Raw genomic sequence first — 115343 nt, 5'->3', positions numbered from 1 at the left:
AGATAGTGTAATTCAACCGAATTTCCTTTTAAAAAAAATAGTTTTTTAGGTTGAAAAAAATACAAATCTGGAAAATGTAATCCGTCAAAATTTTTAGATTGAAGTGGCTCAACATCATTTTTTAAATCGTAAGATAAATAGCCGAAAATCCAATCGTTAGTCGTAGTTTGGTAATCTTTTAGTTTATCAAAAGCTTGATGAAAATCGGTTTGTAAACTAGTAAATGCATCTACCGCCAAAACCGCATCGTAATTAGAATACTGCTGTTTGTAATTATTACTGTCCAGCCAAATAATATCTTCAAATTGGTTGCTCCAGTTTAACAAATGCTGTTTAAACTGTTGGACATTAGCAACTTTATATGTTTTATGTGTTCTCAAATAAAAAAATTGAAGTGTAAAGTTAAGCAGATTTAAGAAAAAAACGATTAATTTGACAGTAGTTTAAAACCATTATTATGTTTCAATTATCAAACGACTTATTAAACATCAAAGTAAAAGCTAAAGGTGCTGAGCTTTGTGAGATTTCTTCAGTTAAAAATAACCGCCAATTTATGTGGCATGCAGATCCAAAAGTTTGGGCTAGTTACGCACCAAATTTATTTCCAATAATTGGATCGATGAAAGACGATAGTTATGTTTTTAATGAGAAAACCTATCATATGCCAAAGCACGGTTTTGTTAGACATAATGAAGATATTAAACTTTTAGAACAAACCGAAAATAGCTTAACGTTTAGCTTGAAACAAAACAAACAGATAAGCGAATGGTTTCCGTTTGATTTTGAATTTTTATTAAAATATACACTTATAGAAAACACATTAACCTTAACACATACCGTTAAAAATATAGGCGATTCTGATATGTATTTTTCAATTGGTGGTCATCCTGCTTTTAAATGTCCTTTCTATGATGAAGAAAATTATACCGATTATCATTTAGAATTTGAAAACCCTGAAACTGCTGAAAGCTACTTACTAAATATGGATAACGGTCTTGTTACAGACCAGACAAAACCAGTTTTCAATACCAAAAATACCATTAATTTAAAACCTGATTTATTTAATGAAGATGCTTTAATTTTTAAAGATTTAACCTCTAAAAAAGTAGCATTAGTAAGTAAAAACCACGGAGAAATTTTAAATGTTAGTTTTCCTGATTTTAAATATTTAGGGATTTGGGCAAAACCAAATGCACCTTACGTGTGTATAGAACCTTGGTTGGGCATTGCTGATCACGAAAACACCAACCAAGATATCACAAAAAAGGAAGGTATTATTAAATTAGCAGCAAATAAAACATTTACAGCTAGCTACAGTATACAAATACATCCAAGTCATTTAGGGTAAACAAAATATAAGTAGTAGTTTTGTAGCTTAAATATTTATTGTGACTTTTCAAGACTTAAATTTAAACACACCTTTATATAATGCTATTGACGACTTAGGCTTTACGTCGCCTACGCCAATACAAGCAGAAGCTTTTAGCATTGTTGCAAGTGGTAAAGATGTGGTAGGAATTGCCCAAACAGGAACAGGTAAAACCTATGCTTACATGTTACCAATCCTAAGAAATTTAAAATTTTCAAGACAGGATAATCCACGTGTTTTAATTTTAGTTCCAACCAGAGAACTTGTAGTACAAGTGGTTGATGATATAGAAAAACTAGCCAAATACATCAATGTACGCGTGCTTGGTGTTTATGGTGGTACAAACATAAATACCCAAAAACAAGCTGTAGCACAAGGTTTAGATATTATTGTTGCTACACCAGGAAGATTATACGATTTAGCGGTTAGTAGAGCGTTACAGCTTAAATCTATCCAAAAATTAGTGATAGACGAAGTTGATGTGATGTTAGATTTAGGGTTTAGACATCAATTAATCAACATTTTTGATATACTTCCAGAACGTAGACAAAACATTATGTTTTCTGCAACAATGACGGAAGATGTAGACGACTTAATTACCGACTTTTTTATCGCTCCAGAACGTGTTTCGATTGCAGTTTCTGGTACGCCTTTAGAAAATATAGAACAAACTAAATACAGCGTCCCAAATTATCATACAAAAAAGAATCTTTTAATCGAACTTTTAAAAGACGAAGAACAGTACAACAAAGTCTTAGTTTTTGTATCTAATAAACGTATTGCAGATCGGCTTTTTGAAGATTTAGATGAATTTTTTAAAGAAGAATTATGTGTCATTCACTCTAACAAAACTCAAAATTACAGACTTCGTAGTATTGAGCAATTTAGAGAAGGTGTTAACCGAATTTTAGTTGCAACAGATGTTATGGCGCGTGGTTTAGATATTGATAAAATTAGCCATGTTGTAAACTTTGATACGCCTGAATATCCAGAAAACTACATGCATCGTATTGGTAGAACTGGTCGTGCAGAACGCGAAGGACATGCTTTAGTATTTTCTACTGAAAAAGAACAAGACGCGTTAGAACGCATTGAGAAATTAATGCAAATGGAAATTAATTTAGTTGAAATACCTGAAACTGTTTCAATTTCTGAAGAATTAATTCCTGAAGAACGCGAAGTTATAAAAGAGCGTTACAATCCTACAAAACGAAGACTTGACGAAGATGCACCAGGACCTGCTTTTCATGAAAAAAAAGAAAAAAATAAAAAGGTTAATTTAGGTGGAAGTTACAAACGTGAAATCGCAAAAAAATATAAAAAACCTAAAACACGAGGTGATAAAAATTATAATAAGCGTAATAAGAAAAAATAAAAAAAGCCAATCGTAAAGATTGGCTTTTTAGTTTTATTTATTTGCAAGCCTTAAAATAAATATTCCTATTCTAGTTACAACAAAAGAAAACAATCCAAAAGTTGCAGTTAACAAAGATATTTTTAATCCGCCAGCAAATATAGATGGATCTGGATTACCCATTGCTTCTACACTATCAAATGCCTGAATAAGTCCTAAAACAGAACCTAAAAAACCTAAAACCAAAGCTAGCAAACTAGCATCAATAGCTAGTTTTAGCATTTTAAAAGTTTGCTCTTTGTTTGATTTTAAAGCGATAAAACCTTTAATGATAAAGAATAGCGAAGTTAATAATGCCAATAGTATTAAAGACATAAAAAGCGGTCCGCCTTCATAAAAAAGATTGGCAACTAAAAATTGTTGATTTAAAATAGTTAATAAAGTCATAATTTCATTTTTTGATTAAACCTGCTACAAACTTATTTTTAAATAGCTTAGGCTTTTACAAAATGCGATAAACAACCTAATTAGATATCGATTTAACAACATGTCAAATCACTTGCTAAATTGGTTATTGGTCTACAAAATAAAAACTCAAAAATTAAAAATTGTAATATTGTATATATTTTTTTAAGCATTGAAAACTCAAAAATTAATCAAATTATTACTTTTTAAAGCCATTAAACACATACTATTTTGGTTTGTTGTGCTTTTATTTTTTACTTATTTTTTTAGTGCTGGAAGTAAACATTTTAAAGACACTTTAATGTTTAGCACGTTTTTAATGCCAACTACTATAGCGACGACTTATGTATCTATTTACAAATTAATACCTGATTATTTAATAACAAAACGATATACAGCGTTTACGGTATATAGTGTTTACACTTTAATTATTTCGTTGTATTTAATTATGCTGTCCATATTTTTTAGTTTGATTTATTTATCAAATTTTGAATTTGATCAAATGAATCCAATTACCAGAAACATCATTTTAGTAACATCTAGCGTATATCTTGTCGTTATCTTGGTAAGTGCATTTAAACTATTACAGCTAAACTTAAAATCGAACAAAAAAACAGCTTTATTAGAATCTAAAATTTTAGAAACTCAGCTAAAACTAAAAGAGCAAGAGCTTAATTATTTAAAAATGCAGATTCATCCACATTTTTTGTTTAACACACTAAATACAATGTATGGCGCTGCTTTAAAAAAGGCTGATGACACACCAAACATGATCTTAAAACTATCTAATCTTCTTGATTATTTATTATACCAAGTTGATAAACCGTTTGTGAGTTTAGAAGAAGAAATTAATCATATAGAAGATTATATAAGTCTTGAAAAAATGCGATTTAATGAAACTTTAAATGTGTCGTTTTCTAAAGATATACATACAAAATCTATAAGTATAGCGCCGATGCTTTTTATTCCTTTTGTTGAAAACAGTTTTAAACATGGGACTTTAAAAGATGGTGTTTTACGCATAGATTTATCTATAAAAACAACTTCAGAAATCATTATTTTTAAAATTTCTAATAGTAGCTTAAACAAGAAAAACCAAAATGAAGGTATTGGTTTACAAAACATTAAAAAACGTTTAGAATTGTTATATCCAAATCAATATCAATTAGATATTTTTCAAGAACCATCTAAATTTACAGTTAACTTACAGCTAAATATTAAATCTAAACTAACTAATGAGTAATCCTATTTCTTGTATAATTGTTGATGATGAAAATGTGGCTAGAGAGATCATAGCATCGCACTTATCTAGAATAGAAAATATTGAAGTTATTGCCCAATGCAAAAATGCTATTGAAGCATTTAATTTTATAAATAACAATGCAGTAGATCTTATTTTTTTAGATATTAATATGCCTGAAATTTCTGGAATTGCATTTGCAAAATCAATAAATAAGAACAATAAAATAATATTTACTACTGCCTATCGTGATTATGCAGTAGAAGGTTTTAGTCTTCAAGCTGTAGATTATTTATTAAAACCTATTTCTTTTGAAAGAATGTTGCAAGCTATAAATAGATATTTTGAAGTGAGTACGCAACAAATTGAAACACAATCACAACCTTCAGAAACTAACGATTTTATTTTTGTTCGTTCTGATAGACGTATGTTAAAAATTACGTTTAAAGACATTATTTTTATAGAAAGTTTGAGTGATTATCTAAAAATTCATCTTAAAGATCAATCTATCATTACCCGAGAAACTATTAGTGCGATTGAGGCTAAACTTCCACAGAAAGATTTTTTAAGAATACACCGATCATACATTGTAAACTTAGCAAGTATTGAGTCGTTTACAAACGAAGAAATGATTGTAAACGGAAAGGCTTTAACCATTAGCAGAAGTTATAAAAAAGATGTTATCACTAAACTAGAACGTTTTTAAACTCTACTTTTTATCTGATAAATGATTTTCTATATCAGTTAAATGATGATTTAGCGCATCTACTGAAATTTGAATTTCTCTTATTAAAAACCCTAGAGATAAGATTAATAACAACAGTGCAACTCCAAAAACCCAAACGGCTACATCATTTTGTTCTATGTACACCAAAAACATAGTTAGCACACAAAGTAACAAACTAGAAATACCGAATATCTGCATAGATCGTGTTAGAGACAAACGTTTTCTTAAATTATTAATTTGAAGTAAAAGCACTTCGTCTTTTTGTTGTAAAAACTTCTCTTTTAGATTTCTTACTACAGATGCATAAGCTAAAAACCTATTAGTGTAAGCCAGCATGATTAATGATATTGCAGAGAATAATAAAGCTGGTGTTGTTAATGTTAGTTGATTCATAATTTTAATTAAAAAAAGCGAGCTAAAAAGCTCGCTTTCATTCTATATAAATAGTCTTTTTAGCATTTTACTATACATGTAAAGCTCTATCTTCTGTTGCGGCTAACGCGGCTTCTTTTACAGCTTCTGCAAATGTTGGATGTGCATGAGACATACGCGAAATATCTTCGGCAGATGCTCTAAATTCCATAGCAGTTACTGCTTCTGCAATTAAGTCTGCACAACGTGCACCAATCATGTGTACACCTAATACTTCGTCTGTAGTTTCATCTGCTAAGATTTTCACAAATCCATCAATATCACCACTTGCTCTAGCACGACCTAAAGCTCTGAATGGAAATTGCCCTACTTTGTATTTAGTTCCTGCTTCTTTTAGTTCTTCTTCAGTTTTACCAACTGCTGCAACTTCTGGCCAAGTGTAAACTACACCAGGAATTAAGTTATAGTCAATATGTGGTTTTTGACCAGCTAAAGTTTCAGCAACAAAAACACCTTCTTCTTCAGCTTTATGCGCAAGCATTGCTCCTTTTATAACATCTCCAATTGCATAAATGTTACTAGCTGATGTTTGTAGGTGTTCATTAACCTCTACTTGTCCTCTATCGTTAAGTTTTACTCCAGCAGCTTCGGCATTAAGTCCGTCTGTATAAGGACGACGTCCAACAGAAACTAAAACATAGTCACCTTTAAATTCAACTACTTCACCTTTTTTGTTTTCAGCTTTTACAACAACTTCATCACCATTACGCTCTACAGATTGTACTTTGTGAGAAACCATCATGTTGCATTTTGCTTTCTTAAAGACTTTGTTAAGTTCTTTAGCTAATCCTGCATCCATTGTTGGAAGGATACGATCCATATACTCTACAACTGTTACTTCTGCACCAAGACGTTTGTAAACTTGTCCTAGCTCTAAACCGATAACGCCACCACCAATAATAATAAGGTGTTTAGGCACTTCTTTAAGTTTTAAAGCTTCAGTAGAAGTAATAATTCTTTCTTTATCTATGTTGATAAATGGTAAGTTAGAAGGTTTAGATCCAGTTGCTATAATACTGTGTTTTGCTTCAATTTCTTCTTCCTTCTCACCTTTAATAGTAATGTGTGTAGCGTCTTTAAAACTTCCTACACCATGGTAAACATCAATGTTGTTTTTCTTCATTAAAAAGTCAATACCACCAGTAGTTTGGTCAACTACAGATTGCTTACGTGCAATCATTTTTTCTAGGTTTACTTTTACTTCTCCAGAAACTTCGATACCGTGTTCTTCAAAGTGTTTTGTTGCTTCTTCATAATGATGAGAAGAGCTTAATAATGCTTTACTTGGTATACATCCTACGTTAAGACAAGTACCTCCTAATGTTGAATATTTTTCGATTAATGCGGTTTTCATACCTAATTGTGCACAACGTATTGCGGCTACGTATCCACCAGGTCCAGAACCTATAATTGCTACATCGTATTGACTCATATGTGTTGTTTTTTCGCTTTCGCGGAAATTAATTTTATTAAAAACTCCTACAAAAATACGATTTTGAATGCAAAACTCTAAGTATAATTTTGAATAATTTATCTAGTATCGTAAACAAGATATAGAATTAAAAAAAGCCCATTGTTAAATCAAACAAGAGTTCTATATCTGATTTAAAACAGGCTTAATATTTATTGATTAATAGCATTGTAAAATTGAGCATTTGTTTATGTATATACAATACTCAATTTGAGTATTTTTAAATAACGCTATTCATTTTTATCATGGCTACTAATTCTCCTGTTGAAGATAATTTAAGCTTCTTTAAAATATTACGTCTATGGGTATCTACAGTATGAGAGCTTATGTTTAAGCTTTCGGATATTTCTTTACTTGATTTATCTAATACTAAAAGTCTGATTATATCACGCTCTCTATTTGAAATTCCTTCATTAAGTAATTTTTGTGAGAAGTTATTAAAGTAAACCGTTTCGTACTCATTCTGACTATTTAATAATTTAGCAGAAGCTGTAATATGCATCTTAATTTTTGGATCTAAAACGGTATAATGTGCTAAGCCTATTATGGGTTTCATGTCATTATCAAAATCTAAAGGTGTAGTATTTTGTACGATATTTACATAAATTCCATTAGCGTTTTTAAAACGGTAATTCCATGTGTAATTTGCTTTTTTTCTTTTTTCTTGAGGAATTTCATTTAGCGTAAAATCCATTAAGTGATGCATAGCTGTTAACCAAATTTCGATATCTTCTGGGTGAATACGACTCCAAAAATAACGCATCCCTTTTGTTTTTAAGTCGTTAGCATCCAAACCTAAACAAGTTGTAAAATTTTTGCTTATGTACTCAAAAGTTAAATCTTGAGTATTTGTAATGCAAAAAAATGTAGAACTGTAAGGCAAAAACTTATCCAGTTCTATCATTTTTTTTATGTGAGTTTCTAAAGATGGTTTTGAATACGAATCAAAAATTGTATTGTAAAGTTCTTTGATTTTTGAGTACTTCATAAGGGATTAAAGCTAGCATTTACACACTACAATATAACAAGATTTTTTATTAAAGTGAAATTGCTGTAGTATGTTTAACCTCACTAATTACAAACATACTGTGTGTACTACCAATATGCTTAATATTAGTTAATTTTTCAACCATAAATTTTCTAAAAGCTTCCATATCTTTAACCGCTACTTTTAAAAGATAATCATAGTCACCACTTATGTGATAGCACTCTATAACTTCGGTTAATTTATTTACTTCTGTTTCAAATTGAATAACATATTCTTGTAAATGCTGTGTTAGTTTTATGTGACAAAAAGTAACAAAAGATTTATCTATTTTTTCTTTTTTAACCAACGCAACATATTTACTTATGACGCCTTGATTTTCAAGTTTTTTAATACGTTCAAAAACAGCAGTAACCGATAAATTTAATTGATTTGCTAAAGCTTTGTTAGTCTGTTTACTGTCATTTTGTAAAAGCTGAAGTAGCTTTTTATCAATATCATCAAATACCATAGTTGAAAAATTTTCTGTAAAACGAAATATTTTGCAAATAAACGAATATAAATTTTCTACTAAAATATTAAAATTTAGTTTAATTTTCTAAAAATAATACTAACTATTGTTTTAAATTCTACTATTCACCAATTTTGATGTAATAAAACTTAAAACTATGTCATTTAAACCAGCAAATAATATTCAAGATTTACAGTATTTTGGAGAATTTGGAGGCGTAAACCCATCTATTTCAGACTCTTCAACTTATACTTTTTTATCAGCAAAAACCATGTTTGATACCTTTGAAGGTAATTCAGATGGTTGTTATTTATATTCGCGTCATTCTTCACCATCAAATTTATATTTAGGTGAAGCTTTAGCTGCAATGGAAGGTACTGAAACCGCCAATGTTACAGCTTCTGGTATGGGTGCAATTACTCCTGTAATTATGCAACTTTGTGGTGCTGGCGACCATGTAGTTTCTAGCAGAACTATTTATGGTGGCACTTATGCGTTTTTAAAAAATTTTACGCCTAGATTGAATATCTCAACAACCTTTGTAGATATTACAAAACTAGACGTTGTAGAAGCTGCAATTACCAAAAACACTAAAGTTTTGTATTGTGAAAGTGTTAGTAACCCATTATTAGAAGTAGCAGATATTGAAGGCTTAGCTAAGCTTGCCAAAAAGCATAATTTAAAATTAGTGGTAGATAATACGTTTTCGCCTTTATCTGTTTCACCTGCAAAATTAGGAGCAGATGTGGTTATTCATAGTTTAACCAAATTTATAAATGGATCTAGTGATACCGTTGGTGGTGTTGTTTGTGGTACACAAGAGTTTATAAACGAATTAAGAAGTGTTAACGATGGCGCTTGTATGTTACTTGGTAGCACAATGGATAGTTTACGTGCCGCATCTATCTTAAAAAACTTACGTACACTACACATACGTATGCAACAGCACAGTAAAAACGCTAGTTATTTAGCTGAACAATTTGAAAAATTAGGCCTAAAAACAGTATATCCAGGATTAACTTCTCATCCATCTCATCAATTATTCAAATCTATGATGAATGAACAGTACGGATTTGGAGGTATGTTAACTATTGATGTTGGTAGTTTAGACAAAGCCAATAGTTTAATGGAATTAATGCAAGAAAAAAATCTTGGATATTTAGCGGTTAGTTTAGGTTTTTACAAAACATTATTTTCTGCACCAGGTACTTCTACTTCATCTGAAATACCAGAAGAAGAACAAGAAGAAATGGGATTAAGTGATGGGTTAATTCGTTTTTCTATTGGATTAGATGCAGATATAGAGCGTACATTTAATATGATGCAAGAATGCATGAAAGAAGTTGGCATTTTATAAGTCAAGTTATTATCAATAAAAAAGGGTATTGAAATTTCAATACCCTTTTTTATATCTATATATTAATTAAAATTAGTCAAAATTAATTGATTCTATTGTTATTCCTGATCCGCTTGTCTCTAAACTAATATCTCCTCCTTCTGGATTAACAATTCTATAATAAATATTTTCCCATGGATCTAAATGAACGATTGCTGTTGCAGATAAAGTCAATTTTACATCATCACGTAATGAATGATCAAGAGTCAACTTTGAGACAGTTCTATTAATTGGAGAGCCTGAAGCCGATTTTGAGAAAAAAAGTTGTATTGTTTCTTCTTCTGCACCATTATCATCATCAATATTAATAATTAAAGAATAACTTAATCTATAATAACCACTTCTTGCCACATTAACATACATATTGTTTGGACTTAATGACACACCATTACTAACAAAGCTAGAACTGTTAAGTGCAATTACTCCTCCGCCTGTAGTTGTAGCTCCAGAAGAATTAACTATAATTCCACTTATTGCTGCATCTGAAAAACTTTTAATATAATCTGGTACAACCCAAGTTGCGTTACCGTTAGCATCAGATTGTAATACTCTACCACTAGCTTGATTACCATCTTCAATTCTAAAATCTCCTTTAACATGAAGATTAGCAGAAGGAGAATTGGTACCTATACCAACATTAACATTTCCTGTATCATCACCTAAAATGATAGTATTCGAATTTACTGCATTACTATTTCTTCCAATAGCTACAGAATTTGCACCACTTGCTGTAGCACTATTACCAATTGCTATCGTATTTGAATTTGTTGATCTTGCATTTACACCTATAGCTAAAGATCTATATCCTGAAGAAATTGTCTTATTAATACCTGACCCAGTAGATACTCCTAAAGCTAAAGATTCTCCTCCAGAAGCTTCTGTTGCTACACCAAAACTAGTTGATCTGTAACCTGAAGCTAAAGCATTATATCCTATTGCAGAGCTACTATTTTGTGTCGCTGTAGATTGATATCCTAATGCTAAAGCTTGATACCCTGAAGCGTCTGATTGATATCCTACAGAAACAGCATCATTACTATTAGTTTCTGCTTGATACCCTAAGGTAACTGAATTTTGTCCATTAGCTGTTGCACTTCTTCCCATAACAACTGCGTTATTAGCTGTAGAAGATGCGCCAAAACCAAAAACAGTACTACCATTTGGGTCTAATCGTCCTATCTCTTGGTTGTTAACTTTTTGCACAAAAGCATGATAACTAGTTGTACCGATAAATACAGGATTTGGTTCTCCATTTAAGTTATTTCCGTCAAGATCCCATCCTTCTCTAACAGTATCTGAAGTAGAAAATTTTACCCATTGAGAGTTATCCCAATAATAAAAACCTGGTTCTACATTAGATGTTGTTGAAGTATTATAAATTAAAAGTCCTGTTGCAGGTGTTGAAATTGTTGATACATCTGAAGTACTATTTAAAGATATCCTTGGTAATAAAACACCTTTATTGTTACTTGAAATATCTAAAATAGAAGATTCTGTTGGGTTGGTTGTCCCTATACCAACTTGGGCAGAAGCACATATAACGCTAAATAGCGCCATACAGCTTATAATAAACTTTTTCATAAGAAGGTTTAATACATTTACACAATAGCAAATATATTAGCTAATTTTATAATCAGCTGTTAATTAATATAAATTATAAAAATAATTCGATAAGATAATATTATAACCGATAAATTAACAGATATTGAAAATCATTCTACACATCAACTTCAAAAAGATAATAAATCATCAAAAAAGCTAATCTTAAATTTTAATCAACTGTATTTCTAATAAAAAGAAAAAGCTATTATTTATCAGAAATTTAAATGCACTTTTTTTCAATTTAATTATCATTAATCGTATTTAATAGATTCTATTGTAGCTCCAGATCCATCTGTTACTAAACTAACATCTGGTCCTGAAGGATTTAAAATTCTTAAATACACATTATCACCAGCATTTAAATGTACTATTCTTGATAATGTTACTGTATTAATTCTATTACTTCCGTAATCATCAACAAAAGTAAAATAAGATTTAGTTCTAGTTATTTCGGCACCAGTTGCAGAAGTAGCAAAAAATATTTGTACAGTATCTCTGTCTGCATCTGTATCATCCATTCTAAGATTTACGTTATAACTTAACCTGTAATAACCACTTTTAGATATAGTTACGTACATACCATTTGTTGCTATTGCTGTACCATAACCTACATAAGTCGTTGTATTTAATCTAATTATACCATTACCTGTTACGGTTGTACCAGAAGCGTTAACAATAGTACCGCTGATAGTAGTATCTGAAAAGTATTTAACATAATCAGGGAAAACCCAATTTGCATTACCATTAGCATCTGACTTTAATACTTTATCAACACCTTGATTACCATCAACTATTCTTAAAGAACCATTTAAATGAAAGTTTGCTGTTGGAGAGTTTGTTCCTACTCCTACTCTTACTGCTCCTGTTTCGTCACCTAAAGCTATGGTATTAGCATTAGTTACATTTGTATTTTGTCCTATTGCAACACTATTAGAACCATTTGCTCTAGCATTATTACCAACAGATATTGAATTATTACCTTTAGCTTGGGCTAAATTACCTATAGCAATAGCATTTAATTTGTCAGATAAAGCATCATAACCTATAGCAATTGTATTGTCATAATCTTTTGCATAGGTACTGTAACCAATAGCAATACCGTAATTAGAATTCGAATTAGCATCGGTACCAATGACTATATTATCAGTTGCTGAAGATGTTGAATTATACCCAATAGCAAGGTTTCTTTGAGCATTTTTAGTTTCTGCATCAAACCCTATTGAAATACCGTAAGCATTACTTCCTTTTGCTGTATTACCAATTGCAATAGACCCTTGTCCTCCAGCAGCAATTGCATCTGCTCCTATAGCAATTGTGTTAGCATAATCTTTAGATCTAGCATTGTTACCTATAGCCAATGAGTTAGTATTATTTGCAAAAGCTGTATTACCAATTGCTACAGCTGTAGCTCCTGTAGATTTAGCATCTCTACCAATTGCTAAAGATTGATAACCTGAAGCAATGGTTTTATTTCCGCCCGTTGGATTGCTAGAAAAACCTATTGCTAAAGATTCTTGACCTGTAGCCTCTGTTGATATTCCTATACTTGTAGCATTATAACCTGTAGAAGTAGCTTTATATCCAATTGCATTATTATAATTTTGAGTTGTTCTTGATTGATAACCAAGCGAGAGAGATTGGTAGCCACTAGCATCTGATTGATAACCAACAGAAACCGCGTCATTACTATTAGTTTCTGCATCATAACCTAAGGTAACCGAGTTTGGAGCACTTGCGGTAGCATTTCTTCCCATAACAACCGCATCATTAACTGTTGAAGATGCACCAAAACCAAAAACTGTACTTCCGTTTGTGTCAAGTATTCCTATTTGTTGATTATTAACTTTTTGTAAAAAGGAATGATTGCTGGTTGTACCAATAAACTCTGTACCTGTCCCAGAATTTAAATCGTTTCCAGATAAACTCCAATCATCTTTTATTTCATCATTAGAAATTTTAACCCATTGCATTCCATTCCAATAATAAAATGCCGGGACAACATCTGATATTGTAGCGGTATTGTAAATTAAAAGTCCTGTTGCAGGTGTAGAAATTGTTGATACGTCAGTAGTGCTATTTAAAAATATCCTTGGTAATAAAACACCTTTATTAGTGCTAACTATATCTAAAATTGAAGACGAAGTTGGATTTGTTGTACCTATTCCAACTTGTGACATAGCTATTTTAATGCTTAAAAGCATCAAACTAGTTAAGTAGTATTTTCTCATTTTAAGTAATTTGGGCATTTACACAATGTAAAAATAATGAATAGCTTAGATAAACACTTAAAAAACAATGTGTTTTGTAAGAATTTTCGACAAAAAACAATTATATCCGACAAAATAAATTTATTGAAGTAGGATTAATTGAATTTGCATAGCTCTGTCTAAAATCGTAACATTACAATTGAAAAAACTAACTAAAATATGCAAGACAATAACCTTTCTGATATAAACATTAATGATCAAAGAATTGTAGAAAACAAAGAATTAAATCTTATAGAAGCTTTAATTCCAGTAGTTTGCCTTATGGCATTACTAGCTTACAACATATTTTTTGTTGATGATCAAGAATGGTTTGGAACTTACACCAATCAAATTATTTTATTAATTGGAGGTGGAATTGCTGCAATTGTTGGATTTTTTAATAAAGTGTCTTTCAATTTAATGCTTAAAGAAATTTGGGAAAACCTTAAAAGCGTCTTTGTCCCTATTCTTATTTTATTTTTAGTAGGTGCTTTAGCTGGTACTTGGCTTGTAAGCGGTATTATTCCTGCTATGGTTTATTATGGGCTACAGGTTTTAAGTCCAGAAATTTTCTTGCCAGCTTCTGTAATTATTGCTGCAATAATTTCTATTGCTACAGGTAGTTCTTGGACAACATCTGCAACCGTAGGTATTGCTTTAATTGGTATTGGTAGTGCATTAGGTATTCCTACTGGTATGATTGCTGGTGCTGTAATATCTGGAGCTTACTTTGGTGATAAAATGTCACCACTTAGTGATACAACTAACCTAGCTCCTGCTATGGCTGGTACAGATTTATTTACTCATATTAGATATATGGCTTTTACTACTGTTCCTACCATTTTAATAACTATAGTGATATTTTCAATTTTAAGCGCAACTATAGATACAACTGGTAATGCAGATATAAGCAACTTGTTAACAAGCATAAATAATACGTTTAATATTACACCGCTTTTATTTATTGTTCCTGCAGTTGTAATTGCTTTAATTTTAATGAAGACAAAACCTTTAGTTGCTCTTTTAACTGGAGTTATTTTAGCTGCTATTTTTGCATTTATTTTTCAACCTGAAATTTTAACTGGTTTATCAGATTCTAAATTCGTTGCAATTTTTCAATCTATTTTAACCGATACTGAGATAGCTACTGATAATGAAAAACTAAACGAATTATTCTCTTCTGGAGGAATGAATGGAATGATTTGGACCATTCTACTAATATGTTGTGCAATGGTTTTTGGTGGTATTATGGACGGTATTGGCGCCTTAGCTAGAATCACTAACGAATTATTAAAAATTGCTACAACCGTTTTCGGACTTTTTGCAAGTACAGTTTTTAGCTGTTTAGGCTTAAATGCTATCGCTTCAGATCAATACTTGGCAATTGTAATTCCTGGTAAAATGTTTAAAAAAGCCTTTCAAGATAAAGGCTTAGCTCCAGAAAATTTAAGCCGTACATTAGAAGATTCTGGTACAGTGACTTCTGTCTTAATTCCTTGGAATACTTGTGGTGCTTATCAAAGTGGCGTTTTAGGTGTTGGCGTTGCAGAATATTTTGTTTATGCCATATTTAATTGGTTAAGTCCAATTACAACTTTAATCTTTGCTGCATTATCCATAAAAATAAGGCAAATTACTACTAAATAATCAATATTTATACCTAAATATTTAATCGATAGTTTTAATTTATTGCTTTATAAATTTTTAGAATTTTTTTAATGTTAAAATTCCTAAGTCATCCTTATATTTGCGACTTAAAATTTATTAATTAATTTATAAAAATTTAATCATGGCATTAGTAGGAAAACAATTTCCAAATTTAAATGTAGACGCAATGAACGAAATGGGTGATACCTTTAAAGTAAACGTTCTTGAAGAAGCAAAAAACAACAATAAAAAAGTATTATTATTCTGGTACCCAAAAGATTTTACTTTTGTTTGCCCAACAGAATTACACGCTTTTCAAGCTGCTTTAGCTGAGTTTGAAAAAAGAAACACTATCGTAATTGGTGCTTCTTGTGATACTCCAGAAGTTCACTTTGCATGGTTAAACACTCCAAAAGATAACGGTGGTATCGAAGGTGTAACTTACCCAATCTTAGCTGATTCTAACCGTAATTTAGCTTCAACATTAGGTATTTTAGATATTACTAATGAAACTTACAACGAAGAAACTGGCGTTGTTACTGTAGAAGGAGATAACGTAACTTACAGAGCTACATATATCATTGATGAAGAAGGTAACGTACAACACGAAAGCATCAACAACATGCCATTAGGTAGAAACGTTGGTGAATACTTAAGATTAATCGATGCGTTAACTCACGTACAAGAAAAAGGAGAAGTTTGTCCAGCAAACTGGGAAGAAGGCAAAGATGCAATGAATGCTAATAGAGATGGTGTTGCTAGTTACTTAGCAGCTCACGCAAACTAAACAAATCTCAATAAATTAATAAACACCAAATTCTGAGTTTTTTTAATTTAGAATTTGGTGTTTCATATTTAAATTTTCAATTATGCTTAAAGAATTAGACCAAGATAACCTACAAGAATTAGTAAACAGTAATGATACTGTAGTTGTACAATACTCGGCAACATGGTGTGGTAACTGCAGAATTATGAAGCCAAAAGTAAAAAAATTAGCTAGCGAGTTAGAAAATGTAACGTTTGTTATCGCTGACGCGGAAAAATTTCCTGAGTCAAGAAAATTAGCAACAGTAGATAATTTACCAACATTTGCTACATTTAAAAACGGAAACTTTGTTAATCAAGTTCAAACCAACAAATTTGACGTTTTAAAAGATTTAGTTAACGAAGTTGCTTAATTATAAATTATGAAATTACCTGTAATAAAACACCTTACACAATTTATAGAAGAAAACGACGAAGATTACGTAGTTGAAACTATTGAAACTTTAGAAGCCTTAACCGAAGTACCTTCATTAAAAGATGAAGAATTAGATGTTATTGGCGAGTTAATCTCTAATATGTACGGTGCTATTGAAGTCAATAAAATGATAAAAGATGGTACGCCTAAAAAAGAAGCGGTTAACAACTTTATGCAACGCGTTTTAGGATCGATTGATAAATAAAAAAACACTTCAAATGAAGTGTTTTTTTTTATTTTAAGGTTTCAACAATAGTGTTGAAGCCTTTTTCTTTAGCATAATCTATTGCTTTTTTTCCTTCTTTATCTACAATTGTTTTATCTGCTTCATACTTAAGCAATAGTTTTATCATTTCGTCTTGATTATACATTGCTGCATAAATTAACGCTGTAATACCGGCATTGTTTTTAGCATTTATATCTGCTTTATGTTGTACCAGTTTTTCAGCAATAACTTTATTTCCTTTAAATGAAACACCTATCAAAGCTGTGTTTCCAGATGCATCTTTACCATTTACATCTGCTTTGTGCTCTAACAGTATTTCGGCAATATTTTCTTTATTAAAATAAGTCGCAAAAATTAACGGTGTAAAACCTCTTTGATCTTTAATATTAACCAAATCTGGATTTCTGGTTAATTGTGCTTTTATATTGTCTTCATTGCCAGATTGTATTGTGGCAAAAAATAATTCGTTTTCTGTCATAGCTATATAAAATAAAAAGAGTGCTTGACACGCAAGCACTCTTAAATTAAAATTGTTTGATTATTTTTTTAAATCGTAACGATCTAAATTCATCACTTTAGTCCAAGCTTTTACAAAATCTTTTACAAATTTTTCTTGTGCATCATTTGCGCCATAAAATTCTGCTACAGCTCGTAATTCGGTATTAGAACCAAAGATTAAATCGGCACGAGTTCCTTTAAATTTCACTTCACCAGTACGTCTATCTCTACCTTCAAAATATCTGTCATCTTCACTTGTAGCACTCCATGTGTAAGTAAAGTCTAAAATATTAGTAAAGAAATCGTTAGTTAACGTTTCTTTTTTATTGGTAAATACACCGTAATCAGAGCCATCATAATTAGCACCTAAAACTCTTAATCCACCAACTAAAACTGTCATTTCTGGAACAGTAAGTGTTAAAAGATTAGCTTTATCGACTAATAAATCTTCGGCTGCAATTTGTAAATCAGATTTTATGTAGTTTCTAAAACCATCTGCAATTGGTTGTAAATAATTAAAACCTTCAATATCTGTTTGTTCTTGTGAAGCATCGCCTCTACCTTGCGTAAAAGGCACGTCAATATTCTGACCTGCTTTTTTTGCTGCTTGTTCAACACCAACATTTCCAGCAAGCACAATTAAATCTGCAATTGAAACTTCTCCATCAAAATCGTTTTTAATACCTTCTAATTTTGATAAGACTTTGTCTAGTTCTTTTGGATTATTAACTTCCCAACTTCTTTGCGGTTCTAAACGAAGTCTTCCGCCATTAGCGCCACCACGTTTATCTGATCCTCTAAAAGTTGAAGCAGATGCCCAAGCTGTAGTTACCATTTGAGAAATTGACAACCCAGAATTAGCTATCATATCTTTTAATTTAGAGATATCACTGTCTGAAAGTTTATAATTTACTTTAGGTATTGGATCTTGCCATAACAATTGTTCTTTTGGCACTTCTGGACCTAAATATCGATCGATTGGTCCCATATCTCTATGCGTTAGTTTGTACCAAGCACGAGCAAAAGCATCTTCAAATGCTTTATGATCTTTATGGAATTTCTGAGAAATTTTTAAATACTCAGAATCTGTTTTTAAAGCAATATCTGCTGTGGTCATCATTAAATCTTGAGTACCATTTGGATCACCTGCTTTTGGTGCTTTTCTTGCTTTAGAAGCTTCAGTTGGTTTCCATTGGTGTGCACCTGCTGGACTTTTTGTTAATTCCCAATCATAATTTAATAATACATCAAAATAATCATGATCCCATTGTGTTGGATTTGGTGTCCAAGCACCTTCAATTCCGCTGGTAATTGTATCGTCTAAAACTCCAGTTCCGAAGGTGTTTTTCCAACCAGTACTCATTTCTTCTATAGATGCACCATGTGGTTCTGCCCCAACATATTTACCAGGATCTGCTGCTCCATGAGCTTTACCAAACGTATGTCCACCAGCTACTAACGCTACAGTTTCTTCATCATCCATCGCCATACGCCCAAAAGTTTCTCTAACATCTTTAGCAGAACCCATCGGATCTGGTTTTCCGTCTGGTCCTTCTGGATTTACATAAATCCAACCCATCATAACAGCTGCTAAAGGATCTTCAAGGTCTCTTTCTTCTACATCTTTGCTGTCGCCGTATCTATCTTCATTTGCGCCCCATTCCGTTTCGCTTCCCCAATATACATCTTGTTCTGGCTCCCATATATCTTCTCTTCCTCCTGCAAAGCCAAAGGTTTTAAAGCCCATAGACTCTAAAGCACAGTTTCCTGCAAGTATCATTAAATCTGCCCAAGATATTTTACGACCATACTTTTGTTTTATAGGCCAAAGTAAAAGTCTAGCTTTATCTAAATTACCATTATCAGGCCAACTATTAATTGGTGCAAATCTTTGGTTACCGCCACCAGCGCCACCACGACCATCTCCTACTCTGTAAGTTCCTGCACTGTGCCAAGCCATTCTAATCATAAATCCGCCGTAATGTCCGTAATCTGCAGGCCACCAATCTTGTGAGTCTGTCATTAAATCTATTACTTCTTGCTTTAGTTTTGCAAAATCAAGACTATTAAACTCTTTAGCATAATCAAAATCATCATCCAAAGGGTTAGAGCTTGGTGCATGTTGGCGTAAAATATTTAATTTTAATTCGTTTGGCCACCAATCGCGATTTTTTACTCCGCCACCAGCAGTTTTTTTTGTGGTTCCACTTAGAAAAGGACATTTTGCAGAACTTTCATTTAGTTCAAAATTTTCTCCACGTGGATTTCCATTTGAGTTACTTTCCATATTAATAGTTTTAAGATTTTATATATTTCACTAAAATTAACTATTAAATTTACAAAAATTATGTCAAAAAAATTGATTATCACTATCACATTATAAGCATCATTTATTTAATTAAAAAAAGTGATAATTTCAAATTATTGTAATTAATCGTAATTAGAAAATAACTTTAATGTATTATTTTTAAATTTGAATAAAAATTAACTTTTATGGCAAAAATAACCTTAGGAGGTACTCCTGTAGAAACCGTTGGCAACTTACCTGAAGTTGGTAACGATGCACCAAATTTTAATTTAACTCATACTGACTTATCAGAAAAAACACTTGCTGATTATAAAGGAAGTAAAGTGGTTCTAAACATATTTCCTAGTGTAGATACTGGTACTTGTGCAACTTCTGTAAGAACTTTTAATAAAAAAGCATCTGAAGTTGAAAACACAAAAATTGTTTGTGTGTCTAGAGATTTACCTTTTGCTATGTCTAGATTTTGTGGTGCAGAAGGCATTGATAATTTAGAAATGTTATCTGATTTTAAAACAGGTGAATTTGGTAAAAATTATGGTTTAGCTTTTAAAAACGGTCCTTTTGAAACTTTACATTCAAGATGTATCGTTATTTTAGATGAAAATGGAAAGATAACCTATACAGAACAAGTTGAAGAAGTAGCAGACGAACCAAATTACGAAGCGGCGCTAAACGCCTTATCTAATGGATAAACCAAAAGAATCTTTTATTGTAAATCGTCTAAAAAGCGTAAAATATGCCTTTTTAGGTATGTGGCGCTTAATACAAACCGAAGCCAGCATACAAATACAATTATTTATAGCTATTATTGTAACAATAGCTGGTTTTTACTATTCTATTTCTAATACAGAGTGGATCATGCAATGCTTTGCAATTGGTATGGTAATGAGTATAGAAGGACTTAATACAGCTGTAGAAGAAATAGCTAACTTTATTCACCCAAACCATCACCCAAAAATTGGAATAATTAAAGATGTTGCAGCTGGTGCTGTGTTTATTGCTTCAATCGCTGCATCTATTGTAGGTTTGATAATTTATATTCCTAAGATTTTTTAAACAATTATCCATTAGGATAAACGTTAACAATTTGTATTTTTACCCAAATTAAAAAACCGTTAATGGCGAAAGCAAAAAAAACATCTAAAACCAAAAATAAACCACGCTTTAAAAAACCTGATTTTACGTTGAACAATCAACAAAAATTAGTCTTTGGTAGCTTTTTGGTAATTCTTGGCATTTTGCTTTTTACCGCGTTTTTATCTTTTATATTTACAGGAAAAGCAGACCAAAGTGCTATCTCAGAGTTTACAACTAGAGATGTCGAAGCACAAAACTGGCTAAGCAAAGTTGGTGCTTGGCTAAGCGATGTATTTATTCAACGTGGATTTGGTATAGCAGCATTTATTTTTTCTGGATTAACTTTCCTTTCAGGAATTTTTGTGCTTATGGATTTAAGCAAAACTAAGTTAAGAACACATTGGTTTTGGGGCACATTAATTGTCATTTGGTTTTCAGTTTTATTTGGTTTTTTTACGTCTAAAAATGACATTTTAAGCGGAACTGTTGGTTATGAAATCAACACATTTTTTCAAGATTATATAGGAAAAATAGGTACTGTGCTTTTATTGGTTTTTGCGTTTATCACCTATTTAGCAGTTCGTTTTAAATTTACACCACAACGCATTGCCTCACTTTTCAATAAAGCTAAAGCAGAAATTAAAGACGACTTAAAAGAAGATTTTACACCTATAGATAATTCACATTCTGAAGAGGCTGAAGATATAAAATCTGCTTTTGAAGTCAATAAAAATGTAGAACCTACAATTGCTAATCATTCAACTTCTGAAACATCAACTACTTTTGAAGTCACAACTCCTGAAGACGAAGAAGAAATTGAAGAGCCTGTTTTAAAAACTTCATCTAAAGAAGACGAAGATGTTAAAATTGAAGTAGAAACTGTTAAAGAAGAAGAATCAGAAACCGATAATCTTGCGAATAAATTAGTTGAAGATTTTGGACAATTCGATCCTACTTTAGAGCTTGGCAAATATCAATATCCGCCATTAGATCTACTTAAAAAGTATGAAAATGAAGGTGTTACCATTAATCAAGAAGAATTAGAAGAAAATAAAAACCGAATTGTAGAAACTTTAAACAACTACAAGATTGGTATTGATAGTATAAAAGCCACTATTGGTCCAACGGTAACTTTATATGAAATTGTTCCTGAAGCAGGAATCCGAATTTCAAAAATTAAAAACTTAGAAGACGATATTGCTTTATCATTGGCTGCACTTGGTATTCGTATTATTGCACCAATTCCTGGTAAAGGAACTATTGGTATTGAAGTGCCTAATAAAAATGCAACTATCGTATCTATGCGATCTGTTATTGCGTCTCAAAAATTTCAAAAATCAGAGATGCAATTACCAATTGCTATTGGTAAAACTATAAGTAACGAAACATTGGTTATCGACCTTGCAAAAATGCCTCACTTACTTATGGCTGGTGCAACAGGACAAGGTAAATCGGTTGGTTTAAATGCGGTATTGACATCGCTTTTATATAAAAAACATCCTGCCGAAGTAAAGTTTGTTTTAGTAGACCCTAAGAAAGTTGAGCTTACACTTTTTAATAAAATTGAAAGACACTATTTAGCAAAATTACCAGATAGTGAAGATGCAATCATAACGGATAACACAAAGGTTATCAACACCTTAAATTCACTATGTATCGAAATGGATAATCGTTATGAATTGCTTAAAAATGCACTTTGTAGAAATATTTCTGAATACAATGCCAAGTTTAAAGCTAGAAAATTAAATCCTAACGACGGACACCAGTTTTTACCCTACATCGTATTAGTGGTAGATGAGTTTGCTGATTTGATTATGACAGCTGGTAAAGAAGTAGAAACTCCTATTGCGCGTCTAGCTCAATTAGCGCGTGCTATTGGTATTCATTTAATTATCGCTACGCAACGTCCGTCTGTAAACGTTATTACCGGTATTATAAAAGCTAATTTCCCAGCACGTATAGCATTTAGAGTAACTTCAAAAATAGACTCGCGTACCATTTTAGATGGTTCTGGAGCAGATCAACTTATTGGTCGTGGTGACATGCTTTACACGCAAGGTAATGACATGATACGTATTCAATGTGCGTTTGTGGACACACCAGAAGTAGAAAAAATAGTAGACTTTATTGGCTCACAAAAAGCCTATCCAGATGCTTATTTGTTACCTGAATATGTTGGTGAAGAAAGTGGCACAAGTCTTGATATAGATATATCGGAAAGAGATAAACTCTTCCGTGAAGCTGCAGAAATTATTGTAACAGCACAACAAGGATCTGCGTCTTTACTACAACGTAAACTTAAACTAGGCTATAATCGTGCAGGTCGTATTATTGATCAATTAGAAGCTGCTGGTATTGTTGGCGGATTTGAAGGTAGTAAGGCAAGACAAGTGTTGGTTCCAGATTTACTGGCTTTAGAACAATTATTAGAAAACGAAACGAATTAAAAAATGAAAAAGTTATTATTCCTTTTTTTAAGTACCATTTTTACTTTAACTACTTATGCTCAAGATGCAAATGCTAAAGCTTTGTTAGATGAAGTGTCTACAAAAGCTAAAAGCTATAAAAACATAAGCATTGACTTTAAGTATGTTTTAGAAAATACAGAAGAAAACATTAAACAAGAAACACGTGGTGATGTTATTATGGAAGGTGAAAAATATAGACTTAACATATTAGGCATTACACGTATTTTTGATGGACTAAATTTATACAGTATTAGTCCTGAAGACGAAGAGGTAACGATATCTAAAGCTTCAAATGAAGATAAAAATACCATTACACCAAGTAAAATGCTTAGCTTTTACAAAGATGGTTTTACATACAAAATGGACATTGAGCAAAATGTACAAGGAAGAAAAATACAGTTTGTTAAGTTAACCCCGATAGATTCTTCTTCAGAAATTAAATATGTGCTTTTAGGTATAGATGTAAAAACAAAAAATATTTACAGATTAATTGAAATTGGCAAGAACGGTACAAAAACAACCTTAACTGTTAATTCTTTTAAAACTAACGAAACATTATCAAAATCCTTATTTACTTTTGACAAAGAAAAGTATAAAGATTACTACATCAATAAATTAGATTAATTTTCTAAGTGAAAATATTAGATAGATACATATTAACATCTTACCTAAAAACTTTTATCAGCGTGTTTGTTATACTCATGCTGATTTTTGTTTTACAAGCCATATGGTTATACATTAAAGAATTAGCAGGTAAAGACTTAGATTTAGTGACTATTCTTAAGTTTTTAATGTATATAACACCTACGCTAATTCCTTTAATTTTACCACTTACCATATTACTATCATCAATTATGGTTTTTGGTAGTTTTGCTGAAAACTATGAGTTTGCAGCAATGAAAAGTACAGGTATTTCTCTTCAAAGAGCAATGTCTGGTTTAGGCGTTTTCATATTTATTCTATCTATAACAACTTTTTTCTTTAGTAATAATGTTATTCCTTGGGCACATTACGAAAGCCATAACTTAAGAAAAAATATAGCCAAAGTTAAACCAGCTATGGCAATAGCAGAAGGACAGTTTAACGACATTGGTGATAATTTTAATATTAAAGTTGAAGAAAAAAGTGGCGAAAACGGTAAGTTTTTAAAAGGTGTTACTATACATAAAAAAAGTAGTACTAGAGTTGCAGGAAACCATACTGTTATAATTGCCGAAACGGGAGAATTAGCAAGTGATGAAGATTCTAACATACTAAAACTAATTCTTTATGATGGGTATTATTATGATGATACACCTCCCAAAAAACTAAAAGACCGCCAGAAAAAACCATTTGTTAAAAGTGAGTTTAAGAAGCACATTATGAACATTGATTTAACAGAGCTAAATAATGTAGATTTAGACGAAAAAAATGTTGATAATAAATACACGATGTTAAATATAGCAGAGCTAAATCACACTTTAGATTCTCTTAAATTAGAAAGACAAGATAATGTCATGGAGTTTTCTAAATCCATGTATAATAGAACAAACATTGCTACCCTAAACATCTCTTTAAAGTCAAAAAAAGATACTATATACGAAGGACCATTATTAGACCTCTTTGACACCAGATTTAAGGTACAATTATTAGATTATGCTGTAAACAATGTTTCTAGCACTAAACAAATAATGACTTCCAAAGAAAAAAACCTTAAAAACAAGGCTATATGGATTAATAAACATGGTATAGAATTACACAAAAAGTTTGCTTTAGCTGTTGCTTGTATTATACTATTTTTTGTTGGTGCACCATTAGGAGCCTTAATACGTAAAGGTGGTTTAGGACTACCAATGGTAATAGCAATTGTGCTGTTTTTAACGTATCACTTTATCGGGCTATTTGCAGAAAATAGTGCAAAAAACGGAAAATTAAATCCTGCTCTCTCCGCATGGTTTTCAACACTAATTATGTTGCCCTTAAGTGTGTTTTTAACTAAACGTGCAACAGCTGATAGAGGTTTATTTGAGTTTGACCATATAACTGTACCAATAAAAAAATGGTACAATTCTAAATTTGGAAATAAAAAAATAAGCTCTCAACCTTCTAAAGATGATAAAAAAAGAGCATTAATAGCAGAAGCTTTAGGCGAAACAACACCAGAAACAACTACAAAAACTGAAGTTAAAGAAATAGACAAAAGCTTATTGAAAGACTTTAAAACCCTTTCAAAAATTAGCTTAATAACATTCGTTTTAGCTCTAGTTTTATTCATCTTATATTTTGTTTTCAAAAACAATAAGTTACCACAATTAGCAGAAGCTGGAATACAGATTAGTGCAATATCTTATATAGTTCTTATTTTTAACTATATAAAAACATTTAGGCACTACAGTAAAATACTTAAAACTTTAAATAAAACTAAAGAGACACTTTTATTTAAAATATTAGGTTTTATCCTCTATCCTATTATTCATGTTAATAGAAATCTAAAAATCAATTCTTAAACCTATAAAAGCTTAAAAATAGCTTATCTTTGCACAAATTTTAAGGTAATGAGCACAAAAACAGTTAGCGCAGTAGACGTAAAATTAAACACTATAGAAGAAGCTATTCAAGATATTAAAGCAGGAAAAGTAATTATAGTTGTTGATGATGAAGACAGAGAAAATGAAGGTGACTTTTTAGCTGCAGCAGAGCTTGTTACACCTGAGATGATCAACTTTATGGCAACACATGGTCGCGGATTAATCTGTGCACCACTTACCGAAAACAGATGTAACGATTTAAATCTACACATGATGGTCACTAATAACACTGACCATATGGAAACTGCGTTTACAGTTTCGGTAGATTTAAAAGGTCAAGGTGTAACAACAGGTATTTCTGCTGCAGATAGATCTAAAACCGTTCAAGCTTTAATAAACCCAGATACAAAACCTTATGATTTAGCTAGACCAGGTCATATTTTTCCTTTAGTTGCCAAAGAAGGTGGTGTTTTAAGACGTACTGGTCATACAGAAGCTGCAATAGATTTTGCTAGGCTTGCTGGATTAGAACCTGCAGGTGTTATTGTCGAGATAATGAATGAAGATGGTACTATGGCACGCTTACCACAGCTAATGGAAGTGGCAAAAAAGTTTGATTTAAAAATTGTTTCAATTGAAGATTTAGTGGCTTACCGTATGGAGCACGACTCTTTAATTCTTAAAAAAGAAGATTTTAATATCGAAACTCGTTTTGGAAATTATCGTCTAAGAGCTTACCAACAAACCACAAATAATCAAGTACATATTGCACTAACTAAAGGTGATTGGACCAGTAAAGATGAAGTATTAACAAGAGTAAATTCAACTTTAGTTAATAATGACATTTTAGGCACGTTAACTAATAATGCTGACCAAAAATTAGACAATATGTTTAAGGTGATTAATAAAGAAGGTAAAGGCGCTATTTTATTTATTAATCAACAAGCTGAAAGTATGAATTTATTACAACGTCTATCGGTTTTAAAAGAAAAACAAGTACCTAATAAAATTGCAAAAGCTCCTGCTATAGCAATGGACAATAAAGACTTTGGGATTGGAGCCCAAATACTTCATGATTTAAATATTCATAAGTTAAAATTAATTTCTAACTCACAACAAACCAAACGTGTAGGAATGATTGGTTATGGGTTAGAAATTGTAGAGTATGTTAACTACTAAAGTGAATCTTTTATAGCTTGAGCCATTAATTTGGCTCTTTGTTTTACTTCTTCTTCTGTCCAAGATAATTTTATTAAACAAGAAATATTTCTACCAATAAAATGATCAGATTGATCAAACGTTTTCTCTTTTAAATAAGACAGACCTTCTTTTACTTCATTTGAAACAGGATAAAGCGTTTTTATATCTTTTAAATGTTCCCATTTACGAACATAATGCCAGTTATTATCGTAATAATGAAAACAACCATCAACTCCATTATTTTTAAAAGCTGTAATCACTTTTCTAGTAGTTTCTAGATTTGGTAGATAAAAATTAAGAAAAGCATAGCTTTCTTCTCCTCCTTCTGGAACTGTTCTAAAAGTAACTTCATCAATTTCGGATAATGCTTCTCTTAAAATAGTATAGTTTTTCTTCTGTATTGCTATAAAATCTTTCAACCGTCTTACTTGAGCTAATCCAACCGCTGCATTAAGTTCAGAAATTCTAAAATTATAACCCAATACAGGATGAGATTCTGCACCTCTATCATTACCAATATGATCATGACCGTGATCACTAAATTGATCTGCGTATTTAGCAAACTCAGAGTTATTAGTTAGTACTGCTCCTCCTTCTCCACAAGTTATTGTTTTTACAAAATCGAAAGATAAGCAGCCAACATCTCCGTAAGTACCAAGATATTTTCCATTGTAAGTACCTCCAATTGCTTGACATGCATCTTCTGCAAGTATTAAATTATGAGTTGTACAAATTTCTTTTAAAGCATCTAAATCTGCCATACTACCGCACATATGAACCGGCATTATAGCTTTTGTTTTTGGTGAAATTGCTTTTTTTACAGCTTCAGGATCTAAAGTCAAAGTATTATCTATATCAACTAAAACTGGTATAGCACCAAGCATCATAATAGCTTCAAAAGTTGCAACAAATGTAAAACAGGGTACAATAACCTCATCTCCTGCTCCAACTCCTGCAATTGCTAAAGACGTAGAAACTGCTGCTGTACCGTTAGTTACTAATTGAGCGTGTTTAACTTGAAGTGTAGACTGTAATTCTTCTTCTAAAGATTTTGCTTTATAGTGACCATTACGCATGGCATCAAAACCGTAACGCATTAATATTCCGTTATCTAAAACGTCTTGTACTTCTTTTCGCTCTGCATCACCAAAGCTTTCAAATCCTGGCATAATTTTTATTTAGTTAGTTTCAAATTTACTATTAATAAGAAGAAAAAAAAAGCGTCATAACATAAAGTCATGACCTTTTAAAAATTTGTTTTAAAAAAGCTATTTAAGTCTTTTTATCTAGTAAGAACCATATCTTCTAAAGGTTTTCTTACCTTTTTTAAGCTTGCCATAAAATCATCTTCAGATCGATAACCGATAGGCATTAGCAAGACACTTTTAAGATTTTGCTTATCTAATTCTAAAATTTCATCGGTTTTTTCTGGACTAAATCCTTCCATCGGACAGGCGTCAATCTGCTCTATAGCACAAACTGTCAATAGATTTCCCATTGCTAAATAAGCTTGTTTTGTTGCCCAATTAAGCTTTTCATCTTCTGTAATAGTGTTAAAGTGATTAGTCAAAAACTCTTGATATGGTTTTAAAATTTCATCTGGCGTGCTTCGTTTTTCTTTCACTAATTTAAAGTAATCTTCTACATACGAAGCGTCTATTGCTGTGTCAATACAAAAGACTAAAACATCTGAAGCATCAGTAAGTTGAGACTGATTAAACGCTGCTACTTTTAATTGTTCTTTAATCTCTTTTGTTCTTACTATTAATAATTTGATGGGCTGTAAACCATAACTTGTTGCTGTTAGGTTAAATGCTTCTTTTATAATTTGTAATTTATCTGAAGATATTATTTTAGATGGATCAAATTGTTTAGTTGCGTATCTCCATTTTAATAATGATGTTGTATTCATATCATCTATATTATTTTGAGGCCAAAAATAATCATTAAATACCTAAAGAGATTTTAACATCAATATATTTCGTTGATAGTGATATAAGCAGATGGTCTTTTTCCTATTATTTTAGTAAATGTATTGCTAAAAGTAGGCACACTATTATATCCAACTTTTAAAGCAACTTCAGCTATTGTAAATTGTTGTGTTAACAAAAACTCTAAAGCCTTAAACATACGTAAAAGAGTATAATACTGTATAAAAGAAATCTGAACGTCCTTTTTAAATAACCTATAAAGGGTTTTACTACTCATATTAAAATGAGTTGCAATCGAAGTACTTTTTAATTCCTTATGTAAGTTTTCTAAAAGATATTCAGAAATTTTAATCAAGCGTTCATCTTTTGGTTGAGGAAGATTAAGTAATAGTGGTTGTTTAGACAATTGAGGTAATAAGACTTTTAATGCTAAAACTATTGGATATTTATCTTTTTGAGACTTTTTTATATTCCCCTTCCATTGTTTAGTAAATAACAACATTTGTAACAATAAATTATTTACTGGATAAATTCCTTCTTGTGAATAAAAAATATTTTCTTCGTTTTTCACAGGAAAATAAAGGTTTCTCATTTTAACTTCTGGAGAACTTGGATAAATACTATGCGTTATACCTGCAGGTATCCACATATAGTGTCTTGCTGGCAAAAAATAAGTCTGACTACTAGTTTTTACATACACCAAACCACCTTCTGTATACAAAAACTGTGCTTTATCATGTTTATGGGTTTCGATAAAATTTTCTCCCATTAAATCATGATGACAGTAAATATCTTTTTCTTTTTTATCAACTTCTGTGAGGTAATATTTTGATGAATTATTTGCTAAATTAATATACTTGTCCAAAATGAATAAATAAATGTCTTATTGTGATATTTTGACAATATAGCAAATATATAAATTGCAACCAATATTAATATATCATCAATTTTAAATGATATATCCTAACTATTAGTAATAAATAAACACAAAAAAATATAAAAATGATAAATAGAGAAAATGTAGAAAGAATACAATATGATAATTATTTAAAAAAAATATTTACAGCAGAAGAAGCTTCTCAATTAATCAAAAAAAATGCAGTAGTAGGCGTAAGTGGATTTACTAAAGCTGGAGATAGCAAAGCTGTATTACCTGCTGTAGCCAAAAGAGCAGAAACAGAAGATATAAAAATTTCATTAATCACCGGTGCATCCCTAGGCTATACCACAGACGCCGATTTAGCTAAAAACAAAGCATTACATAAAAGAATGCCTTTTCAAGCAGATTCAACATTACGAAAAGCAATAAATAATGGTGAAGTTTTATATATAGACCAACATTTAAGTGAAACAGCAGAACAATTTGAAAATAATCAATTAGGCAACATTGATGTAGCTATTGTTGAAGCTGTTGGTTTTACTAAAGAAGGCTATATTATTCCAACAACATCAGTAGGTAACTCTGCAACTTTTATTGCTTTAGCTAAAACTGTTATAGTAGAAATAAACACAGCTTTACCAACCACATTTAAAGATATTCATGATATTTACACACATGATGCCTATCCAAACCGAAAACCTATAAATATTTGCAACCCAGATGACCGAATAGGTACACCTTTTATTAAAGTAGATCAAAACAAAGTAAAAGCAATAGTCTTTACAGAAAAACCTGATAGCGAAGCTAGGATTTCAGAACCAGATGAAATCACTACCAATATAGCTAATCATATTTTAAATTTTCTTGAAGATGAAGTAAACTGCGGTAGACTTACCAAAAGTCTTTTACCGTTACAAGCAGGTATTGGTAAAATTGCTAATGCTGTACTTTCTGGATTTAAAAACAGTTCTTTTGAAAATTTAACAATGTATTCTGAAGTACTACAAGACAGCACTTTCGAGCTATTTGATACTGGAAAATTAGATTTTGCTTCAGCTTCATCTATTACGGTATCAAATTCTTGCTATGATCATATGATTAAAAATTTTGATTCCTATAAAGAAAAACTAGTATTAAGACCTCAAAATATTAGTAATGCTGCCGAAGTAATTAGACGTTTAGGGATTATTGCAATAAATACTGCAATAGAATTTGATATTTATGGCAATGTAAACTCTACACATATTTTAGGCACAAAAATGATGAATGGCATTGGCGGTTCTGGGGATTTTGCTAGAAACGCATATTTAAGCTTTTTTGTCTGTCCTTCTATTTCTAAAAGAGACACCATATCTCATGTTGTTCCAATGGTATCACACACAGATCATACAGAACATGATGTAGATATTTTAGTAACAGAACAAGGTCTAGCTGACCTAAGAGGCTTATCTCCTAAAGAAAGAGCAGATGTAATTATAGAAAACTGTGTGCATCCAATTTATAAACAACAAATGAAAGAGTATTACGCCAAAGCTTTATTAGCTGGTGGACATACACCTCATGTCTTAACTGAAGCTTTTAGCTGGCATGACAACCTAAAATCAAAAGGTTCTATGCTTACAGAAAAAAATGCTTCAATAATTTTAAATTGTTAGTTTTCTTATTTACAATTATTTATAGTTTTAAAAGATAATAACTTCTAAATAATTCGTGAAATTTAGTTTATTTATTAAAAAAAGTTTCTATATTTGCATCCGCTAAGGAGAAATGGCAGAGTGGTCGAATGCGGCAGTCTTGAAAACTGTTGAGGGTCACACCTCCGGGGGTTCGAATCCCTCTTTCTCCGCTAAAACCCTTGTGAATCACAAGGGTTTTTTATTTTAAATAAGTTTCTTCACTTTTATCTCAAATTTTACAATAACTAAATAAATTAAAAAATAGCACTTCAGTTATTAACCAAACTTCTTTTAAATAAGCAGCTAAATACTTAGATTTAAAGAAAAAAATCTTATAAGTGTCAAACATTTTTAAATCTATAGCTTTATGTTTTTCTGGTGGTGGTTACCGTGCTGCTGGGTTTGCTTTGGGTAGTCTTTCTTTTTTTGAAAAAGTTGGATTACTACATAATATAAAAGCAATATCTACAGTGTCTGGCGGAACAATTACAGGTGTAAAATACACGCAGTCTTTAATTGAAAATCAATCATTTTCAGAGTTTTTTGAAGAATATCATCAATGGTTAAAAGAAGATCAATTAGTTAATAATGCAATTAACCACATTAAAGGTTATAGTGTTTGGAATCAAGCTGAAAATAAACACAAACACAAAAATCCGATTAATGCTTTTGCTATCGAATACAATAAACTAACAAACCATAAAACTTTAGCAGATTTTGAAAATGCTAAAATCCATTTAGATCGTGTTAGTTTTAATGCTACAGATTTTACAAATGCTATTCAATTTAGATTTCAAAATAAAGATAAACCGCAACGTTTATTTGGTAATAAATTAATTTCTGAAGACTACAGAAACCTTAAAGACAACATAAAATTAGGAGATATTATTGCAGCATCTTCTGCGTTTCCTGGAGGATTTGAACCTATTGCTTTTCCTTCAGATTTTATGCCTAATTCTAACCTTAAAGATATTGGTTTGATGGATGGTGGTATTGTAGATAATCAAGGTGCTTCGGTATTTTTAACCTCTTCAGAAGACACAAACCCTTACAGCCTGTTTATAGTTAATGATGTATCTTCGCCTTATATCAAAGATAATGAGACTTTTGAATTTGCAGAAACCACAAAATTCTCAAAAATAATATCATTTTTAGCTAGCCCAATCGTGCTTGTGCTAATGTTAATATTAGTCATTTATAGTAACTTAAAAAATTGGTGGTGGCTCTACTCCATTTCACTTATCATTTTTAGTTTACAAGTCGCTATCAATATCATGCTATTTTACGTAAGCGCTAGCGTGAGTAAAATGACAAATTTAAGTAACACCTTCAAAATTAATCCGCAACGCTTAGGTAAATATATTTTAAACCGACTTAGAAGCTTAATGGTTATGTCTGGCGTAGTTATGCTGAAAAATGACAGACGTCAAAACGCTAGTAAACTTTATAAATCTTATAATGAAATTGCAATAACTTCAGCTATTTATGAGCTTAGATGTAAAGACCAAAACAAGCCAGAAAATGCTTTAGAATGGGATAAAATTCAACCTTATACCAAAGATATTTCAGAAAAAATAAAAAAAGTATCTGCACATTGCGCCGCTTTTGGCACTAACCTTTGGTTTGATAAAGAAGCTAAAGCAAACAACACACTAGACCAGTTAATTGCTTGTGGTGAATTTACGACGTGTTACAACTTAATCGCTTATTTAGTAAGGTATCACGAAGACCAAATTAACGGTAAAGATGCTGCTTTAACGGCTATTTTTAATTTATTGCTAAGTTATTGGGAAAAATTTCAAGAGGAGCCAATGTGGTTAGTTAATGAAAGAAGCAAATAAACAATCCTTATCTTTGTGTTGAGAAAGAAAACACTTAATGAAATTCAACATAAAAAATAGCTTTTTAAATCAGCTTCCTGCAGATTCTAAAACAGAAAACAGTCGTAGACAAGTAAAGGAATCGTGTTATAGCTTTGTTTCACCAAAAAAAACATCTCATCCAAAGCTAATTCATGTATCTCCAGAAGTATTAGAAATCTTAGGTTTAACTGCCGAAGACGCAAATACTGAAGAGTTTCTAAGCATTTTTACAGGAAATAAAATTCTTGAAAACACCAAACCTTACGCTATGTGTTATGGCGGACATCAATTTGGTCATTGGGCAGGACAATTAGGCGATGGTAGAGCTATTAATTTATTTGAAGTTGAACACAATAACACTAACTGGAAATTACAATTAAAAGGTGCTGGCGAAACGCCTTATTCCAGAAGCGCTGATGGATTGGCTGTTTTAAGAAGCTCTATCCGTGAGTATTTATGTAGCGAAGCAATGCACCATTTAGGCATACCAACAACTCGTGCTTTAAGTTTAGCGCTTACTGGCGACCAAGTATTACGTGATAAATTATATGACGGAAATCCAGAATATGAAAAAGGTGCAATTGTTTGTCGTGTTTCGCAAAGCTTTTTACGCTTTGGTAATTTTGAAATATTCTCAGCAAGACAAGACTTCAAAACCTTAAAAACACTTGTAGATTATACCATTAACACACATTATTCCTTCTTAGGGAAACCGAGTAAAGACGTTTATTTAAAGTTTTTTAATGAAGTGGCAAACCGAAGTCTTGATATGGTCATCCATTGGCAACGTGTTGGTTTTGTTCATGGTGTGATGAATACCGATAACATGTCCATTTTAGGGCAAACCATAGATTATGGTCCTTACGGTTGGTTAGAAGGTTACGAGCCTGGTTGGACACCAAATACCACAGATGCTCAACACAAACGTTACCGTTATGGCGCACAAGTAGATGTTGTGCATTGGAATTTATTTCAGCTTGCTAATGCTTTATATCCTTTAGTAAATGAAGCTGAAGGTTTTGAAGCTATTTTAGGCAACTTCGGAGAGCAAAAAATAGAACGTTACAAAGCTATGATGCGTTCTAAATTAGGGTTACAATTGAAAGATGAAAAAGATGCTGTTTTAATTCAAGAGTTAGAAGATTGTTTACAACTTACTGAAACAGATTTTACTATATTTTTTAGGTTATTAGCAGATTTTGAAAGTGAAAAACATTCGGAAGGATTTCAATTAATTTCTGAAGCATTTTACACGCCAAAAACTATTACCGAAGACATCAAAACACGATGGAATTTATGGTTTTTATCTTATGCTGAACGATTAAAGCGTGAGACAATTTCCGTGAAAGCGAGAAAACAAAACATGAATAACATTAACCCAAAATACGTTTTAAGAAATTACATGGCGCAATTAGCAATTGATGACGCCAACAAAGGTGATTATGGTTTAATAGACGAGTTATTTAACCTTTTAAAACAACCTTATGCAGAGCAACCAGAACATGAAAAATGGTTTGCAAAACGACCAGAATGGGCAAGACATAAAGTGGGTTGTTCTATGCTATCTTGTAGCTCTTAAAATTAGTATCTTTACATAAAAAAATTAGCAATGTCTACAGAAAAGAAACCCGATAATATTGTGTTTAATAATGACACTAATTCTTACGATGCTGCACTAAAACCTTATGGTACCAATGTTGGTGCTCCTGCAATTATTGTAAAAGAAAATATTACTTGGAAAAATAAAAACATACATAAAGCCAATAAACAAATTAAGGCAAAATATTTAGAGCTTAAAGCAGAATATGACAGAATGATGGAAGAGCTTGAGTATAATAACCTTGTGTATAATGCTAAATTTAATTTCGAGCCTATTTTAGGTGAAGTTTATCACTTGTACAGAGATAAAAACAACTTACCGTTTTTATCAATAATTGCTCCTTCGGAATGTAATTTTGATTTTGTAGGTAGTTTTTATCTTAATTCTGAACACATGTGGAAAAAAGTAGAAAATGATCAATAAAAAAAGTCCTAAGTAAAACGCTTAGGACTTTTTTATTCTGTTTTAGTAATACAACTAGTTTCCTTTTTTATAATCTTCTAGAAACTTAGCTAAACCACTATCTGTTAAAGGATGTTTTAGTAAACCTTCAATAGAACTTAATGGTCCTGTCATTACATCTGCACCAATCTTAGCACAATCTATAACGTGCATTGTGTGACGCACAGAAGCTGCTAAAATTTCTGTTCCAAAATTATAATTATCAAAGATGTGTCTAATTTCTGCTATTAAGTTTAATCCATCTGTAGAAATATCGTCTAAACGACCAATAAACGGACTTACATAAGTTGCTCCAGCTTTTGCTGCTAATAAAGCTTGACCTGGAGAGAATACTAACGTTACGTTTGTTTTTATTCCTTTATCGCTAAAGTATTTACAAGCTTTTACACCATCTTTAATCATTGGTAATTTGATCACGATTTGCTCGTGTAATTCGGCTAAAGCTTCTCCTTCTCTTACCATACCTTCAAAGTCTGTCGAGATAACCTCTGCACTTACATCACCATCAACAATATTACAAATATCTACGTAATGCTTTAAGATGTTATCATGACCTGTAATGCCTTCTTTAGCCATTAATGAAGGGTTTGTTGTTACACCATCAAGAATACCCATATCTTGAGCTTCTTTAATTTGGTCTAAATTGGCAGTATCAATAAAAAATTTCATTTTAAAATATATTTATTAGTTGTGTTAATTTATTTTATGGTTTTAAAACTTGGTAAAAGTAGTAATTAAAACAGCCATTACAAAAATTAATATTTAAAAAGTGTATTTTTTACACTTATAATTTTAAAGCTATAGTTTATAGTGATTTAAAAGCAATTTTTCATACATTTTATCTGGTAATAAAAACTTTAAAACTATAGAAAACTTCTGCATAAAAGCACCAACCTTATAATGTATTTTCGGATTTTTAGTATTGATAATTTCATGCACTTTTTTTGCAACTGCAATAGGCGATCCACTACTACTTACATCTTCATCTATGTCTTTTAAAACATTTGGATATTTAGTATATGGCGAATCTTTTATAACTGGTGCGTGGTAACGTCCTGCTGCAATATTGGTTGCAAAATCTCCTGGTGCAATATTTGTAAATTTAATACCAAAATCTTTAGTTTCCATTCTAAATGCTTCTGTTAAAATCTCTAAAGCTCCTTTACTTGCGCTGTAAATTCCTCTGTAAGGTAATCCCATATAACCAGCAATAGACGTAATATTTATAACTAAGCCAGATTGCTGTTTACGCATTTGCGGTAACACCGCCTTTATTACATTTATTGGTCCAAAAAAGTTAGTGTTAAAGTTATGCTGAATTTGTTCTGCAGGTATCTCCTCTATCGCTCCAGTAATTCCAACACCTGCATTATTGACTAAAACATCCAACCTACCTTCGGCGTCAATAACGGTTTGTACAGCTTTATTAATAGTGTTGGTATCATTAACATCTAAAGCAACCAAATTAAAATTACTATTAGTATAATTTTTAGGATTACGACTGGTACCATAAACAATGTATCCTTTTTGGGTTAAAAAATCACCTATAGATTTACCAATTCCTGAAGATCCTCCTGTAATTAAAATAACTTTAGACATATTTTAAGTTTAAAAGTTAAAAGTAAAAAAGTTTGAAAGTTCAAACTATAATTATGAGAAAAGATTTGAATAAAGTGTACAAAAAAAGGCAAGCTACCTACATCACACCGCTACGACCGCGTACCTTTGCTTCGTTCCCGACCTGGAGGATTCAGCAGGAGCTGGTTGTGTAGGACTTGCCGGCTGCAAAGATACATACTTTTAAATTTTTCACAATGATTTTTTATAATGAATTTTAATAAATAACTTGCTGAATAATTTCTTTTTAAAATGAATACACTTAAACAGCTTACAATCATAATTTTAACCGTTTTATTAACGGCTTGTGGTGAAGACGCAGAAACCCTAAAAAAGAGTTTATCTATAAAAACTAATACAGAAAACAGCACAATTAGCATTGATAAAACGCTAGAAGTCGCTCTTATCAATCCAAAAAATATTGAAATTTCTTCAGTAGAATTTTCTTTAGACGGTAAATCAATTTCTAAAAATCAACCACTATCCGATTTTAAATTAGGTGAACATACCATTACAGCTTCTGTAAAATTTGATGACAAAACTGTAGAAGTCACCGAAGTTATTTCAATATTAAATGATAAAAACCCAAAGTTTTATAAAGTTGAAATATTAAACACCTATCCACATGATAAAACATCTTTTACACAAGGATTAGAGTTTAATAATGGTATTTTATATGAAAGTACTGGACAACGTGGTGAGTCTAAAATTAGAAAAATTGACTATAAAACAGGAGATGTATTACAAGAAACAAGTATACCTGATGCCTTTTTTGGCGAAGGATTAACCGTTTTAGACAATACCATTTACCACTTAACTTGGATGGCTAAAAAAGGATTTACTTATAATGCAGAAACTTTAGAAAAAACGGGAAGTTTTAATTACGGTAAAAGTAAAGAAGGTTGGGGATTTTGTAATGACGGTAAACAGCTTTACAAAAGCGATGGTACTAGTTTGATTTGGACTATAAACCCTGAAACTTTGGTAGAAACTGACCATATCCAAGTATGTACAGCTAAAGGAAAAATTGGTCGTTTAAATGAAATAGAATGGGCTAATAATAAAATATATGCAAACATTTGGCAACGTAAAGGTATTGCAGTAATTAATCCTAAAAATGGCGCTGTAGATGCTGTAATAGACTGCAAAATATTAACAGATCAAATAGATAATTTTTCTTTAGACGAAAATACGCTTAACGGTATTGCTTACAATCCAGAAACTGATACTTTTTTCTTAACTGGTAAGCGTTGGGATAAGTTATTTGAAGTTAAAATCATCCATTAAAACACTGTTAAACATTTAAAAACAAAGCGTTAAAGTTTTATAATTTTTAAAATTGGCTAGGCAATAATTCTATTTTTGATGGACTAACTAATCTATAGTCTATTGAGGTATTTTGCTTTTACACTAACGCTTTTTGTTTGCTTTTTGGCCAATGCACAACAAGTAAACGGAATAGTTTACGACTCTATTTCTGCAATAGAAAATATTAAAATTAACAACCTAAGCACAAATACCTTTACTGTTTCTAATAAATCTGGACAATTTACTATAGCAGCAAAAATTAATGACACACTACGTTTTAGTTCTATTTTTTATCATGAGCAAACTTTAATCATCAATGCTTCTCATATTAAAGAAACATTTGTAATCGAGTTAAAAAAGATTAATAACCAGTTAGACGAAGTTGTGCTTAAAGAAAAACACAAACCTAAACTAGCAACCATTGAAGAAGTAGAAACCAGCTTACACAATCAAATATTAGAAGATATTAAAAACAATCCGCATTTATACGGAAAACTAAATGATGGCGGTATAGATTTCATTCAAGTATTTAGTATGATTGGCAAACTTTTTAAAAAGAAAAACAAAGAGAAACCTATACAATATGCTACTTATGAAGAGTTAATTTCAACTTTTGAAAATTCTAAAACGCTAGATCAATTATTCTTCAAAAACACATTAAAAATAGAAAATCACCAACGAGATTTATTCATTCAATATTTAGAAGCTACACAAATAAACAATCAACTTTTACAACCAGAAAAGGAAGTCTATTTTATTGAATATTTAATACAATCTGCAAAAGAATTTAACGCTATAGTTGAAGCTTACAAAGAGAAAGACTAATTTTAGCGTTATGAAAATTCATCAAAAACAAATACAAGTTACACAAGACGATTTAGACCAAAACAATCATGTTAACAACATTAGATATGTAAAATGGGTTAATGATATTGCTATTTCGCATTGGGAAACCGAAGCGCCAAAAACTATTTTAGACCATTATTTTTGGGTCATGTTATCTCATAATATAGAGTATAAACACCAAATTCTTTTAGGTGAAACCGTGACACTAAAAACCTATGTAAAATCTTGTGAAGGCTTATTTTCTATACGTATTGTAGAAATTTTAGTTGATAAAAAACTTTGCGCCTATTCTGAAACCAAATGGTGTTTTATGAATAGTAAAACTTTAAAACCAAACCGAATTCCGCAAGAAATTATCGACCTATTTTAATTTAAAGCATGATTTAATTTTTGTCAGTTTAAACCTGTTGTTCATTTTGATTTCAAAATAATAATTAAGCGTCAGTTCGAGTAGTTTTGAGGTACGAAAAACTGTATCGAGAACTTGTTTGAATTAAAAAACTCTATTCTCTATTCAACTTTTCCCATTTTCAATTGTAAAATTCACTCAAATTGACGGTTTTCAAGAAATTCTATAATAGATTTTAATAATTTTAAACACACATACTAAATAGCCTTTAAAAAAGTTATATTTTAGTCAACTATTAAAAGGATAACTGCTAATTATATGAAGCGCCTACTCTATTTTACTGCACTTTTTATTTTCATTTTAACGTGGAGTTCTTGTCGTAAAGATTTTGACTTTCAACCTAGCAACGGTACTTTAGGTTTCTCTAAAGACACTGTGTATTTAGACACTGTTTTTACCAACATTGGCTCAAGTACTTACACTTTAAAAGTGTATAATAATTCAGATGAAGACATCTACGTCCCAAACATTAGACTAGAAAATGGCGAAACATCTGGTTACCGATTAAACGTAGACGGAATGGCTGGAAAAAACTTTGACAATGTCGAAATTTTAGCAAAAGACAGCATGTTTGTTTTTATCGAAATTACCGAAGATATTCAAAATCATATGGCAACAGATTTTGAATTTTTATACACCGACAAAATCCTTTTTGACGCAGGCAATTTACAGCAAGACGTAGATTTAGTAACCTTAATAAAAGATGCTGTTTTTATTTACCCTGATAGAGATGAAACTACTCAAATTGTAGAAACATTAACCCTAACTATTGATGGACAACCGGTTGAAACTGATTTGCAAGGTCGCGAGTTATTACCTGAAGAATTAACCTTTACCAACCAAAAACCCTACGTTATATACGGTTACGCAGCTGTACCAGCTGGCGAAACCTTAACTGTAGAAGCTGGTGCACGTGTGCATTTTCATGCAAATTCAGGTTTAATTGTTCAAGAAAATGCCTCTTTAAATGTAAATGGTGCGTTAAGTAATGACCAAGACCTTTTAGAAAACGAAGTTATTTTTGAAGGCGACCGTTTAGAGCCAATTTATAGTGATGTACCAGGACAATGGGGAACCATTTGGCTATTTGAAGACAGCCAAAATAACATTATAAATTACGCAACAATAAAAAATGGTACGGTTGGTATTTTATCTGATGCTAACCCAAATACAGGTATGCCTACTAACAAATTAACCATTACCAATTCGCAGATTTACAACTTTAGTACTTTTGGTATTTTAGGAAGAAACACATCGATAAACGCCGAAAATTTAGTTATCAACAATTCTGGTCAAGCTAGTTTTGGCGCCACTTTAGGTGGAAAATATAACGTTACACACAGTACCATTACTAATTATTGGGATAGCAGTTTTAGACAATTTCCTGCGTTACTAATTAACAACTTTGTAATTAACGCAGATAACTCTGCAACAATTGCAGATTTAACCGAAGCCAATTTTAACAACTGTATTATTTACGGTAATGATAATCCAGAATTAATTGTAGATGAAATTGAAGACGCAAGCGTAGTTTTTAATTTTAAATTAACCAACTGTTTATTACGATTTCAAGATAGTGGAAACAATTTTAGTGGTGATAATTACAACTTTAATGATATTAACCATTACGAAAACATCATTTTTAATGAAGATCCTAATTTTAGAGCACCTTTTGAAAACGATTTAATTATAGGCGAAAACTCTGCAGCAAATAATCAAGGTAATGCTACGTTTGCTACGCAAGTGCCAAATGACATTTTGGGTGTTAATCGTACAGCAAGTCCTGATTTAGGTGCTTATCAGCATGTTATTTTTGAGTAGAACTTAAATTATACCCTTTCATCAACAATAACATAATTAACTCGGTTATCAGAATTATTATAATTATATCCAACTGTAATCTTATAATTATCTAAATACCACTCTCTTAGTTTAAAACTATTATTTTCATTTAATATTAAAAGGTCTGTTTTAGAAAACTCTCCATCCATTAAATGAGTTTCACCCAACTTTTCAAAAAACTTATCAATTAAATTTTTTATAGCTTTTTCTTTTTGATTTGATTGAGATAAATAAAGAGATTTAGTGCCATTTTTAAACTCACTTAAAGATATGTAGTCAAATTCATCTTCTTTCTCTTGTAAGTAAATTTCAGAGACTCTAATTACATCGTCAATTTCCTCTTGTAAAGAAATCTCTACATCTTCCATTTCGTCTTGATTGAACTCATGTAAATTTATACCTAAACTACTCAATATTTTATTTTCTTTTAGCAATTTATTCTGATTTGAATCAAAATTATCAGTTTCAGTTTTAATTACTTTTTCATCATCTTTTTGTTTATAAATTTCTGATGATTTTTTATTTGGTCTAAAAAAGCTAAATATTCCCATTAAATTATTGCATATTATTATTATTAAAGTTACTAAAATACATTAATTGTAATAAAAAAAGCCCACATTTTCAATGAGCTTTTTCTTTCCGCGAAAGCGAAATTATCTTTTTAAGCAAATAATGGTAAATCACTCATCATTGCATTCACTTTTACTGCAATAGCGTCTAGTTTATCTTCGTCTTCGTAATTTGTAATCACTTCGTCCATAAGATTTACGATTGCTTCCATATCTCCTTCTTTTAAGCCTCTTGTGGTTATAGCTGGTGTACCAACTCTAATTCCTGAGGTTACAAACGGACTTTTATCGTCAAAAGGCACCATGTTTTTGTTTACGGTAATATCTGCTTTTACCAACGCTTGTTCTGCATCTTTACCTGTAATATTTTTGTTACGTAAATCTATTAACATCATGTGGTTATCTGTACCACCAGAAATAATGTTATAACCACGATCTACAAACGCTTTTGCCATAGCTGCTGCATTTTTCTTTACTTGTAACATGTAGTGTAAAAAGTCATCTGTTAATGCTTCACCAAAAGCAATTGCTTTTGCAGCAATAATATGCTCTAATGGTCCACCTTGATTACCTGGGAACACACCAGAATCTAATAAAGAAGACATCATACGTGGTTTTCCGTTTTTAAGTGTGATACCAAACGGATTTTCAAAATCTTTACCCATTAAAATCATTCCGCCTCTAGGACCACGTAATGTTTTATGTGTTGTTGTGGTTACAATATGGCAATGTGGCATTGGATCGTTTAAAATGCCTTTAGCAATTAATCCAGATGGATGAGAAATATCTGCTAATAAAATAGCACCTACGCTATCTGCTATTTCACGAAAACGCTTAAAATCTATATCCCTAGAGTAAGCAGAAGCACCAGCAATGATTAATTGCGGTTTTTCTTTGGTAGCAATCTCTTGTATTTTATCGTAATTTAAAACACCTGTCTCCTCTTCTACTCCATAAAATACAGGATTGTATAATTTACCAGAAAAATTTACTGGAGATCCGTGTGTTAAATGTCCTCCATGAGATAAATCAAAACCTAAAATTTTATCACCTGGTTTTAAACACGCATGGTAAACTGCTGTATTAGCTTGGCTACCAGAATGTGGTTGTACGTTAGCATAGTCTGCACCAAACAATGCTTTTGCACGGTCTATTGCAATTTGTTCTACCTCATCAACAACTTCACATCCACCATAATAACGCTTACCAGGATAACCTTCGGCGTATTTATTAGTTAGTACAGATCCAGCAGCTTCCATAACTTGGTCGCTTACAAAGTTTTCGGAAGCAATAAGCTCTATACCGTGTAACTGTCTGTCTTTTTCTGCTTCAATTAATTCAAATATTTGTTCGTCGCGTTGCATAATTTTTGTTACTCGTTAAAAATTTATCAAAAATAAGAAATATGTCTTGTAAATAATTCAAAAAACATATATTTACTAAGAATTTATAAACAACAAATCAACAAAACTTTATGCCTTTAACAGCTAACAATCCGGATAGAAAATCGTGGTTACACGTCGATAAAAATTCAGATTTCCCTATACAAAACATACCTTTTGGCGTCTTTTTAACTAGAGACGATATTATTACCATCGGAACTCGTATTGGTGATACCGCTATAGATTTAGGCGCTTTACACCAATTAGGTTATTTTGACGGCATACCATTAACTGACGATATTTTCTTACAAGATACTTTAAACGATTTTATTGCTGACGGACGCAAAACATGGCGTGCTGTAAGAAATAGAATTGCAGAAATCTTTGACGCAGATAATGACACATTAAAAAACAATGTAAAACACAAGGAAATTGTATTATTTAGATTAGATGAAATTGAAATGCAATTACCTGTTCAAGTTGGTGATTATACAGACTTTTACTCTAGCATAGAACATGCTACAAATGTTGGTACTATGTTTAGAGATCCAGATAATGCATTGTTACCAAACTGGTTACACATACCTGTTGGTTATCATGGTAGAAGCAGCTCTATTATTCCTTCAGGAATACCAGTACACAGACCACAAGGACAAACTTTACCTGCTGGTGCTGAAGAGCCTGTTTTTGGTCCAAGTAAATTAGTAGATTTTGAATTAGAAATGGCTTTTATAACTACAGATGCTAACGATTTAGGTGAACCTATTCCTGTAGATGAAGCTGAAGAATACATCTTTGGATTAGTATTATTTAACGATTGGTCTGCACGTGATATTCAAAAATGGGAATATGTGCCTTTAGGTCCATTTTTAGCAAAAAACTTTGCGTCTTCAATTTCTCCTTGGATAGTGACATTAGATGCATTACAACCATTTAAAACAGACGGACCAAAACCTTTAAAAAAGCAACTTCCTTACTTACAACAAAAAGGAAAGAAAAGTTACGATATTAACTTAGAAGTTGCTATTCAGCCAGAAAAAGCTAAAGAAAAAGTAGTTAGTAAATCTAACTTTAAGTATATGTATTGGAGCATGTCTCAACAATTAGCACACCATACTATTAATGGTTGTCCTGTTAATTCTGGAGATATGATGGGAAGTGGTACTATCTCTGGTTCTACTCCAGAAAGTTACGGATCAATGCTTGAGCTTACTTGGCGTGGAGAAAAACCTTTAAAAATGACTGATGGTACAGAGCGTAAATTTATCAATGATAATGATACTGTTATTATGCGTGGTTTTTGTGAAAAAGATGGTACCAGAATTGGTTTTGGTGAAGTTAAAACAAAACTTTTACCAGTTTTTAATCCAAAAAAATCAAAATAATTTGTCTTAGTACAATACTTATTATCAAATAATTATAACCCTTTAGTTTTTTCTAAAGGGTTTTATTTTTAGTTTTGGCACGCATCTTGAAAACACTTAACCTAACAACCCTTAAAACCCAAAAAAGATGAAAAACTTTACAATTATTACAGTACTTTTTCTGGCACTATCATCTTGTGTGGGAAGAAAACAAATTGAAAAACATTTAAACTCAGGTAACTACGATCAAGCCATTAATAATGCATTAAAAAAGCTTGAAACTAACAAAAACACAAAGCGTAAACAAGATTATGTGTTTTTATTAAGAGATGCGTATTACAAAGTTGTAGAGGATAATCATTACAGAATTAACCAATTAAAACAAGATGGTAACCCTGAATATTACGAGGATATCTATAATCTTTACACGCGTTTAGATAGTAGACAAAACTCTATAAAAAGTGTGTTACCACTTCAAATAAATGGTAAAACGGTTAAATTTAAATTCAACGATTATACATCTGAAATTATAAATTATAAATCTAAAGTTTCTGACTATAAATACAGTCAGGCAAGACAATTATTAAGCACTTCAGATAAATATAACGCTAGAGAAGCCTATGATTTATTAGAAGATATAGAGTACATTAATCCTAACTTTAAAAATGTAAGGTTATTGATGGATGAAGCTCATAGCAAAGGAACAGACTATGTTATCGTTTCTATTAAAAATGAAACTAACCAAATTGTTCCTAGACGTTTAGAGAACGAGTTATTAGATTTTGACACCTATGGTTTAAATGACAATTTCTGGACTTTATATCACGCTTCACCTTATCAAGGTGTAATTTATGATTATGCAATGGACTTACAGCTTAAACGTATTAATATTTCTCCAGAACATATTTATGAAAAAGAATATGTTAGAGAAGCAGAAATTGTAGACGGTTGGGAATATGTTTTAGATGAAAACGGAAATGTAGCCAAAGACAGTTCTGGAAATGACATAAAACAAGATAAAATTGTTAGAGTATTAGCTAGACTATCTGAAGTACAGCAAGTAAAATCAACTCAAGTTATTGGTCAAGTTGTTTTTACTGACTTAAAACAAAATCAAATTTTAGAACGTTTTCCTATTGATAGCGAATTTATTTTTGAAAATTTCTATGGAACAGTTAGAGGTGACAGACGTGCATTAAACGATGACGATAAAAGGCTTTTAGGTAATAGAGCTGTACCATTTCCAACAAACGAGCAAATGGTTTATGATACAAATGAAGATCTAAAACTCAAACTAAAAAGTATCATAAAACGAATGACATTCTCATAAACTAAAAACTCCCAAATTGGGAGTTTTTTTATTTTAAATCAACACCTTTTGTTGTAAAAGATAAACCTTGTTGCCCAGAAGTAGAAATCATTACTGCTTCAAAATAAGGCGCATGAGTACTTTTTGTGGCTAGCCAATCAAAAATAAAATTAGCTCCTGTACCACCTTCAATATCATTTTCATCTATAACAATTTCTATGGTTTGCATAGGCTTTACAAAAATTGGTTGTTTTATATAATGCCTTATTAAGTCGCCTTTTGTATTAAAATAGTCTGCACTATTAATATAAATTGTATCAGTTCTATTTGTGTTTCTTATGCTAACGGTAGCGGTCAAATCGTGTGTTTTATGTTCTGTAGTACTGTAAATTTGCGAATAAACAGATAAATAAGAACTACCAGACACTAGAGAATCATTAATAGTTCCTGTCCATTTCATAGCCTCCAAATGACTAGAAGGTTTAGGCTCATTATTCTGTTTAGTTTCACAACTAAACAAAAAACTAACAACAGTAATTAAAAGCGCTACTTTTTTCATAAAATTAATTTTATATAAAGGTACTTAAATCTAAATCATTTATTGCACCGTGACTAGCATGAGCAACCACTACTCCATTTTTAATAATTAGTAATTGTGGTGATTGATGCATTACTTGAAATTTGTAACCAACCTCATTAGATACATCTCTAAAATTTAACAAATCTAAATAATATAAATCTGCATTTAGATCTAAATCATAAGCTTCAGTAAATTGATTTAATACCATTCTACTAATTCCACATCTTGTAGAATGTTTAAATATCAGCTGTGTTTTTCCTTTAGATGATAATTCAATGTCATCTAATTGCTCTATACTTGTTAAGTTTTGCCAAGGTAGTACTTTCTCTTCCTTAGGCGTTTTATTATTTCCAAAAAGTTTTCCAAACATATAGTATTCTTCGTTTTTCCGCGAAAGCGAAACATTAAATTTATTAGTAAGTCGACATCATTTTCAAAACTTACAAACTGACTAAAAGTCAGCTATAATCAACCATCAACAGACGTTTTGTCTTTCAATCAGCATTGGTAAGATAATTGAAATACTGCTAGCAACATCGTAATACATATTAAAAATGAACTTAAACAATTATACAATAAAATCGCAAGAAGCCATACAACATTCGCAACAAATTGCGCAAAGTTATGGGCATCAACAAATAGAAAACGAACACCTTTTTAAGGGTATCCTAGAAGTTGATGAAAACGTGTTACCATTTATATTAAAAAAATTAAACGTTAACACCACTGTATTAAAACAAGTTTTAGACAAACAATTAGAAAGTTTTGCTAAAGTGTCTGGTGCAGATCTTATGTTATCTCGCGAAGCCGGAAAAACCCTAAACGAAGCCTCTATCATTGCAAAAAACATGAAAGACGACTTTGTGTCTGTAGAGCATTTAATCTTAGCTATCTTAAAATCTAATAGCAAGATTGCACAAATGCTTAAAGACCAAAGCGTCACCGAAAAAGGTTTAAAAGCAGCAATTGAGGAACTTAGAAAAGGTGATCGTGTAACGTCTCAAAGCCAAGAGGAAACATATAACGCACTTAATAAGTACGCAAAAAACCTAAACCAATTAGCAAAAGACGGTAAACTAGACCCAGTAATTGGTCGTGACGAAGAGATTAGACGTATTTTACAAATCTTATCGCGTCGTACAAAAAATAACCCTATTTTGGTTGGTGAACCTGGTACTGGTAAAACCGCTATTGCCGAAGGTTTAGCGCATCGTATTGTAGATGGTGACGTACCAGAAAACTTAAAAGAAAAGCAAATTTTTGCTTTAGATATGGGTGCACTTATTGCAGGTGCTAAATTTAAAGGAGAATTTGAAGAACGTCTAAAAGCTGTCATAAAAGAAGTAACCACTAGCGAAGGTGATATTGTACTTTTCATAGACGAAATACATACGCTTGTTGGTGCTGGTGGCGGACAAGGTGCAATGGACGCAGCTAACATCCTAAAACCTGCATTAGCGCGTGGTGAGTTAAGATCTATTGGTGCAACAACACTTGACGAGTATCAAAAATACTTCGAAAAAGACAAAGCTTTAGAACGTCGTTTTCAAAAAGTAATGGTAGACGAGCCGGATACAGAAAGCGCCATTTCTATACTTAGAGGTATTAAAGAAAAGTACGAAACACATCATAAAGTACGTATTAAAGACGAAGCTATTATTGGTGCTGTAGAGTTATCACAACGTTACATTACCAACAGATTTTTACCAGATAAAGCTATCGATTTAATGGATGAAGCAGCTTCAAAACTGCGTATGGAGATTAATTCTAAACCAGAAGAATTAGATGTTTTGGATAGAAAAATCATGCAGTTAGAAATTGAAATTGAAGCCATTAAGCGCGAAAAAGATGAAGTAAAACTGAAATCTTTAAGAAGTGATTTAGCTAATCTTAAAGAAGAACGAAATGAGATTAACGCCAAGTGGAAAAGCGAAAAAGAAGTTGTAGACAATATCCAAAACACAAAACAAGATATTGAAAACTTTAAGCTTGAAGCTGAACGTGCAGAGCGCGAAGGCGATTATGGTAAAGTAGCCGAGCTTAGATATGGTAAAATAAAAGAAGCTCAAGAAAAACTGGAAAGCCTTCAAAAAGACTTACAATCGCAATCAGAACATAGTTTAATTAAAGAAGAAGTTAACTATGATGATATTGCTGAAGTTGTTGCAAAATGGACAGGTATTCCTGTGACTAAAATGCTTCAAAGCGAACGCGAAAAGCTATTAAAACTAGAAGACGAGCTTCACAAACGTGTGGTTGGTCAAGAAGAAGCTATAGAAGCAGTAAGTGATGCTGTTAGACGTAGCCGTGCAGGTTTACAAAATCCACAAAAACCAATTGGTACATTCCTCTTTTTAGGAACAACTGGTGTTGGTAAAACCGAATTAGCAAAAGCGTTAGCCGAGTATCTTTTTGATGACGAAAATGCCATGACACGTATTGATATGAGCGAATACCAAGAACGTCACGCTGTTAGTAGATTAGTTGGTGCGCCTCCAGGATATGTTGGCTACGACGAAGGTGGACAATTAACAGAAGCCGTTAGACGTAAACCATATTCTGTAGTATTGTTAGACGAAATTGAAAAAGCACATCCGGATACGTTCAATATTTTATTACAAGTTTTAGATGAAGGTCATTTAACAGATAATAAAGGTAGAATGGCTGACTTTAAAAACACCATTATAATCATGACTTCAAATATGGGAAGTCATATTATACAAGAGCGTTTTGAAGCAACCAAAGATGTAGAATCTGCAATGGAAGCAGCTAAAGTTGAAGTTTTAGGTTTACTAAAACAAACGGTTAGACCAGAGTTTTTAAACCGTATTGATGACACTATTATGTTTACACCATTAACACAAGACAACATTACCGAGATTGTTGGATTACAGTTAAAAAGTGTTACAAAAATGATAGGAAAACAAGGTATAACCTTTGACGCTACACCAGAAGCAATAGCGTATTTAGCACAAAAAGGTTATAATCCAGAATACGGAGCAAGACCGGTAAAACGTGTGATTCAAAAAGAAGTATTAAATCAATTAAGTAAAGAGATTTTAGCTGGAAAAATAAATACAGACAGCATCATTTTATTAGATGCTTTTGATGGCGAATTAGTCTTTAGAAACCAAGGTGATTTAGTACAAGAAGAATTTTAATTTAGTGACTGAGCCAAGTCAAAGTCACAAAATTCTGTTAATTAAAAAAACACATAAAATAATTAAGACTTAAGACCGTTTTCATAATTGGTTGGTTAGTTGAGAAGCAACACAATACTTACTTAAAGTGGCGTGTTGCTTTTTTTTATTATGTTTTTAAAATAAAAAAAGCCACTTTTTCAAGTGGCTTTCTGAAATTTTGGTTAAACTAACTAACTCTTAAAATAATAATTTGATACCAAAATTTGCTTTTTGTTAGTTTGTCTTTTAATTAAAAGATATATTTTAAACCTATAGACATTCCAGATCCTAATCCTTCTTGTGTTTGTGCATCAAACATATTGAATCCTAAAGTAGTAGTTCCTGTAGCATCTCCACCATCAGGTTTAATAGAGTTGTATCCAAATCTACCAAACTTAGCTTCGATTGTCCATTTACCACCAATAAAGTAGTCTATACCTGGCTCGATGTTAAATCCATATCCAGTAAAGTTTTCTCCAAATAATAATGGCACGTTAGCTTCACCAAATAAGAAAAACTTGTCAGTTACACCAAAGTATTTTCTTGCTAATGGCTTAACAACAAAAGTGTTAGTCGCATCAGCACTTCCTACTTTATTGTTAACGATACCTACAGCACCACCAACGGTTACTGTTGGAGATACAAAATATCCAACTGCTGGTAATAAAACTAATGTTTGAGTATCTGAAGCTTCGCTATCTGTAAAACTACCAGCTGCTAATCCCCACCAAGCTCCTTTAAATCCTTGGCTTTCTTCTTGAGCAGACACTTTAAATGATATTAATAAAATTAATGCAAATGATAATAATAATTTTTTCATGTTTAATATTTGTTTTTTGTTACTGATACAAATTTATAGAGGTCATGAAGTATAAAAACTGACTTTTATCATGCTTTTTAAAAGTTTTTCGTACAACTTAAAAATGATTACCAAGTACATTATTATTCTGCACAAAATTTCAATAACTTTATACCATAATTATTATTCATATGAATTCTTTAAATACATATATAGATCATACCCTTCTTAAAGCAACAGCTACAGAACAAGACATCATCAATCTGTGTAACGAAGCTAAAACACATCAATTCTTTTCTGTATGCGTTAATAGTTGTTATGTTAGTTTAGCTAAAGCTGAATTAGAAAACTCAAACGTAAAAGTATGTAGCGTCATAGGCTTTCCGTTAGGTGCTATGAGTACAAAAGCAAAAGTTGAAGAAACCAAACAAGCCCTAAAAGACGGTGCAGACGAAATAGATATGGTACTTAACATTGGCTTTTTAAAGAGTAAAAACTTTGATGCCGTTTGGCAAGATATTGAAGCTGTAAAACAAGTTATGCCTCACAATACGTTAAAAGTGATTCTAGAAACTTGTTATTTAGAAGAAATTGAAATCATTAAAGCAAGTGAGTTAGCGATCAATTCTGGAGCAGATTTTATTAAAACATCAACAGGTTTTGGTACTGGAGGCGCAACAATACACGATGTAAAACTTATGAAAAGCGTTGCTGAAAAATGCAATGTAAAAATTAAAGCTTCTGGCGGAATTAGAGATACCAAAACTGCAAAAGCATACATAGAAGCTGGTGCAGAACGTATCGGAACATCTAACGGAATTGCAATTGTAACAGGTCAAAAAGCCGAAGAAGGTAATTATTAATCACAACTTTAGACAAAAAAATGAGCGTACATATTGAAGCCAAAAAAGGCGAAATAGCAGAAACCATATTACTTCCAGGTGATCCTTTACGTGCTAAATGGATTGCAGAAACTTTTCTTGAAAACCCAGTTTGTTTTAACCGTGTAAGAAACATGTTTGGTTACACAGGTACTTATAAAGGCAATAAAATATCTGTAATGGGAACAGGTATGGGCGTACCTAGTATTTCAATTTATGCACACGAGCTTATTACAGAATACGGCGTTAAAAACCTAATAAGAGTTGGTAGTGCTGGATCCTACCAAGAGCATGTAAAAATTAGAGATATTGTTATTGCTATGGCGGCATCTTCTAATTCTGGATTAAACGAGCTGCGTTTTGGTGGTGCAGATTATGCACCTACAGCTAATTTTGAGCTATTTGAAAAAGCTGTAAATGTGGCTAGATCCAAAAACATTCCAATAAAAGCAGGTAATATTTTTACTAGTGACGAATTTTACGCAGACGATTTTGAGTCTTACAAAAAATGGTCAAAATTCGGGTTACTTTGTGTTGAAATGGAAACCGCTGGTTTATATACCGTTGCTGCAAAACATAAAGTTAGTGCGCTTACTATTTTAACTATTTCTGATTCTTTAGTGACTGGTGAAAGAACAACAAGCGAAGAACGAGAAACTACCTTTTCTGAAATGATTGAAATAGCTTTAGAACTGGCTTAAATTCTTCTTAAAAAACCTCGCAAAACATTTAATTTTATTAGCTTTGCCTTAATGCAAAAGAAAATAAACATACTTAATAAAAAGGCTAAATTTCAATATGAAATTTTAGACAAATTCACTGCTGGAATTGTTTTAACTGGTACCGAAATTAAATCCATTAGAGACAGCAAAGCCTCGATAGCCGAAAGTTTTTGCGAGTTTAATGAGCGTGGCGAGTTATTTGTCATTAATATGACCATACAAGAGTATGTTTTCGGTAATTATTACAACCACAAACCTAAAGCAGAGCGTAAATTATTACTTAACAGACGTGAGCTTAAAAAGTTAGAAAAAGAAGTCAATACGTCTGGTTTAACTATCATTCCACTACGTTTATTTATTAATGAAAGAGGTCTTGCAAAGCTAGATATAGCTTTAGCTAAAGGTAAAAAGCTTTACGACAAAAGAGAAACTATTAAAGATCGTGACAACAAACGTAATCTAGATCGTATCAAGAAAATTTATAATTAATTTAAGACACTGATTTTTAAATTGTTTCTCAAAAAAAATTAAGTTTGGTTTTTATATAGGCAACCATTTAGGTAAAAATTGCGTCTATACTATAAAACCAACATAATGAAAAAATCTTTACTTCTTTTACTTCTATTATTTTGTATTAAAGTTTCTGCACAAGTTGTAGGAACTGTAACTTCTAAAGAAAACAAACCACTTGCGGTAGTCAATATTTTTGTTGAAAACACACGAAAAGGTACAACCACAAACAATGACGGTTATTACCAATTAGATATTAAAAACACAGGAGATTACACGATTGTTTTTCAGTATTTAGGATTTAAAACACTAAAAAAGACTGTGACCATTAACAGTTTTCCTTTTACGTTAGATGCTGTTTTAGAAGAAGAAGATATTAGTTTAGATGAAGTTGTGCTTGATGCTAACGAAGATCCAGCCATTCAAATTATTAGAAACACTATTGCCAAAAGAGAAGAAAACCTAGAAAAATATAATACTTTCACCGCTGATTTTTATTCCAGAGGTTTATTACAACTTAAAGATGCTCCAGAAAAGATTTTTGGTCAAGAAATTGGCGATTTAGGCGGAAGTTTAGACTCTACAAGAAGTGGTATTATTTACCTTTCTGAAACTATTTCTAAATTAGAAAAATTATCACCTAAACCTTTAAAAGAAACCATTATAGCTTCTAAAGTAAGTGGTAATAGTACTGGTTTTAGTTTTAATAACGCTACAGATGTCGACTTTAATTTTTACGAAAACACCATAAGTCTTGAAACCGAAATCGTCTCACCAATTGCAGACTTCGCCTTTAATTATTACAACTACAAGTTAGTCGGTACATTTTATGATGATTCAGGACATTTGGTCAATAAAATTCAAGTTTTGCCAAAGCGTAAAAACGACAAAACCTTTGATGGTTACATTTATATTGTAGAAGATCAATGGAGTTTATTTGGTTTAGAACTTAACGTTACTGGTCAACAAGCACAAATTGCTCCTGTAGATTTGTTTACTATCAATCAGTCCTTTTCATATTTTGAAGACGAAAAAGTTTGGGGGAAAATTTCCCAAATATTCGATTTTACCTTTGGTTTTATGGGCTTTAATGGTAGCGGACGCTTTACCGCAGTGTACAGCGACTATGATTTTAATCCTAATTTAGATAAGAACAATTTCTCGCGTGAGATTCTTTCATTTAAGGATAACGCCAACAAAAAAGATAGTTTATATTGGCAAGAAAAACGACCTGTACCACTTACAGATGCAGAGGTTAAAGACTATATTAAAAAAGATAGTATACAATTGGTTAGAGAATCTCAACCTTACTTAGATTCGGTAGATCAAGTAGAAAATAAATTTAAACTTGGTGATATTTTAGGCGGTTATACGTATAAAAATTCGTTTAAAAAGAAGACGTTTTCAATTTCGTCTCCAATAAGTGCGCTTCAGTTTAATACCGTTCAAGGTTGGAACGGAACAATAACCACAAATTATACAAAACGCTATAAAGACAGCGAAAAATATTTCAACATAAAATCTGATGTTAACTATGGTTTTGCAGATGACAGATTACGTGGTACAGGAACTATAAACTATAGATTCAACAATAAAAATCGTGCATTTGTATCGCTTTCTGGTGGTAGTAAAGTAGAGCAATTTAATCCAAGTTTAACTAGTTTGCCTCTATTAAATACGTCGTATTCTTTATGGGCAGAAAAAAACTATTTAAAGCTTTACGATCGTAGTTATGTACAAGCAAATTACAATCAAGAGTTAGTCAATGGACTTCACTTCTACTCTAATTTGAGTTACAATAACCGAAAATCGCTTTTCAATACCACAGACCAAGCTTGGTACCCAAAAGCAGACCGAGAATATACCAGTAACAATCCAATAGATCCTACAGCTTACGGTATTCCTTCTTTTGCAAATCATCATATTTATAAGTTAAATTTAAACACGCGTATTAATTTTGGTCAAAACTATTTAAGTTATCCTAACGGAAAATATAACATACCAAATAGTAAAATTCCGACGCTATTTTTAGGTTACGAAAAAGGATTTGGCAGTAGCATTAGCAACTACAATTTTGATTTGTTTAAAGCACAATTATATCAAAACGTCAACTTAAGCAACAAAGGAGATTTAACTTACTTTTTAAAAGCTGGCGTATTTAATAATGCAGAAAATATTGCGTTTATAGATTACCATCACTTTAACGGTAACCAAACCAATGTTGTTATGGATGGTAATTACATTAACAGCTTTAAAATCTTACCGTATTACGATTTAAGCACCAATAACAACTATGCCGAAATCCATGCAGAGCACAACTTTAAAGGCTATATTTTAAACAAAATCCCTTTAATAAATAAACTAAACTACAATTTGGTATTAGGTTACAACGCTGCATTAACTAAAGAAAACAAGCCTTACAACGAGTTTTCAATAGGTTTAAGCAACTTAGGTTGGGGAAAAGTTAGGTTTTTGCGTGTAGATTATGTGCGCGCTTATTCTGGAAGCGGATTGGTTAATGATACCTTTTTGTTTGGGTTTAGTTTTTAAATGAATCATAAACTGTTAATCTAGATTTGATTTTGAATAAAAAATCAATTAACTTCGTTTGATAATAGATAATAGGAATTGGAAATTTGCTTTGTCTTTTTATTAGCAATAAGCAGAAAATGCAACACCTTAACAAAAATTAAACAAAAAAACACGATTAAATTAAGTTTTTTATTGTTAATTTGTAAACAACTTACAAAATAGCACTAAAAAATGATAATCAACTTTAGTTTGCAAAACTTTGGCTCTGTAAAAGATAAGCAGACATTGACTTTTGAAGCAGACAAATCTGAACACCTTAATGATTTTTACATTGTAAACAGAAATGGATTTAGATTACTTAAGTTAGCTCTTATCTATGGAGCCAATGCATCAGGTAAAACTACAATACTTAATGGTTTAGAGTTTTTACGTGATTTAGTCCTAGAGCCCGAAGAAAAGAAAACTGATGAATTGGAATTTAAACCTTTTCTTTTTGACGAACAAACACCTAATCAGAATTCAATACTGTCTATTGATTTTTTACAAAATGGAATACGATATGATTATGAAGTAGAATTTACGGAACAAGCAATCGTAAGTGAAAAACTAGACAATTATAATCCAAAAAAGGCAAATATTTTTACAAGAAAAACAGATTTAAAACATCAATTTTCTGAAATAAAATTTGGTAGTAAAATTAAAAAAGACAAAACTTTTAAAAAGACACTTGAATCCAATACTCTTTGGAACAATACAGTTTTAGGAGGATACCTAAAAACTAACATTGATTTTATTGAACTGAATGAAACTGTTGATTGGTTTAGTAATTACCTTAAACCTTTAGTATATACCAGAACCAAATTAGAAGGTTTTGTTACATCAATTATTGAAGATAAAGAAATACAAAAAAAGGATGTCATAAACATACTCAAAAAAGCTGATTTTCATATATCAGACATATTAATTCAAGAAAAAAGTGAAGAACTACCAGAAGGATTTATTGATTTCGTAGAAAAATTAGAGATTTCTAACGATAGAGTTGACAAACTTAAAGAAGAAGGAAAAGTAACTTCAGTAAGCATAGATTTTGAACATACTGTAAATGGAAAGAAATATAGCTTGCCAATTGATTTAGAATCTCAAGGTACAAGAAGGTATTATGGATTTGCAGGTTTATTAGCCTTATTAATAAAAAACAAAAATATAATTCCAATCGATGAACTAGAATCATCTCTACATCCAGATTTATACATTCAATTCATATTGTCTTTTCTTGTTAATTCTCAAAATTCTCAAATATTAGCTACTACACATAATAGGGAAATATTAGATAATAAGGATTTATTTAGAAATGATGCAATTTGGTTCACAAATAAATCTGAAAACTGTTCAACTCAGTTATATTCCTTAGCTGATTTTGACACTTCTGTAGTTAGAGACACTACTAATGTTTTAAATGCATACAAGAGTGGTAAACTAAAAGGCAAGCCTAATTTGGGTGATTACTACATTGACCTTGATTAATACTTATGAGAAAAAGGTCGAAATTTAAAATAGCAGGTTCAAATGCATTTGCATTTGTAGTAGATGGAGATACTGAGGTTTGGTACTTACAAATGTTAAAGCGTAACGAAAGAGAGCTAAACATAAACATAGAACCAAAACTTCCAAGCAAAAAAAGTATTCCTGAACAATTTAAAATGGTGAAGGATTTAGCAGAAGACTACACAAAAGTTTTTTGGATTGTAGATTATGATGTTATTGTAAAAGAGACACGTGAAGCAAAAAAAGGTACTGAAACAAGCGAACAATTATTTATAAAACTAAAAGAAAAAGCTGAAAAGTTTGATAATGTTATTGTAATTGTTAACAATCCCTGTATAGAATTTTGGTTTTTATTACATTTTGAAAGGACAAGTAAACTCTTTACTGATTGCACATCAGCGGAGAAACAACTAAAAAAACACTTAACTGATTATGAAAAAACAAGAAAATATTTCACAAAACAGGATAATGATATTTACTTAAAAATCAAGCATAAGTTAAGTGATGCTAAAGTAAATTCAAAAAATCTAAAATTTGATAAATACAATACGAGCAAAGCAATCTGTGAAATGAATTCTCTATTCGAAATTGAAGAAATTCAAAAGGTGACCAACTAAAAATAAAGCCAACTGTCAACAATAGCTATAAGTAATTGCTTGTTCTCGGCTAATTCTTATCCTCCAATAGCGGTACAAATCTAAACTCGCCAAACTCAGTTTTTTCAAAATCGGTTTGACCTTTTCTAACAAAAAGTGTCATGGTTTGTACGTTATCTCCAACAGGGATTACTAAACGACCATCAATTTTAAGTTGCGCTAATAATGGTTTTGGTACAAATGGCGCGCCAGCAGTAACAATAATACTATCAAAAGGTGCTTCTTCTACCAATCCTTTGTAGCCATCACCAAAAATTAACTTTTTAGCACGATAGCCTATTTTTGGTAAAAAACGACTGGTTAGTTTAAATAATTCGTGTTGTCTTTCAATACTATATACTTTGGCGCCAAGCTCGCATAGCACAGCAGTTTGATAACCGCTACCTGTACCAATTTCTAAAACTTTATCGCCACGTTTTACTTGCATTAATTCGGTTTGAAATGCTACCGTATAAGGCTGCGATATGGTTTGATCTGCAGCAATAGGAAACGCTTTATCTTGATACGCATGATCCAAAAAACTAGAATCCATAAATAAGTGTCTAGGTATCTTACCAATAGCATCTAAAACATCGTTATTTGTAATTCCTTTAGCTTTTAAAACCGCAACTAATTGCTGTCTTAATCCTTTATGTTTAAACGTATCTTTCAAAATATGGGCTAGTTTCAGAGGTTAAAAATAGCTTAAAAATTTAAAGCTCAAAACAAAAATATTCAATTTATAAAATCTTCTTAAATCAAAGATTTAATTATCAAATTCATTTAAAAAACTGTTTAAAAAACTTATTTTTGTTAAAAACAGAATAATCTATGCTTAAAGCTGGTGTATTAGGTGCTGGTCACCTTGGAAAAATTCATTTAAGACTACTTAAACAATCAGAAAAATTTGAATTAGTAGGTTTTTACGATGCAGACCAAGAAAACGGTAAAAAAGTAGAAGCTGAATTTGGCTACAAATATTTTGAAACTATAGAACAATTAATAGACGCTGTAGATGTTGTAGATATTGTTACACCAACATTATCGCACTTTGACTGCGCTAGACAAGCCATTAAAAAAGGCAAACATATCTTTATTGAAAAACCAATTACAAACACTGTACAAGAAGCCGAAGCTATTAGAACTTTGGTTGCAGAACACGGTGTAAAAGGTCAAGTTGGTCATGTAGAACGTTTTAATCCTGCATTTACTGCAATAAAAGATCAATTAGATAGCCCAATGTTTATTGAGGCGCATCGATTGGCCGAATTTAATCCGCGTGGTACAGATGTACCTGTAGTTTTAGACTTAATGATTCACGATATAGACGTTATTTTAAGCGTTGTAAAATCTAAAGTCAAAAACGTATCTGCAAGTGGTGTTTCGGTAATTAGTGACACGCCAGATATTGCAAATGCGCGTATCGAGTTTGTTAATGGTTGCGTGGCCAATATTACAGCAAGCAGAATTTCACTTAAAAACATGCGTAAAACACGTTTTTTCCAGCGTGATGCTTACATATCGGTAGACTTTTTAGAAAAGAAATGTGAAGTCGTAAAAATGAAAGATGCACCAGAACAACCTGGAGATTTCGATATGATTTTACAAAATGCTGAAGGTATTAAAAAGCAAATCTATTTTGACAATCCAGAAATTTCGGCAAACAATGCCATTTTAGACGAGCTGGAAAGTTTTGCAAATGCCATAAATACCAACACAACACCTGTGGTTACACTACACGACGGTACAGAAGCTTTACGTGTAGCCACAATGATAATCGATCAATTTTAATTCCTTTTTGCTCTCCTCTAAAGTTTAAGAGGAGAATGAATTTTAATTTATAAAAATTAAAAGAAAGAGGAGTTTGTAAACATAAAAAAGAATAAAAAAAATGAAACATGTAGCAGTTATTGGTGCAGGAACAATGGGTAATGGTATTGCCCACACTTTTGCCCAATCAGGATTTAAAGTTAACTTAATAGATATTAGCGACGCGTCTTTAAAAAGAGGCATGGATACCATTGCAAAAAATTTAGATCGCATGGTCGCTAAAGAAAAAATTACAGATGCTGATAAAGCTGAAACTTTAGCAAACATTACCACATTTACAACTACAGAAGATGGCGTTAAAAATGTAGGTTTAGTTGTTGAAGCAGCTACCGAAAATGTAGACTTAAAACTTAAAATCTTCAAGCAATTAAGTGATGTTTGTCCAGAAGATACCATTTTAGCAACAAACACGTCTTCAATTTCTATCACACAGATTGCTGCAGTAACCAACAGACCAGACAAAGTGATTGGTATGCATTTTATGAATCCTGTACCAATCATGAAACTGGTAGAAATTATTAGAGGTTACAACACGACAGATGAAGTAACAAATACCATCATGGAATTATCTAAAATTTTAGGTAAAGTTCCTGTAGAAGTTAATGATTACCCTGGTTTTGTTGCCAACCGTATTTTAATGCCAATGATTAACGAGTCTATTGAAACCTTATACAATGGTGTTGCTGGTGTTACCGAAATTGATACCGTAATGAAATTAGGAATGGCACATCCAATGGGACCATTACAATTAGCAGATTTTATTGGTCTTGATGTGTGTTTATCCATCTTAGAAGTGATGTACAACGGATTTAAAAACCCTAAATATGCACCTTGCCCATTATTAGTAAATATGGTTCGTGCAGGAAAATTAGGTGTAAAATCTGGTGAAGGTTTTTACGATTATTCAGAAAGTAGAAAAGCAGAAAACGTTTCAAAACAATTTAGTTAATTAAATAATAATCAAACAATAAGGTAAATTCAACTAAAGTTGATATTTACCTTATTTTGTTTTATTTATGAGTAAAATTTTACCATTTAAAGCCGTAAGACCAACAAGAGACAAAGTAAGTCTAGTCGCTTCAAGATCGTACCAAAGCTATACACAAGCCCAACGTGAAGCAAGATTAGACTATAATCCGTTTTCATTTTTACATATTGTTAATCCTGGTTATAAATACGATAAAGAAATTTCTGGAGAAGCTAGGTACAATCTTGTAAAAAATAGGTATTTAGAGTTTAAGGAAGATGGTATTTTTATTCAAGATCAAACACCTTATTATTACATTTATAAAATTGTAGATAGAGATAGTCAAGAGTTTAATGGCATTGTTGCAGCTGCAAGTGTTGAAGATTATAACAATAATGTTATAAAAAAACATGAAGATACTATTGCGTCTAGAGAAATTGTTTTTAAAGACTATTTAAAAACAGTTGGTTTTAATGCAGAACCAGTACTTCTTACCTATCCAAAAAATAATACCATTAGTGAGATTATTAAGGAAAAACAAAAGGAACGCGCCGAGTTTGAATTTACCACAACTTACCGCGATACACATTACCTTTGGTTAATTGATAATCCAGAAGATATAAAAGCTATCAGCGATGCATTTAACAATATAAAAACCTTATATATTGCAGATGGACATCATAGATCTTCGTCTTCAAAATTACTTTGTGAAGATTTAAAATCTAGTAATCAACATCATACAGGTAAAGAAACTTATAATTATTTTATGAGTTACCTAATCTGTGAAGAAGAACTAAAAATTAATCAATTTAACCGCTTAGTAAAAGATCTAAACGGATTATCTAAAGAAGAATTTTTAATTCAACTCGACACCATGTTTAGAATAGAAAATAGAGGTATTATGCCATATCATCCTTCTAAACAACACCATTTTAGTATGTATTTAGATGGCGAGTTTTATTCGTTATATTTAAGAAAGTCCAACTATCAATTTAAAAACGCTTTAGACGAACTTGATGCTCAAATACTTTATAAAACCATAATAGAACCTATCTTAGGTATTTCAGATTTAAGAAACGACAACCGTATTTTATATTTAAGCGGAAAAAAAGATATTGTAAATTTAAAAAGTATGGTAGATAGTAAAGAATTTGTTGTAGGTTTTGGTATGATTCCTGCCACTATAGACCAAATGAAACATATTGCAGACCAAAATTTAATCATGCCGCCAAAAAGTACTTATATTGAGCCTAAATTAAGAAGTGGTGTCACCATTTATGAGTTTTAAAATTTAAATTAAACCATGAGTATTAAACAAAATTTAAACACAATCAAGCAATCTTTACCTGAGCACGTTACTCTAGTAGCTGTATCAAAAACTAAACCTGTTAGTGATTTGATTGAAGCCTACAATGCTGGACAACGCATTTTTGGAGAAAATAAAATTCAAGAAATGGTTGATAAGTATCAAGAAATGCCTAAAGACATCAAATGGCACATGATTGGTCACGTACAGCGCAATAAAGTAAAGTACATGGCAGAGTTTGTAGATTTAATTCATGGTGTTGATAGTCTTAAATTATTAAAAGAAATAAATAAACAAGCTAAAAAACACGATAGAGTTATTAATTGTTTACTTCAAATAAAAATAGCAGAAGAAGACAGTAAATTCGGGATGAGCGCTAGTGATGCTAAATCATTATTACAATCTGAAGCTTTTAAGGATTTCAACAATGTAACTATTTCCGGAGTTATGGGAATGGCAACATTTACTGATAACGAAACTCTAATTAAAGAAGAATTTTCACGTTTAAAAACTACTTTTGAAGATTTAAAAGATATAAAAACTTCAAATTGTAATCTTCAAACTATAAGTATGGGAATGAGTGGCGATTACCCGTTAGCAATCGAATGTGGTAGCACAATGATACGTGTAGGAAGTAGTATTTTTGGCGAAAGAAATTACAATAATTAGTTAATAATCAGATTAACAAAAAAACGCATAAACAAATATATTCAATAGTTGACATAGAAACTACTGGCGGTAAATACAATGAAGAAGGTATTACCGAAATTGCTATCTATAAATTTGACGGTCACAAAGTAGTAGACCAATTTATAAGCTTAGTCAATCCTGAAAGAGAAATTCAGCCATTTGTAGTCAATCTTACTGGTATAAACAGTAATATGCTTAAAAATGCGCCTAAGTTTTACGAAGTCGCAAAACGTATTGTAGAAATTACTGAAGGCACAATTCTTGTAGCGCACAACGCAAAATTTGACTATCGTATTTTAAGAACAGAATTTAAGCGTTTAGGGTTTGAATTTGACCGCGAAACACTTTGTACTGTCGAGTTATCAAAAACATTAATCCCTGACCAAAAAAGCTACAGTTTAGGAAAACTTGTTCGTTCTTTAGGTATTCCGGTAAGCGACAGGCATCGTGCAGCAGGAGACGCAAAAGCTACGGTTAAATTATTTCAACTTTTATTAGACAAAGACACTCAAAAAAATATTATACAAGAATCCATTAGAAAAGAGCCTAAATTTCAAATGGAACCAAAACTTATTGATATTGTCCAAGATTTACCATCTATCACTGGCGTTTATTACATCCACAAATCTAATGGCGAAATCATTTACATAGGCAAAAGTAAAAACATAAAAAACCGCGTCAATCAGCATTTTACTGGCACAACAGCCAAGTCAAAAAGAATACAAAAGCAAGTTGCAGCTGTAACTTATGAAGCAACTGGTAGCGAATTAGTCGCGCTTTTAAAAGAAAGCGAAGAGATAAAAAAAACGAAACCAGCTTATAACCGAGCTTTACGACGTAACATTTTTACGCACGCATTGTATAGCTTTACAGACCACAATGGATATATAAATCTAACTATTGACAAAGCATCTATTGACAAACCAAACATCACTACATTTAGCTCAAGACAAAGCGGTAGACATTTTCTTGAAAAAGCTATAGAAGAATATAACCTTTGTCAAAAACTAACCGGACTTTATAAAACCAATACAAGCTGTTTTAATTTCGAAGTAAAAAAATGTGAAGGTGCTTGTATACAAGAAGAACCTGCTGATGATTACAACCAACGCGTTAATCAATTATTAAAAAAACATAGCTACGACCAACAAAATATGGTCATTGTAGATCGTGGTCGTGATGTGGACGAACGTAGCGCTATTTTAATTAAAAATGGCATTTTTAAAGGTTTTGGCTTTTACAGCCTAAACTATCAAATCAACAATTTAGACATTTTGGAATCTATTATTACTCCTATGGAAAACAATAGAGACCAACAACATATCATACAAAGCTATTTAAGACGTAATAAGCGTCTAAAAATCATTCAACTACCATGAGGAAATTATCATTACTAACCTTTCTAACTTTTTTATTTACTAACCTCCTATTTGCTCAAATTCAGTTTAATTCAGAAAATCTAAATGTTACCAAATCCGATTTAGAAAAAAACACTTTTACACAAGATTCTACAGCTAATGCTGTTATTTTATATGAGTTTGGAAATGCTTACATAGACAATAAAACATTTGATTTAGTTTTTGAATACAAGAAGAAAATAAAAATCTTAAATCGTGAAGGTTTTAAACACTCAAATGTTAGTGTAAGATTATATAATTCTGACAGAAATAAAGAAAAAGTAAAAAAAATTAAAGGCTCTACAACAAATCTAGTAAACGGAAAAATTAAAAGAACCAACTTAGAGCCTTCTCAAATATTTGAAGACAAAATTGATGAAAATAACACCTATGTAAAATTTACATTACCCGATATTAAAGAAGGCTCTGTAATCATATATACATATGAGTTTAGAACTCCTTTTATCTATAAATATCAACCATGGTATTTTCAAGAAGAAATTCCTAAATTATATAGTGAGTACATAACTAGTATTCCTGGAAATTATGATTATCATATAAAATTAGTAGGAGATTTAAAACTAAAAACTCATGATATGAGTTTAGACAAATATTGTATAGAAGTTGGCAATGGTGGTTCTGCACATTGTTCTGTAGCTAAATATATTATGACTGATATTCCTGCCTTTAGAGAAGAAAGTTATATGCGTGCAGCTTCAAATTACCTTTCTAGAATTGAATACGAATTAAAAACCGTAAACAAGTTTGATGGTACCGTAGATAACATAACTAAAAGCTGGGAAACAGCTGATAGAGAATTAAAATCTGATCAAGATTTTGGAAGACAATTAAAAAAATCGAGTTTAGTTAAAAATTTAATTCCTGAAAGTGAAATTTCAAAACAAAATTCATCATTAAAAAAAGCTAAATTGATTTATGATTATGTAAAGAACAACTATACATGGAATCATAAACATCGTGTTTTTAAAGACATCTCTGTCAAAGACGTAATAGATGAAAAATCTGGTAATACAGCTGAAATTAACCTTCTACTTTATAATTTATTAAACACCCATGATTTAAAAGTAAATCCTATATTATTAAGCACTAGAGATCATGGTGTAGTAACAAAACTTTTTCCTGTAATTTCAGAGTTTAATTACCTCATTATAAAATTAGATATTGAAGGTAAAACTTACTTTTTAGATGCTACAGATAAAGATTTAGTTTTTGGTCAAATTCCGTTTAAATGTCTTAATGACTACGGTCGAGAAATAGATTTTGATAACGGTAGCAAATGGATTGATATAGAGCCTCAAACTAAGTCATCAATATTTCAAAAGTCTGATATAACAATAAATGACGACTACACATTTGATGCAACAATAAGTATACAAAGTTTAGGGTATAAAGCTTTAGATATTAAAAGAGAATTCAATAAAAACAATCAAAAGTATAAAGACTATTATACACAAGCATTTCCAGATTTTACCTTTGAAAATATTGATGTAGTAATTGATGAAGCTACTTTAGAAGTCAATGAAACAATAACTTTTTCTGGACCTGTTAATGTAATTGGTAATAAAGTTTATTTTGACCCATTTATTTTTAAAAACTTTACCGAAAACCCATTAAAATTGCAAGAAAGGTCTTACCCAGTAGATTTTGGATATGAAGATATGTACACAAATAGAATTAAAGTCTTTTTTAGCGATGATTTTGTAATCAACGATATTTCTAAGGAAAATACTAAACAGTTACCTCAAAGTTCTGCCCTTTCAATTTTTAAATCAAGAGAAGATACTGGATTAGCTGAGTTTTATTTTAAAGCTAACTTTTATGAAAAAAGTTATCATCACTTATATTATAAAGACTTAAAGTCATTTTTTGATAATTTAGTAGATTTACAATCTAACTCAATATTAGTTTTAGAAAAAAAAGGTTAAGTTTAATAACTAATGAATATCAACAAGCAAAATAACTGGAAAGAAAAACTTCATGAAATAATTTATGAAGCAGATACACCTGCCGGAAAATTGTTTGACATCATTTTATTGCTTCTTATTATTACTAGTATAATATTGGTTATGCTAGAAAGTGTTACCAGTTTTGCTAATCAGCATTTAGAGTTTTTAGATACTGCAGAATGGATTATTACTATACTTTTCACAATCGAATATATTGCTCGCGTAATTGTTGTTAACCAACCTAAAAAATACATTTTTAGCTTTTACGGAATAGTTGACTTTTTATCTACAATACCTAAATATTTATCCTTTTTTATTTTAGGATCTCACTCATTAATAGCTCTACGAGCCTTACGTTTAATGAGAGTTTTTAGAATTTTAAAACTGGCTAGATTTGTTGGAGAATCTAACAACTTAATGAAAGCCCTTAGAGCAAGTAGAGCAAAAATTGCTGTTTTTGTATTTTTTGTACTAATTATTTGTATCATACTAGGAGCCATAATGTACATTGTAGAAAGTGGTCAAGACAGTGGCTTTACAAGTATTCCGCGTAGTGTTTATTGGGCAATAGTTACACTTACTACAGTTGGATATGGTGATATTGCTCCAGCAACTGCATTAGGACAACTTATATCGTCTATTATAATGATAATTGGTTATGGTGTTATTGCTATTCCAACAGGAATTGTTTCTGTTGAGTATGCAAAAAGTACTTCTACTGAAGAAAATACAACAAAAAACATTCAAGAAGACATACATTTAAATACTCAAACCTGCAGCAATTGTCACGAAACCGATCATGACGATGATGCTAATTTTTGTAAAACCTGCGGAAATAATCTTCATTAATTTTGAGCAATAATAAATACTTAATTTCTATTGTTGGCCCAACAGCAATTGGCAAAACTTCGCTTAGTATAAAACTAGCAAATTTTTTTAATACTGAAATAGTTTCGGCAGATTCTAGACAGTTTTTTAAAGAAATGAGTATTGGTACAGCTGCTCCAACAGAAGAAGAATTAGCTGCTGCTCCACATCATTTTATTCATCATAAATCAATCACAGAAGATTATAATGTTGGTGCTTTTGAAAAAGATGCACTAATAAAAATTGAAGAATTACATCAAAAACATGATATAGTAATTATGGTTGGTGGCTCTGGTTTGTATGTAGATGCTGTGACTAAAGGTTTAGATTACTTTCCGGATGTAGACCCAAAAATTAGAGAACAACTTAATAAAACTCTTGAAAATGAAGGCTTAGAAGTACTCCAGCTTCAACTTAAAACATTAGATGAAGTCGCTTATAAAACGATAGCTATTGACAATCCACATCGTGTTATTCGTGCTTTAGAGATATGTATTGGTACAAAACAACCGTATTCTTCATTTTTAAATAAAGAAAAAAACAAAAGACCTTTTAAAACAATTACTGTTGGTCTAACTGCTGACCGAGACATTATTTACGATAGGATTAACCAACGTGTAGACATTATGGTTGAAAATGGTTTAATTGAAGAAGTAAAGTCCTTAACTGAATACAAGAGTTTAAATGCATTAAATACGGTTGGTTACAAAGAAATCTTTAATTATTTAGATGAAAGTTGTACAGTAGATTTTGCCATTTCTGAAATCAAAAAAAATAGCCGAAGGTTTGCCAAGCGTCAATTAACTTGGTTTAAAAGGAACAATGAAACGCTTTGGTTTGATTACTTAACACCTTTAGAAAAGGTCATAAAATCCATTAAAGATTCTATGTAAAATAAAAAAGCCAGCTTCATTTCGACTTCGCTCAATGATCAGCTGGCTTTTGTAAATATAAATTAAATATTAACTAGTCTTTGTTTACGACTAATCTAAATCCTTCTCCGTGAATGTTTAAAATTTCAACATTTGGATCTACTTTTAAATATTTTCTAAGCTTTGCGATGTAAACATCCATACTTCTTGAAGTGAAGTAGTTATCATCACGCCATATTTTTGTTAAGGCAAGCTCACGAGGCATTAAATCGTTTTCATGTAAAGCTAACAAACGTAATAATTCGTTTTCTTTAGGTGATAATTTAATTGGTTCGTCTTCCTTAAAGGTTAAGAATCTTAATTTTGAGTTTAAGTGGAAATCGCCAATGGTAAACTCAAATTGTTTACTATCTGCTAAAGAATCTGTTGCTTTACGTTGCATGATAGCTTTAATTTTCATTAAAAGTACTTCGCTATCAAAAGGCTTGTTTAAGTAGTCGTCTGCTCCTACTTTGTATCCTTTAAGCACGTCTTCTTTCATTGCTTTTGCAGTAAGGAAAACTATAGGAATATCTTCGTTTTTCTCTCTTATTTCTTTAGCTAAGGTAAAACCGTCCTTGTAAGGCATCATGACATCTAAGATACATAGGTCAAAATCACCTCTTTTAAATTTTTCAAAGCCTTCCATACCGTTTTTAGCATGTGTAACTTCGTAGTCATTCATGGTTAAATAATCTTTTAGGACAGTTCCAAAGTTTGGATCGTCTTCTACTAATAGTATTCTTTTTTGTACTTCTTCCATAGTTTTTTAAGATATTAGCGGAAGCTTGATTGTAAACGTACTTCCTTTGTCTTTTTCACTTTCTACTGATATGTGACCTTGATGGTCTTCTATTATTCTTTTTACATAGGCTAAACCTAACCCATGTCCTTTTACATTATGTATGTCTCCTGTGTGCTCTCTATAAAATTTTTCAAACACACGTTTTTGAGCTGATTTACTCATACCACTTCCGTGGTCTTTTACGTGCACTAAAATATTATTACCAACTACTTCTGTGGTGACAATTATTTTTGGTGCTTCTGGAGAATACTTTATGGCATTGTCCAGAATATTTACTAAAACATTGGTAAAGTGCGAATCGTTTGCTAAAACTGATGATTTTTCTGCATTTAGATTAACTGTTATCTCTCCACCTCTATCTTCTATGATTAACTCTACGTGCATTACAGCTTCTTCTACTAATTCGTGTAGATCTAAACGCTCTTTACTAATGTTAAGCTCATTTTTTTCTAGTTTAGATATTCTTAATACGTTTTCTACTTGCGCGTGCATGCGCTTGTTTTCTTCACGTATCATTCCTAAATAACGTAAAACTTTTTCTCTGTCTTCTAATATTTTAGGATTTTTAATAGAATCTAAAGCCAAGTTAATTGTTGCTATTGGCGTTTTAAATTCGTGCGTCATGTTATTAATAAAATCTGTCTTAATTTGTGATATTTGACGTTGTTTTATTAATTGATAAAGTGCACTTGAATACGCTAAAATAATTACCGATGTAAATACAATTGACAATATTAACATGGTAAGAATTGAAGAAAATATAAATTCTTTTCTATCAGGAAAATTAACTAGTAGTCTATAATTATTTTTATCCTTTTTATTACTAAAAAATGGGACGCTAAATGTAGCTCCTTCATTTTTTTCAAAATCTTCAGTTTTTACTTTTGTTGCTAATCCATTACTGTAGATTGCAAATTCGTAATCAATATCAATATTATCTTCTAATAATTTTAAACTAAGTAGTCTATTAATTTCGTCTGCTTTTACACGTTTGTGTATTGGTCTTCTGTAAGCAAATTCTTCGTATGAAGATTCTAAAAAGAACTCTGCATACTCTTTGTTTCCTAACTCAGAAAGTAATGCTGTTAAACTAGATCCACCATCTATTGAGCTAGTTTCAGAAACTTTTGTTTCTTTTTCGCTTAAAATTCGTTTTACATTTATACTATCTAAACCTATGTCAAAGAGCGCAGAAGATAATTTAAAATTTTCTTCTAAAATACCATTACGGTATATAAGGGTTTCATTGGTATCTCTATTTTTTTGCTCTACGTAAAAGTTTAATATTGCAGTTGTATCTGCTTTTGTACCACTTTCTTGTATTGTTCTATAAATCCAAATTAGGTGTTGCTTTTTTTCTCTATCTTCAATAGTTTTTGAAACATAACTTAATGCTTTTTTTACATTAAAGTTAAATTGCTCTTCTGTGTTTCTAAGAGAATTGTTGATGTAATAAGCCTGCACTAATATTATACCTATTAAGGATAGGCTCATTAAAACAACTAAAGCAAGAAAAACCCTTTTGTTCATTACCCAAAATTAAGATTTTAACATTTATCCTTCCTTCCTTTTAACCTTACATTAACAAAAATGTTAAAATTTAGTCTTTATGTACTAATTGCAATAGTTTTTTGTGGATTTGTTGCACTTGGGCTTTGGCTTCTTCTAAGTTAATATTTTGAATTACAAAGTCAGAAAGTTTGATTTTTTCTGCGTCTTTCCATTGATTATCCATCACAGATTTTACTTTTTTTTCTAATGAATTGTCTCGAGACATTACCCTTTTAAGTCTAACATGTTCTGGCGCAGTAACTGTTATAATGTAGTCGTATTTTTTGTAGCTACCGTTTTCAAAAAGTATTGCTGCTTCACTAATTACATAAGGCGCATCTTGTTTTTTTACCCATCTTTTAAAATGACTAGCTACTTTTGGATGTACAATAGCGTTCATTTTTTGCAGTAAATCTTTATCATTAAAAATTTTTTGCGATAAATATTCTCTGTTTAATTTTCCTTCTTGATATGCATTTTCTCCAAAAAGAGCAATCAATTTTCTTTTTATCACTATAGAGCGATTCATTAATGCTTTAGCTTCGGTATCTGCTATGTAAACAGGTATTCCAAGCTCTTTAAAAAAGTTTGCTACTGTGGTTTTCCCACTTCCTATTCCGCCTGTAAGACCTACTAATGTTTTCATTGCTGAGTAATGATAAATTCAATTTGCTGCTCTTGCAACCTAATATTTTTTACATTTTTGGGGCTTGCAACAATCTTAGGTATTAAGTATGATTTGTTTTTGGAATTGGCGTAATCACACTCTACTTTAAAATCTTCTTCAGAAATTGAGTTAAAATCGTTTATAGTTGTAGCATATTTTACAGTGATTTGCTTAGGAAAATAATTAATTTTAATACCTTCAGGTACATTAACAATTGTTACTGGTAGCGTAACAACGCCTTCTGTAAATTTTGAAACTTCTAAATGAAATTGAACCATATTACTTTCAACTTTAACTTCATCACTTATACTGTCTACAACAAGTTGAATTGGCTTGTCTACATTTCCTTTTAAATCTGAAAATGATTTATGCTTAGTTTTTATAAAGTGTATATCCTTTAGTAAGCTGGCTGGACCGATTAATTTAATAGAATCTGGTGTAACTTTTATACTATCTAACGTATTAAAACCTTGTAAAAAAGACACATCTAGGTCTGCTTTAACCGGTACTTTTTTAACTTGGTTAATATCGTATCTAAAGACTAGACTATCTGGATTTATATTGATAACCTTTATATCTTTACCAAATTGCTTACTGATATTAGAAAATCCTTTTTTTTCTGTCCAGATTAAAATTGAGTCTTTTAAAATAACATCAGACTCAAGATCTACCTCTACTATTGGTTTACTAACGGCGTACCTTAACCATTTAAAACCATAAGTGTCTAAAGTAATTTTTAATTGATTAGATGTATCGTTTAAAATAACCTGAGTTTCTTTAGCATTTGTAGGCTTTACTTTAAAAACTAAAGTACCTTGATAATTTTGTGATAATTTAGATAATATTAAAATGGTCAAAGAAATAATAAAAAAAAGCACAAAAACATTAAGTTTTTTACTTTTAAATAATTGTGATATTTTATTTTTAATTGGACTCATTTATCGTTTAAAAAATAAACTAGGAAATAGATTTTCTGGCTTTTTACTACTTAAAGATAATACTAAAGTTGATTTTAAAAAACCATATCCATAACCAAAAAACTGAATTATAATTGCTAATACACTTTTAATAGCAACCATTAAATTTTTTGTCCTTAAAATAGCTAAAATAAAAGCAACACTAAAATACAAAACATAAGCTAATATTGGTAAATAAACGTTTAATACAGCTAACACTATTGAAAATAATAAACCTATAATAAACACACTAGGAAACCAATAGGTGATTTTTTTTGTTGAAGGATGCCATAAATTTAAGATTGGTCTTACCGACCCAAACTTATATACTTGTTTATAAAATTTAGACCAAGATATACGACGTTTATGATAGACAAATGCTTCTGGTATAAGTTTGGTTTTATAACCCAAGTTCCATAATCTAATGGATAAATCAGGATCTTCACCAGGATGGATGTTTCCAAAACCATTAGTATCTAAGAAAGCTTTTTTTGACAATCCCATATTAAAACTTCTTGGTTGAAACTTATCTACAGAATTTTTATTTCCTCTAATTCCTCCAGTAGTAATTACAGAAGTCATACTAAAATCTATTGCTTTTTGAAGTGACGTAAAGCTTTTATGAGCAGCATCAGGACCACCAAAACAATCTACATAATCATAATCTAAACTATTTTTTACTTCAATTAAATAATTTGATGGTAATAGGCAATCACTATCTAAGATGATAAAGTAATTACCTTTTGCTTTTTTCATTCCGTAATTTCTAGAATCTCCAGGACCAGAATTTGATTTAAAATAATATGAAATATCTAAAATTGATTCATACTTACTAATCACCTCTTTAGAGGTTAAAGTAGAACCATCTTCAACAATAACAACCTCAAAAGGGATATCTCCTTTTAATTTAGAAAAACTTTGTAGCAGTTCTTCTATTTCATTTGGGCGATTATAAACTGGAATTATAAATGAAAAATCTAATTTCATATAACAAAAGTAAGTTAAACCCATAAAAAAAGCCACCTAAATAGGTGGCTCTTTTATTATATATATTAAAAGTTAGTTTTTAATAACTTTTACTGTCTTAGTTGCATTACCGATAGTTACTTTAACAAAGTAAGCACCAGCTTGTAAGCTAGACATATCTACAACTTCTGTCATAGCATTTGGAACATTTCTAAATACCTCTTGACCAACCATATTGTAAACAGACACATTATTAATCTCTTTTTGAGCAGATAATGTTAAGTTATTGTTTACAGGGTTAGGATAGTAAGTAAATGTTGCTTCTTTATCAAAATCTTGAGTTGATAAAGCTTGAGTAGACCATACTTTTGCGTCAAAGTTATCTCCTACAGTAGATCCAGTACCATATTGGTAAACTCTAAAGTAATATGTTTCTCCAACATTTAATCCTGTTAATTCTATCTCTTCTGGGTTTCCTGCATCTGAACACCCAATATTAGTAAAAGCACCACATGTTCCAGAGTAAGCTTGAATTACAATGTCTACAGATGTATTATCTATGGTGATTGTAACATCAGAAGTTAAAGCTACAAATGAATACCAAACATCATCATTAGCTGTACCTGTCCAACCATTACATGTCTCAGCAGGTAAACCTGAATCTGTTGCACCTTCTAAAGTACCTGGATTAGGTGTAGCCGAAGCTGCGTCTGCGATCTCTGTTTCTTGTGTTAACATAGTTGCTCCAGCACAATCATCATTAGAAGGAGGACATGCAACTTGCGTAAGACTAGTACTATTATAAAAACAGTTTGCATCACTATCATCAGATACTGTAATTACAACATTTGTTCCATTTGTAAAAGGACCAAACTGTACAATTGTTCCTGTTGAAGTTGCAGGGAATGTTGTTGCATCTTGATCATTAGAAACTGTTAAGTTAGTAGCTGATCCCATATCAGTAATTTCAACATCAATTAAAAAACCTCCACTATTATCACAATCATTAACGACTGTAAAAGTAGCTGTAGAAGGTGTACATGTTGGTTCTGATGCACAAATTATGAAGTCTCCAGGAGTTTCAAAACCATCATTCCAAACCATTAAGTAATATGTTGTACCAGGAGTTAATCCTGTTAAAGAAGTTCCATCTAACGGATCTGAGCAGTAAAGCTGAGTTGTTCCAGCACAATCATCAAAAACAGCGTATTCTAAAGGGTTACCTGTTCCTAAAGTAACTGTAAAATCTACATTACCTGAAGACGGAGCTACAAAAGAATACCAAACATCCCATTCTGTTCCTGAATCACAAGAAGGATTTATTGAAGATTCTGTTGAAGATTCTAAAGTACCAGAAGTTGTTATTGTACATGTTCCATCTGTATTAACGGTTAAAGCTTCAGCAGTTGCACAATTGTCATTTGCTGGTGGTGGTGGTGGCGTACCTATACAAATATCAAATACAGATGTTTGACCAGCTGTTGATGTCCAAGAATAAACTTGAACGAAATATGTGTTACCAACTGTTAAACCAGAAGTTGTACTATTATTAGGGTCAGAACATGTTAATGCTGTTCCTAAAGCACCACAACCAGGATCTGCATCATAAACTGCATGGTATAAATCTGTAGTTCCACCAGTAATATTTAATAAAGAAACCGTGTGTGTTTCACTTGTTGCAACAAAACTATACCAAACATCATCATCTTCTGTACCTCCACAAGTATCAACACCAGAGTTTGTTGCAGAAGCAATCGTTCCGTTTGTTACTTCTGTACAGTTTAAATCTTCATTTACTGTCAAAGACACAGCTCCAGAACAATCATCATTTTCTGGTGCTGAAGGTGGTGTTCCTACGCAAATATCAAAAGTATTGTAAAAAATTGTAGAGCTCCAGTTGTAAACTCTCACAAGATAAGTGTTTCCGATAGTTAAACCAGATAAAAATAAGGTGTTAGGATCACTATCATCTACAAATGTTAAAGCTCCACAACCAGATGTAGCATCATAAACTCCCATTCCCATATCAGTACTTGAAAAAGTACCTCCACTAACGTACACAACATTTGATAAAACTACTTGATGTGATTCAGCAGTTGCAACAAAAGAGTACCAAACATCTGTGTTAGGAGTTCCTGTTACATCATCTGCTTGAGCTGAGGCAGTAGAATTTACATTTGAACCTGCAGTTACTGATCCACATGCTAAATCTGAGTTAACGGTTAATCCTATAGCATTTTCACATTCATCATTAGGTGCTGGTACAAATGTTGTAAATGTTTGTTCAACACATCCTGTTGCACTACCATTGCTATTGTAAGGAGTAATTGTAACATAATAAGTAGTTCCACCCATTAAAGTTCCTAAGCTATATGAAGTAACATTTCCAACATCAACATTGTTAACTAAATCAGTTCCACCAGAAGTTGAACCAACTGTTAAAAAGTATCCTTCAGGTATACCTGTAGCTGCACTCCAAGATATGTTTCCTAAAGTAGAAACATCTGTTGTTTGAGTTAAAGTAGCATCACAGTTAGGTGGATTAGCAACTACTTGTGTTGCACTAAAATTATCTACATAAAAATAATAATCTCCTGTTCCCCAAGTGTTTGCTATTTGCAATTTCACATCAGAGCCGTTAGGTAAAGAAGCTGCAGGGATTACAACTGAAAAAGGAGCACATGTATTTGCTGTTGTATGGTTTGAATCATCAATAGTAAAAACCGTATTCCAAGTGGCTCCATCATCTGTTGAATATTGTATATCTGCTGTTCCCCAACCTGTACCGGTTGCAACAGTTGGATTTGAAAAATTGTAATCTACTATTTTATAGTCAAAAGATAAAGTTAAATCAGTTCCGTTTGATAATCCTACTTGGTTAGGTGTAGTAAGATTTCCTGTAGTATTGCTACTCCAAATATTACCTCTTTCAGAATTACCTGCACAAGCACCATTAGGAGAGTTTGAATAATCATCTGTCCAACCAGCCGGTGTACCAGAATCAAAGTTTTCACTAATACCAACTTGAGCAAAAGTTAGAGTCAATGAAAACATCATAAAAATTAATAAAGTAATTTTTTTCATATTAATTTAAGTTTAGTTAATATTTAATTTACTTGCTAAAAATATTAATTTATTGTTAAGAAAAGCATAACAACTCAATCAAATCGTTAAAAAACACATAAACAGGATAAAACAACATTATTCTTTATTTATTAATTATTTAATCAATTTAAAAGGATATAATATTAACTTAAAAAAAAGGCTATCTATAATTAAGATAGCCTTTTTGTGTTATATATGTAAAAAATAATTATTTCTTAATAACTTTTACTGTCTTAGTTGCATTACCAACAGTTACTTTTACAAAGTAAGCTCCTGCTTGTAAACCAGACATATCTACAATATCTGTCATTGCATTTGGCGTACTTCTGTAAACTTCTTGTCCAACCATGTTGTAAACAGAAACATTATTTATCTCTTTTTGAGCAGATAAGTTTAAGTTATTGTTTACTGGGTTTGGATAGTAAGTAAAAGCTATTTCTTGATCAAAATCATTAGTTGAAAGCGAACTACATGAAACACTAAATTCAAAAGTACTCCCTGTAACAATCCCATCTGAAACTACATAGAATGAAATTTCTCCAGTTGTAGACTCATAAGAACCAACTATACTTCCTGATCCTGAATCTATAATATTTCCTGTTCCATCTGCACTATCTACTATAAACCAATCATCATAACCGATTTCTGTTGATCCAGCTGTAAATGTTAAAGTAATAGTATCTCCAGGTACGCTAGATGCAAATGAATTTAAACTAGCACTTAAATTGCTATTATTTGTATAAGTGAAAGACCCTGAAGATCCACAACCTTTATAAGTACTAAAAGTATATGGTCCAGCCCAAGCACTAGTATCACCTCCACAATCTGCTTGAACATAATATTCATAATCATTATCTTCTGCTAGACCTGTTAATGAATGTGGATTAGTTACTCCTGTTGCAGTAGCTGTTCCTGTTACAGTTCCTCCTGCTGTTACATCTACTAATTCTATATTCCAAGACGTTTCTGTTCCGCCTGCTGTCCAGCTTAAATCTGCTGAAGAAGAAGTGACATTAGAAGCTGTTAAAGCACTAGGTTCTATACAGCTTGGGATTGGTTCTACTACAAATTCATCAAAATAAATATAATAACCATCTAAACCTCCAGATGGTACATGTATTGCTATAAATACATCTCCTGTGTAACCACTTAAGTCTATTGGTGTTATCTCTGTTTGGGTTGTACTTGAAACTTGAGTTAATGGTAGTAATTCTTCAGTAAAATCTGTAGGTGTGCTTCCTAAAGTAGATAAAACTACTCTATAATCATTTGGCTCTGAAGAACTTCTTGCTCTTACACTAAATTTTAAACGTTCATTACCTGTTAATGTAAATTGAGGAAGCACTAAATAATCATCATTATTACCTGAATTAAAATCTGTATATAGTCCTGCTGTTGTTGATCCTCCTACTCCATAAGTTGTATACGTTCTCCAGTAATCTGTATCTCCATTATTGTTAATATAACTCCAACAATTAGGTAAATCTGGTGTAGAAACTGACTCAAAATCTTCTGTCCATGGATATGAAGTTATTGGATTACATAATGTTGTAAGAGCAAATGGACCTTCCCAAGCACTAGTATCTCCTCCACAATCTGCTTGCACGTAATATTCATAATCATTATTAGCTGTAAGACCTGATAATGTGTATGGATTTACAACTCCTGTTGCAGTAGCTGTTCCGGTTACCGTTCCTCCTGCTGTTACATCTACTAACTCAATATTCCAAGACGTTTCTGTTCCTCCTGCTGTCCAACTTAAATCTGCTGAAGAAGAAGTGACATTAGAAGCTGTTAAAGCACTAGGTTCTATACAGCTTGGGATTGGTTCCCATACTACATCATCAAAAGAAGCATAATTATATGTACTAGTACCAAAAGTTACTTTTATTGCAAAATAATCATCTGTATTTGGTGAATCAAAATAAATTGTTTTCTGTTCCATTGTTGTACTCCAAGCAAGAGATTGTATAGTAGTAAATGTTGCCGAAGAGTTTGGATCGGTCATACTTCCAACTTCAATTGAAGTAATAGTTGCAGATGCCTCCATAAAAAATGAAAGTCTGTGCGTACCAGCAGACATATCAATTAATTGAGGTGAAATGATATAATGTTCAGCACTAGAAGTTCCGCTATTACCCGTTCTTAAAGCTCTTGTTCCCGTATTAGTATCTGATGAAGACACATAAACATAACCTCCAGAGCCTCCTATGTTTTCTGACCAACAATTAGCATCTACATTAGTTGAGAAGCTTTCAAATCCTTCTGTAAAACTACCTACAGCTTCACACGCAGTTGTAAAAGCGAAAGGACCTACCCAAGTACTAAAATCTCCTCCAGTACAGTCTGCTTGTACATAATATTCATAATCATTGCTAGCTGTAAGACCTGTTAAAGAATATGGATTAGTTACTCCAGTTGCTGTTGCTGTTCCTGTTACTGTTCCTCCTGCTGTTATATCTACTAACTCAATATTCCATGAGGTCTCTGTTCCTCCTGCTGTCCAACTTAAATCTGCTGAATTGGTTGTTATATTATTTACCAATAATGTATTTGGATCAGGACAAGAAGGAGGTTCTGGAACAATAATCTCAAATGATGCTTCTAATTCATCTGCAGGTGCTTCCCAAGATGGACTACTATCAACTGTACTTGAATCACTTGGTGAAACTCCACCATTATCACCTATTACAACTCCATAGGCAGAGACTTCAATAGTTGTTCCATCCCATCCATCAGAATATCTATCGTAGCAGTTTACATAGTATGTCCCAGGAGCAATATCTACGTCTAGGTCTATTAATCCTTCACCGTTACCATAACTTCCATCTCCTTGTCCCCATACTTGTGTACCACCTCCATCAATTTCTGTAGTTATATTAACCCACTTTTCTGTAGGAAAATTCCCGCCACTTGTTGTGATATGAATTGTGCTTTGAGCAAAACCTTGACCAGCAAATGCTAAAACAAAAAACATAAAAAGTAAAAATGTATTTTTTTTCATTTTATAAATTAATTTAGTTAAATTTTAAATTATCCCTTAAATGTATCAAATAACCGATAACAATAACTTAACATTAGACTTCTTTCGTTTAAAAACACATAAAAAAGCTTAACTACATTAAATTGAATAATATGAAATATTTTTTATAAAAAAACGTCTTACCGAAGTAAGACGTTTAAAGTATTTATATTTTTTTAAGGTTTTTATTGCTCGTTATCTACAAAAGCTTCCATTACAGCATCACTTACTCCCATGTTGCTAAATCCTCCATCGTTATATAGGTTTTGTAAGGTTACTCTTTTTGTTAAGTCACTAAATAAAGTTACTGTATAGTTTGCACAGTCTAAAGCTGTAGCATTTCCTAACGGAGACATCTTTTCAGCGTAAGCGATAAATCCATCAAATCCTTTTACACCTTGACCTGCTGTTGTTGGTGTTGGAGATTGAGAAATTGTATTTACTCTTACTTTTTTATCTCTTCCGAAGAAATAACCAAAACTACGTGCAATACTTTCTAAATAGGCTTTGTTATCTGCCATATCATTATAATCTGGAAAAACACGTTGAGCTGCCATATACGTTAAAGCTACGATGCTTCCCCATTCGTTCATTGCGTCTTTTTTATACAATGTTTGCATTGTTTTATGAAAAGACATCGCAGATACATCTGTTCCTTTTTGTGTCCAATCATAGTTTTGGTCTGTATAAGCACGTCCTTTACGTACATTTACAGACATGCCTATAGAGTGAAGTACAAAATCTATTTTTCCTCCTAAAAGTTCCATAGATTTTTCTACTAAATTTTCTAAATCTTCTAAAGATGTTGCATCTGCAGGAATAATATGAGAACCTGTTTTGCTTGCTAACGCATCTATTTGTCCCATACGCATTGCTATTGGCGCATTTGTTAGAACAAACTCTCCTCCTTCTTCATGTACTCTTTCTGCTGTTTTCCAAGCTATTGAATTTGGATCCAATGCTCCAAATATGATTCCTTTTTTTCCTTTTAATAAATTGAATGACATATTACTACTTTTTTGAATATTTATAATCTAGTTCGTATTTGATTACCTTTTTGGTTTTATCAATATTAGGTCCAAAATTAATAAAACTTTAAATGTATTACTGCTTTTTAATGTTCAATTCTGCAATAAGAATTCCTTTATTGTCAAACCAAAGACCTTCTTTATAGGTAATAACTCCATATTGGTTGTGGTAAAATTGGTCGCCTGACTTAAGATTCTGATTATCCGGAAAAATATAATCTGGTATACACTCTCCATCTATAATTGTATGCGCTACATCACAAGGATCATCACTGCAACTACTCAATACAATTAAAATAAAACTACAAAAGATTATATAGATAATACTTTGTTTCATAAACTTAATTTAATAATTGTTTAGCGTGTGCTATTGCCGAATCTGATAACGTAGCACCTCCAAGCATTTGCGCAAGCTCTACTACACGCTCATCATAATCTAATTGTATTAAATTAGATGTGGTTACATTATTTACATCTTCTTTATACACCTTAAAGTGTGTATTCCCTTTTGCAGCAATCTGAGGTAGGTGTGTTATGCTAAACACCTGCATTTTCTGACTCATTTGCGACATGATATCTGCCATTTTATTAGAAATTTCGCCAGAAACACCTGTATCTATTTCATCAAAAATAATACTTGGTAATTTTATGTATTTTGAAAGTATTGATTTAATCGCCAACATGATTCGTGACAATTCACCACCAGAAGCTGCTTTTTTAAGCGTATTAAATTGTCCGCCTTTATTTGCTGAAAATAAGAAATCTAATTCGTCTTTACCATTAAATAAAAAGATTTCGCTTTTGTTTAAAGTAATTTTAAACTGGGCATTTGGCATACCTAATTGTGATAAAATCTCTTCTAATTGAGTAATTAATTTTGGTATAGCGTTATTACGTTTTTTAGTAATTATTGCAGCTTCGCTATCTAATTGCTTTACAACTGCTTTTATCTCTTTTTCTTTATTTAAAATGTCTTTATCAACATTTTCTGTAGCTTCTACCTTTTGTGCTAATTGTTCTCTAATTTCGATTAGTTCTGGTATGGTCTGCACAATATGCTTTTGCATTAGATTGTTGATAGCAGATAGTTTTCCTTCAACTTCTTCAAGACGTTTTGGATTAACATCTAATTCTGATTGAAAACGTTCAACTTCTGTCGCTACATCATCCAATTCAATTAAAGTACTATTGACGCGTTCTGACAAGTCTTTATAATTAGCAGAGATTAACGCTAATTTTTGCATCGTGTTTTTTACTTCTCTTAAATTGGTCAAAACACCTATTTGCTCTTCGCTTAACAGTTGGTTTGCAGTTTCTAATTTTTCTTGAATAGACTCTACATTACTCAACACTTCAAATTCTTCTTCAAGTTCTGCTAATTCATCTGGTTTTAGATTTGCAGCAACTAATTCGTTTAATAAAAACGAATTATAGTCGTGTTCTTTTATAGCTTCCGCTTGAAATTGTTGCAGTTGCTTTAATTCTTTTTGAAGTAATTTATATGCTTTTAAATATCCTTTATAAGTCTCTAAATTTTCTAGAGTTTCTGCTAAAGCATCAATAACTTGAAACTGAAAATTATCATCTGTTAACTGTAATGTTTCGTGTTGTGAATGTATATCGATTAACTTTTCACCCAATAGTTGAAGACTACTTAAATTTACAGGAGAATCGTTAACAAACGCTCTAGATTTTCCTGAAGGCAAAATTTCTCTACGTATTATAGTTTGTGCTTCGTAATCAAGATCTTCTGCTGTAAAAAGTGACTTTAAATTATAGTTTGAAATATCAAAAGTGGCTTCTATTATGCATTTTTTTTCAGTATCTCTTAAACTTGATAAATCTGCACGTTTACCCAAAATTAGTGATAAACCACCTAAAAGAATAGATTTACCTGCACCAGTTTCACCAGTAATAATGGTAAATCCGTCATTAAAACTGACCTGTAATTGATCTATTAATGCGTAGTTTTTTATGGATAATCCAGTTAGCATATTTTAATTTGAAAATAATAAAGTTGAAAACTAAATCTTAACCGTGAGTTTTAAAACTTAATGTTTCGCCATTTAGACGAGTGCATTGGCGCCACTTTATTTAGTGTATCTACCAAGTCTACGATATCTACACTAGGACCACTTGAAAATACTTGCTCAATTTCTTCTGCTTTTGCATCAAAAAATATTCTTGCTAAATAAGAATTTGGTCGTCTTCTATTCATTTCTTTGAAATTTAAAAGCGCTAAAGCTATTTCGTTTTTAGCATCTTTTAAATTAGCACTCATTTGATCCAAACCTCTTCTGTGGTAATTGTACATTACCTCTCTAAACTCTTTATAAGTCGGAGACATCAGGTTATCTATTAAGGCAAATCTACTTTGCAAACCATCTTCTAACTTCCAACCAGAATATCCTGTTTGCTGTGAAAAGTTACTAATATTTTGTGCTTGCTTAAAATAAGTATCGCCACCATTCATCTTAAAAGAATCTGCATCCATACCCAAAATCATGTACACATGAAATGATAATACCGAAATTAAATTAGACACATATTGATTTGGGTTATAGATCAAGTTTTGAAACTCGACATACTCAAAAGAAAAGTCTTCATCGTTAATGTTATAAACCGGTGTTGTATAAGTCGAACCAAATACTGGTCTAGACGACTGTATTTGTAATGTTGCGCTGTAATTATTACCAGAATATTCGTTAATATTTATAACCAAATTACAGTTAATTCTCTCTTGTGGTTGAAATGTTTTATTAGTCCATTTTGTGTTAGAAATAAACTCTTTCAACTGATTTTCTAGAGTTTTAAATTGCTGTAAATTTTCGTTACCTGTTAATTGTGCATTTACAACAACATTAGCGTTAAACTCTTGTGCAAACATTGAAACATTACAAGTAATTAAGAATAAAAAAATAAAAATATTACGCATTCAAAGCTGATATTATGGTGTTTAAAATGTCTTTAGCAACTTCGGTTTTAGATTTTAATTCAAAAGTATTAATCGTTTCGTTTTTATCTATTAACGTTACTTTATTAGTATCTGATTTAAAACCTGCACCTTTGTCTTGTAACGAATTTAATACAATTAAATCTAAATTCTTTCTTTTAAGCTTGCTTTTTGCATTTTCAATTTCATTGTTCGTTTCTAAAGCAAAGCCAACTAAAAATTGTTGTTCTTTAATTTGTCCTAAAGACGCTAAAACATCTTTTGTTTTTTCTAATTCTAAGGATAACGTAGATTCTTCCTTTTTTATTTTTTGAGTTGCTACTTCTTTTGGTCTGTAATCTGCAACTGCTGCTGCTGCAATAGCAATATCAACAGATTTAAAATAGTTGTGCGCCGCTTCATACATATCCTGTGCACTTACAACAGGTACAACGGTAATTAAGTTATGAGTTACCTTTTGATGTGTTGGACCAGAAATTAAAATAACTTCTGCGCCTAAATTTGCTGCTGCTTTAGCAATCTCGAAACCCATTTTTCCTGAGGAATGATTACCTATAAATCGAACAGGATCTATAGCTTCATAGGTTGGACCTGCTGTAATCATTACTTTTTTTCCGTTTAAGGGAAGTTCGTTTAAAATATCTTTTTCTATAAACGAAACAATATCTTCAGGTTCTGCCATTCTACCTTGTCCTACTAATCCGCTAGCCAATTCGCCTGAAGTTGCAGGAATCATAACATTACCAAAGGATTTCAGTTTTTCAAAAGAATTTAAAGTAGATGGATGTTTGTACATATCCAAATCCATTGCTGGCGCAAAATACACTTTACATTTAGCCGACAAATAGGTTGCTAATAACAAATTATCACAAGTCCCATTTGCCATTTTTGATAAGGTATTTGCAGTTGCTGGAGCAATGACAAAATAGTCTGCCCAAAGACCTAATTCTACGTGGTTATTCCATGTAGCGTTTTCGTCTTCTTCGTCTGTAAATGTAGAGTAAACTGGATTTTTAGAAAGTGTGGATAATGTTAACGGTGTTACAAAATCCTTAGAAGCAGGTGTCATGACTACTTGTACATTGGCACCTGCTTTTATAAATTGTCTAACTAATGTAGCTGTTTTATAAGCAGCAATACCAGCGCTTACGCCTAACAGTATATTTTTGCCGCTTAAAATTGACATTAGTTTATTATTTGTTGTCTTCTTCTGTATTACGGTAGTAGATTTTTTCGTCTAACCACTCTTTTACCGCTAAAGCATGTGGCTTTGGTAATTTTTCGTAGAATTTAGAAACTTCAATTTGCTCTTTGTTTTCAAAGATTTCTTCTAAGCTATCATTGTAAGTTGCAAACTCTTCTAACTTTTCTATTAATTCTTTTTTGATTTCAGAATTAATTTGCTCAGCTCTTCTTGATATAATAGAAATTGCTTCGTAGATGTTATTTGTTTGTGCATCTACTTCATTTCTGTTATACGTTACTGTAGATGCAGGAGCATCGATTTTTTTTAAATCCATAATATTAGCTATTTGTACTATATTGTTCTAATTGTTTATTAATGTCTTCGTTCATTTTTTCTGCATCTTCAATAAACTCAGACTGTGCGTATAATTTTTTAAAAGCACTATAATAAGATTTTGCTTTTTCTAGACGTTCTTGTCTTTTACTTTCAACACTTTTTGTTGCTAATTGGTAAGCTGAATCAAATCTGTAAAATAAAGCTTTTTCGCGTAAGCTAGACCCAGGAAAATCAACAATAAAATTATCAAAAGATTTTATTGACGCCTGATAATCTGAAATATGATTATATTGTTTCGCAATACTGTACGCTTTAAGTTCTAGCTTATATTGTAACTCTTTAACCGTTTTGTTAACCTCTGGCATATAGCTAGAGCTTGGGTAAAGATTAGCAAAAAGTTGTAATTTTTCTAGAGCATTTTTTGTTTCGTGTTGATCTTTAGAATATACTGGTGATAATGCTGCATAACTAATTGCACTTTTATAATATGCTTCTTCTAGCTTTTCGCTTCTTGGATATGCGGTTACAAATCTTTCAAATTGATAACCTGCTAAATAATCCTCTCCTGTTTCATAAAAAGTATTTGCATATAGATACATTAACTTTTCTGCTTGAGGTTTACCTCTGTAAGAAGGCACAATTTGAGTAAATAAACGGTTGGCTTTGTTATACTTACCTTCGTTATATAATTGTTCTCCTAACTGAAATTTTGCAGCAATATCTTCAGATTTTAATACCTTTTGATATTCACTACAAGAACTTAATAAAACAGATGCGACTAAAATGTAAAATAAATGCTTCATAAAATTTTAACGAAGCGCAAAAATACGCTATTTAAATGGATTTTAAAAATATAATTTAAACGCTAAAGTAATCGTTAGATTATAGTTTAAAATAGGTTTAAGCATTATTTAACTTTTATAAAATGCTGAAACAAAACTTTCTATCTTTTCTGTTAATTCTGAAGACGCTTCAACCAAAGGTAATCTTACTTTATCAGAACATAAGTCTAGAGTTTTTAAAACTGCTTTGATACCTGCTGGATTGTTTTCAGAGAAAATTAAATTTATAATTTCCATTAACTTAAAATGAATTTCAAAAGACTCCTTAGCTTTTCCTTCTAATCCTAATTGAATCATTTTTGAAAATTCTTTTGGAAATGCTTGACCAATAACAGAGATTACTCCTGCTCCTCCAGCCAAAACTACACCTAAAGCTAAATCGTCATCTCCTGAAATTACAGAGAAATCTTCTGGTTTATCTCTTAATAATTCATAATACTGCTGAAGGTTGTTACCTGCTTCTTTTACTGCTACTATGTTTTCAAAATCATTAGCCAATCTCAAAACTGTTTTTGGCTCCATGTTTTTTGCTGTTCGTCCAGGTACGTTATATAAGATAATTGGTACTGGGCAAGCTTCTGCAATAGCCTTAAAATGTTGATACATGCCTTCTTGCGTAGGCTTTGAGTAATATGGAGACACAGATAAAATACCTGCAAAATCAGATAAATCTGTTGCATTAATTTCTTCAATTACTGCAGCAGTGTTATTTCCTCCAATACCTAAAACTAATGGTAATCTGTTAGCGTTAGCTTCTTTTATAGTTTTTATAATCTCCTTTTTTTCTTGTTTGGTAATTGTAACGCTTTCTCCTGTTGTACCACTAATTACTATGTAATTTGTACCGTTTTCTACGTTAAAATTTACAATCTTTTTTAATGCTTCATGATCTACCAATCCATCTTGGTTATATGGTGTCACAATTGCAATTCCTGTTCCTAAAAAAGGGTTATTCATAACTATAATTTATTTAATATTCGTAAATATTTAACCAACTCTTTTTCAAAAGTTGACGTGTCTTTTATATCTGTTTTAATGACTAAATCGTTAGTATTTGATTCTTCTAGAATACCTACTTTAAACTTTGCTTCACTTGTTGCAGTAGCAAAAATTAAAGGAAGTTTATCTGAAGTATAATAACTAATTAACAAGTCATTTTTTTTATTAAGAAATAATTTTAAAGTTTCGGTTTTTACATTTCCTTTCCAACCTAAATCTTTTCTAGAAAATGTATTTTGATAAATACTTTCGGTTTTAGATTTTTGATTAGTTAAGGCAATAATTTGAAAATTTTCGGTTTTCACCTCTAAAACATCTTGCAATTTATTAATCCAATTAAGGTCTAAAAATTCAGAATCATCTACAATAACGCCTACTGTTTTGATTTTGTTATTGTTAGAAATCGTCACTCGATTTTTAACACATTTATCAATGTAGTTTTTATTAGTTTTTTCTTTTAAACCTTTTAAAATCATTTATCTTTATTGCTTTGATGCAAATGTAGTAATTGTATCATGAATTTAACTTGAAATTTTTCAACTTTATTATGCAAAATAAATCCTTTGTTCTCTTAGCTCTTTTTTGCTTGTTCTTCTCTTGCAAACAAGAGTATCATTTAAACAAAATTGAAGGTAAACAAATCCCTATATCAGACAGTATTGCTTTAGATACAGAGATTGACGAGTTTATAAAACCTTTTAGAGACAACCTAGAAAAAGACATGAGTAAAGTGTTGTCTTACGCACCAAAAACTTACCACAAAAAAGATGGAGATTTCAATACTGCAATAGGTAATTTAATGGCTCATATTGTTTTAGAAGAAGGCAATCCTATTTTTAACCAAAGAACCGGTAAAAATATTGACATGGTTTTATTAAATCATGGTGGAATTAGAGCTGCTATTAACAAAGGAAATATTACTACAGAAACAGCTTTTCAGGTAATGCCTTTTGAAAATAGTATAGTTGTTGTTGCTTTAAAAGGACAACAAATGGATAGTTTAGTTTTTTATTTAAGCAGAGCGAAAAAAGCGCATCCTATTGAAGGACTCAAACTAACACTTGACAAAAATTACAATGTTAGTGAGGCTCTTATAAACGACCAAAACATAGATGAAAATAAAACTTACTATGTTGCTACTAATGATTATTTATACAATGGTGGCGACAATATGACTTTTTTCAAAACTAATGATACAGTCTATACTTTAGATTACAAAATTAGAAACGCAATGATAGACTACTTTAAAAAAGTAGATACTATAAACCCAACAATAGACGATAGATTTACTCAAATAAAATAAACATGAAACGTAGAGATTTTATACAACAAGCCACAGCAGCAACAGCATTAGCTACTATTGGAGGATACGGATTTTCTTCGTTTGCTGCAGGAGATTCTACTAAAAAAATCACCATTTTACATACTAATGACGTACATAGTCATATAGATCCTTTTGGTCCTGATGATGCCCGTAATGCTAATCAAGGTGGAGTTGCAAGACGTGCTACTTTAATCGAAAATATTAGAAAAGAAAACCCTAACACCTTACTACTTGATGCTGGTGATATTTTTCAAGGTACACCGTATTTTAACTATTATGGCGGTGAATTAGAATTTAAACTTATGAGTAAGCTTAAATATGATGCTGCAACTATTGGAAATCATGATTTTGACAATGGTATTGACGGACTTTATGCACAGTTACCACATGCCAACTTTCAGTTTTTAAGTGCTAATTATGATTTTTCAAACACAGTAATGGATACTCATGTTAAACCATACCAAGTGTTTATTAAAGACGGAATTAAAATTGGTGTTTTTGGGTTAGGTATTAAACTAGAAGGTTTAGTAGACCCAAAAATGTACAAAGAAACCGTATACAAAGATCCTATTGAAACGTCTCAAGAAATGACACGCATTTTAAAACAACAAGAACAATGCGATTTAGTCATTTGTTTATCTCATTTAGGCTATTACTACAGCAAATTCCCAGAGAAAATAAGCGATTTAAACCTTGCTAAAGCTACAAAAGACATAGATTTAATTATTGGTGGTCATACACATACGTTTTTACCAAAGCCAACAGTAGCACAAAATTTAGAAGGTAAAAATGTTTTAGTAAATCAAGTAGGCTGTTATGGAATAAACTTAGGTAAAATTGATTTCTATTTTGATGCGGACAAAACTAAATCTGCTAACGGAACTTCAATTATCGTCTAATAAGTCTTCTTTTTTTCACCTCTAACAAAGTGTAAAAATAGATAAAACCAAAACCTATCGCCATAAGAAGTAAATAACCAATTCTTAAAAATATTTCTGCGGTTATAAATACGTAGGCTACTTGTATCATTTCAGAAAAAACAATACAAACACAAGCTAAAAACAACAACAAAGCTTGCTTGCTTTCATTATGTAAATAATATAATAATGAAATTGAAAGCATTAATAAAATTAGCACGTTATAAACTACTTCAATAAAGAAAATAAAGGTAAAAACTTCAACAGTTTCATCTTGTAAAATCATTTCATTTAAAGTATACAAAATATACAAGTTGAAGACTAATAGTATGATTAGATGAAGTTTAAAATTCTTTAATAGTTTTTTAAATTTTATGCCTTTTAAGAAGAAAATTATTAAACTAGAATAAGCTACCATTATACAAATGTAGGATGCATAATAATAAAGCATTTCTGAAGTTATAAACCACAGTTTTAATATCTCTGAGAGTGCAAAACCAACCAAAAAGATAATAAATAATATATCTTTTTTACCTTGATAAACAGAGTAAAAAACTAGAAGTGTAGGTAAAATTAAAATCCAAGCAATTTCTGACAGAATTTTTATCTGAAATAAATTACCAAAGATTGTTAACACAACCAAAGTAACAAGCACCAATGATATGGTTTTGTATTTGCTTAACTTCATTAAATGTAGATTGGGACAGCAAATATACACCAAAATACATTTAAACCAAATAAAAGTGTTTTTAATCGATGTTTTTAAGTTTAATTATTAATTCATTCGATATTAAAATACTATTAAAAGGTGTCAAATTTTTATATAAATATTATTTTTTGTTAAAAAAATAAACAATTATCAATAAAAATTATTTTTTACATAAAATTCAATAAAATTACGGTTTTAACCACAACAAGCTATAATGCAAGTAATTTCTTTCTAATTTAACATCTGTAAAAAGGCTTCTTCGCTAATAATCTCTACACCAAGCTTTTCGGCTTTTTCCTTTTTGCTTGGCCCCATTTTATCACCTGCAACAACATAATTTGTTTTAGATGAAATTGAAGAAGACACTTTTCCGCCATTATCTTCAATTAATTTTTTTAGTTCTGTTCTTGACACTTGATAAAAGACACCTGAAACGACAAAGATATTTCCTTCTAATTTATTGGTTTGATTAGCTAGCTTTTCTGCTGAAATTTCCAATTGAACTCCATAACTTTTCAATCGATTAATGATTTGCTGATTTTCTTCATTTAAAAAGAAGTCGACTACACTTTCTGCTATTTTGGTTCCAATTTCATCAACATTCACTAATTCTTCAATACTTGCATTTTGTAACCCTTCAATAGATTTGTAATGTTTTGCCAGTTTTTTAGCAACAGTTTCGCCTACAAAACGAATACCGATTGCAAACAAAACACGCTCAAACGGGATTTGTTTTGAAGCCTCAATACCTGCAATTAAATTATCGGCACTTTTTTCTGCCATTCGCTCTAACGGAAGAATTTCTTCTTTAGTTAATTCATATAAATCTGCAAAGTTATTGATCAATCCAGCATTAACTAAAAGCGCAACGGTTTCGCCACCTAAACCTTCAATATCCATTGCTTTTCTTGAAATATAATGCTGAATTCTTCCAATAATCTGTGGTTTACAGCCATTATAATTTGGACAGTAATGCTTTGCTTCGCCTTCAATACGTTCTAAAGGTGTATTACATTCTGGACAATTAGTAATGTATTCTGTTGGCTTAGAACTAGCTGGTCGTTCTTCTAAATTAACCGCAATAATTTTAGGAATAATTTCGCCTCCTTTTTCTACATAAACCGTATCTCCTACTCTAATATCTAGTTTTTCAATTTGATCTGCATTGTGCAAAGAGGCACGTTTTACAATGGTTCCTGCCAATTCGACTGGCTCTAAATTAGCAACAGGTGTAATGGCGCCAGTACGCCCAACTTGATAAGTAATTTCGTTTAAAACAGTACTTACCTGCTCGGCTTTAAACTTATACGCCATCGCCCAACGTGGCGCTTTGGCGGTAAAACCTAACTCTTCTTGTTGGTATAAACTATTAACTTTTACAACTACTCCATCGGTCTCGTAAGGTAAATCGTGTCTGGCGTGATCCCAATGGTTTATAAATTCAAAAACTTCATCTATTGTATTGCATAGTTTTGATTCTTTTGGCGCTTTAAAACCCATTTGTCTGGCGCGTTCTAAGCTTTCAAATTGTGTTGTAAAATTGAAATTACTACCAACCAAACCATATAATAAACAGTCTAACGGACGTTTTGCAACTTCTGCGCTATCTTGTAGTTTTAAACTTCCAGATGCTGTGTTACGCGGATTTCTATATGGTTCTTCTCCATTTGCAATGCGTTCTTCATTCATTTTATTAAATCCATCAAACGGAAGCACAATTTCACCTCTAATTTCGAATTGTTCAGGAAATGGTGGTTTTAATTGTAATGGTACTGAATTTATAGTCTTTACATTTGCTGTTACATCATCACCTTGTACACCATCGCCACGTGTAACAGCTTGCACTAAAGCTCCATTTTTGTAAGTTAAATTTATAGATGCGCCATCGTATTTAAGCTCGCAAGTGTATTGCACATCACCATCTACCAACTTTTTAATTCTAGTTTCCCAATCTTTTAAATCGTCTAAAGAATACGAATTATCCAAACTATACATTCTGTGTGCATGTACAACAGTATTAAAGTTTTTAGTCACTTCGCCACCAACACGTAAGGTTGGAGAATTTGCGTCGTAAAACTCTGGATGCGCTTTTTCTAACGCTTGTAATTCTTTAAGTTTTACATCAAACTCATAATCGCTAATCGTTGGATTATCAAGTACGTAATAATTATAGTTATGCTGACGAAGCTCGTCACGTAGTTGGGTTATTTGTTGTTCTATATTCATTTGTTTGTCACTTGTTCTTTATTTTAGCATACCGCAAATCATTCTATCCTTTCCAAAAAGATCTTGCTTTAACTGAATGTTTTTAAAGCCAAATTTTTCTAAAAGCGCCATCATTTCTTTTCCAAGATATTCATTTATTTCAAAATACAATTCGCCATTTGGTTTTAAATTTTTAGTCGCAAATTGTGTAATGGCTCTATAAAATATTAATGGATTATCATCTTCAACAAACAATGCTAAATGTGGCTCGTGGTTAAGCACATTGTCTTGCATTTGCTGCTTTTCTAATTGTCTAACGTATGGCGGATTGGAAACGATGATATCAAATTTGGTTGCTGAATCAAGTTCAGAATCGCAGATTTTTAATATATCATTTTCAATAAAATTAATGTCTACTTGGTTTAATTCTGCGTTTTTATTTGCAATTTCTAACGCTTTCGCAGAAAAATCTATCGCAGACACATTAGCATTTGGTAATTGTTTTGCCAAACTAATAGCTATACAACCTGTTCCTGTACCAATGTCTAAAATATTAAATTTATTATCACCTTCTTCAAGCATAGGAATACTTTTAGCAGTGGTATTTGATAAAATCAATTCAACCAACTCTTCAGTTTCTGGTCTTGGAATTAATGTGTTTTCATTTACATAAAATGGCAAACCATAAAATTCAGTTTGTCCAATAATGTATTGTATTGGCTCATGATTTTTTAAGGCTTCTAAAGCACTTTCGTACTTTAAAACAAAGTCATCTTCAATAGTCAACTCTGTGTTTAAAGCTAAATCTATACGTTTAATAGCATTGTAGTATTCTGTAAGCATAAAGAAAAAATTTTGCACTTCTTCTTTACCGTAAATCGCATCTAAATGCTCGTGAAATTTTTGTTTTAAATCTTTTAACTTCATTAAACTAAAACCATTATAAATCTTTCAACATCCACACGCCACAATTAAAATGACCGGTATCACCTAAAGGTCCATCTAAAAATTTAAAACCATTCGTTTCATAAATATGTATAGCTTCTTTAAGTTCTGGAATAGTTTCTAAATACGCGTTTTTAAATCCATAAGATTTAGCAGTTTCTAGGCATTTTAAAAATAGTTTTTTGCCATAACCTTTTCCGCGCAAGCGATTAGAAAAATACATTTTTTGAATTTCGCAAACTTCGTTTTGTGCATTGTTAAGTGGTTTTAATCCGCCGCCACCTTCAACTTTTCCATCTACAGTTACCACAAAATACACTTCTCTATCGCCTGAGTAAGACTCAAACATTTTTGGCGTTTCGGCATCTGCGTAAGCTGTACCAACTAAAGGCAAGTTGTACTCTATAAAAACTTCGCGAATTACAGCTTCCATTTGCTTATTATCTTCTGATTGGATTTCTCTTATTTCAATAATCGAATTACTCACTTTAAAATGCTATTTTTACACAAATTTTTAGAGGTTGAAGATACAACAAACCTAATCACAGAGCAATGAAGAAAGCGTTATTCTTATTAACAATATTGGCTTGTTTTTTTAACTGCACAGTTAACGAAACACCAGAATTTATTGGCGTAAATACTATTGAAGTCGAAGATTCTAATTCTAAGTTTATTACGCTTAAAGCGGAAGCAGAATTTTTAAATCCTAATGATATTGGCGGCACTTTAAAAACCGATGATCTTAAAATAATTATTAATAACAACGAAATCTCTTCTGTTACTACCGAAAGTTTTGAAGTGCCTAAAAAAGATAAATTTACCATTCCGTTACGCGCAAAAATTCCAACTGACAGTTTATTTAGTGATAAAAATTTAAGCAGTCTTTTAGGTAGCTTATTAACTAAAAACATGAAAGTACAATACGTTGGTGATATTGATTATAAAATTATGGGATTTTCGCATAAATACCATGTAGATGTTATTGATAATGTAAAAATCAAACTATAATTTGAACGATCAATTATACATACAACGCGCTTTACAAATTGCCAAAAATGGATTAGGAACAACACGTCCAAATCCAATGGTTGGTTGTGTTATTGTGGTTGATGAAAAAATTATTGCCGAAGGTTTTACAAGCGCTTATGGCGGTAATCACGCCGAAGTAAATGCTATAAATAAAGTAGCCGATAAAAATTTGCTGCAAAAAGCAACACTTTATGTAACCTTAGAACCTTGCAGCCATTACGGAAAAACGCCACCTTGTAGCGATTTAATTATTCGTCACAAAATCCCAAATGTTGTTATTGGTTGTGTAGATGATAATCCTGAAGTTGCAGGAAAAGGCATTAAAAAATTAATGGAAGCTGGTTGCAAAGTTAGAGTTGGCATTTGTGAAGAAGATTGCAAAGCGCATCACAAGCGTTTTTTTACATTTCATAATAAAAAACGACCTTATATTATTTTAAAATGGGCAGAAACCGAAGACGGTTTTATCGCTCCAAACCAAAGAGATAAACAAGCTCCAGTTTGGATTACAAACACATTTTCTAGACAGTTAGTACACAAATGGCGCGCCGAAGAACAAGCTATTTTGGTTGGTACAAATACAGTTTTACAAGACAATCCTACGTTAACCGTACGAGATTGGACTGGCAAAAATCCAACACGAATTGTATTAGATAAAAACGAAAGTTTTGATAAAACTTTTTCAGTTTTTAATGATGAAGCTGAAACCTTGACTCTAAAAGCGACAACTGCAAAAGCTATTTGTGACCAATTATTTAAAGCTGAAATAAACTCAGTAATTATTGAAGGTGGCGCAAGAACATTACAACTGTTTATTGATGAAAATCTTTGGGACGAAGCTCGAGTTTTTAAAGGAAAAACAACATTTAAATCTGGTGTAAAAGCACCAAAATTTAATGGGCAATGTATTGAAACGTCTCATATTTTAGAAGACATGTTTTCTATTTACAAAAACGAAAACAATTAATAAATGATTAAAACCATCATATTTGATTTTGGAGACGTATTTATCAATTTAGATAAAGAAGGCGCTTTAAAATTAGCTTTAGAAAAATTTGAAATTGACAGTTTAGATGAAGAACTTCAATCTGTAAACGCTTTGTATGAGCAAGGTTTAATATCTACAGATGAATTTTTAGAATTTTACGCAGATAACTTCCCTAAATTATCTAAAGACGAATTAAAATCTATATGGAATTTCATTTTAAGTGATTTCCCAGAACATAGACTACAATTTATCAAACAATTAGCAAAAGACAACAATCATCAATTAATATTGTTAAGTAACACTAACGAGCTTCATATAGATTACATTAAAAAGAATGTATCGTTTTATGAAGACTTTAAAAATTGCTTTGACCAATTTTATCTGTCTCACGAAATTAATTTAAGAAAACCCAATGCAGATATTTTCAATTTTGTATTGACTGAAAACAATTTGAAAGCAGAAGAATGTCTTTTTATTGATGACACTTTAGAAAATACACAAACTGCAGAACAATTAGGAATTAATGTTTGGAATAACAATCCAGCTACCGAAGATATTGTTGATATTTTTACAATTAAAAAGGAGTTGTTTTAATGTATTTACTGCTTAGCATATTAGCTTCAACATTAATATTTATCATTTTTACTTTAGTAGGAAAGTATAAAACAAATACGCTGCAAACTATTGTTTTTAACTACTTTACTGCGTTTAGTTTTGGTGTTATTAGTTACAGTCAGCCAATACATACTCAGGACATTATACAATCTAAATGGTTTTTGGGCGCAATTGGTTTAGGTGTTTTATTTATTTCAATTTTTAATGTCATGGCTTTAACTGCACAGCGTAACGGAATTTCAGTTGCGTCTGTTGCCAGTAAAATGAGCGTAATCATTCCCATAATATTTGGACTTTTTGCTTATAATGAAAGTTTAGGTTTACAAAAAGCAATAGGTATCTTATTAGCATTGGTTGCTGTATATTTAGCGTCGGTTAAAAAACGCACTGAAACTGGTTTTGCATTAAAAGGACTTTGGCTTCCGTTATTGTTATTTTTTGGATCTGGCGTTATTGATACATCCATAAAATATATCGAAACTAATTTTATTCCTGATGGCGATATCCCAATATTTTCGGCATGTATATTTATGATGGCTGGATTAATTGGTGTTGGCTTTATTTCCGCGAAAGCGATACAAAAACAATTCACTTTTGATAAAAAAGCGATCCTTTCTGGATTTATTTTAGGTATAGTAAACTACTACTCTATTTACATGTTATTAAAGGCTTTAGATGCCGAAAATTTTGAAAGTTCGACTATTTTCACTGTTAATAATGTAGCTATTGTAATGCTTTCAACCTTAGTAGGATTGTTATTTTTTAAAGAGAAATTATCTACAAAAAACTGGACAGGAATTGCCATTGCAATTATATCTATTATATTAGTGACTTTAGCTTAATTTATGGAAAACGACACTTACAAAACCATTGTAAAACCTAATGACGAAGTACTTTTTAAAGACAAAAACTCTAAGTTTTTTGGGTATGCATTTCCTGTAAAAAATGAAGATGAAGTTAAAGCGCACATCGAAGATCTAAAAAAACAGCATCATAGCGCCAGACATTGGTGTTACGCTTATCAAATCGGATTTGAAGAGCCTGATTTATTATACCGTGCTAATGATGATGGAGAACCTAATAATAGTGCTGGAATGCCAATTTATGGTCAAATTCAATCTTTTGAAGTTACTAATGTTTTGATAGTGATTGTGCGTTATTTTGGAGGTGTAAAATTAGGTGTTGGCGGTTTAATAAATGCTTATAAAACCACAGCACAAATGGCTTTAGAAGCTTGTGAAATTGTAACCAAAACCATAAATATAGACTTTTTAATCACGTTTGATTATAAAAACATGAACAAAGTCATGCGTGTTATTAAAGAGAAAAATCTAAATATTACTAATCAAAAATTAGAGCTGGATTGCCAAATTACTATTTCTGTAAGAAAAAAAGAAGCTAATACAATAGCTTCAATTTTTGAAAGTATTTACGAAGTGAATATTAAAGAATTAAAAGATTAACTCTCTAATGCTTCTAAAAAATATTTTGGCGGACGTGTTGGTCTTTTTGTTTTCATATCCATAAATGCCAAAACGACTTCTGCAGTACATAATAATTCGTCATTTTGATTGGTTAATTCGTACTCAAATTGCACCAAAGCAGTAGGTTGTTTTTTAAGTTGAGTTTTTACTTTAATAACATCGTCATAAAGCGCAGATTTTTTAAAATTTATTGATAAAGAAACTACAGGCAAACCTATGCCTTCTTCTTCCATACTTTTGTAAGAAATTCCTAACTTACGAAGCCATTCAATTCTTGCCATTTCTAGATATAATGCGTAATTACCGTGATGAACAACACCCATTTGGTCGGTTTCTGCATATCTAACTCTTATTTCAATTTCATCTGGTTTTATTGCCATTTAATCAATATTTTTTTGTAGTTTAGAAATCTGGTTTAACATGAGAAAAAAAAACTAAAAATTCAATACCATTTGATTTTTTTTTTTAGAATTTTGTTCACATATTTGTCCAGCTGTAAATCTAAAGACTTTTTCCCTAACTCTTAAGGTCTTTTTTTAACTAACAATAAAACAACGTTTAATAGTATTATGAGTGTAACTGCGCAATCGGTCTGGAATAACTGTCTACAATTTATAAAAGATAATATCCAACCTCAAGCATACAAAACATGGTTTGAACCTATAGTTGCAGTTAAGCTTACAGATAATGCTTTAAGTATTCAGGTACCTAGTAAATTTTTCTATGAGTGGCTTGAAGAACATTACGTTAAATTGTTAAAAGTAGCACTTACTAAAGAGCTTGGTGCTACAGCAAAGTTGGTTTACATTATTAAAATGGAAAACACTTATGGTAACAAACAACCTTTTACAGAAAAAATTCCAAGTACAAATAGAAGCGCTGTAAAATCTCAAGATGTTGATGTTCCGTTAAACAATAAAAATCCTGAATTAAAAAACCCTTTTGTAATACCGGGAATTAGAAATGTAAAGATTGAATCTCAACTAAATCCTAATTACAATTTTGACAACTTTTTAGAAGGTGATTCTAACCGTTTAGCAAGAAGTGCAGGATTAGCTGTATCTGCTAAACCAGGTGGTACATCTTTTAATCCACTATTAGTTTTTGGTGGAGTTGGTTTAGGAAAAACTCACCTAGCGCACGCTATTGGTGTAGATATCAAAGACAAATATCCAGAAAAAACTGTTCTTTATATTTCTGCTGAAAAATTTACACAACAATATATAGACTCAGTAAAGAAAAATAACAGAAATGATTTTATACATTTTTACCAATTGGTAGATGTGTTAATCATTGATGATGTACAATTCTTATCAGGAAAATCGGGAACGCAGGATGTATTCTTCCATATATTTAACCATTTGCATCAAAACGGAAAGCAAGTTATTTTAACAAGTGACAAAGCGCCCGTAGATATGCAAGATATTGAACAACGTTTATTATCTCGTTTTAAATGGGGATTATCTGCAGAGCTACAAACACCAGATTTTGAAACTAGAGTTTCAATCTTAAAGAATAAATTATACAGAGATGGTGTTGAAATGCCTGACGATATTGTAGAATATATCGCAAAAAATATAAAAACCAATATTAGAGAACTTGAAGGCGCAATAATCTCTTTAATTGCTCAATCTTCTTTCAATAAAAAAGAAGTGAATATCGAGTTAGCTAAACAAGTGGTAGAAAAGTTTGTAAAGAATACAAAACGCGAAGTATCAATAGATTATATACAAAAAATTGTATCAGATTACTTCCAAATGGATGTAGATACTTTACAATCTAAAACAAGAAAACGTCATATTGTACAAGCTAGACAATTAGCTATGTTCTTTGCTAAAAAGTTTACTAAAGCCTCTTTAGCAAGTATTGGTTCTCAAATAGGAAAGCGCGATCACGCTACAGTATTACACGCTTGTAAAACAGTTGATAACTTATCTTCTACAGACAAGCAGTTTAGAAAATACGTAGAAGATTTAACTAAAAAGCTTTCAGTATAATTTACAATTACCATGACTAAAATTTTAATGGTTTGCTTAGGAAACATTTGTCGTTCTCCTCTAGCTGAAGCTGTTCTAAAATCAAAATTAGATTCTAATTTTACAGTTGAATCTGCTGGAACAGCTGCTTATCATGTTGGTAATAAACCAGATCCAAGGTCTATAGCAGTTGCTAGACAAAATGGATTAAATATAACTAACCAACGCGCAAGAAAATTTACTAAACAAGATTTTGAAGACTTTGATATTATTTATGCAATGGATAACTCAAACTATCAAAATATTATTGCTTTAGCAGAAAACAATCAGCAAAAAGAAAAAGTAAAACTAATTTTAAATGAAAGTTTTCCTGATAAAAACTTAGATGTACCTGATCCTTATTATGGTGGTGATAAAGGTTTTGAAAATGTTTACAATATGCTAGATAATGCTTGTGAAATTATCGCAAAACGAATAAATACATCATCATAATTTGTTATTTTTAGGATTATGAATAAAGGAAAACTCTATTTAATTCCGAATACATTAGGAGAAAACAATCCTTTTGATGTATTACCAACACAAGTAAAATCTATCATTGATAGTTTAGATACTTTTATTGTAGAAAACTCAAAAGCAGCTAGAAAATTTATAAAAAGTATTTCTCCTGAAAAATCGCAACCTAGTTTAACGCTTTTCGAATTAAATAAACATACACAACCTGAAGATTTACCTAATTTTATAAAACCTTGTTTAGAAGGAAAAACAATTGGTCTATTATCAGATGCTGGTTGCCCAGGTATTGCAGATCCTGGTGCCGATATTGTAAAATTAGCACATCAAAATAATATAAAAGTTATTCCGTTAGTTGGTCCTTCTTCTATATTACTCGCTATGATGGCTTCGGGTATGAACGGACAATCTTTCGCTTTTAATGGTTATTTACCAATCGATAAAAATGAAAGAAAATCTGAAATAAAAAGACTAGAACGCATTAGCAAAGACTATAATCAATCTCAATCTTTTATTGAAACGCCTTATAGAAACAATAAAATGTTAGAAGATCTTTGTAATACATTAAGTAATGATTGCTTAATTTGTGTTGCTTGTGATATTACTTTGGATACAGAATTTATCAAAACACAAACTGCAACACAATGGAAAAAAAATAGTGTTGACCTACATAAAAGACCAACACTATTTATAATTCATAAGGAATAATATTGTTAAGCTCTTCTATGCTTAACTTTAACTTTTTTTAACGGTTTGATAGATGAAGTATCATAACCAGAAAACTTTTTCATGTAATATCTTATAGAAGTACCAAATGCATCAGAAAACCCATTTTGACCATAACTTCTTAGATATTTTTTTACACTTCCTGGTCCTGCTAAATGTGCAGCAGCAAGAATACCGGACTCTGTAATTACTACACCATTCATCTTTTTTCCAACAAATCTTTTAATATCTCTTCGTAACACCCATTTATTACGTTGTGCATTAGCAATAAATGCTTTTTCTTGTAATTCTGGAGTTTTCAAAAACATATTTGAATCATAAATACCTATTAATTTTAAGGTACTTTTTCCAAATTGGTATTTGCCTAAATACCCAAATTTGTTAACTCTAAAATAGTTGTTTTGAGATTCTTTAAAACCTAATGCCTCTTTAAAACCTGCAAAAGATTTTCCTAAGTGCAGTGTGTAATGTTCTTTTACATCGTAAAAAGCAATGTCATGAGAAATACCAGTGCTTTCTATTGTTTGTGACCCATCATTTAAGATGATATTGTCGTTATCATTGTTGTAAAATACAACTGCTAATAAAATTGATATTGTAAGTACTAGCGATAATAACTTTCCAATATTTGTTTTCATTGTTTTTGATTTATAACCAAATCTACAAACGCAGATACGATTAAAATTTCAGCGTGCAAATATACAATAAATTATTTAATACTGAAAATCAACATGTTAAGAAGTGTTAAAAGTAGACAAAGTGCCCAACTAGCTTACCATTACCGTTAATTTCTAATGTAGGAAATGGTACTTTAACTACGTTAAATACGTTAAAAATTTGCTTTAAAAATTCAGATTTAGTTTCAATTTTAGTTAAATCTACATCAAGACTTAGATAAAATTGCCTACTTCTTTTTTGATTAGGAAAATTGAGTTGTTGTAAATTAGATTCGCCATACAACAATCCATCAACACCGTAACCAACAGCAACATTTAACCATTTAGGCAGTTTACTTTCTTTAAAAAACGAATGTAAATTAGCACTTAACCAATACGTTTGCCCATTATAATCTTTAAGAAGTTCTTCTAACATACCACTACCCAACTTATTTGGGTTTTGAGAGGCAAAACGTGTTCTATTAAAAGAGTATTTTAAACTAATGCGCTGCTCTTCCCAAAGTAATTCTTGTCCAATAAATAATCCTGAACCAGCTGCGTTTGCTGCAAAATCTCCCCAAGAAAATCCCCATTCTTCAGAAAATCCATCTAAAACTTCAACACCAGTTAAAAACATAAAACCTAGTGAGCCGCCATAAATTAACTGATTTTTCTTGCTTACTCCTGCCCAATTTAATGTTTGAGCTCCAAATCTTCCTAAATGATAAGCAGTAAATGTATGCCCTAACTTATCCATTTGAAACCATTCTGAATTATCATTTATGGTATGAAATTTAGAACGTTCATAATCTGCGTACCATAATTGATTTAACCCAAGAAGTGTAATTCCTCCTAAAGTGCTTTCGGTTAGTATAACAGCGTTTCTTCTTTTTACATTTAATGTGTCGCTTGGCTTAAAAAAAGAGCTTTGTTCTGTTTGACTAAATACAGAACTAACACAAAAAATTATAAAAATTAAATATCTAAACAAGCCTATCTATTTATACCTTGACTGCTAATCCATTGTGTGTACAATCTCTTATTAGCATTATGTTGCGCTAATGTCTTAGCAAATTTATGATAGCCAAAATTTTTAACATCTGCTACAAAAAACATATAGTCATGTTGCTCTGCATTTAAAACAGCATCTATAGCAGAAACGTCTGGCATTGTGATTGGTCCTGGTGGAATACCAGGATATTTATAAGTATTGTATTTTGAATCAATTTCTAAATCTTTGTAAAGCACACGTTTTATAACTTGATCAAAATTGTTTTCTTTAAGTTTCTTAGCGTAAATCACAGTTGGATCTGCTTCTAAAGGCCATCCTTTTCTTATTCTATTTAAATAAACACCTGCAACTCGTGGTCTTTCGTCTACTTTAGCTGTTTCTTTTTGAACGATGGATGCAATGGTCATTACTTCGTTTACAGATAATTTTAATGCTTTTCGTTTTGCTTGTCGTGAATCATTCCAAAAACGATAATATTCACCCAACATTTTATCTCTAAATAACTCTGGTGATGTATTCCAAAAAAACTCATAAGTATTGGGAACATACATATTCATCACGGTTTGCTTAGTAAAGTTTTTTTCTTTTAAAAATGTAGAATCTGTCATTGCTTTTAATAACGACAAACTATCAGGCTCTATTTGTTGCGCTATACGACCAGCTAAATCCTCTATACGTTCTTGGTTATTAAAACTCAGCTTTATTGGTAAGTTATTACTTCTTATAGAATTGATAATATCATTATTACTCATTCCTTTTTTTACAGGAAATCGTCCAGCTTTAATATTAGTTGTATATTTTTTTTGAACCGCTAATGCATCAAAACTATCAATGTCTTTTAACAAAGGTTCTAATTGCTCTCTAACTTCTGCATAAGTTGCATTGGTAGGCACGTAAATGTATGCCGTTTCATTATTAAATGCCGTATTTGGCTTAAGCATTGCATTGTATACAAAATAGGCAAAATAACCCGCTATAACTAATCCAATTAAGGCTATTGCTAAGAGTATTTTTTTAATGTACATTAGTATTTATTAGTTGAAGTAAGTATTCGTTTTTATAGCTTCCGTTAAGGTAATTCCAGTCTTTTTTTAAACCGATTTCTTCAAATCCTTGGTTTTTAAATAGGTTTAAACTTGCTGCATTCTCTTCAGAAATATTACAATATAATTGATGTAAATCTAAGTGTTTAAAACTATATTTTATCAATAGTTTTAAAGCTTCTTTACCATATCCTTTTTGTCTATCGGTTTCAGATTTTACCAATATACCAATTCCTGCGCGTTTGTTTTTTATATCAAAATCAAACAAATCAATCATGCCAATTGCAGTATCTACATAATTACAAATTACTAGTCGCAATTGCTTGACTTCATAAATATCTTTATAAGCATTTTCTAGATATTGCTTGATTAAATATTTAGAATATGGTGTAATGGTGTTGCTTATTTCCCAAATGGTTTCATCATTTTCAATATGATGAATAAACTCTAAATCCTCTGGTTCTAAAGCACGTAAATAAATATGTTCTCCTTTTAATGTTAACATTCTATTTCGCCTTTAAAAACTTGAGTTGCTGGACCAATTAACATCACATTTTTATAAGTATCTTCTACTTTATCAAAAGATACTTTTAATTGTCCGCCTTCTACGTTTAGATTAATAGTTTTTGACGTACTTTCTCCTGAATCATACATCGCAATTGCTACTGCTGTTACACCAGTACCACAAGATAAAGTTTCGTCTTCTACTCCTCTTTCATAAGTTCGAACAGCAAAGGTATTTTCGTTAATTTTTTCTACAAAATTCACATTACTACCAGCTTGATTGTATGGTGCTCCATAACGAATCTTTTCGCCTTCTGCTTTCACATTAAACGTCTTTAAATTATCAACAAACTGAACATGATGTGGCGATCCTGTATCTAAAAAATGATGCGTAGTAAAACTTTCAATAGTATCAACATCTTTCATTTGGAGATGTACTAAACCATCTTCAATCTTTGCGTGATGTAAACCATCTATTGCATAAAATGTAGTTTTGTTTTTAAAAATGCCCAGAAATTCCGCGAAAGCGACAATACAACGTCCGCCGTTACCACACATAGTACTTTCGTTTCCATCTGCATTATAATAAACCATTTTAAAATCTGCTTCCGGATGATTTTCTAATAAAATCAAACCATCTGCGCCGATGCCAAAACGTCTGTCGCATAAAAACTTAACGCTTTTGGTATCATTTTTGTCAAATATTTTTTGTCTATTATCAATGATAACAAAATCGTTGCCTGTACCTTGATATTTATAAAATGTTAAAGTCATTAACGGTTAAAAAATTGAATGACAAATATAGCATAATTGTGCTGTTAAATAGTCGTTAAAGTTGAAATAGACACTCAATATTTAATTAATTTTAATCGTTAATTCTAATAAACCTAAACTAAATGCACATGAAGAAGTTGATTACTTTGGTTTTTGTTTCTGTATTAGGAGGCGCAATTACTCTAGGAACTTATAAAACCTTTCTTGAAAAAGAAAAACCACAAATTGCACAACAGGCTACCATAGAACAGCCAAGTTTTTTACCAACCAATTTAAATACCACAAAGACAGCTCTTGCTGCTGCCGAAAATATTGATTTTACTAACGCTGCCGAAAAAACTGTACACGCAGTTGTACACGTTAAAAACGTAGCTATCACCACTGCTCAACCAACGTTACAAGACCTATTTTATGGTCGTGTACCACAACGTAGACAGTTAGGAACTGGTAGTGGCGTAATTATTTCGCCAGACGGATACATCATTACCAACAATCATGTTATTGAAGATTCTGAACAGTTAAGCGTTACTTTAAACGATAACCAAACACTAGAAGCTACAATAGTTGGTACCGATCCAAATACAGATATTGCTCTATTAAAAGTTGAAACTGAAGAAGATTTACCGTACGTTACTTTTGGAGATAGCGATACTGCTAAAATTGGCGAATGGGTTTTAGCAATCGGTAATCCATTCAATTTAACATCTACAGTAACTGCAGGAATAATCAGTGCAAAATCTAGAGATTTAAGTGGAAAAAATATACAATCTTTTATACAAACCGATGCAGCAGTTAACCCAGGGAATTCTGGTGGCGCTTTAGTAAACACCAAAGGAGATTTAATTGGAATTAATACCGCTATTAGCTCTCAAACAGGTTCTTATATAGGGTATTCTTTTGCTGTGCCAAGTAATATTGCTAAAAAAGTAGTGCAAGACATTATGGAATATGGTAATGTACAAAGAGGATTGATTGGTATTGTACCGAGAAACCTAGGCACTTTTACCTCAGAAAAGTTAGGCGTTAATGAAACAGAAGGTGTTTATATTGAAGAAGTTGAAGAAGACTCAGGAGCAGAAAACGCTGGTTTAAAAGTTGGTGATATTATAAAGGAAATTGATGGATTAAAAATTTCTAAAGAATCTGATTTAAGAGGTTACCTTAATTCAAAACGACCTAACGATATAATTCACGTTAAAATTTTAAGAGATAACGATATCATTGAAAAAGAAGTTAAGCTTCTTAAAAACAATAGATACATTTTACCAGTAATTGGAGAAGTTAAAAATGCCGACTCTAAAGATTTAAAGAAATTTAAAGCTGAAAATGGAGTTAAAATTTCTAGACTTAATGGTAGATATCAAAACTATTTATCTAATGAAGGCATTGTAGAAGGAAATATAATAACATCTATAAACAACATTAAAGTAAACTCTGTTGATGATGTAAAAAAGGTTATTGAAAACAGAAGTCAATTTGATCCTGTAAGTATTGAATTAATAAATTCAAAAGGAGAAAAAGTTAAATACGGACTTCCAAACTTTTAAGATATTTAATTCGATTTTATCTTGTTTTAAAAGCACTTCATCATAAAAATGAAGTGCTTTTATTTTTTTATCATTTTTTGTTTTACGAAAACGTTTGAAATCTATACTTTTGCCAAAAATTATAACGGACTGTTATTTTAATAAAAACAGTCTATTTAAACTTATATCAACACAACAAACTAAAACACAAAATGTCTATTAACGAAACTTACGAAAACGAATTAGCGTTTCAGGCAGACCGACGAAGAGCAACTGTTGAATTTATTAAAATTGTTAGCGATTTATGGTACGACAAATCCATAGAGCTAGTATTATTTAGAAACCAATTAATCGACAGAAATGTTTCTGAAATTTTAAACCTTCATGAATATGCTGGCGAATTTGTTCAAAAACCAATTTCAATTTTTGATTCTGTTGAAATTGCTCAAGCAATCAAGACTCTTGATATACCAGCTTCTAAATTAGATATTGGTAAATTAACTTACGAGTATCATTTAGAAGAGAAAAAATACAGTAACGCAATGTCTTTTGTGGCAGAAAAATTAAAAGATGCCAAAATGAAGGAAAACGTTACGCCTAAAGATGTAGTTTTATACGGTTTTGGTCGTATTGGTCGTTTATTAGCCAGAGAACTAATGACTAGAACAGGTAAAGGTAGCCAATTACGTCTTCGTGCTATTGTAACTCGTGGTCAATTAGATGAAACTGTTTTAGAAAAACGCGCATCTCTTTTACGTAATGATTCTGTTCACGGTGATTTTCCTGGGACAGTAAATACAGATTTAAAAAACGAAGCTTTAATTATCAATGGTACAACTGTAAAAATTATTACAGCCAATCAACCAGAAGATATAGATTATACTAAATACGGTATTAACAATGCTCTAATTATTGATAATACTGGTGCTTTTAGAGATAAAGAAGCTTTATTAAGACTTAAAAACTCTAAAGGTGCAGACAAAGTATTATTAACAGCGCCAGGTAAAGGTATTCCTAACATTGTTTACGGTGTTAACCATTTAGAAAATGATCCTGATAAAATTGATATTTTCTCTGCTGCGTCTTGTACAACAAATGCTATTACGCCTGTTTTAAAAGCTATGGAAGATACTTATGGTGTAAAAAGCGGACATTTAGAGACTATTCACGCATACACTAACGATCAAAACTTGGTAGATAATTTTCATAAAAAATACCGTCGTGGTCGTGCTGCAGCTTTAAACATGGTTATTACCGAAACTGGTGCAGGACAAGCAGTTTCTAAAGCATTACCTAGTTTTGATGGTAAATTAACATCTAACGCTATTCGTGTACCAGTACCAAACGGGTCTTTAGCCATTTTAAACTTAGAATTAGAAACTAAAACATCTGTAGAAGGAATAAACGCAACCCTTAAAAAGTATGCTTTAGAAGGCGATTTAGTAGAACAAATTAAATATGAAATGAGTGACGAGCTTGTTTCTAGCGATATTGTTGGTAGCTCTGCGCCTTCTATTTATGATAGCAAAGCAACTATTGTAAGAAAAGATGGTAAAAATGCAATTTTATATGTGTGGTATGATAACGAATATGGTTACAGTCACCAAGTAATAAGATTAGCAAAATATATAGCTAAAGTAAGACGTTTTACTTACTATTAAAATCCAAAACACTTTTTAAAAACGTATATATAAAGCCTCACAATTGTGGGGCTTTTTGCTATCTTTAAACCGCAAAGAGTGCATTTTATATTTTTAAAAAAACATAAAACTTAAAAAACAAATCTTAAGATGTTAAAAATCAAAAGTTTCCCTATTTTATTCTTATTACTTTTTTTAGTCACTTTTTCTTCATTTTCTCAAACAGAAAATAACGAAGATGAGTTATCATTAGATTCTGGTACCTTAGATAGTCAATTTGAATACGTTATTCAAAAATCTAATAGTTGGAGAGATGAAAGAGGTCAAAACTATGAAGTCATTAAAAGCAACTGGTTATCTAAACTTAAATCTCATACATTAGACTCGTTAAAAGCTGTAAAAAACGAGTTAGTAACTACGCAAAACACAGTTAAAAATCAAAATGAAGAAATAGAACGTTTAAAAAGTAGCTTATCCTCTACTAAAACAAACTTAAAATCTACTAAAGAAGAAAAAGATAGTATGTCTTTATTTGGCATACAAATGAGCAAAAGCGGATACAATGGATTAATGTGGAGTATTATAGCTGTTCTTTTAGCCTTTTTACTTTTCTTTATTTTTAAATTTAAAAATAGTAATAGCGTAACCCGAGAAGCAAAATCTAAATTAACAGAAGTTGAAGAAGAGTTTGAAGAACATAGACGTAACGCTTTAGAACGTGAACAAAAAGTGAGACGTCAATTACAAGACGAGTTAAATAAAAATAGAAATAGTTAATTCTACTACATAAAATAAAAAAAGCGCAATCATAACGATTGCGCTTTTTATCTCAAAATCTAGATATCTAAAGATCTAATTTACATTGCTCCCCATTCTTTTAAAGAGTCTTTATTCATTTTGATATAATCTGCGTTACCAGCTTTTTCAGCACCTTCTAAACTTGCTTTTGCAGCTTTAATTGCTCCTTTTTTATCACCAGCTTTTGCTTTAATTAATGATTGTTGACGTAACCACCAAAATCTTGGGTTCTCTTTAGTCATTTCAATAGCTTTATCCATCCAAACAACAGCTTTGTTAATGTCTTTACCTGATTCTAAATAGTAACGTGCAGCTGCATAATAATCATCTGCAGATGGTCCATTCATTACATTATTAATAGCAGCTGTTACTGCTTTATCTGTAGGTACTTCAAACTTTACAGCTACGTAAGTTTTTTCCCACATAATTCCTAATACAGCAGAATCATTTGTTAAATCATCAAAAGACACAGTAAAAGTTTCAATATCCATTGGTATATCATAAACTTTTGCATTTACTTTTGCCGCTACTTTGCTATCATCCCACTTTTGTGGTGTTCCCCAATTATTTGTATCACTATAAAAAATTACTTCCCAGTTATCCTTATTAGGCTTAGAAAAGATAGCATAAGATCCTGCTTTTAAAGTAGACTCTCCTACCATAACATCTGTACTAAATGTAACCATCGTATTTTGGTTTGCTCCTGTACGCCAAAGTTTACCGTAAGGAACTAAATCTCCAAAAATAGTACGACCTTTCATAGATGGTCTAGAATATTCTACAGTAACATCTGTTAAACCAACCTTTTGTTCCATTTTTTGTGAAGGACTAGGTTGTGGTGTTTCAATTTGCGCATTTACAGTAAAAGTAACTGCAAATACCATTAAAAGTGTAATTAACTTTTTCATTTGGTTTTGGTTTTAAGTTTTAGAAGCATAAAATTACGTATAGATTAGTCTTTAATTGTTAACAAAAACTTAAAAAAGATGAAATTTTCTTGGCTGAAAATTTTATTAATCGTAATATTGCTATAAACAAATATACAAATATAATTATGGGATTAATTAAAGCCGAAATGTTTACCGAAGACCAAAACCAATTAGCCTTGTACTTTAAAGCGTTTGGTCATCCTGCTCGTGTTGCAATAATTCAACATTTATTTAAAATTAATGCTTGTGTTTGTGGTGATTTGGTAGAAGAAATTGGCTTAGCACAACCCACAATTTCTCAACATTTAAAAGAATTAAAAAACTTAGGCTTAATCCAAGGAACTATTGAAGGCACTAGCGTTTGTTATTGCATAAATCAAGACAATTGGTCTAAAATGAAAGACGCTTTAAACTCTTTTTTAAACACAAAAACTAACACTAACTCTTGTTGTTAAAACATATATTATGACATTATCAGAAATTAAAAATCATTTAAAAAACCTAGACACTATTGCGTTTGTTTTACCCGATGGTAGTTTAGTACCAAACCATTTTCATGTTACCGAAGTTGGTAAAACCACAAAACATTTTATTGATTGTGGCGGAACCGTAAAACAAGAAAAAAAGGTGAATTTTCAATTGTGGAATGCTAATGATTACGATCACAGACTTCATCCTGAAAAATTAATTCATATTATCGAATTATCAGAAGATATTTTCAACCTAAAAGATCTTGACATTGAAGTTGAATATCAAGGAGAGCAAAGCATTCAAAAATTTGGTTTAGACTATAAAGACGGTCAATTTTTATTAACATCTACACATACCAATTGTTTAGCCAAAGACAAATGCGGTATCCCAGAAGAGCAATTACCAAAACAAGAAGAAGCATGTTGTGCACCAGGTTCTGGTTGCTGTTAATTTAATTAAAATGAAAACAAGCCTTAACGACTATATTAAAACATTAGACGTTTCTTCAATTAGCAAGAAACGTCTAGATGTTTTAAACCCTTTGGTTGAATACATTCAATTCAAAAAAGATAAAAATCAAGCTATAAATCTCAATTTTATCTGTACTCATAACTCTAGACGCAGCCATTTATCACAAATTTGGGCTCAAACAATAGCTCATTTTTTCAATATTGAAAACGTAACGTGTTTTTCTGGAGGAACTGAAGCTACAGCTATGTTTCCAAAAATTGCTGAAACTTTAGAAAAAACTGGATTTGATATCATAAAACTTTCCGAAGGTAACAATCCAATTTACAGCATAAAATTTGATGACAATTCGCATCCCATTATTGGGTTTTCTAAAACTTACGACCATAAGTTTAATCCAAAATCAAACTTTGCTGCAATTATGACTTGTTCTAGTGCAGATCAAGGCTGTCCGTTTATTTCTGGTGCCGAAAAACGCATACCAATCACTTACGAAGACCCAAAATTATTTGACAATACCGATTTGCAAGACGAAAAATATTTAGAACGTTCCAATCAAATTGCTACTGAAATGAAATATGTTTTTCAAAAAATAAATTAAATGAAAAAATATATAGCAGAAACTATTGGTACTTTTGGAATGATTTTTTGTGGTTGTGGTGCAATGACAATTGACGAAATTACCAATGGTAGCATATCTCACGTTGGTGTGGCTTCCGTTTGGGGATTAATTGTAATGGCAATGATTTATGCATTTGGAGCAACGTCTGGTGCGCATTTTAACCCTGCAGTTTCCATTGGGTTTGCGGTTGCAAAAAAGTTTTCTTGGAAAGAAGTTCCTAAGTATTTTTTATTTCAACTAATTGGAGCAATTGTTGCAATTGCTTTACTGTGGTTTCTATTTCCAGATAGTAAAACTTTGGGAGAAAGTATTCCAGCAAGTGGTTTTCCTGATTATAAGGCTGCAATTTTAGAGTTTATTCTCACCTTTATATTAATGACAGTAATCATCCATATCTCAACAGGAAGCAAAGAAGTTGGGACTATGGCTGGTATCGCAGTTGGTGGTGTTATTTTATTAGAAGCTATGTTTGCTGGACCAATGACAAAAGCCTCTATGAATCCTGTCCGAACCATCGCTCCTGCTCTATTTACAGGACATCTATCACATGTATCCTTATATATTTTTGCTCATATTTTAGGTGCAGTTTCTGCAGTAATCCTCCATAAATCTTTCAAAACAAAAAAATCATAATACAAAGTCTTGTTAAATTTTGTTTAACTATTCCTAAAATAAGTTAAACATTTTATATCTTTATGCTATTAAATTTCACAGTAATGGCAAAAAAGAAAAACATCACCGCTAGTAACATCATTTCATTTTACATGGATTATGTGCTAGAACATAACGAGCAACCTAAATCTGTTTACGCTTTCGCGAAAGAAAATAATTTTGAAGAAGCTAAGTTTTACGAACATTTCGGAAACTTTGAAGCTATAGAAAAAGGTATTTTTAAAGCCTTTTACCAAAATACAATCACTGCATTACATGCTAGCGAAGATTACCAAAATTTCGAACCTCGAAATAAACTATTAAGTTTTTACTTTACTTTTTTCGAAAACCTAACAGCTAACAGAAGCTATGTGGTTTATGCACTTAATCAGCATAAAAACAAGCTTAAAAACTATGTGGTTTTAAAAGATTTAAAATCGCATTTTACGCACTACATTTCAGAATTAGGTATAGAGCTTATCGAAACTAAACAAGAGCAAATTGATAAACTTCAACAAAAAAGTTTAAAAGAATCTGCTTGGATGCAATTATTATTAACCATCAAATTTTGGATGGATGATACGTCTCCATCTTTCGAAAAGACAGACATCTTTATAGAAAAATCTGTCAATACAAGTTTTGATGTATTAGACATTGCTCCAATAAAAAGCCTAATAGATTTTGGTAAGTTTATTTACAAAGAAAAATTTCAAATGAACTCTTAATTCTCATTCTATTGAAAACTATAGACAAAATACCTGTTTCAAAAATATCTCGTGCAACCAAATTAGTATCTACAGGTGCTAAAGTTGGTGTTAATTACCTAAAATATTATGGTGATAAACTTACAAAATCAGAGCTTGAAGCTAAAGAACGTTTAAATAAAAACAACGCAGACGATATTTACGACAGTTTAAAACAACTTAAAGGAAGTGCTTTAAAAGTAGCGCAAATGCTTAGTATGGAAAAAAGCATTTTACCACAAGCCTATGTAGAAAAGTTCTCGTTGGCACAGTTTTCTGTGCCGCCATTATCGGCACCTTTAGTTAAGAAGACTTTTAAAAAATATTTTGGTCAATTACCTAGCCAAATCTTTGACACCTTCAATCTTAATTCGGTTAATGCTGCCAGTATAGGACAAGTACATTTAGCTGAAAAGGATGGGAAAAAACTTGCTGTGAAAATTCAATATCCTGGTGTCTCAGAAAGTATTTCTAGCGATTTGGCTTTGGTAAAACCTATAGCTATCAAAATGTTTAATATTAAAGGAAAAGATAGCGATAAGTACTTTAAAGAAGTTGAAAATAAACTTATTGAAGAGACTAATTACATCCTTGAAGTGCAACAAAGTAAAGAGATTGTAAAGGCTTGTAAACACATTCCTAATCTTAAATTTCCTGAGTATTATGAAGATTTATCTTCAGAACGTATCATTACAATGGATTGGATGGAAGGCGAACACCTTTCTGAATTTACAGCTCATAACACCAACCAAGAGTTAGCCAATCAACTTGGGCAAGCGCTTTGGGATTTTTATATGTATCAAATGCATGTGCTTAAAAAAGTACACGCAGATCCGCATCCTGGTAATTTTTTAGTGTCTAAAAAAGGCGAATTAATTGCTCTAGACTTTGGTTGCATGAAAACCGTACCAGAAGATTTTTACACACCTTATTTTGAATTAGCAAAAAAAGAAAGTCTTGAAAACAAAGACATTTTTACTAAAAAAATGTTTGAATTAGAAATTTTAAGAGAAGATGATAGTCCTGAAGAATTAGAATTCTTTTCAGCAATGTTTCATGAGTTATTAAGCTTGTTCACGCAACCTTTTCATGTTGATACATTTGACTTTTCTAATCCTGAATTTTTTAATGCTATTTCAGAAATGGGACAACGTTACAGTAAAAATACAGAGTTAAGAAAAATGAACGGTAACCGCGGATCTAAGCATTTTATTTACATCAACCGTACGTTTTTTGGCCTTTACAATTTAATGTTCGATTTAAAAGCTAAAGACATCAAAATCAATAATTTTAAAAACTTAAAATAATGAAGCATTTCAGTAAAAAGCACATAGACGAAATGCATCATTTGTATCGCATAAACCTTATCAATAGTGTTTCAGGATTTAAAAGTGCTAATCTAATTGGCACAAAATCTAAAGATAATGTTGAAAATGTAGCGGTATTTAGTTCGGTAACGCACGTTGGTAGCAATCCGCCACTTTTAGGTTTTTTTTGCAGACCTACAACCGTTTTACGCAACACTTACGAAAACATAAAAGCAACTGGCGTTTACACGATTAATCACATTCATAAATCAATAATACAAGATGCGCATCATACATCGGCTAAATATGATGCTAATATTTCAGAATTTGAAGTGACTAATCTAAATTCAGAATATAAAAATAACGGCTTTGCTCCTTTTGTAAAAGATGCGCCAGTTCAGCTTCAAATGAAATTTGTTCAAGAGTATTTCATTAAAGAAAATGATACTATTCTTGTTTTAGGTGAAATTGAAAATCTTTTTATAAACGATAATTTATTAGAAAATGATGGTTTTGTAAATCTTTCTAAAGCAAATGTTGCCACCATAAATGGATTAGATACTTACGCCATTCCTACTCTAGAAAAACGCTTAGAATACCAAAGACCTAAAACAGCAGTCAGTAAACAATAGGCAGTAGACTCTAGAAAATAAAACTAGCGACTAACCAGTAAAAACCAAAACATGAGAATATTAGTAACAGGAGCAACAGGCTACATCGGTAAGCGCATAATCCCGTTACTTTTAGACCAAGGTCATACCGTTGTGTGCGCTGTTCGCGGAAAATTACGTACCGAAAAAAGATATTCTGAAGAGAAAAATCTTCATGTTGTCGAAGCAGATTTTTTAAAACCAGACACCTTAAAAAACATACCCAAAGATATAGATGCAGCATATTATTTGATACATTCTATGTCAAATTCGGTCGATAAATTTCATAAGTTAGAAGAAGAATGTGCGCTAAACTTCAAAAATTATATCGAAACGACTAACGTAAAACAAGTTATTTACCTTAGCGGAATTACCAACGACACCAAACTCTCAAAACATTTATTATCCAGAAAAAACGTAGAAGAAACTTTAAAATCTAATGTCTACGCATTAACCGTTTTTAAAGCAGGAATTATTGTTGGTTCTGGTAGCGCAAGTTTCGAAATTATTAGAGATTTAGTCGAAAAACTTCCCGTAATGATTGCGCCAAAATGGTTAAACACCAAAACACAACCTATTGGTATTAGAGACGTTTTAGCGTTTTTAACCAAGGGACTTGGTAAACAAGAATTGTACAACACATCTCATGATATTTTTGGTCCAGAAATTATTACCTACAAGCAAATGCTATTGCAGTTTGCCAACATAAGAAAACTAAAAAGACACATTATTACAGTTCCGGTAATGACACCAAAACTGTCAAGCTACTGGCTATATTTTGTAACATCAACATCTTACAAACTAGCCTCTTCTTTAGTAAATAGCATGGGTATTGAAATTATAGGAGAAAAAAGTAAAATCAATCAATTTTTAGAAATAAAACCAATGACGTATAAACAAGCGGTAGAAGTCGCTTTTGTAAAAATTGAAGGAAATGAAATTATCTCCAGCTGGAAAGACGCTTTTATAAGTAGCCGAAATAAAAAAAGAGTATCAACCAAATACTTGAAAGTTCCAAAATTTGGATGCTTCAAAGACATCAAAGAACGACAGGTAAAAGATGAAAACCGAACACTTGAAAAGATTTGGGCAATTGGCGGAGAAAATGGATGGTATTACGGTACAACACTTTGGAAAATTAGAGGTTATTTAGACAAATTGGTTGGCGGTATTGGCTTACGTCGTGGTCGTACCAATAAAACCGACATCAAAACTGGTGACGCCTTAGATTTTTGGCGCGTATTATTAGCAGATAAAGAACAAAAACGCCTTATCCTTTTTGCCGAAATGAAGTTACCTGGCGAAGCTTGGTTAGAGTTTCAAGTGGCAAAAGGTAAAGTTTACCAACGTGCTACTTTTAGACCACGCGGACTTTGGGGAAGACTCTATTGGTATAGCGTTTTACCATTTCACGGGTTTATTTTTAACGGAATGATAAATAAATTGGCCAATGCCTAAAGGAATTGAGAAACAAAATCTACCAACAAAAATTTGTCCCGTTTGCCAACTACCTTTTACATGGCGAAAAAAATGGGAGAAAAATTGGGACAATGTAAAATATTGTAGTGAAAAATGCAGAAGAAACAAGAGACAAGCCTAGTTTGGTTTAGAAACGATTTAAGAATTCACGATAACCTATCATTAGCAAATGCTATTAATAGTAATAATCGTGTTATCGCTTTATATTGCTTTGACCCAAGACATTTTGAAGTTGATCAGTTTGGCTTTAAAAAAACCGAAAAATACAGAGCAAAATTTTTAATTGAAACAGTAACCAATTTAAAAAATAATCTAGCTCAACTTAATATTCCATTATTCGTTTATACCATAAAACCTGAAAATTGTATTCCAGATTTGGTAGAAAACTATCAAATTAATCATATTTTTTTACAAGAAGAATGGACGCAAGAAGAAGTTGATGTGTTTAATAAGGTGAAAGAAAAGTTGCCTGAATACATTCAGATTTCAACAAGTTACAATCAGTTTTTATATCATCCAGAGGATATTCCTTTCAATATAGAACAACTACCTAAAGTCTTTACAGAATTTAGAAAAGCTTGTGAAAAACAAAGCGCAATAAGACCTGAAACTTCTTTAGCAATAGAAAAAGTAAATGAAGATACTTTAGAAAATCCAACTTCAATTCCTTCACTTTCAGATTTAGGTTTTGAAGATTTTGAAGTGCATCCAAATTTAGCATTTCCATTTAAAGGTGGAGAAACTGAAGCATTGAAACGTTTGGAAGATTATTTTTTCAACACAAAAAAATTAGGCGTTTATAAAAAGACTCGTAACGGATTGGTTGGTAAAGATTTTAGTTCAAAATTTTCTCCATGGTTAGCTAATGGAAGTCTT

General features: G+C 31.3%; 111 protein-coding genes, 1 tRNA gene and 1 other RNA gene (2 of these 113 running past the window's edge). 64 read left to right on the top strand and 49 right to left on the bottom strand.

What is annotated here, in order from left to right; genetic code table 11:
• Nucleotides 1-380, bottom strand: partial view of an aminodeoxychorismate synthase component I gene (gene pabB, locus WA327_RS09765; RefSeq protein WP_336069186.1) — the beginning only. 913 nt of this gene lie to the left of the window's left edge; only the first 380 of its 1293 coding nucleotides appear in the window; its start codon is at nt 378-380; the stop codon falls past the left edge of the window.
• A 77-nt stretch (nt 381-457) separates the two neighbouring features.
• Between pabB and WA327_RS09760 the strand changes: the two genes are divergently transcribed.
• Nucleotides 458-1348: an aldose 1-epimerase family protein gene (locus WA327_RS09760; protein WP_336069183.1), complete on the top strand. Its 891-nt coding sequence runs from the start codon at nt 458-460 to the stop codon at nt 1346-1348.
• Between the two features lie 40 nt (nt 1349-1388).
• Entirely contained in the window at nt 1389-2744 is a 1356-nt protein-coding gene (locus WA327_RS09755) for a DEAD/DEAH box helicase (RefSeq protein ID WP_336069181.1), read from the top strand.
• Between the two features lie 33 nt (nt 2745-2777).
• Here the strand turns inward: WA327_RS09755 and WA327_RS09750 are convergent, their stop codons facing one another.
• Nucleotides 2778-3170: a MotA/TolQ/ExbB proton channel family protein gene (locus WA327_RS09750; RefSeq protein WP_027878823.1), complete on the bottom strand. Its 393-nt coding sequence runs from the start codon at nt 3168-3170 to the stop codon at nt 2778-2780.
• Nucleotides 3171-3360: 190 nt separating this feature from the next.
• Between WA327_RS09750 and WA327_RS09745 the strand changes: the two genes are divergently transcribed.
• Both WA327_RS09745 and WA327_RS09740 read left to right on the top strand, forming a co-directional pair.
• On the top strand, nt 3361-4431 hold the full coding sequence (locus WA327_RS09745; protein ID WP_336069177.1) for a histidine kinase: 1071 nt from the start codon (nt 3361-3363) through the stop codon (nt 4429-4431).
• Nucleotides 4424-5134, top strand: coding sequence for a LytTR family DNA-binding domain-containing protein (locus tag WA327_RS09740; protein WP_336069175.1), 711 nt, complete (start codon nt 4424-4426; stop codon nt 5132-5134). The genes WA327_RS09745 and WA327_RS09740 overlap by 8 nt, the downstream gene beginning before the upstream one ends.
• Before the next feature lie 3 nt (nt 5135-5137).
• Here the strand turns inward: WA327_RS09740 and WA327_RS09735 are convergent, their stop codons facing one another.
• The 4 genes from WA327_RS09735 to WA327_RS09720 form a co-directional block, all read right to left on the bottom strand.
• On the bottom strand, nt 5138-5548 hold the full coding sequence (locus WA327_RS09735; protein WP_336069172.1) for a DUF2721 domain-containing protein: 411 nt from the start codon (nt 5546-5548) through the stop codon (nt 5138-5140).
• Between the two features lie 70 nt (nt 5549-5618).
• The gene (gene lpdA / locus WA327_RS09730) at nt 5619-7019 is read right to left on the bottom strand and encodes a dihydrolipoyl dehydrogenase (protein ID WP_336069168.1); all 1401 of its coding nucleotides are present in this window, start codon (nt 7017-7019) and stop codon (nt 5619-5621) included.
• 259 nt (nt 7020-7278) lie between these two features.
• The gene (locus WA327_RS09725) at nt 7279-8046 is read right to left on the bottom strand and encodes a LuxR C-terminal-related transcriptional regulator (protein ID WP_336069166.1); all 768 of its coding nucleotides are present in this window, start codon (nt 8044-8046) and stop codon (nt 7279-7281) included.
• Nucleotides 8047-8095: 49 nt separating this feature from the next.
• Entirely contained in the window at nt 8096-8554 is a 459-nt protein-coding gene (locus WA327_RS09720) for an Lrp/AsnC family transcriptional regulator (RefSeq protein WP_336069164.1), read from the bottom strand.
• Between the two features lie 157 nt (nt 8555-8711).
• Between WA327_RS09720 and WA327_RS09715 the strand changes: the two genes are divergently transcribed.
• Nucleotides 8712-9911, top strand: coding sequence for an aminotransferase class I/II-fold pyridoxal phosphate-dependent enzyme (locus WA327_RS09715; protein ID WP_336069162.1), 1200 nt, complete (start codon nt 8712-8714; stop codon nt 9909-9911).
• A 72-nt stretch (nt 9912-9983) separates the two neighbouring features.
• Here the strand turns inward: WA327_RS09715 and WA327_RS09710 are convergent, their stop codons facing one another.
• Nucleotides 9984-11531 (bottom strand): hypothetical protein, encoded by a 1548-nt coding sequence (locus WA327_RS09710; RefSeq protein WP_336069160.1) that lies wholly within the window; start codon nt 11529-11531, stop codon nt 9984-9986.
• A 272-nt stretch (nt 11532-11803) separates the two neighbouring features.
• Entirely contained in the window at nt 11804-13780 is a 1977-nt protein-coding gene (locus WA327_RS09705; protein WP_336069157.1) for a hypothetical protein, read from the bottom strand.
• A gap of 198 nt (nt 13781-13978) precedes the next feature.
• Here WA327_RS09705 and nhaC point away from each other — a divergent pair, with 198 nt between their 5' ends.
• From nhaC to WA327_RS09685, 4 genes are all read left to right on the top strand, one after another.
• On the top strand, nt 13979-15445 hold the full coding sequence (gene nhaC / locus WA327_RS09700; RefSeq protein ID WP_336069156.1) for a Na+/H+ antiporter NhaC: 1467 nt from the start codon (nt 13979-13981) through the stop codon (nt 15443-15445).
• A gap of 142 nt (nt 15446-15587) precedes the next feature.
• Nucleotides 15588-16232, top strand: coding sequence for a peroxiredoxin (locus WA327_RS09695; RefSeq protein ID WP_336069153.1), 645 nt, complete (start codon nt 15588-15590; stop codon nt 16230-16232).
• A gap of 82 nt (nt 16233-16314) precedes the next feature.
• Nucleotides 16315-16623, top strand: coding sequence for a co-chaperone YbbN (locus WA327_RS09690; protein WP_027878813.1), 309 nt, complete (start codon nt 16315-16317; stop codon nt 16621-16623).
• Nucleotides 16624-16632: 9 nt separating this feature from the next.
• Nucleotides 16633-16890 carry a DUF6952 family protein gene (locus tag WA327_RS09685; protein WP_336069150.1) on the top strand — a complete coding sequence of 86 codons (258 nt, stop codon included), beginning with the start codon at nt 16633-16635 and terminating at the stop codon, nt 16888-16890.
• 28 nt (nt 16891-16918) lie between these two features.
• On the opposite strand, the gene WA327_RS09680 is transcribed toward WA327_RS09685, so the two are convergent.
• Both WA327_RS09680 and katG read right to left on the bottom strand, forming a co-directional pair.
• Nucleotides 16919-17389 (bottom strand): ankyrin repeat domain-containing protein, encoded by a 471-nt coding sequence (locus tag WA327_RS09680; RefSeq protein ID WP_336069148.1) that lies wholly within the window; start codon nt 17387-17389, stop codon nt 16919-16921.
• Between the two features lie 60 nt (nt 17390-17449).
• The gene (gene katG, locus WA327_RS09675; protein ID WP_336069147.1) at nt 17450-19696 is read right to left on the bottom strand and encodes a catalase/peroxidase HPI; all 2247 of its coding nucleotides are present in this window, start codon (nt 19694-19696) and stop codon (nt 17450-17452) included.
• Between the two features lie 206 nt (nt 19697-19902).
• Here katG and tpx point away from each other — a divergent pair, with 206 nt between their 5' ends.
• The 6 genes from tpx (at nt 19903) to ribB (ending at nt 26948) form a co-directional block, all read left to right on the top strand.
• The gene (gene tpx, locus WA327_RS09670; RefSeq protein ID WP_336069145.1) at nt 19903-20409 is read left to right on the top strand and encodes a thiol peroxidase; all 507 of its coding nucleotides are present in this window, start codon (nt 19903-19905) and stop codon (nt 20407-20409) included.
• Entirely contained in the window at nt 20402-20773 is a 372-nt protein-coding gene (locus tag WA327_RS09665; protein ID WP_336069142.1) for a diacylglycerol kinase family protein, read from the top strand. Before tpx ends, WA327_RS09665 begins: the two co-directional genes overlap by 8 nt.
• A 62-nt stretch (nt 20774-20835) precedes the next feature.
• Nucleotides 20836-23241 (top strand): DNA translocase FtsK, encoded by a 2406-nt coding sequence (locus WA327_RS09660; RefSeq protein ID WP_336069140.1) that lies wholly within the window; start codon nt 20836-20838, stop codon nt 23239-23241.
• A gap of 3 nt (nt 23242-23244) precedes the next feature.
• Nucleotides 23245-23886: an outer membrane lipoprotein carrier protein LolA gene (locus tag WA327_RS09655; protein WP_336069137.1), complete on the top strand. Its 642-nt coding sequence runs from the start codon at nt 23245-23247 to the stop codon at nt 23884-23886.
• 8 nt (nt 23887-23894) lie between these two features.
• Complete coding sequence (locus WA327_RS09650) at nt 23895-25748, top strand: LptF/LptG family permease (protein WP_336069134.1); 1854 nt, start codon at nt 23895-23897, stop codon at nt 25746-25748.
• Nucleotides 25749-25796: 48 nt separating this feature from the next.
• Nucleotides 25797-26948: a 3,4-dihydroxy-2-butanone-4-phosphate synthase gene (ribB, locus tag WA327_RS09645; protein ID WP_336069132.1), complete on the top strand. Its 1152-nt coding sequence runs from the start codon at nt 25797-25799 to the stop codon at nt 26946-26948.
• Here the strand turns inward: ribB and WA327_RS09640 are convergent.
• From WA327_RS09640 to WA327_RS09630, 3 genes are all read right to left on the bottom strand, one after another.
• A complete protein-coding gene (locus WA327_RS09640) occupies nt 26945-28138 on the bottom strand; it encodes a DegT/DnrJ/EryC1/StrS family aminotransferase (RefSeq protein ID WP_336069130.1) in 1194 nt (397 codons plus the stop codon). The genes ribB and WA327_RS09640 overlap by 4 nt on opposite strands.
• Nucleotides 28139-28251: 113 nt before the next feature.
• A complete protein-coding gene (locus tag WA327_RS09635) occupies nt 28252-28881 on the bottom strand; it encodes an NAD(P)H-dependent oxidoreductase (protein ID WP_336069128.1) in 630 nt (209 codons plus the stop codon).
• Nucleotides 28882-28940: 59 nt separating this feature from the next.
• Entirely contained in the window at nt 28941-29765 is an 825-nt protein-coding gene (locus WA327_RS09630; RefSeq protein ID WP_336069126.1) for an AraC family transcriptional regulator, read from the bottom strand.
• Between the two features lie 137 nt (nt 29766-29902).
• On the opposite strand from WA327_RS09630, the gene WA327_RS09625 reads away from it, so the two are divergent.
• The 5 genes from WA327_RS09625 to WA327_RS09605 all read left to right on the top strand — a co-directional run bounded on the left by WA327_RS09625 (nt 29903) and on the right by WA327_RS09605 (nt 35341).
• Nucleotides 29903-31435 carry a succinate CoA transferase gene (locus tag WA327_RS09625; RefSeq protein ID WP_336069123.1) on the top strand — a complete coding sequence of 511 codons (1533 nt, stop codon included), beginning with the start codon at nt 29903-29905 and terminating at the stop codon, nt 31433-31435.
• A 106-nt stretch (nt 31436-31541) separates the two neighbouring features.
• Nucleotides 31542-31626: transfer RNA gene (locus WA327_RS09620), tRNA-Ser, on the top strand.
• Between the two features lie 168 nt (nt 31627-31794).
• The gene (locus tag WA327_RS09615; protein WP_336069120.1) at nt 31795-33297 is read left to right on the top strand and encodes a patatin-like phospholipase family protein; all 1503 of its coding nucleotides are present in this window, start codon (nt 31795-31797) and stop codon (nt 33295-33297) included.
• A 37-nt stretch (nt 33298-33334) separates the two neighbouring features.
• The gene (locus tag WA327_RS09610) at nt 33335-34897 is read left to right on the top strand and encodes a protein adenylyltransferase SelO family protein (protein WP_336069118.1); all 1563 of its coding nucleotides are present in this window, start codon (nt 33335-33337) and stop codon (nt 34895-34897) included.
• 30 nt (nt 34898-34927) lie between these two features.
• Complete coding sequence (locus WA327_RS09605; protein ID WP_336069117.1) at nt 34928-35341, top strand: DUF2452 domain-containing protein; 414 nt, start codon at nt 34928-34930, stop codon at nt 35339-35341.
• A 54-nt stretch (nt 35342-35395) separates the two neighbouring features.
• Here WA327_RS09605 and fsa read toward each other — a convergent pair whose 3' ends face one another.
• From fsa to ffs, 3 genes are all read right to left on the bottom strand, one after another.
• Nucleotides 35396-36049 (bottom strand): fructose-6-phosphate aldolase, encoded by a 654-nt coding sequence (gene fsa, locus WA327_RS09600; protein ID WP_336069115.1) that lies wholly within the window; start codon nt 36047-36049, stop codon nt 35396-35398.
• Between the two features lie 129 nt (nt 36050-36178).
• Nucleotides 36179-36979: an SDR family oxidoreductase gene (locus tag WA327_RS09595; protein WP_336069112.1), complete on the bottom strand. Its 801-nt coding sequence runs from the start codon at nt 36977-36979 to the stop codon at nt 36179-36181.
• An 83-nt stretch (nt 36980-37062) separates the two neighbouring features.
• An RNA gene (gene ffs / locus WA327_RS09590) (signal recognition particle sRNA small type) lies at nt 37063-37161 on the bottom strand.
• 88 nt (nt 37162-37249) lie between these two features.
• Between ffs and WA327_RS09585 the strand changes: the two genes are divergently transcribed.
• From WA327_RS09585 to WA327_RS09570, 4 genes are all read left to right on the top strand, one after another.
• The gene (locus WA327_RS09585) at nt 37250-38284 is read left to right on the top strand and encodes a glutaminyl-peptide cyclotransferase (RefSeq protein WP_336069109.1); all 1035 of its coding nucleotides are present in this window, start codon (nt 37250-37252) and stop codon (nt 38282-38284) included.
• A gap of 102 nt (nt 38285-38386) precedes the next feature.
• Entirely contained in the window at nt 38387-39130 is a 744-nt protein-coding gene (locus tag WA327_RS09580; protein ID WP_336069107.1) for a carboxypeptidase-like regulatory domain-containing protein, read from the top strand.
• A 10-nt stretch (nt 39131-39140) separates the two neighbouring features.
• Nucleotides 39141-39521, top strand: a complete 381-nt coding sequence (locus tag WA327_RS09575; RefSeq protein ID WP_336069105.1) for a thioesterase family protein — start codon at nt 39141-39143, stop codon at nt 39519-39521.
• 297 nt (nt 39522-39818) lie between these two features.
• Entirely contained in the window at nt 39819-41381 is a 1563-nt protein-coding gene (locus tag WA327_RS09570) for a hypothetical protein (RefSeq protein WP_336069103.1), read from the top strand.
• 8 nt (nt 41382-41389) lie between these two features.
• On the opposite strand, the gene WA327_RS09565 is transcribed toward WA327_RS09570, so the two are convergent.
• Both WA327_RS09565 and glyA read right to left on the bottom strand, forming a co-directional pair.
• Complete coding sequence (locus WA327_RS09565) at nt 41390-41953, bottom strand: hypothetical protein (protein ID WP_336069101.1); 564 nt, start codon at nt 41951-41953, stop codon at nt 41390-41392.
• Nucleotides 41954-42063: 110 nt separating this feature from the next.
• Entirely contained in the window at nt 42064-43335 is a 1272-nt protein-coding gene (gene glyA / locus WA327_RS09560; RefSeq protein ID WP_336069099.1) for a serine hydroxymethyltransferase, read from the bottom strand.
• A 110-nt stretch (nt 43336-43445) separates the two neighbouring features.
• Here glyA and fahA point away from each other — a divergent pair, with 110 nt between their 5' ends.
• Together fahA and WA327_RS09550 are read left to right on the top strand one after the other, a co-directional pair.
• Nucleotides 43446-44738, top strand: coding sequence for a fumarylacetoacetase (gene fahA / locus WA327_RS09555; protein WP_336069096.1), 1293 nt, complete (start codon nt 43446-43448; stop codon nt 44736-44738).
• 127 nt (nt 44739-44865) lie between these two features.
• Nucleotides 44866-46047 carry a hypothetical protein gene (locus tag WA327_RS09550; RefSeq protein WP_336069094.1) on the top strand — a complete coding sequence of 394 codons (1182 nt, stop codon included), beginning with the start codon at nt 44866-44868 and terminating at the stop codon, nt 46045-46047.
• Nucleotides 46048-46075: 28 nt separating this feature from the next.
• Here the strand turns inward: WA327_RS09550 and WA327_RS09545 are convergent, their stop codons facing one another.
• Nucleotides 46076-46585, bottom strand: a complete 510-nt coding sequence (locus WA327_RS09545; protein WP_336069092.1) for a DUF3124 domain-containing protein — start codon at nt 46583-46585, stop codon at nt 46076-46078.
• Between the two features lie 10 nt (nt 46586-46595).
• On the bottom strand, nt 46596-46976 hold the full coding sequence (ytxJ, locus tag WA327_RS09540) for a bacillithiol system redox-active protein YtxJ (RefSeq protein ID WP_336069091.1): 381 nt from the start codon (nt 46974-46976) through the stop codon (nt 46596-46598).
• Nucleotides 46977-47160: 184 nt separating this feature from the next.
• Here ytxJ and clpB point away from each other — a divergent pair, with 184 nt between their 5' ends.
• The gene (gene clpB, locus WA327_RS09535) at nt 47161-49767 is read left to right on the top strand and encodes an ATP-dependent chaperone ClpB (protein WP_336069088.1); all 2607 of its coding nucleotides are present in this window, start codon (nt 47161-47163) and stop codon (nt 49765-49767) included.
• Between the two features lie 271 nt (nt 49768-50038).
• Here clpB and WA327_RS09530 read toward each other — a convergent pair whose 3' ends face one another.
• Complete coding sequence (locus WA327_RS09530) at nt 50039-50608, bottom strand: hypothetical protein (protein WP_336069085.1); 570 nt, start codon at nt 50606-50608, stop codon at nt 50039-50041.
• 170 nt (nt 50609-50778) lie between these two features.
• On the opposite strand from WA327_RS09530, the gene deoC reads away from it, so the two are divergent.
• From deoC to WA327_RS09500, 6 genes are all read left to right on the top strand, one after another.
• Complete coding sequence (deoC, locus tag WA327_RS09525; protein WP_336069083.1) at nt 50779-51450, top strand: deoxyribose-phosphate aldolase; 672 nt, start codon at nt 50779-50781, stop codon at nt 51448-51450.
• Nucleotides 51451-51470: 20 nt separating this feature from the next.
• Nucleotides 51471-52169, top strand: a complete 699-nt coding sequence (gene deoD, locus WA327_RS09520) for a purine-nucleoside phosphorylase (protein WP_336069081.1) — start codon at nt 51471-51473, stop codon at nt 52167-52169.
• 51 nt (nt 52170-52220) lie between these two features.
• On the top strand, nt 52221-52679 hold the full coding sequence (smpB, locus tag WA327_RS09515) for an SsrA-binding protein SmpB (protein ID WP_336069079.1): 459 nt from the start codon (nt 52221-52223) through the stop codon (nt 52677-52679).
• Between the two features lie 105 nt (nt 52680-52784).
• The gene (locus tag WA327_RS09510; RefSeq protein WP_336069077.1) at nt 52785-55250 is read left to right on the top strand and encodes a DUF5686 and carboxypeptidase regulatory-like domain-containing protein; all 2466 of its coding nucleotides are present in this window, start codon (nt 52785-52787) and stop codon (nt 55248-55250) included.
• A gap of 213 nt (nt 55251-55463) precedes the next feature.
• The gene (locus tag WA327_RS09505) at nt 55464-56756 is read left to right on the top strand and encodes an ATP-binding protein (protein WP_336069075.1); all 1293 of its coding nucleotides are present in this window, start codon (nt 55464-55466) and stop codon (nt 56754-56756) included.
• 5 nt (nt 56757-56761) lie between these two features.
• Nucleotides 56762-57394: an RloB family protein gene (locus WA327_RS09500; protein ID WP_336069073.1), complete on the top strand. Its 633-nt coding sequence runs from the start codon at nt 56762-56764 to the stop codon at nt 57392-57394.
• A gap of 49 nt (nt 57395-57443) precedes the next feature.
• Here WA327_RS09500 and WA327_RS09495 read toward each other — a convergent pair whose 3' ends face one another.
• A complete protein-coding gene (locus tag WA327_RS09495; RefSeq protein ID WP_336069070.1) occupies nt 57444-58085 on the bottom strand; it encodes a protein-L-isoaspartate(D-aspartate) O-methyltransferase in 642 nt (213 codons plus the stop codon).
• 158 nt (nt 58086-58243) lie between these two features.
• Between WA327_RS09495 and WA327_RS09490 the strand changes: the two genes are divergently transcribed.
• The 8 genes from WA327_RS09490 to miaA all read left to right on the top strand — a co-directional run bounded on the left by WA327_RS09490 (nt 58244) and on the right by miaA (nt 67329).
• Nucleotides 58244-59203 carry a Gfo/Idh/MocA family oxidoreductase gene (locus WA327_RS09490; RefSeq protein WP_336069067.1) on the top strand — a complete coding sequence of 320 codons (960 nt, stop codon included), beginning with the start codon at nt 58244-58246 and terminating at the stop codon, nt 59201-59203.
• 100 nt (nt 59204-59303) lie between these two features.
• Entirely contained in the window at nt 59304-60191 is an 888-nt protein-coding gene (locus WA327_RS09485; protein WP_336069065.1) for a 3-hydroxybutyryl-CoA dehydrogenase, read from the top strand.
• Between the two features lie 67 nt (nt 60192-60258).
• Nucleotides 60259-61497 (top strand): DUF1015 domain-containing protein, encoded by a 1239-nt coding sequence (locus tag WA327_RS09480; RefSeq protein ID WP_336069063.1) that lies wholly within the window; start codon nt 60259-60261, stop codon nt 61495-61497.
• 15 nt (nt 61498-61512) lie between these two features.
• Nucleotides 61513-62184: a YggS family pyridoxal phosphate-dependent enzyme gene (locus tag WA327_RS09475; protein WP_336069061.1), complete on the top strand. Its 672-nt coding sequence runs from the start codon at nt 61513-61515 to the stop codon at nt 62182-62184.
• 35 nt (nt 62185-62219) lie between these two features.
• Complete coding sequence (locus WA327_RS09470; RefSeq protein ID WP_336069848.1) at nt 62220-63584, top strand: exonuclease domain-containing protein; 1365 nt, start codon at nt 62220-62222, stop codon at nt 63582-63584.
• On the top strand, nt 63581-65548 hold the full coding sequence (locus tag WA327_RS09465; protein ID WP_336069058.1) for a DUF3857 domain-containing protein: 1968 nt from the start codon (nt 63581-63583) through the stop codon (nt 65546-65548). Before WA327_RS09470 ends, WA327_RS09465 begins: the two co-directional genes overlap by 4 nt.
• Nucleotides 65549-65560: 12 nt before the next feature.
• On the top strand, nt 65561-66418 hold the full coding sequence (locus WA327_RS09460; RefSeq protein WP_336069055.1) for an ion transporter: 858 nt from the start codon (nt 65561-65563) through the stop codon (nt 66416-66418).
• Entirely contained in the window at nt 66418-67329 is a 912-nt protein-coding gene (gene miaA / locus WA327_RS09455; protein WP_336069846.1) for a tRNA (adenosine(37)-N6)-dimethylallyltransferase MiaA, read from the top strand. The genes WA327_RS09460 and miaA overlap by 1 nt, the downstream gene beginning before the upstream one ends.
• 73 nt (nt 67330-67402) lie before the next feature.
• On the opposite strand, the gene WA327_RS09450 is transcribed toward miaA, so the two are convergent.
• The 16 genes from WA327_RS09450 to WA327_RS09375 form a co-directional block, all read right to left on the bottom strand.
• A complete protein-coding gene (locus tag WA327_RS09450) occupies nt 67403-68110 on the bottom strand; it encodes a response regulator transcription factor (RefSeq protein ID WP_027878762.1) in 708 nt (235 codons plus the stop codon).
• A 6-nt stretch (nt 68111-68116) separates the two neighbouring features.
• The gene (locus tag WA327_RS09445) at nt 68117-69682 is read right to left on the bottom strand and encodes a HAMP domain-containing sensor histidine kinase (protein WP_336069052.1); all 1566 of its coding nucleotides are present in this window, start codon (nt 69680-69682) and stop codon (nt 68117-68119) included.
• Nucleotides 69683-69752: 70 nt separating this feature from the next.
• A complete protein-coding gene (coaE, locus tag WA327_RS09440) occupies nt 69753-70349 on the bottom strand; it encodes a dephospho-CoA kinase (RefSeq protein WP_336069050.1) in 597 nt (198 codons plus the stop codon).
• Nucleotides 70346-71308, bottom strand: coding sequence for a CdaR family protein (locus WA327_RS09435; RefSeq protein WP_336069048.1), 963 nt, complete (start codon nt 71306-71308; stop codon nt 70346-70348). Before WA327_RS09435 ends, coaE begins: the two co-directional genes overlap by 4 nt.
• Entirely contained in the window at nt 71309-72313 is a 1005-nt protein-coding gene (locus WA327_RS09430; RefSeq protein WP_336069046.1) for a glycosyltransferase, read from the bottom strand.
• A gap of 72 nt (nt 72314-72385) precedes the next feature.
• Nucleotides 72386-75376 (bottom strand): T9SS type A sorting domain-containing protein, encoded by a 2991-nt coding sequence (locus WA327_RS09425; protein ID WP_336069043.1) that lies wholly within the window; start codon nt 75374-75376, stop codon nt 72386-72388.
• 229 nt (nt 75377-75605) lie between these two features.
• A complete protein-coding gene (locus tag WA327_RS09420; RefSeq protein WP_336069041.1) occupies nt 75606-78401 on the bottom strand; it encodes a T9SS-dependent choice-of-anchor J family protein in 2796 nt (931 codons plus the stop codon).
• A 203-nt stretch (nt 78402-78604) separates the two neighbouring features.
• Nucleotides 78605-79426, bottom strand: coding sequence for an SDR family oxidoreductase (locus WA327_RS09415; RefSeq protein ID WP_336069039.1), 822 nt, complete (start codon nt 79424-79426; stop codon nt 78605-78607).
• A 97-nt stretch (nt 79427-79523) separates the two neighbouring features.
• The gene (locus tag WA327_RS09410) at nt 79524-79784 is read right to left on the bottom strand and encodes a hypothetical protein (protein WP_304144668.1); all 261 of its coding nucleotides are present in this window, start codon (nt 79782-79784) and stop codon (nt 79524-79526) included.
• A 4-nt stretch (nt 79785-79788) separates the two neighbouring features.
• Nucleotides 79789-81441, bottom strand: coding sequence for a DNA repair protein RecN (recN, locus tag WA327_RS09405; RefSeq protein WP_336069033.1), 1653 nt, complete (start codon nt 81439-81441; stop codon nt 79789-79791).
• A 50-nt stretch (nt 81442-81491) separates the two neighbouring features.
• Nucleotides 81492-82382: a DUF4835 family protein gene (locus WA327_RS09400; RefSeq protein ID WP_336069031.1), complete on the bottom strand. Its 891-nt coding sequence runs from the start codon at nt 82380-82382 to the stop codon at nt 81492-81494.
• The gene (coaBC, locus tag WA327_RS09395; protein WP_336069029.1) at nt 82375-83586 is read right to left on the bottom strand and encodes a bifunctional phosphopantothenoylcysteine decarboxylase/phosphopantothenate--cysteine ligase CoaBC; all 1212 of its coding nucleotides are present in this window, start codon (nt 83584-83586) and stop codon (nt 82375-82377) included. Before coaBC ends, WA327_RS09400 begins: the two co-directional genes overlap by 8 nt.
• A 7-nt stretch (nt 83587-83593) precedes the next feature.
• Entirely contained in the window at nt 83594-83920 is a 327-nt protein-coding gene (locus tag WA327_RS09390) for a DNA-directed RNA polymerase subunit omega (RefSeq protein ID WP_027878752.1), read from the bottom strand.
• A 4-nt stretch (nt 83921-83924) separates the two neighbouring features.
• A complete protein-coding gene (locus tag WA327_RS09385; protein WP_336069024.1) occupies nt 83925-84725 on the bottom strand; it encodes an outer membrane protein assembly factor BamD in 801 nt (266 codons plus the stop codon).
• 108 nt (nt 84726-84833) lie between these two features.
• The gene (dapA, locus tag WA327_RS09380; protein ID WP_336069022.1) at nt 84834-85721 is read right to left on the bottom strand and encodes a 4-hydroxy-tetrahydrodipicolinate synthase; all 888 of its coding nucleotides are present in this window, start codon (nt 85719-85721) and stop codon (nt 84834-84836) included.
• Nucleotides 85722-85723: 2 nt separating this feature from the next.
• Nucleotides 85724-86239: a DUF6913 domain-containing protein gene (locus WA327_RS09375; RefSeq protein ID WP_336069020.1), complete on the bottom strand. Its 516-nt coding sequence runs from the start codon at nt 86237-86239 to the stop codon at nt 85724-85726.
• A 71-nt stretch (nt 86240-86310) separates the two neighbouring features.
• Here WA327_RS09375 and WA327_RS09370 point away from each other — a divergent pair, with 71 nt between their 5' ends.
• On the top strand, nt 86311-87066 hold the full coding sequence (locus WA327_RS09370; RefSeq protein ID WP_336069018.1) for a 5'-nucleotidase C-terminal domain-containing protein: 756 nt from the start codon (nt 86311-86313) through the stop codon (nt 87064-87066).
• A gap of 2 nt (nt 87067-87068) precedes the next feature.
• On the top strand, nt 87069-87986 hold the full coding sequence (locus WA327_RS09365; RefSeq protein WP_336069015.1) for a metallophosphatase: 918 nt from the start codon (nt 87069-87071) through the stop codon (nt 87984-87986).
• Here WA327_RS09365 and WA327_RS09360 read toward each other — a convergent pair.
• The 4 genes from WA327_RS09360 to WA327_RS09345 all read right to left on the bottom strand — a co-directional run bounded on the left by WA327_RS09360 (nt 87976) and on the right by WA327_RS09345 (nt 92350).
• Complete coding sequence (locus WA327_RS09360) at nt 87976-88692, bottom strand: hypothetical protein (RefSeq protein ID WP_336069012.1); 717 nt, start codon at nt 88690-88692, stop codon at nt 87976-87978. The genes WA327_RS09365 and WA327_RS09360 overlap by 11 nt on opposite strands.
• A gap of 252 nt (nt 88693-88944) precedes the next feature.
• Nucleotides 88945-90939 (bottom strand): NAD-dependent DNA ligase LigA, encoded by a 1995-nt coding sequence (gene ligA, locus WA327_RS09355; RefSeq protein ID WP_336069009.1) that lies wholly within the window; start codon nt 90937-90939, stop codon nt 88945-88947.
• Between the two features lie 18 nt (nt 90940-90957).
• A complete protein-coding gene (gene prmC, locus WA327_RS09350) occupies nt 90958-91845 on the bottom strand; it encodes a peptide chain release factor N(5)-glutamine methyltransferase (RefSeq protein ID WP_336069006.1) in 888 nt (295 codons plus the stop codon).
• A 13-nt stretch (nt 91846-91858) separates the two neighbouring features.
• Nucleotides 91859-92350: a GNAT family N-acetyltransferase gene (locus WA327_RS09345; protein WP_336069004.1), complete on the bottom strand. Its 492-nt coding sequence runs from the start codon at nt 92348-92350 to the stop codon at nt 91859-91861.
• A 65-nt stretch (nt 92351-92415) separates the two neighbouring features.
• On the opposite strand from WA327_RS09345, the gene WA327_RS09340 reads away from it, so the two are divergent.
• Genes WA327_RS09340 through WA327_RS09320 form a run of 5 tightly spaced genes read left to right on the top strand, consistent with a single transcriptional unit; the run spans nt 92416 to nt 95958 of the window.
• Nucleotides 92416-92871, top strand: coding sequence for a hypothetical protein (locus tag WA327_RS09340; RefSeq protein WP_336069001.1), 456 nt, complete (start codon nt 92416-92418; stop codon nt 92869-92871).
• Between the two features lies 1 nt (nt 92872).
• Complete coding sequence (gene ribD / locus WA327_RS09335; protein WP_336068998.1) at nt 92873-93859, top strand: bifunctional diaminohydroxyphosphoribosylaminopyrimidine deaminase/5-amino-6-(5-phosphoribosylamino)uracil reductase RibD; 987 nt, start codon at nt 92873-92875, stop codon at nt 93857-93859.
• Between the two features lie 3 nt (nt 93860-93862).
• On the top strand, nt 93863-94474 hold the full coding sequence (locus WA327_RS09330; protein ID WP_336068996.1) for an HAD-IA family hydrolase: 612 nt from the start codon (nt 93863-93865) through the stop codon (nt 94472-94474).
• Nucleotides 94474-95337, top strand: a complete 864-nt coding sequence (locus WA327_RS09325) for an EamA family transporter (protein WP_336068993.1) — start codon at nt 94474-94476, stop codon at nt 95335-95337. The genes WA327_RS09330 and WA327_RS09325 overlap by 1 nt, the downstream gene beginning before the upstream one ends.
• A 3-nt stretch (nt 95338-95340) precedes the next feature.
• Entirely contained in the window at nt 95341-95958 is a 618-nt protein-coding gene (locus WA327_RS09320) for a YigZ family protein (protein ID WP_336068990.1), read from the top strand.
• On the opposite strand, the gene WA327_RS09315 is transcribed toward WA327_RS09320, so the two are convergent.
• The gene (locus WA327_RS09315; RefSeq protein ID WP_336068986.1) at nt 95955-96359 is read right to left on the bottom strand and encodes a thioesterase family protein; all 405 of its coding nucleotides are present in this window, start codon (nt 96357-96359) and stop codon (nt 95955-95957) included. The genes WA327_RS09320 and WA327_RS09315 overlap by 4 nt on opposite strands.
• A 189-nt stretch (nt 96360-96548) precedes the next feature.
• Between WA327_RS09315 and dnaA the strand changes: the two genes are divergently transcribed.
• Genes dnaA through WA327_RS09300 form a run of 3 tightly spaced genes read left to right on the top strand, consistent with a single transcriptional unit; the run spans nt 96549 to nt 99176 of the window.
• Entirely contained in the window at nt 96549-97976 is a 1428-nt protein-coding gene (gene dnaA / locus WA327_RS09310; RefSeq protein ID WP_336068983.1) for a chromosomal replication initiator protein DnaA, read from the top strand.
• Between the two features lie 12 nt (nt 97977-97988).
• Nucleotides 97989-98447, top strand: coding sequence for a low molecular weight protein-tyrosine-phosphatase (locus tag WA327_RS09305; RefSeq protein ID WP_336068980.1), 459 nt, complete (start codon nt 97989-97991; stop codon nt 98445-98447).
• Nucleotides 98448-98465: 18 nt separating this feature from the next.
• On the top strand, nt 98466-99176 hold the full coding sequence (locus tag WA327_RS09300; protein WP_336068977.1) for an SAM-dependent methyltransferase: 711 nt from the start codon (nt 98466-98468) through the stop codon (nt 99174-99176).
• Between the two features lie 5 nt (nt 99177-99181).
• Here WA327_RS09300 and WA327_RS09295 read toward each other — a convergent pair whose 3' ends face one another.
• From WA327_RS09295 to dapF, 5 genes are all read right to left on the bottom strand, one after another.
• Entirely contained in the window at nt 99182-99832 is a 651-nt protein-coding gene (locus tag WA327_RS09295; RefSeq protein WP_336068974.1) for a peptidoglycan-binding protein LysM, read from the bottom strand.
• 106 nt (nt 99833-99938) lie between these two features.
• Nucleotides 99939-100847 carry a DUF2279 domain-containing protein gene (locus WA327_RS09290; protein WP_336069843.1) on the bottom strand — a complete coding sequence of 303 codons (909 nt, stop codon included), beginning with the start codon at nt 100845-100847 and terminating at the stop codon, nt 99939-99941.
• Nucleotides 100844-101887, bottom strand: a complete 1044-nt coding sequence (mltG, locus tag WA327_RS09285; RefSeq protein ID WP_336068972.1) for an endolytic transglycosylase MltG — start codon at nt 101885-101887, stop codon at nt 100844-100846. The genes WA327_RS09290 and mltG overlap by 4 nt, the downstream gene beginning before the upstream one ends.
• On the bottom strand, nt 101877-102410 hold the full coding sequence (locus WA327_RS09280; RefSeq protein ID WP_336068969.1) for a GNAT family protein: 534 nt from the start codon (nt 102408-102410) through the stop codon (nt 101877-101879). The genes mltG and WA327_RS09280 overlap by 11 nt, the downstream gene beginning before the upstream one ends.
• Nucleotides 102404-103183 carry a diaminopimelate epimerase gene (dapF, locus tag WA327_RS09275; RefSeq protein ID WP_336068967.1) on the bottom strand — a complete coding sequence of 260 codons (780 nt, stop codon included), beginning with the start codon at nt 103181-103183 and terminating at the stop codon, nt 102404-102406. The genes WA327_RS09280 and dapF overlap by 7 nt, the downstream gene beginning before the upstream one ends.
• A 128-nt stretch (nt 103184-103311) precedes the next feature.
• Here dapF and WA327_RS09270 point away from each other — a divergent pair, with 128 nt between their 5' ends.
• The 3 genes from WA327_RS09270 (at nt 103312) to WA327_RS09260 (ending at nt 107126) form a co-directional block, all read left to right on the top strand.
• On the top strand, nt 103312-104730 hold the full coding sequence (locus WA327_RS09270) for a trypsin-like peptidase domain-containing protein (RefSeq protein WP_336068966.1): 1419 nt from the start codon (nt 103312-103314) through the stop codon (nt 104728-104730).
• 191 nt (nt 104731-104921) lie between these two features.
• Nucleotides 104922-106370, top strand: a complete 1449-nt coding sequence (locus WA327_RS09265; RefSeq protein ID WP_336068964.1) for a glyceraldehyde-3-phosphate dehydrogenase — start codon at nt 104922-104924, stop codon at nt 106368-106370.
• Between the two features lie 129 nt (nt 106371-106499).
• Nucleotides 106500-107126 (top strand): hypothetical protein, encoded by a 627-nt coding sequence (locus tag WA327_RS09260; protein ID WP_027878726.1) that lies wholly within the window; start codon nt 106500-106502, stop codon nt 107124-107126.
• An 80-nt stretch (nt 107127-107206) separates the two neighbouring features.
• On the opposite strand, the gene WA327_RS09255 is transcribed toward WA327_RS09260, so the two are convergent.
• On the bottom strand, nt 107207-108055 hold the full coding sequence (locus WA327_RS09255) for a DUF2911 domain-containing protein (RefSeq protein ID WP_336068959.1): 849 nt from the start codon (nt 108053-108055) through the stop codon (nt 107207-107209).
• A 146-nt stretch (nt 108056-108201) separates the two neighbouring features.
• Between WA327_RS09255 and WA327_RS09250 the strand changes: the two genes are divergently transcribed.
• From WA327_RS09250 to WA327_RS09205, 10 genes are all read left to right on the top strand, one after another.
• Nucleotides 108202-108531, top strand: a complete 330-nt coding sequence (locus WA327_RS09250; RefSeq protein WP_336068957.1) for a metalloregulator ArsR/SmtB family transcription factor — start codon at nt 108202-108204, stop codon at nt 108529-108531.
• A 10-nt stretch (nt 108532-108541) separates the two neighbouring features.
• Nucleotides 108542-108997 carry a DUF6428 family protein gene (locus tag WA327_RS09245; protein ID WP_336068955.1) on the top strand — a complete coding sequence of 152 codons (456 nt, stop codon included), beginning with the start codon at nt 108542-108544 and terminating at the stop codon, nt 108995-108997.
• Nucleotides 108998-109007: 10 nt separating this feature from the next.
• Complete coding sequence (locus WA327_RS09240; RefSeq protein WP_336068953.1) at nt 109008-109616, top strand: protein-tyrosine-phosphatase; 609 nt, start codon at nt 109008-109010, stop codon at nt 109614-109616.
• On the top strand, nt 109617-110270 hold the full coding sequence (locus WA327_RS09235; protein ID WP_336068950.1) for an aquaporin: 654 nt from the start codon (nt 109617-109619) through the stop codon (nt 110268-110270). It abuts the gene before it with no gap.
• 83 nt (nt 110271-110353) lie between these two features.
• A complete protein-coding gene (locus WA327_RS09230) occupies nt 110354-111013 on the top strand; it encodes a TetR family transcriptional regulator C-terminal domain-containing protein (RefSeq protein WP_336068947.1) in 660 nt (219 codons plus the stop codon).
• Nucleotides 111014-111024: 11 nt separating this feature from the next.
• Nucleotides 111025-112338 carry an AarF/UbiB family protein gene (locus tag WA327_RS09225; RefSeq protein ID WP_336068944.1) on the top strand — a complete coding sequence of 438 codons (1314 nt, stop codon included), beginning with the start codon at nt 111025-111027 and terminating at the stop codon, nt 112336-112338.
• A complete protein-coding gene (locus WA327_RS09220) occupies nt 112338-112970 on the top strand; it encodes a flavin reductase (protein WP_336068942.1) in 633 nt (210 codons plus the stop codon). The genes WA327_RS09225 and WA327_RS09220 overlap by 1 nt, the downstream gene beginning before the upstream one ends.
• A gap of 51 nt (nt 112971-113021) precedes the next feature.
• Nucleotides 113022-114446, top strand: coding sequence for an SDR family oxidoreductase (locus tag WA327_RS09215; RefSeq protein WP_336068938.1), 1425 nt, complete (start codon nt 113022-113024; stop codon nt 114444-114446).
• 4 nt (nt 114447-114450) lie between these two features.
• Nucleotides 114451-114588 carry a DUF2256 domain-containing protein gene (locus tag WA327_RS09210; protein ID WP_336069841.1) on the top strand — a complete coding sequence of 46 codons (138 nt, stop codon included), beginning with the start codon at nt 114451-114453 and terminating at the stop codon, nt 114586-114588.
• Nucleotides 114561-115343, top strand: partial view of a DASH family cryptochrome gene (locus WA327_RS09205; RefSeq protein WP_336068935.1) — the 5' portion only. Its footprint extends 528 nt past the window's final position; only the first 783 of its 1311 coding nucleotides appear in the window; it begins with the start codon at nt 114561-114563; its stop codon lies beyond the right edge, outside the window. Before WA327_RS09210 ends, WA327_RS09205 begins: the two co-directional genes overlap by 28 nt.

Origin of the sequence: Mesoflavibacter sp. CH_XMU1404-2, assembly GCF_037029465.1 — a bacterium.
In the GTDB taxonomy this organism is placed as follows: Bacteria; Bacteroidota; Bacteroidia; order Flavobacteriales; family Flavobacteriaceae; genus Mesoflavibacter.
The sequence above is the reverse complement of the archived record's forward strand: the minus strand, read 5'-3'. Positions and strand labels throughout refer to the sequence as shown.

What these genes read in the sequence shown, in the direction of transcription:
- WA327_RS09270 (WP_336068966.1), top strand. Translation starts at nt 103,312, where the DNA reads ATGAAGAAGTTGATTACTTTGGTTTTTGTTTCTGTATTAGGAGGCGCA.
- katG (WP_336069147.1), bottom strand. Translation starts at nt 19,696, where the DNA reads ATGGAAAGTAACTCAAATGGAAATCCACGTGGAGAAAATTTTGAACTA.
- WA327_RS09450 (WP_027878762.1), bottom strand. Translation starts at nt 68,110, where the DNA reads ATGGAAGAAGTACAAAAAAGAATACTATTAGTAGAAGACGATCCAAAC.
- WA327_RS09460 (WP_336069055.1), top strand. Translation starts at nt 65,561, where the DNA reads ATGAATATCAACAAGCAAAATAACTGGAAAGAAAAACTTCATGAAATA.
- prmC (WP_336069006.1), bottom strand. Translation starts at nt 91,845, where the DNA reads ATGAAGTTAAAAGATTTAAAACAAAAATTTCACGAGCATTTAGATGCG.
- WA327_RS09610 (WP_336069118.1), top strand. Translation starts at nt 33,335, where the DNA reads ATGAAATTCAACATAAAAAATAGCTTTTTAAATCAGCTTCCTGCAGAT.
- fsa (WP_336069115.1), bottom strand. Translation starts at nt 36,049, where the DNA reads ATGAAATTTTTTATTGATACTGCCAATTTAGACCAAATTAAAGAAGCT.
- glyA (WP_336069099.1), bottom strand. Translation starts at nt 43,335, where the DNA reads ATGCAACGCGACGAACAAATATTTGAATTAATTGAAGCAGAAAAAGAC.
- WA327_RS09735 (WP_336069172.1), bottom strand. Translation starts at nt 5,548, where the DNA reads ATGAATCAACTAACATTAACAACACCAGCTTTATTATTCTCTGCAATA.
- WA327_RS09550 (WP_336069094.1), top strand. Translation starts at nt 44,866, where the DNA reads ATGAAAAACTTTACAATTATTACAGTACTTTTTCTGGCACTATCATCT.
- WA327_RS09430 (WP_336069046.1), bottom strand. Translation starts at nt 72,313, where the DNA reads ATGAAATTAGATTTTTCATTTATAATTCCAGTTTATAATCGCCCAAAT.
- WA327_RS09660 (WP_336069140.1), top strand. Translation starts at nt 20,836, where the DNA reads ATGGCGAAAGCAAAAAAAACATCTAAAACCAAAAATAAACCACGCTTT.
- WA327_RS09485 (WP_336069065.1), top strand. Translation starts at nt 59,304, where the DNA reads ATGAAACATGTAGCAGTTATTGGTGCAGGAACAATGGGTAATGGTATT.
- WA327_RS09635 (WP_336069128.1), bottom strand. Translation starts at nt 28,881, where the DNA reads ATGAATACAACATCATTATTAAAATGGAGATACGCAACTAAACAATTT.
- WA327_RS09420 (WP_336069041.1), bottom strand. Translation starts at nt 78,401, where the DNA reads ATGAAAAAAAATACATTTTTACTTTTTATGTTTTTTGTTTTAGCATTT.
- WA327_RS09445 (WP_336069052.1), bottom strand. Translation starts at nt 69,682, where the DNA reads ATGAACAAAAGGGTTTTTCTTGCTTTAGTTGTTTTAATGAGCCTATCC.
- WA327_RS09510 (WP_336069077.1), top strand. Translation starts at nt 52,785, where the DNA reads ATGAAAAAATCTTTACTTCTTTTACTTCTATTATTTTGTATTAAAGTT.
- WA327_RS09595 (WP_336069112.1), bottom strand. Translation starts at nt 36,979, where the DNA reads ATGTCTAAAGTTATTTTAATTACAGGAGGATCTTCAGGAATTGGTAAA.
- WA327_RS09320 (WP_336068990.1), top strand. Translation starts at nt 95,341, where the DNA reads ATGGAAAACGACACTTACAAAACCATTGTAAAACCTAATGACGAAGTA.
- WA327_RS09245 (WP_336068955.1), top strand. Translation starts at nt 108,542, where the DNA reads ATGACATTATCAGAAATTAAAAATCATTTAAAAAACCTAGACACTATT.
- WA327_RS09480 (WP_336069063.1), top strand. Translation starts at nt 60,259, where the DNA reads ATGAGTAAAATTTTACCATTTAAAGCCGTAAGACCAACAAGAGACAAA.
- WA327_RS09565 (WP_336069101.1), bottom strand. Translation starts at nt 41,953, where the DNA reads ATGGGAATATTTAGCTTTTTTAGACCAAATAAAAAATCATCAGAAATT.
- mltG (WP_336068972.1), bottom strand. Translation starts at nt 101,887, where the DNA reads ATGTACATTAAAAAAATACTCTTAGCAATAGCCTTAATTGGATTAGTT.
- WA327_RS09740 (WP_336069175.1), top strand. Translation starts at nt 4,424, where the DNA reads ATGAGTAATCCTATTTCTTGTATAATTGTTGATGATGAAAATGTGGCT.
- WA327_RS09665 (WP_336069142.1), top strand. Translation starts at nt 20,402, where the DNA reads ATGGATAAACCAAAAGAATCTTTTATTGTAAATCGTCTAAAAAGCGTA.
- coaBC (WP_336069029.1), bottom strand. Translation starts at nt 83,586, where the DNA reads ATGTCAATTTTAAGCGGCAAAAATATACTGTTAGGCGTAAGCGCTGGT.
- WA327_RS09475 (WP_336069061.1), top strand. Translation starts at nt 61,513, where the DNA reads ATGAGTATTAAACAAAATTTAAACACAATCAAGCAATCTTTACCTGAG.
- smpB (WP_336069079.1), top strand. Translation starts at nt 52,221, where the DNA reads ATGCAAAAGAAAATAAACATACTTAATAAAAAGGCTAAATTTCAATAT.
- WA327_RS09425 (WP_336069043.1), bottom strand. Translation starts at nt 75,376, where the DNA reads ATGAAAAAAATTACTTTATTAATTTTTATGATGTTTTCATTGACTCTA.
- WA327_RS09230 (WP_336068947.1), top strand. Translation starts at nt 110,354, where the DNA reads ATGGCAAAAAAGAAAAACATCACCGCTAGTAACATCATTTCATTTTAC.
- WA327_RS09340 (WP_336069001.1), top strand. Translation starts at nt 92,416, where the DNA reads ATGAAGAAAGCGTTATTCTTATTAACAATATTGGCTTGTTTTTTTAAC.
- WA327_RS09370 (WP_336069018.1), top strand. Translation starts at nt 86,311, where the DNA reads ATGCAAAATAAATCCTTTGTTCTCTTAGCTCTTTTTTGCTTGTTCTTC.
- WA327_RS09215 (WP_336068938.1), top strand. Translation starts at nt 113,022, where the DNA reads ATGAGAATATTAGTAACAGGAGCAACAGGCTACATCGGTAAGCGCATA.
- WA327_RS09585 (WP_336069109.1), top strand. Translation starts at nt 37,250, where the DNA reads ATGAATACACTTAAACAGCTTACAATCATAATTTTAACCGTTTTATTA.
- dapA (WP_336069022.1), bottom strand. Translation starts at nt 85,721, where the DNA reads ATGAATAACCCTTTTTTAGGAACAGGAATTGCAATTGTGACACCATAT.
- WA327_RS09720 (WP_336069164.1), bottom strand. Translation starts at nt 8,554, where the DNA reads ATGGTATTTGATGATATTGATAAAAAGCTACTTCAGCTTTTACAAAAT.
- WA327_RS09500 (WP_336069073.1), top strand. Translation starts at nt 56,762, where the DNA reads ATGAGAAAAAGGTCGAAATTTAAAATAGCAGGTTCAAATGCATTTGCA.
- WA327_RS09305 (WP_336068980.1), top strand. Translation starts at nt 97,989, where the DNA reads ATGACTAAAATTTTAATGGTTTGCTTAGGAAACATTTGTCGTTCTCCT.
- WA327_RS09725 (WP_336069166.1), bottom strand. Translation starts at nt 8,046, where the DNA reads ATGAAGTACTCAAAAATCAAAGAACTTTACAATACAATTTTTGATTCG.
- WA327_RS09235 (WP_336068950.1), top strand. Translation starts at nt 109,617, where the DNA reads ATGAAAAAATATATAGCAGAAACTATTGGTACTTTTGGAATGATTTTT.
- WA327_RS09760 (WP_336069183.1), top strand. Translation starts at nt 458, where the DNA reads ATGTTTCAATTATCAAACGACTTATTAAACATCAAAGTAAAAGCTAAA.
- WA327_RS09570 (WP_336069103.1), top strand. Translation starts at nt 39,819, where the DNA reads ATGAAGCGCCTACTCTATTTTACTGCACTTTTTATTTTCATTTTAACG.
- WA327_RS09625 (WP_336069123.1), top strand. Translation starts at nt 29,903, where the DNA reads ATGATAAATAGAGAAAATGTAGAAAGAATACAATATGATAATTATTTA.
- WA327_RS09330 (WP_336068996.1), top strand. Translation starts at nt 93,863, where the DNA reads ATGATTAAAACCATCATATTTGATTTTGGAGACGTATTTATCAATTTA.
- WA327_RS09530 (WP_336069085.1), bottom strand. Translation starts at nt 50,608, where the DNA reads ATGAAAAAATTATTATTATCATTTGCATTAATTTTATTAATATCATTT.
- WA327_RS09545 (WP_336069092.1), bottom strand. Translation starts at nt 46,585, where the DNA reads ATGAAAAAAGTAGCGCTTTTAATTACTGTTGTTAGTTTTTTGTTTAGT.
- deoC (WP_336069083.1), top strand. Translation starts at nt 50,779, where the DNA reads ATGAATTCTTTAAATACATATATAGATCATACCCTTCTTAAAGCAACA.
- WA327_RS09260 (WP_027878726.1), top strand. Translation starts at nt 106,500, where the DNA reads ATGTTAAAAATCAAAAGTTTCCCTATTTTATTCTTATTACTTTTTTTA.
- WA327_RS09255 (WP_336068959.1), bottom strand. Translation starts at nt 108,055, where the DNA reads ATGAAAAAGTTAATTACACTTTTAATGGTATTTGCAGTTACTTTTACT.
- WA327_RS09640 (WP_336069130.1), bottom strand. Translation starts at nt 28,138, where the DNA reads ATGCCAGGATTTGAAAGCTTTGGTGATGCAGAGCGAAAAGAAGTACAA.
- WA327_RS09710 (WP_336069160.1), bottom strand. Translation starts at nt 11,531, where the DNA reads ATGAAAAAGTTTATTATAAGCTGTATGGCGCTATTTAGCGTTATATGT.
- WA327_RS09265 (WP_336068964.1), top strand. Translation starts at nt 104,922, where the DNA reads ATGTCTATTAACGAAACTTACGAAAACGAATTAGCGTTTCAGGCAGAC.
- WA327_RS09490 (WP_336069067.1), top strand. Translation starts at nt 58,244, where the DNA reads ATGCTTAAAGCTGGTGTATTAGGTGCTGGTCACCTTGGAAAAATTCAT.
- WA327_RS09365 (WP_336069015.1), top strand. Translation starts at nt 87,069, where the DNA reads ATGAAACGTAGAGATTTTATACAACAAGCCACAGCAGCAACAGCATTA.
- WA327_RS09240 (WP_336068953.1), top strand. Translation starts at nt 109,008, where the DNA reads ATGAAAACAAGCCTTAACGACTATATTAAAACATTAGACGTTTCTTCA.
- WA327_RS09680 (WP_336069148.1), bottom strand. Translation starts at nt 17,389, where the DNA reads ATGACAGAAAACGAATTATTTTTTGCCACAATACAATCTGGCAATGAA.
- WA327_RS09505 (WP_336069075.1), top strand. Translation starts at nt 55,464, where the DNA reads ATGATAATCAACTTTAGTTTGCAAAACTTTGGCTCTGTAAAAGATAAG.
- dnaA (WP_336068983.1), top strand. Translation starts at nt 96,549, where the DNA reads ATGAGTGTAACTGCGCAATCGGTCTGGAATAACTGTCTACAATTTATA.
- WA327_RS09695 (WP_336069153.1), top strand. Translation starts at nt 15,588, where the DNA reads ATGGCATTAGTAGGAAAACAATTTCCAAATTTAAATGTAGACGCAATG.
- WA327_RS09415 (WP_336069039.1), bottom strand. Translation starts at nt 79,426, where the DNA reads ATGTCATTCAATTTATTAAAAGGAAAAAAAGGAATCATATTTGGAGCA.
- WA327_RS09385 (WP_336069024.1), bottom strand. Translation starts at nt 84,725, where the DNA reads ATGAAGCATTTATTTTACATTTTAGTCGCATCTGTTTTATTAAGTTCT.
- WA327_RS09655 (WP_336069137.1), top strand. Translation starts at nt 23,245, where the DNA reads ATGAAAAAGTTATTATTCCTTTTTTTAAGTACCATTTTTACTTTAACT.
- WA327_RS09315 (WP_336068986.1), bottom strand. Translation starts at nt 96,359, where the DNA reads ATGGCAATAAAACCAGATGAAATTGAAATAAGAGTTAGATATGCAGAA.
- WA327_RS09325 (WP_336068993.1), top strand. Translation starts at nt 94,474, where the DNA reads ATGTATTTACTGCTTAGCATATTAGCTTCAACATTAATATTTATCATT.
- WA327_RS09220 (WP_336068942.1), top strand. Translation starts at nt 112,338, where the DNA reads ATGAAGCATTTCAGTAAAAAGCACATAGACGAAATGCATCATTTGTAT.
- recN (WP_336069033.1), bottom strand. Translation starts at nt 81,441, where the DNA reads ATGCTAACTGGATTATCCATAAAAAACTACGCATTAATAGATCAATTA.
- WA327_RS09400 (WP_336069031.1), bottom strand. Translation starts at nt 82,382, where the DNA reads ATGCGTAATATTTTTATTTTTTTATTCTTAATTACTTGTAATGTTTCA.
- WA327_RS09605 (WP_336069117.1), top strand. Translation starts at nt 34,928, where the DNA reads ATGTCTACAGAAAAGAAACCCGATAATATTGTGTTTAATAATGACACT.
- WA327_RS09360 (WP_336069012.1), bottom strand. Translation starts at nt 88,692, where the DNA reads ATGAAGTTAAGCAAATACAAAACCATATCATTGGTGCTTGTTACTTTG.
- WA327_RS09705 (WP_336069157.1), bottom strand. Translation starts at nt 13,780, where the DNA reads ATGAGAAAATACTACTTAACTAGTTTGATGCTTTTAAGCATTAAAATA.
- WA327_RS09575 (WP_336069105.1), top strand. Translation starts at nt 39,141, where the DNA reads ATGAAAATTCATCAAAAACAAATACAAGTTACACAAGACGATTTAGAC.
- WA327_RS09295 (WP_336068974.1), bottom strand. Translation starts at nt 99,832, where the DNA reads ATGAAAACAAATATTGGAAAGTTATTATCGCTAGTACTTACAATATCA.
- WA327_RS09750 (WP_027878823.1), bottom strand. Translation starts at nt 3,170, where the DNA reads ATGACTTTATTAACTATTTTAAATCAACAATTTTTAGTTGCCAATCTT.
- dapF (WP_336068967.1), bottom strand. Translation starts at nt 103,183, where the DNA reads ATGACTTTAACATTTTATAAATATCAAGGTACAGGCAACGATTTTGTT.
- ribB (WP_336069132.1), top strand. Translation starts at nt 25,797, where the DNA reads ATGAGCACAAAAACAGTTAGCGCAGTAGACGTAAAATTAAACACTATA.
- WA327_RS09250 (WP_336068957.1), top strand. Translation starts at nt 108,202, where the DNA reads ATGGGATTAATTAAAGCCGAAATGTTTACCGAAGACCAAAACCAATTA.
- WA327_RS09280 (WP_336068969.1), bottom strand. Translation starts at nt 102,410, where the DNA reads ATGTTAACATTAAAAGGAGAACATATTTATTTACGTGCTTTAGAACCA.
- WA327_RS09435 (WP_336069048.1), bottom strand. Translation starts at nt 71,308, where the DNA reads ATGAGTCCAATTAAAAATAAAATATCACAATTATTTAAAAGTAAAAAA.
- ytxJ (WP_336069091.1), bottom strand. Translation starts at nt 46,976, where the DNA reads ATGTTTGGAAAACTTTTTGGAAATAATAAAACGCCTAAGGAAGAGAAA.
- nhaC (WP_336069156.1), top strand. Translation starts at nt 13,979, where the DNA reads ATGCAAGACAATAACCTTTCTGATATAAACATTAATGATCAAAGAATT.
- tpx (WP_336069145.1), top strand. Translation starts at nt 19,903, where the DNA reads ATGGCAAAAATAACCTTAGGAGGTACTCCTGTAGAAACCGTTGGCAAC.
- fahA (WP_336069096.1), top strand. Translation starts at nt 43,446, where the DNA reads ATGCCTTTAACAGCTAACAATCCGGATAGAAAATCGTGGTTACACGTC.
- WA327_RS09410 (WP_304144668.1), bottom strand. Translation starts at nt 79,784, where the DNA reads ATGAAACAAAGTATTATCTATATAATCTTTTGTAGTTTTATTTTAATT.
- deoD (WP_336069081.1), top strand. Translation starts at nt 51,471, where the DNA reads ATGAGCGTACATATTGAAGCCAAAAAAGGCGAAATAGCAGAAACCATA.
- WA327_RS09690 (WP_027878813.1), top strand. Translation starts at nt 16,315, where the DNA reads ATGCTTAAAGAATTAGACCAAGATAACCTACAAGAATTAGTAAACAGT.
- lpdA (WP_336069168.1), bottom strand. Translation starts at nt 7,019, where the DNA reads ATGAGTCAATACGATGTAGCAATTATAGGTTCTGGACCTGGTGGATAC.
- WA327_RS09465 (WP_336069058.1), top strand. Translation starts at nt 63,581, where the DNA reads ATGAGGAAATTATCATTACTAACCTTTCTAACTTTTTTATTTACTAAC.
- WA327_RS09390 (WP_027878752.1), bottom strand. Translation starts at nt 83,920, where the DNA reads ATGGATTTAAAAAAAATCGATGCTCCTGCATCTACAGTAACGTATAAC.
- clpB (WP_336069088.1), top strand. Translation starts at nt 47,161, where the DNA reads ATGAACTTAAACAATTATACAATAAAATCGCAAGAAGCCATACAACAT.
- WA327_RS09685 (WP_336069150.1), top strand. Translation starts at nt 16,633, where the DNA reads ATGAAATTACCTGTAATAAAACACCTTACACAATTTATAGAAGAAAAC.
- WA327_RS09375 (WP_336069020.1), bottom strand. Translation starts at nt 86,239, where the DNA reads ATGATTTTAAAAGGTTTAAAAGAAAAAACTAATAAAAACTACATTGAT.
- WA327_RS09715 (WP_336069162.1), top strand. Translation starts at nt 8,712, where the DNA reads ATGTCATTTAAACCAGCAAATAATATTCAAGATTTACAGTATTTTGGA.
- ligA (WP_336069009.1), bottom strand. Translation starts at nt 90,939, where the DNA reads ATGAATATAGAACAACAAATAACCCAACTACGTGACGAGCTTCGTCAG.
- coaE (WP_336069050.1), bottom strand. Translation starts at nt 70,349, where the DNA reads ATGAAAACATTAGTAGGTCTTACAGGCGGAATAGGAAGTGGGAAAACC.
- WA327_RS09300 (WP_336068977.1), top strand. Translation starts at nt 98,466, where the DNA reads ATGAATAAAGGAAAACTCTATTTAATTCCGAATACATTAGGAGAAAAC.